This is a genomic window from Lysinibacillus sp. NPDC097279 (assembly GCF_044761745.1).
Lineage (GTDB): Bacteria > Bacillota > Bacilli > Bacillales_A > Planococcaceae > Lysinibacillus.
The window spans coordinates 211066-326408 of record NZ_JBIWDA010000002.1; the positions used below are offsets into that span (position 1 = coordinate 211066).

Consider the following 115343-nt stretch of genomic DNA (forward strand, 5'->3'; position numbering starts at 1 on the left):
AACAAGGTCAATGGAAGCTATTACCCCATCTAAAGTGGAAGCGAAGAAACCTGTTGAAAAAGCGGCGCCTGTTAAACAAAAGAAAAAATGGCCAGTTTATGTGGCAGGGCTATTAGTAGTCGTTATTGCTTTGTTCCTATTCTTTTTATTTGCAACAGATTTATTTAGCCCGAAAAAAATTGAGGTGCCAAGCGTTGCGAATTTAACAGTTGAAGAAGCGACAAAAAAATTACAAGAACAAGGCTTTGTTGTTGCTGAACAAAAACAAGAGCGTAACTCTGAAGAAGTTGAAAAAGACAAAGTTATTGAGACAGACCCAGCAAAAGGTTCGAAGCGAGTAAAAGGAACTGAAGTAGGGCTAATTGTCAGTCTTGGTGTAGAAACGATTAAAATCGAAGACTATACGGGGCAACAAATTAGTCAAGTAGAGTCTTTGTTAAAAGATAAACTTTTAATCCAAAAAAATTATGTGCATTCCAAACAGCCTGAAGGTCAAATTATCGAACAAGATCCAGCAGAAGGTGCGGAAATCATCGCTAAAGATGCGACGATTACATTTACGATAAGCCAAGGTGTAAAAATGATTACAGTAGATAGCGTGGCAAATTACACGAAAGCGCAAATGGATGATTACGTAAATCGAGTAGGATTAAAATGGCGTACTGTTCGAGAAGATTACAACGATACTGTACCAGCTGGTAGTGTTATTTCACAAACGCCAAAACCTGGTACTAGCTTAATGGAAGGCGATACAATTGCAGTTGTTTTAAGTAAAGGACCTGCCGAAAAACCTGTAAAAACATTTATTAAAAATGTTTTAATTCCATATGAGCCTGCAGAAGAAGGCGACGAGCAAGTTATTCGCATTGAAATTCAAGATAAAACCCATACAATGGTAAAAGCTTTTGATGAATTTACTATTACGAGTGACCGACAATACAAAATACAGCTTGTCATCGTAGAAGGTGAAGAAGCGGCTTATAAAATAATCCGTGACTCGGAAATTATTGAGTCAGAAAGCTTTAATTATGATGACGTTAAATAAGGGGGAATTGGATGGCGCAAGGCCAAATTCGTAAAGCATTAAGTGGCTATTATTATGTTTATAATGGCGAAGAGCTCATACAATGTCGAGGACGTGGGGTATTTCGCAATCGCGGGGAATCCCCACTTGTGGGTGACTTTGTTGAGTATACACTTGAAACAGAAGGCTCCGACGGTACAATACAAAAAATACTTGAACGCCAAAATGAACTTGTTCGTCCACCGATTGCCAATATCGACCAAGGCATTCTAGTATTTTCTGTCAAGGAGCCTAACTTTAATACGATTTTACTGGATCGTTTCCTAGTCGTTTTAGAGTCATTTCATGTCCATCCAATCATTTGTCTGACAAAGATGGATCTATTAGAAGACAATGAGCGTGAGGAATTACAGGGCTATATCGAAGATTATGAAAACATGGGTTATACAGTGCTTCAAACTTATAAAGATGAGGAAGAACTAATGGACCGACTTCAGCCAATTTTAAAAGGAAAAACATCGGTGCTTGCTGGGCAATCGGGTGTTGGTAAGTCGACATTACTTAATACGTTAATCCCTGATTTAAATTTAAAAACGGGCATTATCTCGCAAAGCCTAGGCCGAGGCAAGCATACGACTCGTCATGTTGAGTTAATAGAAGTTTGTGACGGTTTATTGGCAGATACACCAGGATTTAGCTCATTTGATTTTGATGAAATTGAAAAAGAAGAGCTAGGTGCATGTTTCCCAGAAATCTCACGTATCGCTGAAGATTGTAAATTCAGAGCCTGCTTGCACTTGAAGGAACCTAAATGCGCGGTTAAGGCAGCGGTCGAAACGGGAGAAATTCGCGAGTACCGCTACAAGCATTACGAACAATTTATGCAAGAAATTATGGATCGAAAGCCGAGGTATTAATCATGATACAAATAGCACCATCAGTTTTAGCAGCAAACTTTGCAAAACTAGGAGAAGAAGTGAAGGACGTAGAACGAGCAGGTGCAAAGCTTATTCATATCGACGTGATGGACGGTCATTTTGTACCGAATATTTCATTTGGCTCTATTGTGTTGGATGCCATTCGTCCTTTAACTGATTTACCGTTAGATGTTCATTTAATGATTGAAAACCCTGATCAATATATTGAACAGTTTGCAAAAGCGGGAGCAGACTATATTACAGTACATGTAGAAGCTTGTCGCCATCTACACCGTACTATTCAATTGATTCGTTCTTATGGTGTAAAGCCAGGTGTCGTTTTAAACCCGCATACACCAATTGAATCTATTCAACATATTTTAGAGGATATTGATATGGTGTTATTTATGACAGTGAATCCTGGATTTGGTGGTCAAAAGTTCATTCATTCTGTTGTGCCAAAAATTGAAGCGTTATCAACAATTATTAAAGAACGTAACTTAGACGTTGCGATTGAAATCGATGGTGGTATTAATGCGGAAACAATTGTTCCTTGTGCAAAAGCAGGAGCAACAATTTTTGTTGCAGGCTCAGCGATATACAGCAAAGAAGACCGAACAGCTGCATTGCAAGAGATTTTAGCTGCTGGTGAGGCTGCGATTAAAGAATGACCACTGTTGTCGTTTGTGCGGGCGGTCCGAAAGAGGAGCTTTGTTCCTTTGAACCGTATAATAAGCGCAATGATGTTTTATTTATCGGTGCGGACCGAGGAGCGCTGTATTTAATTGAACAAGGAATGACACCACATGCCATTGTTGGCGATTTTGACTCGTTATCACAAGAGGAATACAAATATGTTATGGAGCATGCAGATGATGCTCAGCGTTTTCAAGAAGAGAAGAATGAAACGGATACGGATTTAGCACTATTAAAGGCATTAACCTATGCCCCTAACGAAATTGTGTTAACAGGTGTGACAGGTGGTCGTTTAGATCACTATGAGGCAGCTGTTCGTTCGATATATCGTTTGCAGCTAGAACATCCTCAACTTGTGTTGAAAATTATAAATCATGCTAATATGTTGCAATTTTTAGTGCCAGGCACGCACACAATTCTTGCGGATGATCGCTATCGCTATTTGTCTTTTTTTGCGCATGAGCAGCCTATACAAGGTGTGACATTAAGGCATGTTAAATATGAAACGACGAATGAAGAAATTTCATTAGGTTCAACCCGTTTTACAAGTAATGAAATAATAGGCACTTTAGGGTCTATATCCTTCACGCAAGGCATATGTTTAATGATAAGAAGCATAGATTAGCGTAAGGGGGAGAGAGTCCTGAAAGTATATACGTTCCAACTGCCGAAATTTGTTAGTAGCATTACGCGTACGTGTATTAACCTATTTAAAAAAGATAAGAAAGAAGCTAAAAAATCCGACTGATGCCAGTCGGATTTTTTACTTTTTCATAGCTATATAAAGGCGGTTGGTAGTTTGCCTTGAGAAATGAAAGAAAAAAATCGATTTACGCTTAATGCGAAATCGATTTTTTAGAAGCGGCTATTAAACGCGCTCGATTTTACCTGATTTTAAAGCACGAGTAGATACCCATACACGTTTTGGTTTACCGTTAACTAGGATACGAACTTTTTGAAGGTTAGCGCCCCAAGTACGTTTGTTAGCGTTCATAGCGTGGGAACGGTTGTTACCAGTACGAGCTTTACGTCCAGTGATTACACATTGTTTTGGCATGTTGTATTCCCTCCTTACAGTTGATGCTGAAAGATTATTATTTCAGTTCGGTATTTCACATACCATAATAATTTAACATACGAAATCGTTCAGTGCAACAGTTTTCACATAACCTTTCAAGAAAAAAACCTTTACAGGCAAAAAACTGCTATGAAAAAACACTGGACAATGGTCACTAGATTCATTGTGCAGTGCATTTTTATAAACTACTTCCCTCGGTAGCCAAGCTTCGTTGAAACACGTTTTCCCGTTTCTTTAAGACTTTCTATAAGGAAGTTGATATGATCGTCGCTAACGTTAAAGCTAACAAAGCCTATACTAACAGCGCCTATAGTTTCTCCGAACCCATTAAAAACAGCTACAGCGACTGAGGAAGTACCAGCAGTTCGTTCACCGTGGCTTATAGCGTAGCCTTGTAACCGTATTTGTTCTAACTGACCTTCTAAATCAGCCATCTCTTCAATAGGGACTAGTTGATTTATTATTTCCTTAGCTTGTTCAGTAGGTATGGAGGCTAACAATGCTTTATTGGCAGCTCCAATATGCATTGGAATGCGAATACCGAGTTGATCATAAATTCGAATTGGATTTGCTGCACTATCTATTCTTTCGATAATTATAGTATCTAACCCAGCAGGCTTGCTTAAATAAACACTTTCCTCGACTTCTCTAGCTAGGCGCTCTAATTCAGGTCTGATTTTGCTTATATAGTCCATCGTATCATACACTTGTAAGCCTAATTCCATCCATATCGTTCCTAGGCGGTAATGTTTCGTTTGCTCATCTTGTTCAATCATTCCTTGTGCAATCATCGCTTTTAAAATTCTATGTAATGTACTTAGTGGTAAATCGCATTTGGTGGATAGCTCTGAAATAGACAAACTGCCTTCTGCAGCTTCTGAAGCTAACACTTTAGCAATGGTCATTGCTCGTTCTAATAACTGCATTTTGTCCCACCTCCTCTAATCTTATTGTATTTTTATTCTCAGTTTACGTCTAGTTTCTTCTGGGTGAGTAAGAACTTTTTAAATAGTTTAATATTAAAATTTTCTAAATATATTGACAGTATAACATAAAACGCATATATTTTTTATATAAACTTTCCTCTTAACGGAAACGTTTTCCACTACACGGAAAAGGGGTGAAAGGTATGCATTATTGTTCATCCATGTATGCACCTTTAAAACACGTAATTGTCAAACATCCAAAAGAAGCTTTTATAAGCCAAGAGCATCTTACGGATGAATGGAAAACTTTCAACTATTTATCAGAACCTAACTATAATGTGGCTCTTACAGAATATGCTGAGTTTATAGCAATTCTAGAAAAATACGTTGAACAAATTGATTATTTACCAGCTTCAAATGATGTAGGGTTAGATTCTCTTTATGCACATGATCCTGTTAAATTCACACCACACGGTGCAATCATATTGAAATCTGGAAAGAAATTAAGACAACCTGAAGCAACTGTATATAAGGAGTTTTTACAGAGTAAAGGGATTCCTATCATTGGAGAATTAACTGGAGATGCTGTTTCAGATGGTGGGGATATTGTTTGGCTTGACGACCGTACACTTGTTGTCGGCCGAGGGTACCGTACGAATGATGAAGCCATTCGTCAAATTAAAGAGATGACAGCGGATGTTGTAGACGAATTTATCGTTGTACAGCTACCACATGACTTAGGTGAAGCGGAGTGCTTACATTTAATGTCCTTTATTAGTATGGTGGACAAGGATTTGGCTGTAGTACACTCTCGTTTAATGCCCGTATTTTTCCGTCAGCTTCTTATTGCACGCGGGATTCAGTTAGTTGAAGTACCTAAAGATGAATACGACACGCTAGGCTGTAATGTTTTAGCACTCGCTCCAAGAGTATGCGTTATTCCTGAAGGGAATCCATCTACAAAACAGCAGTTATTAGATGCAGGTGCAACTGTTTATGAATATAAAGGTGAAGAAATCACAGTAAAAGGGACAGGTGGACCAACATGTCTAACTTGTCCAGTAATCAGAGGATAAAAAAGGAGACGAATAAAAATGTTTAAAAATGTCATTGTGAAAAATCCAGGTAACAGCTTTGTAAACGGTTTAACAACGAGTGATCTAGGAAAACCTATTTTAGAAAAATTATTTGAACAGCACGTACAGTATGTAGAAGCTTTAAAAAAATGTGGCGTAGAAGTTACACAACTAGCTGCAGATGAAGCATTCCCTGATGCTACTTTTGTAGAAGATACGGCAGTACTAACTTCTGAATTTGCTATTATTACAAATCCAGGAGCAGATGCACGTAATCGCGAAATTGAAGATATCGAACCTGCAGTTAAAAAATTCTATGACAAACTTTATTATATCGAAGCACCAGGAACTCTTGATGGTGGGGATGTTTTACAAGCAGAAAAGAAATTTTATGTAGGTATTTCTGATCGTACAAACGAGGAAGGTGCACGACAATTCAAAGAAATCGTAGAAAAAGAAGGCTATGAAGCTACGATTATTCCATTAAAAGAATTCTTCCATTTAAAAACGGGAATCGCTTACGTTGGACAAAATCGTATGGTCGTTGCAGGAGAGTTTATCGATCACCCTGCTTTTGCATCATATGAGAAAATTGTTATTCCACAAGAAGATGAATATTCAGCGAACTGTATTCAAGTAAATGATTATGTCATTATTCCAGCAGGTTATCCTGACACAAATCGTAAATTAAATGATTTAGGTTATAAAACAATTGAACTTGAAATGTCTGAGTTTAGAAAACATGACGGCGGCTTGAGCTGCTTATCCCTTCGTTTTTAATTAAATGTATATATGCCCAATCAATTTGTAGGGGAAAAATTGATTGGGTGTTTTAATCCTCTAAATATCTGAATATTTAATATAATGACAACATATGGAAATGGGGAAACACTTTGAGCAAAGGGGAACAACAGCATAATAATGTATTGAAACGCTCTATGAAGAGTCGACATTTATTGATGCTATCACTAGGTGGAGTGATTGGGACAGGGTTATTTTTAAATGTAGGTTATACAATCAATCAAGCAGGCCCTGGTGGCGCATTAATTGGCTATTTGTTTGGCGGTTTTATTTTATATATGGTGATGAACTGTTTAGGAGAATTGGCAGTGTACATGCCTGTAACAGGCTCTTTCCAAACATATGCAACACGTTTTATTAGTCCCTCAGCAGGCTTTTCTTTAGGATGGATGTACTTTGTAGGATCTGCCGCCACCGCAGGGGTGGAGTTTACCGCAGCAGGGATATTAATGCAACATTGGTTCCCGAATGTACCTATTTGGATATGGTGTGCGGTCTTCATGGTGCTTTTGTTTACATTAAACGCCTTAACAACGAAAGGTTTTGCAGAGGCAGAGTTCTGGTTTGCGAGCATTAAAGTAGTTGCCGTAATTGCCTTTATTATTATTGGTGCCGCTGCAATATTTGGCTGGATCCCTCTGGCTGATCGTCCAGCTCCGCATTTAACAAATTTAGCACCGACAGGATTATTCCCTGCTGGTATCGCGATTATTTTTGTAACGATGATGAATGTTATTTTCTCTTATCAAGGCTCCGAGCTGGTAGGTATAGCTGCTGGTGAAACAGAAAATCCAGAGAAAAACATTCCAAGAGCAATACGGACAATCCTTTTTAGAATCATTGTATTTTATATTGCTTCAATTATTGTGCTTTCTGCGATTTTCCCATCATCTGAGCTTGGGCTACTGGAAAGTCCATTTGTAACATTGATGAAAATTGCTGGTGTACCATATGCAGCTGGCATAATGAACTTCGTTATTTTGACAGCAATATTATCTGTAGGAAATTCATGCCTTTATGCATCAACACGTTTACTATGGTCGATGTCAAAAGAAGGAATGGCTCCAAAATACTTTGGACGTTTAACAAAAAACAAGGTGCCATTAAATGCGCTTATTTTCACTATGCTATTCTCACTTTTATCTTTATTAACAAGTGTTATGGAAGCAGATGCAGTATTTGTGTTGCTCATGTCGATTGCGGGAATTTCGGTAACGATTTCTTGGATGGGTATTGCGATGTCCCAATTAATGTTCCGATATCGTTATGTTAAAGGGGGAGGCAATGTGGCAGATTTGAAATTTAAAACGCCACTATACCCGTTAATTCCACTATTTTGTATTGTCTTTTGTATCATTATTCTCGTGTTTTTAGCGTTCGATCCAACACAACGAATCGGTTTACTATACGGTATAGGGTTCTTTGTAGCTTGTCTGCTATTTTATAAGCTGAAATTGAGTAAAGTTAGTACAGTTTCTTCAGAAATTGAGGAGACGGCAAAAATAAATTCATAATGAAATGCTCCTGAATAGGAAAAGCATTTATCGAATAAAGGAGATTTTAAATATGAGTAAATATTTATGGAATACACCGAAAAATCTTCGGGCATTATTATGTGAAATTGTTAGCTGGGAAAGCAGAACATTAACACCAGGCGAAAATGAATTTGCCTATAAATTAAGAGACACATTGCAAACGCTTTCTTATTTTCAAGACAATCCTAACTATATAGAACTACATGATGCAGGGCTAGGTCGCCATGCAGTAACAGCATTGTACAAGCATCCGACGGCAACAGAAACGGTAGTGCTTATTAGTCACTTTGATACTGTTCATACGGAGGAATATGGAGAGCTTGAGCCATTTGCTTGTCGCCCAGAAGAATTAACGAGCAAGCTAATGGAGCCAAAATATAAAAAAGATTTACCAGAAGCGGCAAGAATAGATTTAGAATCGGGCAATTATTTATTTGGTCGTGGAACAATGGATATGAAAATGGGACTTGCATTGCATATGCAATTGATAGAGAAAGCAAGTATTGAACAATGGCCTATCAATCTTATTTTAACAGCTGTACCAGATGAAGAAGTGAACTCAGCTGGTATGCGTGCAGCAGTAGTTGAGCTAGTCAGACTACGTGAACAATATGGGTTAACCTATAAGTTATTTTTAAATAGTGAGCCATCGTTCTCGCAAGGACCTTCGGATATAAATGAATATATTTATTCGGGTACGATAGGAAAAATTATGCCAGCTGCTTTATTTTATGGGAAAGAAACGCATGTAGGTGAACCGTTAAAAGGCATGACAGCCAACTATATTGCATCCTATATGACGCAGCATATGGAATGGAATCCAGTGTTCAGTGAAACGGATTTAGGCGAAAGCACACCACTCCCTGTATCATTACAATTAAAAGATTTAAAAATGGAGTATTCGACACAAACACCATATCGTGCAGCTGCGCTTTACAATGTATTTTTGTTGAAGCGTACAGCAACAGAGGTAATGGAAATTTTTGAACAAGTCGCATTGGAGGCAATGGCCGCTTGTAACACGCAATATAATAAAATTTGTGCGCGTGAAAAAGTGCAAGGTGTTGGTGAAGTAAGAGTACTTCGATACGAAACAGTGTTAGAGCATGCTATAAATAAACTTGGTGCTGTAGAAGTGAACCACATTAAAAAGCAAGTTATAGAAAATACATCGTGGGATGATCGTGAAAAATCGATTCGTATTGTCGATCAATTAATGATTCGATGTCAGGAGCTAACACCAGCAACTGTGCTGTTGTATGCACCACCATATTATCCTGCAATCAATTCATCAGATCATCCGCTAGTGAAGGAATCTATCGAATTAATGAAGAAAACAGCTAAAACGTTTGATATTGAAATTGAGCAAATTCACTATTTCAATGGTATTTGTGATTTAAGTTATGTAAATTACACAGATGACTCAAACGGTTGGACTGCCTTTGAGCGAAACACGCCTGTTTATGGTGATACGTATAGTATTCCATTTGAAGCGATGGCTGACTTGCAAGGACCAGTGCTAAATGTTGGCCCATTCGGCAAAGACGCACATCAAAAGACGGAACGGTTACATGTGGATAGCGCATTTAAAGAAATGCCTGTTATGATTGAAACATTAATTAAAAGCTTATATTGACCATTTGATCCACAAAGCATAGATGGCACTGCCAGGCACTCAAACAATTTACGCCTAAAGCTGATGTATAATTACATCAGCTTTTTTTATGCTTGGAAAAGATATTCGATGAATAGTAGTTTGAATAGGTTTCGACAGAATAACTTCAGGCAAAGCTAGAGGCAAGAGTAGATAAAAATAAGTTCAAAACAAATAGTGTGAACGATGAAGATTGGAATGAATCGCTAAAAACGTTGACACAAAGCGCTTTCAAGGCAACTTAGGTTGCCTAATGTATACCCAAAGTGGTACAATAGAATTTAGTCAAAAAGAGCCAAGGGGGCATTTCTATGTCAATTGAATTAAATAACGAATTCGGCCAAATTGATATTTCAACTGATGTACTAGCACAGATTGCTGGTGGCGCTGCTATAGAATGCTACGGTATTGTTGGCATGGCATCAAAACATCAAATTCGTGATGGTCTAACTGATATTTTACGTAAAGAGAACTTTGCAAAAGGTGTTGTAATTCGACAACAAGAAGAAGATTTACATATTGATATGTACATTATTGTTAGTTACGGGACTAAAATTTCGGAAGTTGCTTATCAAGTACAATCGAAAGTGAAATATACAGTAGATAAAACATTAGGTATGAGCGTAAAATCTGTCAATATCTTTGTGCAGGGCGTTCGTGTAGCGAATGAGTAAGAGGAGGAACAAAATCGAATGCAGTCTTTAGACGGATTAAAATTTGCTGAAATGGTGCAAATGGGTGCCCATCACCTATATCAAAATGCAAATTATGTAGATTCTTTAAATGTATTTCCAGTACCAGATGGGGATACAGGGACAAACATGAACTTATCGATGACATCTGGTGCAAAAGAAACTGAACTACAAGCATCAGAACATATTGGTAAAACGGCACAAGCTTTATCTAAAGGGTTACTAATGGGCGCACGTGGGAATTCGGGTGTAATTTTATCACAACTTTTCCGAGGTTTTGGAAAATTTGTGGAAAAAGATGCAACGGTTGATGCAAAAGCTTTCGCTGGTGCATTTCAAGCGGGTGTAGATACTGCTTATAAAGCGGTGATGAAGCCAGTTGAAGGAACAATTTTAACGGTTGCGCGTGAAGCAGCAAAAAAAGGTGTTGAAGTTGCTGAAAGTGAAAACGATATCATCGCTGTAATGGAAGCATTTACTGAAGAAGCAAAGGCTTCACTACAGCGTACACCTGACCTTTTACCTGTCTTAAAAGAAGTGGGTGTAGTAGATAGTGGCGGTCAAGGATTGCTATTTGTTTATGAAGGTTTTTTAGCTTCTTTAAAGGGAGAGCCTTTACCGAAAAAAAATGATGCAACATTAGACGATTTAATTAATGCAGAACATCATAGAGCACAAGATTTTATGAATACAGCTGATATTGAATTTGGCTATTGTACGGAAATTATGGTTCGTTTGGAAGAAGGAAAAGAGCCATTTAGTGAGGAGCAATTCCGTAATGAATTAAATCCACTAGGCGATTCTTTACTTGTTATTTCAGATGAAGAAATTGCTAAAGTGCATATTCATTCAGAGCAACCAGGCGCAGTTTTAGCGATGGGGCAAAAATACGGAAGCCTTATTAAAATTAAAGTTGATAATATGCGCGAGCAACATTCGGCTATTGTTGGTGAAGATCACAAAGCATCTACTCCAGCGAAAAAAGCTGAGAAGCATCCATATGCCATTGTAACGATTGCGATGGGAGAAGGTGTAGCTGAATTGTTACGCTCAATCGGCGCTTCTTATGTTATTGAAGGCGGCCAAACGATGAATCCTTCAACTGAAGACATTGTGAAAGCTGTTCAGGAAATTGGCGCAGAAAAAGTACTCATTTTACCGAACAATAAAAATATTGTAATGGCAGCAGAACAAGCTGTAGAACTATTGGATATCGAAGCAGCAGTTGTAGCAACAAAAACTATTCCTCAAGGAATGGCAGCCATTCTTTCATTTAATCCAGAAGCGACTGTTGAGAACAACCAAGCAACAATGACAGAAGGATTTGCTCATGTAAAAACAGGCCAAGTAACTTATGCAGTGCGTGATACGTCTATCGATGGCGTAGAAATTCATAAAGACGATTTTATGGCACTTGCTGAAGGGAAAATTGTGCTATCTACACCAGCATTAAAAGATGCTGCTGAGAAAGTAATTACGGATTTAGTAGATGCGAATACTGAAATCGTTACGGTTATTTATGGAGCAGATACTTCTGAAGAAAATGCCTCTGAATTAATCCAATTTATCGAAAACAACTATCCAGATGTAGAAGTGGAGTTATTTAACGGTAAACAAGGATTATACCCATATATTATTTCAGTAGAATAATGTATGGTGATTGAGTAAACAAGTAGGCGAAGCAGTGCACAATGTGTGTACTGCTTTTGTTTATGGTAAAAGGAATACAACATGTAGAAAATTGCTTGAATGGAACAAAATAGATAGTTTTATGTATTTCTACAGAGGACAGTTGTTTTGAAAATACTGGGATATCAGCATGTTGGAAAGAGTGTGTTTATAGAATGGACAAAGAAGAAATAATATAAATACGTTATAAATTATAGTCGTGTTAATTTTCTGAAAGTTGATAAAGTAGTGCTTTACTTTTATAGTAACTATCAAGCATGATATAAGTAAATTATAAATTATTATACGAATAGAATAGAGGGGTGTGCTTGTATGAAGTTTACATCGGTTTTTGATATTATTGGACCCGTTATGATTGGTCCATCTTCTTCTCATACAGCAGGTGCAGCGCGTATTGGACGTGTAGCAAGAGATTTATTTGGTAGACAACCGAAATGGGTGAAAATTCATCTTTATGGATCATTTGCTGAAACGTATAGAGGGCATGGGACAGATGTAGCGATAATTGGTGGTCTATTAGATTTTGATACATTTGATGAACGAATAAAAACGGCATTTGAACATGCTGAAAAAGCTGGATTGGAATATGAGTTTATTCCAGAAACAGCGAATACAGAGCATCCGAACACAGCTAGACTAGTGTTTGGTGATGATGAAGGAGAAATGTCTATTGTCGGCATTTCAATTGGTGGCGGAAAAATTGAAGTAAGCGAGGTCAATGGCTTCAAACTTCGTTTAACAGGTGGTATGCCAGCCATTCTTGTTGTTCACGATGATCGTGCTGGCTGTATTGCTAATGTTGCGAATTGCTTAGCGATGCACAATGTCAATATTGGGCATATGGAGGTTTCCCGTATTGAACGTGGTTTAACGGCACTCATGGTCATTGAGATTGATCAAAATATTGAGGAAAAAGTACTTCAGCAAATTTCATTAATACCACATATTACGAAAGTGTCGAGAATTAATAACTAGGGGGGTGTCTCTATGGAAGTGTTATTCCATAATGTACGTGAGCTTGTGGAACGAGCAGAACAGGAAGAAAAGCTAATTTCTGAGCTTATGATTGAGCAGGAAATGTTAATAAGTGGACGAACTCGAGAAGAAATTATGCAACAGATGGACCAAAACTTAACGGTGATGGAGGAAGCGGTTGAGCGAGGCTTAAAAGGTGTGCAGTCTGTAACTGGCTTAACGGGTGGAGACGCCGTACTAATACAAAATTATATTGCACAAGGTAAATCACTATCAGGCGATTTATTATTAGATGCTGTTAGTAAAGCCGTAGCAACGAATGAAGTAAACGCTGCAATGGGTACAATTTGTGCAACGCCTACAGCGGGTTCAGCGGGAGTTGTGCCAGGTACTTTATTTGCGGTGAAAAATAAGCTAAATCCAACGCGTGAACAAATGATTCGATATTTATTTACTTCAGGTGCATTTGGCTTTGTTGTAGCAAATAATGCTTCCATTTCAGGTGCGGCTGGTGGATGTCAGGCGGAAGTTGGGTCAGCTGCTGGTATGGCTGCGGCTGCAATCGTGGAGATGGCAGGTGGTACGCCACAGCAATGTTCAGAAGCATTCGCTATTACATTGAAAAATATGCTTGGCCTTGTTTGTGATCCAGTAGCTGGATTAGTTGAAGTGCCTTGTGTTAAACGAAATGCGATGGGTGCAGCAAACTCACTTGTTGCAGCAGATATGGCGCTAGCAGGTGTAACGAGTCGTATTCCGTGCGATGAAGTTATTGGTGCGATGTATCGTATTGGTCAGTCGATGAGCCCGAATTTAAAGGAAACAGCACGTGGTGGCTTAGCAGCAACGCCGACAGGTAAAGCAATCAGCAATGCTATTCTTAATAATGGTGATCTACAAAGTATACTAAAAGCGAAATTAGCAGTAGAGTAAGGCTTAAAAATGATTGAAAAGAGGAAGTGTTAGATTGATTGCAATAATCAATCTAACACTTTTTTTGTTATAGATAAAATTTAGCAGAGAGCACTCTGTGGGTGGCGGACATCATGAATCGCCGGTAACCCTGAAGAAATCGCCGATAGAAGTCCATGAATCGCCAGTAACCCCGAAGAAATCGCCGATAGAAGTCCGTGAATCGCCGGTAACCCTGAAGAAATCGCCGATAGAAGCCTAGTCAATCGACTTTTTAGTTCGCTATCGACAATTATTTTCGTTTGCATTCAAAATAATATGTATTTGTGACATTTTTGTAAATTTTTAAAATGACTTCGCCACCGATTTCATAACATCGAGAACTCGCTGTATTTATTTCTTTCGTATGAAAGTAACTTGTTGCATGTACTAAAAAGGAAATGCCGAGCAAAAGTATAGCGACTAGCCACATAATGCTATTAAGATGCGTTTTTATAGTCAAAGTCATATGAACCTCCCTGTAATTAGAATTATTTCCTACACTATTATTAATTATATTTCCAATATTAACTATTTATGATTTAATTTTCAAATAAACGACAGTGTACCGCCATTTCCTAGTCATTGGGACGACACGAATTAAAAGTTTTATGATAAAGTTGACAAGAGAAGTGCTGTATATAGGCAATATAATACTAACAATCTATAAAAGATAACGAGGATTTGAATAGAAGGGAGGTAGGCTCTTTTGAGTAACAAAAGTTTAAGTATATGCTCGATGACAGCAATAGTATGCGAATTGGCGTTATTTGAAGGGGCTGATATGAAAGGTGACTGAATTAACCAGTCCTGTCTCTGAATTAAAAGGAGTTGGGAAAGAAACTGCTGCGCATTTAGAAACATTAGGTATTGAGACGATACACGATTTGTTGTGGACTTTCCCGCATCGACATGAAGATTTTCGCTTAAAGGATTTAGCACAAACACCTCATAATGAGCGTGTTACTGTTGAATGTAAAGTAGAACGTGAGCCGACAGTGTTATTTTTAGGACGAAATAAATCTCGCTTGCAAGTGACAGTACTCGCTGGCCGTCACCTTGTAAAGGTAGTGTTTTTCAATCAGAACTATTTAAAGCAAAAGCTAATACCAGGTACTATTGTGACAGTGACGGGGAAATGGGATAGAGGCAGACAAGTAATTAATGGTACGACGGTCACATTTGGTCCGAAAATAGACCAAGTAGATTTTGAACCTGTTTATAGTCTCAAAGGTTTAATTCCGCAAAAACGTTTTCGCAAATATATACGACAAGTGTTAGATCATTTTGGCGCGGAATTACCTGATGCAATTCCGCAACATTTGCAAGCAGCTTATAAGCTTGTCTCAATTCGCGATGGTCTTGAAGGTATTCATTTTCCGCAAGATGCTGAACACGCTAAACAAGCAAGAAGACGATTTGCTTATGAAGAATTATTAAACTTTCAACTTCGTATTCAAGCGTTACGAAAAATACGTAAGGATAATGAACGTGGGACAATTATACAATTTGACTTGCAAAAGGTACGGGCATTTATCGCTTCACTACCATACGAATTAACAGGAGCACAAAAACGTGTTGTTAATGAAATTTGTAAGGATTTAAAAGAACCGCATCGGATGAATCGTTTGCTACAAGGGGATGTTGGTTCGGGAAAAACGGTAGTTGCGGCAATTTGTTTATATGCCGCTGTGACTGCAGGGTTTCAAGGAGCGTTAATGGCACCAACTGAAATTTTAGCCGAACAACATGCGGAAAACTTACTTGCTTGGTTCGAGCCATTTGGTGTCCGTGTAGCGTTATTGTCGGGCTCAACAAAAACAAAAGAGCGACGTCTATTATTAGCTGCACTTGCAGCTGGTGAAATAGATATTGTAATAGGAACACATGCACTTATACAGCCAGATGTAATTTTTAATAGACTAGGCTTTGTTATAACGGACGAACAGCATCGCTTTGGCGTAGAACAACGGAGAATTTTACGTGATAAAGGGGAAAACCCTGATGTGCTCTTTATGACTGCTACGCCTATCCCTCGAACACTTTCGATTACAGCCTTTGGCGAAATGGATGTTTCGTTGATTGATGAAATGCCAGCGGGGCGTAAGGAAATTGAAACACATTGGATGAAAAAAGAACAACTTGGTTCTGTGTTGTCCAAATTAGAGCTAGAGCTTCAAGCGGGTAGACAGGCCTATGCTATTTGTCCATTAATCGAAGAATCGGATAAATTGGATGTCCAAAACGCAGTGGAAATTTATGAGCAGCTCGCATCGTATTTTAATGGGCGCTATAAAGTTGGTTTAATGCATGGTCGCTTACCAGCGGATGAAAAAGATGCTGTGATGCGTGACTTTAGTGAAGGAGAAATACAAGTTTTAGTATCTACGACAGTTGTTGAAGTCGGAGTAAATGTGCCGAATGCAACGTTTATGGTTGTATACGATGCAGAACGCTTTGGACTAGCACAGCTACATCAGCTGCGAGGTCGTGTAGGGCGTGGTGAGCACCAATCTTACTGTGTGTTAATCGCTGATCCTAAATCTGATGAAGGTAAAGAGCGGATGCAGTCTATGACTGAAACAAATGATGGCTTCCGACTTGCAGAAAAAGATTTAGAGCTACGTGGACCAGGTGATTTCTTTGGACGGAAGCAAAGTGGCTTACCTGACTTTAAAGTTGCGGATTTAGTACATGATTATAGGACGCTTGAGACGGCGCGAAAAGATGCAACTGAAATGATTGAAACAGAGGCGTTTTGGCATGATGAAACGTATCAATTTTTACGTGATATGCTTGAAAAGTCTGGTGTTCTGCAAGGTGAACGTTTTGATTAGTATAATTACGTGTTGTACGGCAAGGAATGCGAGTGCTTGTTTTTGAAAACAAGTCTTGCATTCTTTTTTTATACTCTATATACTGATATTAGTACCAAGTGCTAATAACAACTCAAAAGGTGGCGAATGACGTTGAGACGAACGAAAAAAGAGCGACAGCGATTATTATCTGAAACGATTGCGGAAAACCCATTCGTCACAGATGAACAATTAGCGTCGGAGTTTCAGGTAAGTGTACAAACAATTCGTTTAGATCGCATGGAACTAGCAATTCCAGAATTGCGCGAACGAATTAAAGATGTAGCTTCGAAAACATATGAAAATGAAGTAAAATCATTACCGATTGATGAAGTCATCGGTGAAATTATTGATATAGAACTAGATAATCGTGCAATATCTATATTTGATGTAAAAGAAGAGCATGTATTTCAGCGCAATGGCATCGCGCGTGGACATCATTTATTTGCACAGGCAAACTCATTAGCTGTAGCGGTTATAGATGATGAGCTTGCTTTAACAGTGCACTCTAATATTACATTTGTGAAACCTGTTAAAGCAGGAAATCGTGTTATAACTAAGGCGGTCGTTGTCGGAAGAGATGATGAACGCCATCGTACAAAAGTTGAGATTATATCGACTGTGAATGGTGAAACTGTTTTTGTTGGTGAATTTGATATGTACCGCACGAAAGGTAAGGGTGAATAACTATGAAATTAGCGCTTGATGGAATGGGTGGCGACAATGCACCGAAATCAGTAGTGGAAGGTGCATTATTAGCATTAGAACAAATTCCAAATTTGGAAATACAATTATATGGACAGCAAGAAAAGCTCGACCCATTTTTAAAAATGCACGATCGCTTAACAGTTATCCACTGTGAAGAAGTGGTTGAAGGGACAGATGATCCTGCACGTGCTGTACGACGTAAGAAGGATTCATCAATGGCGAAAATGATGGATGCGGTTGAAGAAGGTACAGCAGACGCTTGCCTTTCAGCTGGCAATACAGGCGCACTAATGGCAGGTGGTTTGTTTAAAGTAGGTCGTATCGAAGGAATTGCGCGACCAGCTTTAGCAACGACATTACCGACGCTTGATGGTAAAGGCTTTTTAATGCTCGACCTAGGGGCCAATGCGGACGCACGACCAGAGCATTTACTGCAGTATGCAATTATGGGTGATATTTACGCTAAAAAAGTAGGCGGTCTACAAAAGCCTCGTATTGGATTGTTAAATATCGGGACTGAAGATAAAAAAGGAAATGATTTAACGAAGGCTGCTTTTGAATTACTAAAAGAAGCCGACTTAAATTTTGTCGGCAATGTCGAAGCGCGTGATTTACTCGATGGGGTTGCTGATGTTGTTGTAACAGATGGATTTACGGGCAATATGGTGCTAAAGTCGATTGAGGGAACAGCTGGCGCATTGTTTAAGATGTTAAAAGAGGCATTTATGTCTTCTACAAAAACAAAAATTTCAGCAGCACTTATGAAGAATAATTTACGTGACTTGAAAAATAAAATGGACTACACAGAGTATGGCGGGGCAGGTTTGTTTGGTTTGCAAGCGCCTGTTATTAAAGCGCATGGATCATCGAATGCTAAAGCAATCTTTAGTGCAATACGTCAAGCGAATACGATGGTAGAGCATACGGTTATTTCAACGATAACAGATACAGTACGTCACTTAGAAATTGACTAACAAAGGGGATTAATAAGAAATGACGAAAATCGCATTTATATTTCCAGGCCAAGGCTCTCAAGCGGTTGGTATGGGCCAAGAATTTGTAAGCAACTCACAAGAAAGTAAAGCCTTTTACGAAAGTGCTAATAAAACACTTGGTTTTGACTTATCTAAATTAATGCTAGAGGGACCTGCTGAAGAATTAACGCTAACATATCATGCACAGCCAGCGTTATTAACGACAGGTGTTATGGTTGCTGAGAAATTACGTGCTGCAGGTATTACACCGAATTTTGCAGCTGGTCACTCACTTGGAGAATATGGTGCATTAGTTATCGCAGGCGTTTTATCGTTTGAGGATGCTGTTGCAATTGTTCATAAACGAGGTTTATTTATGAACGAAGCTGTGCCAGCAGGGCAAGGGGCTATGGCTGCTATTCTTGGAATGGAGCTAGATGCATTGCATGAAGTGACTGAAAAAGTAACAGCTGATGGCGATGTAGTACAAGTTGCAAACGTCAACTGTCCAGGACAAATCGTTATTTCTGGAACAAAAGAAGGCGTTGACAAGGCTTCAGTTGCCGCTAAAGAAGCTGGCGCTAAACGTGCTATTCCATTAGTTGTAAGTGGACCTTTCCATTCAGAATTAATGCGACCTTCATCTAGTAAATTACAGGAAACATTAGCAGATATTACTTTATCGGCACCGCAAATTCCAGTAATCGGCAACGTTAAAGCTAAAGAATTGTCAGATGTGCCAGCTATTCAACAAGAATTAGTGGAACAGGTATATAGTGCAGTACAATGGGAAGCATCAGTACGTGAAATGATTGCGCAAGGTGTCGATGTATTTATCGAGTGTGGACCTGGCAAAGTTCTAAGTGGCTTAGTAAAGAAAGTAGATCGTTCAGTAGCAACGTATTGTGTATATGATGAAGCTTCATTAGAAGCAGTATTAGAAGCGTCGAAGGAGTGGACAATCAATGCGTAAATTAGAAGGGAAAGTTGCAGTTGTAACAGGTGCTTCACGAGGAATTGGACGTGCGATTGCGTTAAAGCTTGCTGATGAAGGTGCAAAGGTAGTTGTAAACTATAGTGGCTCACAAGCTAAAGCGGAAGAAGTTGTGGCGGCAATTCAAGCAAATGGTGGTGAGGCGCTTGCAGTACAGGCAAGTGTTTCAAAAACAGAAGAAGTTACTGCTCTGATGGATGCGGCAGTTAAAACATTTGGCTCACTTGATATTTTAGTGAATAATGCAGGTATTACACGCGATAATTTATTAATGCGAATGAAGGAAGACGAATGGGACGATGTTCTTAATACGAACTTAAAAGGTGTATTCCTTTGTACAAAAGCTGTTACACGTCAAATGATGAAGCAACGTGCAGGACGTATTATTAATATTTCTTCTATCGTTGGTGTAGCTGGCAATGCTGGGCAAGCTAACTATGTAGCAGCAAAAGCGGGCGTAATTGGCTTAACAAAAACAACTGCTAAGGAACTTGCATCACGTAATATTTTAGTGAATGCAATTGCACCAGGCTTTATTGAAACAGAAATGACTGAACAGCTTCCAGAAGAGATAAAACAAGGTATGCTTACGCAAATTCCACTTGCTAAACTTGGGCAACCAGAGGATATTGCAAAAGCCGTTGCGTTTTTAGCTTCAGATGAAGCAAACTATATGACGGGTCAAACGTTACATATTGACGGCGGCATGGTGATGTAATATTATGCTATAGCATAAATATAAAATTTTTGTATAATCATTTGAGGGGAGGTGAAAGTTTTGACTACAGTATTAGAACGCGTAACAAAAGTAATCGTGGACCGTTTAGGTGTTGAAGAAAGTGAAGTAACATTAGAAGCTTCTTTCCGTGATGATTTAGGTGCTGACTCATTAGACGTTGTTGAGCTTGTTATGGAGCTTGAAGACGAATTTGATATGGAAATTTCTGATGAAGATGCTGAAAAAATCTCAACAGTAGGTTCTGCTATTTCATACATCGAAGGTAAAATTAACTAATCGCCTCTGGCAGATGTGACAGATTTCAATTGCAACCTTTTAAGATTGTATAATAAAAATCTGATTTCATTGAATACTTTCATCAAAGCATAATCGTTTATGCTTTGATGTATTTTAAAGGTACGAAATGGTTCGTTTTTCGAACGATTTGCGTGCCTTTTTTTATTTTTGTAAAAAAATTACGTTAAAACTTCCAAAACATTGTATTTTAGCCGAAATACTTTTGCATAAATGCCTTGAAAAAGGTACACTAAGACGGTAGAAACTATTAGGAAGGCAGATTGTTCAATGGCTATGAGAAGAAAAGGAAATATGCAGAAATCAGGCGTACTTCCTGAAAAGGTACGCAATCAATTCGAGCTGTTACAGCATGAATTAAATATCACATTTATTAATAAAAATTTATTGTATCAAGCATTCACGCATTCATCTTATGTGAATGAGCATCGCCGTAAATTGTTTACGGATAATGAGCGTCTCGAATTTTTAGGTGACGCAGTACTTGAACTATCTGTTTCTAAATACCTTTTTGAGAAATACCCACATATGAGCGAGGGTGAATTAACAAAACTGCGCGCATCGATCGTTTGTGAGCCATCACTTGTTATTTTTGCAAATGAGTTGGGCTTTGGTCGCTTTGTATTGCTTGGAAAAGGTGAGGAGTTAACAGGAGGACGGGAACGCCCAGCGCTACTTGCAGATGTTTTTGAATCATTTGTAGGTGCCCTTTATTTAGATCAGGATTTGCAAACGGTCGTGACGTTTTTAGAACGAATCGTGTTCCCAAAAGTAGAAGTCGGTGCTTTTTCGCATGTGATGGATTTTAAAAGCCAGTTACAAGAAATGGTACAGCAAACAAACAACGGTCTTCTTCATTATGAGATTATCGATGAAAAGGGCCCAGCGCATAACCGTACCTTTGTATCGAGCGTACTATTAAATGGACAAGAGCTTGGTATCGGTCGAGGGAAATCGAAAAAAGAAGCTGAACAACAAGCAGCACAATGCGCTATGCGTATGATGCGTGAGCATTCTGCTAAAGAGGAGGCTTAATAGATGTTCCTAAAACGACTCGAAGTGATTGGCTTTAAATCTTTTGCGGAGCGCATTGGTATTGATTTTGTACCAGGTGTTACAGCTGTTGTTGGACCTAATGGCAGTGGGAAAAGTAATGTAACTGATGCTATTCGTTGGGTACTCGGAGAGCAATCGGCAAAGTCGTTGCGTGGGGCAAAAATGGAAGATGTTATTTTTGCTGGGAGTGACTCTCGAAAGCCACTAAACTTTGCAGAGGTAACATTAATTTTAGATAATACAGATGAACAGCTTGCTTTTTCGTACACAGAGGTAAGCGTAACAAGACGCGTATACCGTTCAGGTGATAGTGAATATTTATTAAATAACCAGCAGTGTCGCCTGAAGGATATTACGGACTTGTTTATGGACTCAGGACTTGGGAAAGAGGCTTTCTCGATAATTTCCCAAGGCCGTGTCGATGAAATTTTAAATAGCCGTCCTGACGACCGTCGCTCTATATTTGAAGAGGCGGCTGGTGTATTAAAATACAAGCTACGAAAGAAAAAAGCTGAGCATAAACTTGTAGAAACAGATGAAAACTTATACCGTGTTTTAGATATTTTGCATGAGTTAGATAGCCGTTTGGAGCCTTTGCAAATACAAGCTTCTAGTGCAAGAGATTATGTGCAAATGTCCACGGAGCTAAAAGATTTTGATATTGCGATTCTTGTGCACGATTTAAAAAATTGTGCACAATCTTTGCATGCATTGAAAGAAGAATATACGCAGTTAGCTGAAACAGAGCAAAAACATGCTAGTAATATTCAAGCTTTTGAAACACAATCTGCTGCAATTCGTAAACATTTAAAAGAGCTTGATGTCGTATTGGATGCAGCACAATCAGAGCTTGTCGATGCCACAATGGAAATGGAGCGTTGGGATGGTCGTAAAGCTTTAATGGCTGAGAAGCGACAAAATGCAACGAATCAATTACAGCAGTTAAATGCATCATTGCAAGAAGCGAAAAGTGAAGTAGAAGATCTAACGGCACAGGAGCTTGAGAAAAAACAGTTGTTTACTGAAAAGCAACAGGAAGTCTCAACTTTAAAGCAAATTATTAAGCAATTAGAACAATCATTAAATCGTTCGGTTACAGAAATCGAACAAGAAATTGAAGGGCATAAAAACCGTTATATCGATTCGTTAAATGAAGAAGCAACAGTAAAAAATGAACTAAAAAATATTGATCAACAACTATCGCAACAAAAAGCAATGGCCGCGCGTATGACAGACCAAACGGATGAAATTGGGCAAGAGCTTATTGAAGTTGTCACAGAGAAAGAGTCGCTTGTAGGTACACATACAGCAACGACAACGGAGTTGCAAAAAAAGCTAGAGCAATATGAAGCGTTACAAATTCAATTTAAAAATGTGAATAGTTCATTTAACGAAAAGCAGGAAATGCTATACAAAGCTTATCAGCATCAGCAACAGTTAAAAGCTAGAAAAGATACATTAGCAGAGCTAGAAGCAGACTTTTCAGGCTTCTTCCACGGCGTTAAAGAAGTATTATTAGCTCGTGACAAAGGTGAATTATTTGGCATTGAAGGTGCAGTGGCAGAATTAATTCAGGTCGATGGGAAGTATTCACAAGCGATTGAAACAGCTTTAGGTGCTGCATCACAACATATTGTGACGTCGAATGAACAGAACGCTCAACAGGCCATCAAGTGGTTAAAACAAAAAAGAGCTGGCCGAGCGACATTTTTACCGAAAACGGTCATGAAATCACGCAAAATAAATTTATCTTCGATTCAGCTTGCAACGGAGCATCCTGCATTCGTGCAAATGGCAGATGCACTTGTGACATTTGATGAAAATAATCGCTCTATCGTAGAAAATTTACTTGGCAATGTAATCGTGGCATCAAATTTAGAAGGTGCTAGTCAAATAGCACGTTTATGTGGTTTCCGCTATCGAGTAGTAACGCTCGAAGGAGATATTGTTAATGCTGGTGGTTCTTTAACAGGTGGTGCTGCAAAACAACAATCTTCATTATTTACGAGAAAAGCGGAGTTAGATGGTTTAATTGCCAAACTAGAAGCGCTAGAGACTTCGATTTATAGCGCAGAGCAGGCTGTAGCAACAGAAAAGGAAACATTGTCATCGTTGCGAGACACATTGGAACAATTAAAACTTGAAGGCGATCAGCTACGTAAAGAAGAGATGCAACAGGCAAGTCGTATTCGGGAATTAGAAGTTGTTGAAAAAAGCTTGTCAGCCCGAGTGTCATTTGCCTCCAATGAAACGCTGGATGTTAAGACACGTGAAGAATCACTGCTTGCTCAAAAGGAAGCAGCAACGACACGTTTAGCAGCTCTTGCATTAGAATTAGTGGAAATTAATGAAACGGTAGAGCAACTTGGTAAAGTGAAATTGCAAAGTGAAACGGAAAAGGATGTTCTTCGAGAACAAACTGCAGAAAAACGTTCACAATTGGCGGTTATGCAGGAACAAATGTCCCAAGTACAAATTGCAACTGCAGAACTTGCGCTACAGTTAAACAAAGCTCGACAAAAAGTCGACAATATTTCTCAGGAAATAATATGGCTTCAATCTGATGAATCGACAAAATTGTTGAGTGATGAAGAAGTAGAGGCACAAGTTGCTACGTGGAAGGCTAGAAGAGAAACATTACAAGTTACAATTTCACAGAAAAAAGATGAAAAAGCAGCCCAACAACAAGAGCTAGCAACGTTAGAAGAGCAGCTAAAGGAATTGCAACGTATACATAAAGGCTTCATAGAAGCAATACGTGCGAATGAATTGAAGCGAAGCCGCGTAGAATTTGAGATGAATAATTATAATAATCAGCTCGAAGAAAACTATCAACTAACGTTTGAGGAAGCAATGGAAGTCGCCTTATCAATTGAAGATGAAGAGCATATGAGACGTCGTGTCAAGCTATTGAAAAAATCTATTGAAGAATTAGGTCCTGTGAATTTAAGTGCGATTGATGAATTTGAGCGTGTCCAAGAGCGTCATTCTTTTTTAACAGAGCAGCGTGAGGATTTACTTGCAGCGCAAGATACGTTACACGAAGCGATTAAAGAAATGGATGAAGAAATGACACTGCGCTTTAGTGAGACGTTTTTTGCCATTCGAGAGCAATTCAAACTTGTTTTCCGCGAATTATTTGGTGGTGGTCAGGCAGATTTAGTATTATTAGATCCAAACAATATGCTTGAAACGGGCATTGAAATTGTTGCCCAACCACCTGGGAAGAAGCTGCAAAACTTAAGCTTGCTTTCTGGTGGTGAACGTGCACTTACTGCAATTGCTTTACTATTCTCGATTTTAAATATAAGACCTGTGCCGTTCTGTATTCTCGATGAAGTAGAAGCGGCATTAGACGAGGCAAATGTTGTTCGATACAGCGAATACTTGAAGAAGTTTAGTCGCAATACCCAATTTATTGTCATTACACATCGTAAAGGTACAATGGAGGGGGCTGACGTACTGTATGGTATTACGATGCAGGAATCAGGTGTATCAAAACTTGTATCAGTAAAATTAGAAGATGAACCCGTACTTGCGGAGCAAAGGAGCGAACAAGCATGAGTTTTTTTAAACGTTTAAAAGATAAGTTGGTTGGGAATCCAACAGAAGAAGAAAAAGTAGAATTGATAGGCGAAGAGCAATCAACCGATTTACAGCATGAAGACACAGCCGAACCTGCCCTACTTGAAACATCTAACGTAGAAGTAGAAGAAAAGCAAGAGCAATCAACAAATGAAGACATGGCTGTTGTAGAGGCTTCCAATGTAGTAGAGGAAGAAAAAGTGGAGGAAGTGCAGGAAATTGCTGTTGTAGAGGAAGAAGCAGTATCTGAAAAAAAACCTTCTGCGTGGTCCATTACACAAAAATTTAAAGCAGGTCTTGAAAAAACACGTAATTCATTTACTTCTAAGGTCAATGATTTAGTTGCGCGTTATCGTAAAGTAGACGAAGATTTCTTTGAAGAGCTAGAAGATTTATTACTACAAGCAGACGTTGGCTTTGAAACAGTGATGGAGCTTATGGATAAATTACGCTTCGAGGTTCAACGTAAAAATATTAAAGATACAAACGGTATCCAAACCATTATTTCTGAGAAACTTGTGGAAATTTATGAGCAAGGTGAAGAAGATTTAATTGAACTAAATATGCAACCTAATGGTGAGCTAACTGTTATTTTATTTGTTGGTGTAAACGGTGTTGGGAAAACAACAACAATTGGCAAATTGGCACGTCGTCTTAAATCAGAAGGGAAAACGGTCGTATTAGCAGCGGGAGATACGTTCCGTGCAGGTGCGATTGATCAATTACAAGTGTGGGGAGACCGTGTTGGCTGTGAAGTGATTAAGCAGTCTGAGGGCTCGGATCCAGCAGCAGTCATGTATGATGCAATACGCGCAGCGAAAAATCGTAAAGCGGACGTATTAATTTGTGATACTGCAGGTCGCCTACAAAACAAAGTGAACTTAATGAACGAGTTAGAAAAAGTTCATCGTGTTATTTCGCGGGAAATACCAGATGCGCCACATGAGGTATTGTTAGCATTAGATGCGACTACTGGTCAAAATGCGCTTGTGCAGGCACAAACGTTTAAAGAAGTAACAAACGTAACGGGTATTGTCTTGACGAAACTTGATGGGACTGCAAAAGGTGGTATTGTGCTAGCCATTCGAAATAAATTGCACATTCCTGTGAAATTCGTTGGTCTAGGTGAAAAGATGGACGATCTACAGCCATTTGATGCAGAACGTTATGTATATGGCTTGTTTGCAGAAGGCTTAGATAAAGAGCTAGAAAATAGCGAAGAATAATAATAGCGATTTGTAGTGAATAGAATGAGCGCTCGACTGTATAAAGGTGAAATGCGTGTTTAAAAGAGAAATACTAGCTAATGATGGAAGAATACTTAAATCGGCTAATAGAAGGCTTTTAGACAAGGAGATTACCTTGACACAGACGGGCGCTTTTCGTTATGATACAAATGACAAACAACGGGGGGAGAAACTCGATGCTACTTGAAAAAACAACACGCATGAACTTTCTCTTCGACTTTTATCAAGCATTATTAACAGATAAGCAAAGAAGTTATATGGAACTCTATTATTTAGATGATCACTCACTTGGAGAAATCGCTGAATCATATGGGGTTTCACGTCAAGCTGTTTATGATAATATTCGTCGAACTGAAGCGATGCTTGAAGAATATGAAGAAAAACTATGTTTACTGGAAAAATTTCAACAACGCACGCAAATGCTTGCGCGACTTACAGCTGGGATTACGGAAAAAAGTATGACGGTTGAGGAGCAGTTGGCGCTTATTGAGCAGTTGAAAGAATGGGATTAGGAGGCGAAAGCAGTGGCTTTTGAAGGATTAGCGGAACGACTCCAAGGAACGATCCAAAAGATTAAAGGTAAAGGAAAAGTATCGGAACAAGACGTAAAAGAAATGATGCGTGAAGTCCGATTTGCTTTAATCGAGGCGGATGTTAACTTAAAAGTAGTCAAAGAATTCGTTAAAAAGGTAAGTGAACGTGCTGTTGGTGTAGATGTTATGCAAAGCTTAACACCAGGGCAACAAGTCATTAAAATCGTTCAAGACGAATTAACAGAGCTGATGGGCGGCGAACAAAGCCCGATTAAATTTAATACAAAGCCCCCAACTGTCATTATGATGGTCGGTTTGCAAGGTGCGGGTAAAACAACAACTTCTGGGAAATTAGCAAATATTTTACGTAAAAAATATAATCGTAAACCATTATTAGTTGCTGCTGACGTTTACCGCCCAGCTGCGGTTCAACAATTACAAACATTAGGAAAGCAACTATCTTTACCTGTTTTTGCTTTAGGCACAGACGTATCACCAGTTGAAATCGCTCGCCAGGCAATTGAACTAGCAAAAGAAGAGCATCATGATGTCGTAATTATTGATACTGCAGGTCGCTTGCATATCGATGAGGATTTAATGCAAGAATTAAAGGATATTCGTGCGCTTAAAGAGCCAGATGAAGTATTCCTAGTAGTAGATGCTATGACTGGTCAGGACGCCGTAAACGTGGCGGAAAGCTTTAATGAGGCAGTCGGCATTACAGGTGTTGTATTAACTAAGCTTGATGGGGATACACGTGGTGGTGCGGCATTATCTATCCGTTCTGTAACACAGAAGCCGATTAAATTTGTCGGTATGGGTGAAAAAATGGACGCTCTTGAACCATTCCATCCAGAGCGTATGGCATCTCGTATTTTAGGAATGGGTGATGTTTTATCACTAATTGAAAAGGCGCAGGCAAACGTCGATGAAGCAAAAGCGAAAGAACTAGAAGAAAAGTTCAAAACGCAAAGCTTTACACTCGATGATTTTGTTGAGCAATTACAGCAAGTGAAAAAAATGGGCCCACTCGACGAAATATTAAAAATGCTACCAGGTGCAGGCAAAATTAAAGGCTTAGACAATGTCAAAGTGGATGATAAGCAAATGGGTCGTGTAGAAGCCATTATTTACTCGATGACAAAGGCTGAAAAGACCAATCCTGAAATTATTAACGGCAATCGTAAAAAACGTATTGCAAAAGGTTCAGGTACGTCTATTCAAGAGGTAAATCGTTTATTAAAACAATTTGATGAAATGAAAAAAATGATGAAACAAATGACAGGTATGGCGACTGGTAAAGGTAAGAAAAAGATGAAATTACCAGGCTTTGATTCATTGTTTAAATAATATTTTATAGGTGTTAAGAAAAAACACTTTACAAACAACATAAACATTGATAATATACTATCTTGTGTGAAACTTATTCGGAGGTGCTATTAAAATGGCAGTTAAAATTCGCTTAAAACGTATGGGAGCTAAAAAATCTCCTTTCTATCGTATCGTAGTTGCAGACGCTCGTTCACCACGTGACGGTCGTTCAATCGAAACAGTTGGTACTTACAACCCACTTACTCAACCAGCTACTGTAAACATTGATGAAGAGAAAGCTCTTAAATGGTTAGCTGACGGTGCAAAACCATCAGATACAGTACGTAACTTGTTCTCAGAACAAGGTATCATGGAAAAATTCCATAACCAAAAATTCAGTAAATAATCGGGGGAGACGTCTTTGAAGCAGCTGATTGAAGCAATCGTTTTACCGTTAGTCGATTATCCAGAAGAAGTTCGTATTGAGACGGACGAAAATGCAAATCGAATTGTTTATAAACTTTTTGTTCATCCAGAGGATCGAGGGAAAGTCATAGGCAAACAAGGGCGAGTGGCGAAAGCGATTCGTACAATTGTTTATTCAGCGGCAGGTAGTCACCATCAAAAAAAGACTTACGTCGATATATTGGATTAATAAAAAGATTTTCACGCTCGTTTACACGCGAGAAGGTAACAATGTAGCAATTATGCAACTCGTCGCCGTTTTGCACTGAACAATTCTAACAAGTATGCATACATACGTTGCTAGAATTCGACGGGGTAGTAAATGTGTAGCGTAAAATCTGGATAGAAGAGGGGGGAGCTTGCTGGTTCCTTCCTTTTTTTATATAGTACGGATATATAACGGTATAGAGGTGAAATGGATGGAATGGTTTAATGTAGGTCGTATTGTCAACACGCACGGTATCCGTGGGGAAGTACGTATATTATCGACTACAGATTTTGAAGAAAAGCGCTTTGCGGTTGGAAATAAGCTTGCAGCGTTTAAAAAAGACGATAAAAAGCCAACGTGGGTAACAATTCAATCGGTACGCCGCCATAAAAACTTTATTTTATTAACATTTGAGGGCATGGATAATATTAACTTTGTCGAACCGTTCAAAGAAGGCATGCTGAAAATAACGAAAGATCAAATGACCGATGATTTATTGCAAGAAAATGAATTTTTCTTCCATGAAATTATTGGCTGTACAGTTGTATCTGAAGAAGGCGAAACAATTGGTGAAGTGAAAGATATTCTACAAACAGGCGCAAACGATGTATGGGTAGTGAAAGGTGCTAAAAAAGAACACTACATTCCTTATATCGAAGACATCGTAAAAAATATTGATGTGGAAGAAAAGAAAATTGTCATTCATGTGATGGAAGGCTTGCTATGATGAATATTCATGTGTTAAGTCTATTTCCTGATATGTTTTCGGGTGTGTTTGGTGCATCGATTCTGAAAAAAGCGCAGGAAAAAGGTGCGGTAAAGCTAGAAGTTTCCGATATTCGCGCATTTTCAGGCAACAAGCATAAACAAGTAGATGATTACCCATATGGTGGTGGTGCAGGGATGGTGTTGAAGCCAGAACCGATGTTTAGCGCTGTAGAGGCGATTACAGCAGACAGAAAGCCACGCATCATTTTAATGTGTCCGCAAGGTGAACGATTCACTCAAAAAAAAGCGGAGGAGCTTGCGCAAGAAAGCGAATTAGTATTTTTATGTGGGCATTACGAAGGCTACGATGAACGCATTCGTGAGCACCTAGTAACCGATGAAATTTCTATTGGAGACTTTGTATTAACAGGTGGAGAGTTAGGTGCGATGACGGTTATTGATAGCGTTGTACGACTTTTACCAGGTGTTTTAGGACAAGCAGACTCTCATATACAAGATTCCTTTTCAACTGGTTTGTTAGAACACCCACATTATACGCGACCTGCTGAATTTCGAGGTATGCAAGTACCTGAAGTATTATTATCAGGCAATCATGCAAAGATTGAGCAATGGCGCGAAGAACAATCGTTAAAAAGAACATTCGAGCGTCGCCCTGATCTACTCGAGCATTATCCATTAACAGACAAGCAAAAATTGTATTTAGAAAAACTTAAAAAAGAACTATAAAGATACTTGCTTGCATGCAGTATATGTGATAACATCTATTCTGTACTTCTATGTGAAGTGCTGAATTACGGTGTTCCGCTGTGGCATAGATTGCGTGCAAGAGCATCTGTCTAAGGAGAGAAAACAATGTCAAACATTATTACAGAAATTACTAAAGCTCAGCTTCGTACTGATCTACCTGCTTTCCGTCCTGGTGATACTGTTAAGGTACACGTGAAAGTAGTAGAGGGTACACGTGAACGTGTCCAAGTATACGAAGGTGTAGTTATCAAACGTCGTGGTGGCGGTATTAGCGAAACTTTCACAGTTCGTAAAATTTCTTACGGTGTAGGTGTTGAACGTACATTCCCTGTACACACACCAAAAATCGCTAACTTAGAAGTTGTACGTCGTGGTAAAGTACGTCGTGCTAAACTTTATTACCTACGTAACCTACGTGGTAAAGCTGCTCGTATTAAAGAAATTCGATAATTATGACTTAAAAGTGAGGGGCTTGTATTGCAAGCTCCTTTTCTTTTTGCTTGTCATCTTAAATAATAATCATCTAAAATGAGGATGAGGATAGACAAGGGGGCAATTCATAATGGAAAAACAAGTGAAAGAAAAGAATGAATTATGGGAATGGACAAAGGCGCTATTAATTGCATTTGCGATTGCAGCAGTTATTCGTTATTTTTTATTTACACCGATTGCAGTTGATGGAGAGTCCATGATGCCAACCCTTGAAGATGGCGACAGAATGATTGTTAATAAAATTGGTTATAAAATTGGCGAACCAAAGCGCTTTGATATTGTTGTGTTCCATGCACCAGAACAAAAAAACTACATTAAACGTGTTATTGGGTTACCAGGTGAAACGTTAGAATATAAAGATGATCAGTTATACATTAACGGTGAACCGATAGACGAGCCTTATTTAGATGCCTACAAAGCGAAAATTACAGAGGGTACATTAACAGAAGATTTTACGTTAAATGACATTGATGTATCACTTAATGATGTCATCCCAGAGGGCTATGTTTTTGTCATGGGCGATAATCGTCGTTATAGTAAGGACAGCCGTCATATTGGAATCGTCGATCAGAAAGAAATAATAGGTAATACGAGCCTTATTTTCTGGCCGTATAGCGATATAAAAATTGTCAAGTAATGTTTGAAAGGGAGGCGAACCCTCCCTTTCTTAACGTCTAAGAACATAAGTTATCTTATTCGATTTTAGCATTTGCACTGCGCGTTAATTACGTGTACAGGAGGCGAATGCGCTTTTCTTATTTAGGAGGTATAGAAATGACTATACAATGGTTTCCAGGGCATATGGCGAAGGCCCGCCGTGAAGTAACAGAAAAATTAAAGCTAGTAGATATTATTTTTGAATTGATTGATGCACGTTTGCCTCTATCTTCTAGAAATCCAATGATTGATGAAGTTATCAATCAAAAGCCGCGATTGCTTATTTTAAATAAATCAGATATGGCAGATGAACAGGAAACACGCAAATGGGTAGAGTACTTTGCGCAGCATGGTCATAAGGCGGTGGCCATTAATTCTCTTGAAGGGAAAGGGTTGCAACTCGTTACAAAGGCAGCTCAGGAAATTTTAAAAGAAAAATTTGACCGCATGAAGTCTCGTGGAATGAAGCCAAGAGCAATCCGTGCAATGATAGTAGGGATTCCGAACGTTGGCAAATCAACACTTATTAATCGATTAGCGAAGAAAAATATAGCGAAAACAGGCAATATGCCAGGTGTAACGAAGGCCCAACAGTGGATCAAGGTCGGCAAGGAACTGGAATTGCTTGATACTCCAGGGATTTTATGGCCAAAGTTTGAAGATCAAGAAGTCGGCTATAAGCTAGCATTAACAGGCGCTATTAAAGATACTATTACAAATATGGAAGATTTGGCTGTTTACGGGTTGCGGTTTTTATCGACGCATTATCCAACTCGCATGGAGGAACGTTATGGTTTCCGATTTATGCATGAGGATTTAGTAGAAACTTTTGACCATATCGGCAAGCTTCGTCGTGTTTTTGGCGCAGGTGGAGAAATCGATTATGATCAAGTAGCACAACTTATCGTTCGAGATATTCGTGGGTTACTTTTAGGGAAGCTAACATTTGACTTTGTTGACGAACAGCTTGAAAAAGAAGCAACACAGCAATAATGTGCGAAAAAAAAACTGCCATGCTCACGCAATAAAACGTGAGCATGGCAGTTTTTCTTTTAGGAAATAGTAGTTGTTGCCGATAAAGGATATAGAGTGAGAAAAAGGGAGTAAAATGATGAAAACGATTAAAGAGATTACAGCAGCATTAAAAATAGCTGAGGATTGGCAAGAATGGATGACAGCAGTTGCAGATGATGAACGTGCAGGCGTGCAGAAAGCGTGGCTTAGTTGGAAAAAACGGCAGGACAAAAAACAACAACTAATTGACGAACATCAAGCTAAAATAGATTTCGATCAGCGCTACGGTGGCAAAGATGCATTGATTGCAGGTGTGGATGAAGCTGGACGTGGGCCATTAGCTGGACCAGTTGTAACGGCGGCTGTTATTTTGCCAAAAAACTGTGATGCTCTTGTTGGATTAAATGATTCGAAGCAATTAACAAAGGAAAAACGTAATGCCTTTGCAACATTGGTAAAAGAGCATGCTATTAGTTATTTTATTCATTTTCAATCAGCAAAAACCATTGATGAACTGAACATTTACGAAGCGACGAAGCAATCGATGAAAACAAGCGTGGAATCATTGTCTATTGTGCCTGATTATGTATTAGTTGATGCAATGACATTACCAATAGCAATTCCTCAGGATTCCATTATTAAAGGAGATGCTAAAAGCTTAGCGATTGCAGCGGCTTCTATTTTAGCAAAAACGGCTAGGGATGATTATATGGAACAATTGGATAAAGATTTCCCTATGTATGGCTTTGCACAGCATGCTGGTTACGGTACGAAACAACATTTAGAGGCACTTGAAACATTCGGCCCAACAATACATCATCGAAAGTCATTTGAGCCTATAAAATCCATGTGAGAAAGGAGTATTTAGATGACAGCTACATCGTTTAATCCGATACAAGCGCAATCAACTACTTTAATGCAAGCGAATCAACCACTTGCGTTAAAGCAAGGACAAGTATTTCATGGCACAATTAAACAACTATATCCAGATCAAACAGCAGAAATTCAGGTTGGTAATCAAAAACTCATTGCTAAACTTGAAGTACCACTTAAAGCAGGGGATGCACATTTCTTTCAAGTAACAGGGACAAGTCCGCAAACAGAGTTAAAGGTTGTTACAGGGCCAATGGGACAAGAAGCTTCCGCGAGTCAGCAAATAAATCAGCTCCTTGATTCGATGAATTTGCCAAAAACGACGGAAATGCAGCAAGTATTAGCGCATTTTATAAAGGCGCAAATCCCGATATCTAAGGAGCAGCTCCTACAGGCAGAGATGTGGATGAAGGCATTACCCGAAGGTGTGACAAAGATGGATGCTTTGCAAGCATTACAAAAAATGGTCGAACTGAAAATGCCGATGCTTCAAGATGTATTCCAAGCGCTCGTTAGTGGGCAAAAAACATCAGGCATGACGGCTATTATGGATACCTTTACACAGTTATTAGCGAAGGATACGGTATTGCAAGAAAATATGAAGCAAAATTTGATGCAACAAGTAACAGCGATTGCAAAGCCGTTTGAAGCAGAAACGGGAGCGTTAGTGCTAGCAAAGTCAATACAACTTTTAACGAATAATGCTGCATCTGTGAGCGAGCGATTACAAGCATTAAATTTGTTAAAGGAAGCAGGGATTTTACCGCAACAGGCAAATTTACAAAATTGGGCGACATTAAGTGATGCAAAATCTGTGCAACAAGGCCAACAACAGGCTGGCCAAGTAATTCAAACGATTTTAGCGACAAACCCAGAAAATAAAGCCCAGCTTATTGACCAGCTAAAAGCTTGGACAGCGAGTCAAGGTTTATTGACGAATGAGCAAAAGTTACAACTAAACCAAATGATTGATAGATTGAATCAACTACCAATTAATAAACAAACATTAGACATATTTGCAAAGCAAATGCAGGAGCAATTAATCAAAGCTTTTACTCAAAATACACCCGAGCGATTATTTACACAAGATGCGAATGGTCTTTCTGTAAAGGAACATTTATTATCGTTGGTAAAGCAACAAATAACTTTACCAGCACAAAATGAAGCACTATTGCGCAATCTTGTGAAGACTAGTGTTGAAACGCCACAGCCAGGGATTCAGCAACTGCTGACAGAAGCTGATGCACATGTCCGCAATTCGATGGATAGTAAAGCGATGGAACATGCGCTCAAAACGGTTTTGAAAAGTCTGGGTATTAGCTATGAGGCTGCACTTAGTAGTAAATCTGCAGATTTACAAACAATTGCACACCAATTAAAGCCTCAGCTCCATACGTTGCTTCAGGAGGCGCAAATTACACCACAGCTAAAAGAAGCTGCTGAAATGTTAATGACACGTATGAATGGCATGCAGCTTGTGTCTGGAGAAAATGGTCATCAACATCAACTTGTGATGCAAGTACCACTTGAGTTTTTCGGTAAGAAAATGGATGCGACATTACAGTGGAATGGTCGAATGAAAGAAGATGGAAAGATTGATGCTAACTATGCGCGTATATTATTTTATTTACAAATGGAATCAATGAAGGAAACCGTTATTGATATGCAAGTTCAAAATCGTGTCGTAACAGTCACTGTATTTAATGAGCAAACAAATATTATTCCGCTTGCTGATCCACTAAAAGATGCATTAAAAATAGGTCTAGCTAAAAAAAATTATCAGCTTTCAGGAGTCTTTATAAAAAAATTTGAAAAAGCCCAACTAGAAAAAACACCCCCTGTAGTACAACAGCAGGAGGAAAATAGTGGGGTGGATTTCCGTATATGAGTGAAGAAAAAAAGACTCGTAAAGAAGCAATTGCTCTAACTTATAAGCTAGGACAATTAGATAGCCCCTCTGTCGTGGCAAAAGGTAAAGGCAAGGTGGCGGAAAATATATTGGCACGGGCAAATGAGCATAATGTGCCTATTTATGAGGATCCAAACCTTGTCCAATTACTTGGACAATTAGATTTAAATGAGTCCATACCTGAAGAATTATATCAAGCTGTGGCAGAAGTTTTTGCATTTATATATCATTTAGACCAAGAACATAGCAAAAATATAGAAAAAATAAATTATTCTGATATTTAGAATTCTCTGTTTTAGTACACGAAGTAGAAGAAAACGTCATAAGTTTAGAGAATTTTTGAACGAAAGACAAAGTGTAGACTTTATCAGAATGTTTCGTTAGAATAGATTATGTTAGTAAAACAATTTTATGCAAATGTTTGATGGGAGGATGTATTATGAATATCCATGAATATCAAGGGAAAGAAATTCTGAGAAAATATGGTGTAGCAGTACCAAATGGAAAAGTTGCTTTTTCCCCTGATGAAGCAGTGAAGGTAGCGAAGGAACTTGGCTCAAATGTTACTGTAGTCAAGGCGCAAATTCATGCAGGTGGACGCGGTAAAGCGGGTGGTGTCAAAATCGCAAAAAACCTTGATGAGGTGCGTACGTACGCAAAAGAGTTATTAGGTAAAGTTTTAGTAACTCATCAAACAGGTCCAGAAGGAAAAGAAGTAAAGCGCTTGTATATTGAAGAGGGCTCCGATATTCAAAAAGAGTATTATTTAAGTTTAGTATTAGACCGCGCTACATCTCGTGTAACTGTAATGGGTTCAGAAGAAGGTGGCATGGATATTGAAGAAGTAGCAGAAACAAATCCTGAAAAAATCTTCAAAGAAGTTGTAGATCCAGTAATCGGACTAACAAGCTTCCAAGCACGTCGCATGGCGTTTAATATGAATATTCCAGCGAACCTAGTAGGTAAAGCTGTTAAATTAATGTTAGGTTTATATCAAGCATTTATCGATAAAGATGCTTCTATTGTAGAAATTAACCCACTTGTTGTTACTGGACAAGGGGAAGTGGTAGCACTAGATGCTAAATTCAATTTTGACGCAAATGCATTATACCGTCATAAAGATATTGTCGAATTGCGCGATTTTGATGAAGAAGATCCAAAAGAAATCGAAGCATCTAAATACGATCTTAGCTATATCTCTCTAGATGGCAACATTGGCTGTATGGTAAATGGTGCAGGTCTAGCGATGGCAACGATGGATACAATTAGTTACTACGGCGGCAGTCCCGCTAACTTCCTTGATGTTGGGGGCGGTGCAACAGCTGAAAAAGTAACGGAAGCTTTCAAAATTATTCTTTCAGATCCACATGTAAAAGGTATTTTCGTTAATATTTTCGGTGGAATTATGAAATGTAACATTATAGCTGATGGTGTAGTAACTGCAGCCAAAGAAATTGGTTTATCTGTACCGTTAGTAGTACGCTTAGAAGGTACGAACGTAGAGCTTGGTAAAGAAATTTTAAATGCATCTGGATTAAACATCGTAGCAGCAGATTCAATGGCTGACGGTGCACAAAAAATTGTGGAACTAGTAGGCTAAGGAAGGCAGGGAGAACAATGGCTGTATTTATTAATAAAGATACAAAGGTAATTGTACAAGGGATTACAGGCGAAACGGCGCTATTTCATACGAAGCAAATGCTTGATTATGGTACAAAAATCGTAGCAGGCGTAACACCTGGAAAGGGAGGTCTTGAAATTGAAGGCGTACCTGTATTCAATACTGTAGCTGAGGCTGTAGCGGCAACAGGTGCGACGACTTCAGTTATTTATGTACCTGCACCTTTTGCAGCAGATGCAATTTTAGAAGCTGTAGATGCTGAACTAGAATTAACAATTTGTATTACAGAGCATATTCCTGTCCTAGATATGGTTAAGGTAAAACGCTTTATGGAAGGCAAAAAAACACGCCTAGTTGGACCAAACTGTCCAGGTGTTATTACAGCAGATGAATGTAAGATTGGTATTATGCCTGGTTATATTCATACGAAAGGTCATGTTGGGGTTGTTTCTCGTTCAGGAACATTAACATATGAAGCGGTTCACCAATTGACGCAAGCTGGAATTGGCCAAACAACAGCTGTAGGTATCGGTGGAGACCCTGTAAATGGGACTAACTTTATCGACGCACTTGAAGCATTCAACAATGACCCTGACACATATGCAGTTGTCATGATTGGGGAAATTGGTGGTACTGCTGAAGAAGAAGCAGCGGAATGGATTAAAGCGAATATGACAAAACCAGTCGTTGGCTTTATCGGTGGACAAACTGCACCTCCAGGAAAACGTATGGGACACGCAGGTGCCATTATTTCTGGCGGTAAAGGAACAGCAGCTGAAAAAATTAAGGCGATGAACGAAGCTGGTATTGAAGTAGCTGAAACGCCATCTGTTATCGGTGAAACACTTATTAAAGTAATTAAAGAAAAAGGGCTATACGAAAAATGTAAAACCCATTAAAATGGAAGATGTAGCACATTGTGGCTACATCTTTTCTCTTTTTCTCTGTTTAATTGATAGTGTTTGAATTGTTCCCTCCCTTTTGGAAAATTCAACACTAGAAACTCGGGTGTGAAATTCGAGTAGATGAAGCGGCAAGACAGGGCGCTCTCTCGTGTGCATATGAGTGTATACACACATCGTTTTCTACTTTTTTGTGATGAAATGAATTTGCGGTCATTTAATTTCTTCTATTATAAAGGAGGTTTTTAAATGATTTTCTCAGTAGATACTCAGAGACTGCTAGCTATGCATTATGTATATCCATTACCACTCCAAAAACTTCAACAGTTATTGTCCCCGGTGGATGTATTAAGTTATTTAGAAGAAGCACACCCTAACGAGATTGCAAGCACTTTGCAAATAACGAGGCAAAAAGCTTTGCAAATTTCTCGAAATTTCCAGCGCGTAATGAACTTGCCACTCAAAGAGGTTTACGCACAAGCAAATATTTTCCCCATACCTTTTAATCACCCATATTTCCCGGCGCAATTATTTGAAATACCTAGTCCACCTACTGTATTGTATGTGAAAGGTCAACGCGCCCTGCTGGAAAGAGATAAGCGGATAGCTATTATAGGCTCAAGAAAGGCTACAGCCTATACTAAAGTTGCAATAGACATAATCGTCCCTTCGCTTGTTGAATACGAGTACACGGTCGTGAGTGGGCTTGCACGAGGTGCAGATACAATGGCTCATGAGGCAGCAATTAAGTTTGGAGGCCATACAATCGCAGTGCTTGGGCATGGATTTAATTTTCTATACCCAAAAGAAAACCGAGCGCTTGCTAATAAAATGGCAGAGAGCCATTTACTTATTACAGAGTATCCACCTTACATGAAACCGACAAAATGGCAATTTCCGATGCGTAACCGATTAATAAGTGGGCTGTCTCAAGCTTTAGTTGTTACGGAAGCGGCACTAAAGAGTGGGACGTTAATTACGACAGAATGTGCATTAGAGCAAGGAAAAGATGTATTTGTTGTACCTGGACCAATTCATGCAGAGCAGTCAAAAGGGACAAATAAATTACTTTTAGAAGGAGCTATTCCCGTGTGCGATGGTCACCAAATCGTTGAAACACTTTCGCTCTTTTCTAGCAAAAATTGAAAAAAAGTTGCATTATCTTAAAATCTGTTATACATTTTGCAACAGGTAACTTAAAAAATTAGCAATAGACCTCGCTAAGGGGGAGACATAGATGGCGGATTATTTAGTGATTGTAGAATCACCAGCAAAAGCAAAAACAATTGAACGTTATTTAGGAAAAAAATACAAAGTAAAAGCATCAGTCGGGCATGTACGTGACTTACCACGTAGCCAAATGGGCGTAGATACTGAAAATAATTATGAACCTAAATATATTACAATTCGTGGTAAAGGACCTGTATTACAGGAACTTAAGTCTGCGGCTAAAAAAGTGAAGAAAGTCTATCTAGCGGCCGATCCAGACCGCGAGGGAGAAGCGATTGCTTGGCACCTTGCGACTGCGTTAAATATTGATATTAACTCGGATTGTCGAGTAGTTTTCAATGAAATTACAAAGGATGCAATTTTAGAATCCTTTAAAAATCCTCGTGCTATAAATATGGATTTAGTGGATGCACAGCAAACTCGTCGTATGCTCGATCGACTTGTAGGTTATAATATAAGCCCAATTCTTTGGAAAAAGGTTAAAAAGGGCTTATCTGCGGGGCGTGTGCAATCCGTAGCATTACGTATGATTATTGACCGTGAAAACGAAATTAAAAACTTCCAGCCAGAAGAGTATTGGACAATTGAAGGTTCTTTTGAAAAGGGCAAGAAGACATTTGATGCACTATACTACGGTAACGGCAAAGATAAAATAAAATTAACGAATGAAGAGCAAGTAAAGTCCATTTTAAAAAATGTTAAAGGAACAGCATTTGAAGTCGTAAATGTGACGAAAAAAGAGCGTAAACGAAATGCCGCACCTGCTTTTACTACATCTTCTTTACAACAAGAAGCAGCGCGTAAGCTAAATTTCCGTGCGAAAAAAACGATGATGCTTGCGCAGCAATTGTATGAAGGTATTGATATTGGTAAAAAAGAAGGTACTGTCGGTTTAATTACGTATATGCGTACAGATTCAACGCGTATATCAGAAACTGCTAAGACGGAAGCGGTTTCGTACATTGAGACAAAGTACGGAAAAGAATATATTTCGACAGAAACAAAGCAGGTTAAAAAGGCGTCCAATGCACAAGATGCCCATGAAGCAATTCGTCCAACAAGTACGATGAGATCACCAGAAGAGTTAAAAACAGTACTTAGTCGCGATCAACTACGTTTATACCGTTTGATTTGGGAGCGCTTTATTGCAAGTCAAATGGCACCTGCTGTATTAGATACAGTTGCTGTAGACCTTCAACATGGTGATGTTTTATTCCGAGCAAATGGCTCACAAGTCAAATTTGCTGGATTTATGAAACTATATATAGAAGGTACGGATGATCAAACAGAGGAAACGACGAAACTTCTACCTGAAATGGAAATTGGCGATCAGGTGAAATCACTTGAAATTGAACCAAAGCAACACTTTACGCAGCCACCACCACGTTATTCTGAGGCGCGACTTGTGAAAACGATGGAAGAGTTAGGAATAGGGCGACCATCGACATACGCACCGACTCTTGATACGATTCAACGCCGTGGCTATGTTGTGCTCGATGCCAAAAGATTTATGCCGACAGAGCTTGGTGAAATCGTCCATCAACAAATGCTGGAATTTTTCCCTGATATAATAAATATCGAATTTACAGCAAAAATGGAACAAGATCTGGATGATGTTGAAGAAGGTAGTCGTAAATGGGTTGAAGTAATCGATGATTTTTATAAAGACTTCGAGGTTCATGTTAAGCATGCAGATGCTGAAATGGAGAAAGTAGTCATTAAAGATGAGCCAGCTGGTGAGGATTGTGAGAAATGTGGTTCACCAATGGTATTCAAGCTAGGTCGTTATGGGAAATTTATGGCTTGCTCGAACTTCCCAGATTGCCGTAACACAAAAGCCATTATGAAGCCAATTGGGGTGAAATGTCCTTCTTGTGAAACGGGCGAAATTGTGGAACGCAAAAGTAAAACTAAGCGCTTGTTTTATGGATGTAATCAATATCCAGAGTGCGAATTTGTTTCATGGGACAAGCCGATTAGTAGACCATGTCCGAAATGTAGTGCATTATTAGTAGAGAAAAAATTAAAAAAAGGTGTGCAAATTCAGTGTACGAAATGTGACTATGAAGAGACACCAACTCAATGATAGGAAGATGGTAAGAACATGACTGAACACGTTGTAAATGTAATAGGAGCAGGCCTTGCGGGAAGTGAGGCGGCTTGGCAAATTGCTAAGCGTGGTGTAAAAGTTAAACTTTATGAAATGCGTCCAGTAAAGCAAACACCTGCCCACCATACTGATAAATTTGCAGAGCTTGTTTGCTCAAACTCGCTACGTGCAAATACGCTAACAAATGCTGTTGGCGTAATTAAAGAAGAAATGCGTTTATTAGATTCTGTTATTCTAAAAGCGGCGGATGCTTGCTCCGTACCAGCAGGTGGAGCACTTGCAGTAGACCGCCACGAGTTTGCTGGCTATGTAACGGAAGCAGTGAAAAATCATCCTTTAGTGGAAGTAATTCATGAAGAAGTTACTGAAATTCCAGAAGGTATTACAGTTATTGCAACTGGTCCACTAACTTCAAAAGCATTAGCTGAAAAAATTCAAGGTTTAACAGGTCTAGACTATTTGTATTTCTATGATGCAGCAGCTCCAATTATTGAAAAAGATAGCATCGATATGGATAAAGTTTATTTAAAATCTCGTTATGACAAAGGGGAAGCGGCTTATCTAAACTGTCCTATGACAAAGGAAGAATTTGATCGTTTCCGCCAAGCATTAATCGAGGCAGAAGTTGTACCATTAAAAGAATTTGAAAAAGAAATTTATTTCGAAGGCTGTATGCCAATTGAAGTAATGGCAGCACGCGGTGAAAAAACGATGTTATTTGGACCGATGAAGCCAGTAGGTCTTGAAGATCCGAAAACTGGAAAACGACCTTATGCTGTTGTACAACTGCGCCAAGATGACGCTGCAGGGACACTTTATAATATTGTGGGCTTCCAAACTCATTTAAAATGGGGACCACAAAAAGAAGTGCTGCAACTAATACCAGGCCTAGAAAATGTTGAAATTGTACGATATGGCGTAATGCACCGAAATACTTTCATTAATTCACCAAAAGTGCTAGAAAAAACATATCAGTTACGTGAACAAAAAAATGTATTCTTTGCTGGCCAAATGACTGGTGTAGAAGGATATGTTGAATCTGCAGGTAGTGGGTTAATTGCAGGGATTAATGCGGCACGTTTAGCATTAGGACAAGAGCCAATTATTTTCCCATTTGAAACTGCATTAGGTAGTATGGCGCGTTATATAACAGAAGCACAATCGAAAAATTTCCAACCGATGAACGTTAACTTTGGTATATTCCCTGAATTACCACCTGGACGTCGTTCAAAACCGGAGCGTGCGGAAATGCATGCAAATCGTGCAATGAGCACAATTCGAAATTTTGTGAATTCACAAACAATTTAATTGCCAAAGGCCTCTAAAAGTTGATATACTCTTAGAGGCTTTTTCTTTTGTGTAGACAAAATGCTTGATTACACGTATTTTATTATTTTGTATAGTGATTTTCTCAAAATATAACCATTTTCACTTGCTATATTACGAAGATAGGTATAGTGTCAATATGTATGTTTTTTAAGGATTACTTTAACGACAAATTTAATTAAATGGCAACAGTTGTTTTACCATTTGAATTTGTTGGTAATAGTAATGAGAGAAGGTTACGAATAATTCATTGGTGGTGAATCTTTCATGTTAGTTTCGTCCCAAGAAGCACTTGAACAGTTTATGCTTTACATCCAGGTAGAAAAAAACTTCTCTGTTCATACTGTGCGAGAATATGAATCAGACCTACTAGATTTTTTAGCGTTTTTACAGGCAGAAGGCGTTAATGATTTAGCCAGTGTTGAGTATATACATGCACGACTATATGTAACGAAGTTGTATGATGAAAAGAAAGCAAGAACTTCTGTATCAAGAAAAATTTCATCAATCCGCTCCTTTTTTCGCTTTCTAAATAAACAGCACGGCATGGATGATAGTGCTTTTCGATCGCTTTATCATCCGAAAAAAGAATCTCGTTTACCAAGTTTTTTCTATGAAGAAGAATTGATGCAGCTTTTTGAAGCGAATGTAGGAGATGATTTGAAATCGTTGCGCAATATGGCTATTTTAGAGTTATTATATGCAACGGGCATTCGGGTGAGTGAGCTTACATCCATTATGGTAGCGGATATCGATTTCCGTTATTCTATTGTTCGAGTAATGGGTAAAGGAAGAAAAGAACGCATTATACCATTTGGTCAATTTGCGAGTGTGGCTATACAGCACTACATAGAGCAGGCTCGTCCACGTTTGATGAAACAAACAAATCATCAGCAATTATTTGTCAATATGCGCGGCGGGGAACTTACGCCACGTGGGGTACGTCATATTTTAAATGAAATGATTGATAATACCTCACTCCATACGAAAATATACCCACATATGCTTCGCCATACTTTTGCTACACACTTACTGAATCATGGCGCGGATTTACGGACTGTGCAGGAGTTACTAGGGCACGCGCATTTAACTTCAACACAGGTTTATACGCATGTAACAAATGAGCATCTTCGTCAAACATATATGAATGCCCATCCAAGGGCATAATAGAGGCTAAGGAGGAAGGCAAATGGGACAAATCCATGCGACTACGATATTTGCGGTACATCACAATGGCGGGTGCGCTATGGCTGGCGATGGTCAAGTGACACTTGGGAATGCGGTTGTCATGAAAGGCACTGCAAGGAAGGTCAGACGTCTGTTTAATGGGCAGGTGCTAGCTGGCTTTGCAGGCTCTGTAGCCGATGCTTTTACACTTTTTGAAATGTTTGAAGCGAAATTAAACGAATATAATGGGAATTTACAGCGAGCTGCTGTAGAAGTAGCAAAACAATGGCGTGGTGATAAAATGCTACGTCAATTAGAGGCGATGTTACTTGTGATGGATAAAAGTACACTACTCCTTGTGTCTGGTACAGGAGAAGTTATAGAACCTGATGACGGTATATTAGCGATTGGTTCTGGTGGAAATTATGCATTATCAGCAGGTCGAGCTCTAAAAAAATATGCAGGTGAAACAATGACTGCCCGTGAGATTGCGGAGGCAGCATTAGAAACAGCCGCTGAAATTTGTGTATTTACAAACCATAATATTATCGTGGAGGCACTTAACTAATGACACCACAAAACTTAACCCCAAGACAAATTACCGAGCATTTGGATCGTTTTATCGTAGGGCAAAATGAGGCGAAAAGAGCGGTAGCTATAGCACTACGAAATCGCTATCGTCGTTCTCTACTAGCGGATGAAATGAAGGCTGAAGTTATTCCTAAAAATATTTTAATGATTGGACCAACGGGAGTTGGGAAAACTGAAATTGCAAGGAGAATTGCAAAACTAACGAATGCGCCGTTCGTAAAGGTTGAAGCAACGAAATTTACAGAAGTGGGCTATGTTGGACGTGATGTTGAGTCAATGGTCCGCGATGTTGTGGAGGCTTCTCATCGCCTCGTGAAGGAAGAAATGATGGAGTCTGTGAAGGAACAAGCGGAAGAGTTGGCAAATGAAGCCATTGTAAAATTACTTGTCCCTTCTTTACGTAAAAAACAAGCTATGCAAAATCCGTTTGAAATGTTATTTGGTGGCAAAGAACAACAAACTCAAGATGATACATCTTCTGAGGAAACGGAAGTACGCTCAAAGCGTGCGCAAATCGCCATTGATTTACGCAATGGCAAATTAGAAAATGAATGGGTTACTGTTGAAGTTACTGAGCAAAATCCTTCGATTTTTGATGCCTTACAAGGTACGGGAATGGATATGTCTGCCAATAACGGTATGCAAGATATGTTATCGAGCTTAATGCCTAAAAAGCAGAAAAAGCGTCGTGTCCAAGTAAAAGATGCACGTCGTATTTTAATCATTGAGGAAGCAAATAAGCTTATTGACGCAGATGAAGTGTCACAAGAAGCTATTGCTAGAGCAGAACAGTCTGGAATTATTTTCATTGATGAAATAGATAAAGTCGCGAGCAAAGATACGAATACGTCTGCTAGTGTTTCACGTGAGGGTGTCCAACGCGATATTTTACCAATCGTAGAAGGTTCAACTGTTACGACGAAATATGGTGCAGTTAAAACAGACTATATGCTTTTTATTGCTGCTGGAGCTTTCCATATGTCTAAACCGTCAGATTTAATTCCAGAGTTACAAGGACGATTCCCAATTCGTGTAGAACTTGAAAAATTAACGAAGCAAGATTTTGTTCGTATTTTAAAAGAACCAGATCAGTCGCTTATTTTGCAATATAAAGCGTTATTAGAAACAGAAGGTGTAGCAATCAATTTTGCAGAAGATGCAATTGAACGAATTGCGGAGATTGCAACAGAGGTCAACCAAGAGACAGATAATATCGGGGCACGTCGATTACACACAATTTTAGAACGCTTGCTAGAAGAGTTATCGTTTGAAGCGTCTGAAATTGCGCCAGCGCAAATTGAAATTACGGCTGCTTATGTTGACCAAAAATTGGCGGGTATTGTAAAGAACAAAGATTTGTCACAGTTTATCTTGTAGGCAAGGCTTGATAGTACCATTCAATTGTAAAAAACTTTAGAATATTAATTAAATACGGTATGGATAATTTATAGGAGGAACATATAATGAATTTATTAGAAAAAACAAGAAAAATTAACTCAATGCTCCAGGCATCTGCAGGTAAGCCAGTAAACTTTAAAGAAATGGCTGACACTTTAGGAGATATAATTGATAGCAACGTATATATTGTAAGCCGTAAAGGGAAACTTTTAGGTATTTCAATTCACCAACAAATTGAAAACGAACGTATGAAAAAAATGTTCGAAGAGCGTCAATTCCCAGAAGAATATACACATAGCTTGTTTACAATTTCTGAAACGTCTTCAAATTTAGATATTAACAATGAACATACTGCGTTCCCTGTTGAAAATAAAGACTTATTCCAAAGTGCTTTAACAACTATCGTACCAATCGTTGGTGGTGGTGAACGTTTAGGTACATTAATTTTAGCTCGTTTATCAGCTCAATTTGAGGATGATGATTTAATTTTAGCTGAGTATGGTGCTACAGTAGTAGGTATGGAAATTTTACGTGAAAAATCTGAAGAAATTGAAGAAGAAGCACGTAGCAAAGCTGTTGTACAAATGGCAATTAACTCACTTTCTTATAGTGAATTAGAAGCAATTGAACACATCTTTGAAGAACTAGATGGAAACGAAGGCTTATTAGTTGCTTCAAAAATTGCAGACCGCGTAGGAATTACACGTTCAGTGATCGTAAATGCATTACGTAAACTTGAATCTGCAGGTGTAATTGAATCGCGTTCTCTAGGTATGAAGGGGACTTACATTAAAGTATTAAACGATAAATTCTTAAACGCACTTGCTGAAATTAAAATGAAATAATGAACAAAGGCTCCCTATTTAAGGGAGCTTTTTTCTGTAAGCATATACGATGTAGATTTTTCATATAGCAAGCCCTACCACTCTGCTTTGTGCGAGCGAGCGTAGGTTATTCATTACTGGCACTTGTGTCATTTCTGTGAATATCCAATGTCTTGTTTCTACAAAATACTAAGTGGTAGGGCTTGCTTTGTAGTTAAAATGATACATAATTAATCTTTAAAAAGTACTTCTTATTACTTGAGGGCTATAGACTTTAGAAAATTGACCTATGACGAGCGATAAATGCTGATATACGCTGCGTGTAAAGCACACGCCCTTAGGTGCTAAAGCTAAAAGCTTTTACACAAGATTGAAACTAAACCTTTAAAAATGCGTCCACTTGGAGTGAAAATCACTGCCATCAAGAAATATCCAAATGATTAGCCCTTTTGTCGAAAGGGATAGACGCTTCAACTAAATTAAAAGGAGTTTTATTATATTGTCACGTCTAGAATAGTAAAAAGGAACTTTATTTTACCAAAAAACCCCTATTTGTCATTTAAATCCAACCCTCTGAAGTAATAAAAAGGGATATATTTGATACTAATACAGTAAACACTGTCGAAATAGTGTAAAATAACTAGAAAAAAGACGAAACGTTACGAATTCACGTGGCTGTAGGGATGGGGCATATTTGTCCTGGTTGTATAACACGAAAAATAGGGCGTATATACTATTAAAAAGTGACAAAAGACAATAGACACTACGTATCATCTTAATTACAATTGTATTATTGGATAAATTAAGAAGTACATAGATTGAAATTAAATGAGGTGAATGGTTTTGAACTTATTTGGAGGAACTATTAGTAGCCTGGAAAACGGACTTTCCTATGCAACTTTGAATCATAAAACAATCGCAAATAACATTGCGAATGTCGATACACCAAATTATAAGGCGAAAAATGTAAGTTTTAAGGATATGTTGGAAAATGAAAAACAAATTTCTATATCAGCATATCGAACAGATAATAGACATTATGATTTCGAAATTAAACAATCGACACCAGGTGTCAATAACGTTACAAACTTACGATATCGAAATAACGGTAACGCTGTAGATATGGATGCAGAACAAACGAAATTGGCAGAAAATCAAATCTACTACAATGCGTTAATTGATCGTGTTAACGGCAAGTTAAATACGCTAAATACTGTTATTAAAGGAGGTAAGTAATAAATGTCTATTTTTCATGGAATGAATACTACAGCCTCTGCATTAACGGCACAGCGTTTACGAATGGATGTTATTTCTTCGAATATGGCAAACGTAGATACTACTCGCGGTAAACAAGTAAATGGAGAGTGGGAGCCATACCGACGGAAGTCTGTTACTTTTTCTGCGCAAGAAGGACGCTTTTCAAACTTTTTAAATGTGGCTATAGGTAAAAATGCGAAAAGCGGTGTTGGGAATGGTGTGAAAGTTACGCAAATTAAAGAAGATACTGATACACCTTTCAAACTAGTGTATGATCCGACACATCCAGATGCAAATGCAGATGGCTATGTCAACATGCCAAATGTTGACCCATTAAAAGAAATGGTAGATTTAATGTCTGCCACTCGTTCGTATGAGGCGAACATAACTGTTTTAAATGCAAATAAGTCGATGCTGACAAAAGCGTTAGAAATCGGTAAATAATAAAATAGAAAGGATGATACATAATGGCAATTTCGTCCGTTTCACTAATGACACCTACTCAGGTTGTAAATGAAACAAACAAACTAAATACAACACCTTACGAAGCCCAGCAAAGCTTTGCGAATTCATTAAAAGAGGCAATAGCGAAAGTGAATGATCAGCAAATCACTTCTGATAATCTTACACAAAAGCTAATAACTGGTGAAGATGTGGAGTTGCACGAAGTAATGATTGCATCTCAAAAGGCGAGCATTACATTAAACGCAACAATTGAAGTTCGCAATAAGGTGATTGAAGCTTACCAAGAAATAATGCGAATGAGTGTCTAATTAGAGTGAATTGGTGAAGAAAGACACCAATTCATTTCGTTAGGCTTCCAATGAAGACAAAATTTTTATGACTTTTTGTTTTCATTGGATTCCACTATTATCGCGAATTATTGATTGCTAGGTTATTCACTATAACCGGAGGATTCATAATGAATGAACGATTGACGAAAATAAAAAACGACACCAGCCATTTTTGGACAAGTCGGAGTAAAACACAAAAAATAGTAATGATAGGTTCTTTAGTAGGTGTAATAGTACTTGCAGCGCTCATTACATTTTTTGCAACAAAAACTACATATGTTCCGCTTTATAAAGATTTATCGACACGAGAAATCGGCCAAGTTAAAGAAGCTTTGGATTCTCAAGGCGTAAAATATGAGATTGCTCCAGGAGGAACGTCCATATTAGTACCCGAAGAACAAGTCGATTCATTATTGGTGCAGTTAGCATCCGATGGTTATCCTCAAACTGGAACGATCGATTATTCATTTGCTAATAGCTCTGGTTTCGGTATGACAGACAACGAATTTAATTTATTGAAAAAAGCTGCGACTGAAACAGAAATTGCGAAGCTAATAAAAAATCTTGAAGGCGTTAAAGATGCAAAAGTTATGATTACTCTTCCAGAAGAAGGAGTCTTCATAAAGGATGTAAAAGAAGATGCAACTGCATCCATTGTATTGAACACAGATCCTGGCTATAAATTTACAGAGCAACAAATAGCCACTATGTACAACTTAGTAGCAAAAAGTATCCCGAACTTAAATACAGATAACATTGTTATCTCTAATCAATACTCCGAGTACTTTGATTTAAATGCTGCAACAACAGATGGCACTTCTACAACAACAGCTGAAGGCCAATTGCAGATGAAGAAATTGGTAGAACGTGACTTGCAACGTCAAGTGCAAAATATGCTAGGTACTTTGATGGGACAAGATAAAGTCATCGTTTCTGTTACGACAGATATTGACTTTAAAAAGGAAAATCGTGAAGAGAATTTAGTAACACCAGTTGATGAAGAGAATATGGAAGGGATTGCGATTAGCGCCCAACGTATTACAGAGCAATATTCTGGTACTGGCAACCCAGCAACAGGCACACCTGAAGCTGAAACAACAACAGATAACTTTACTACGTACAATGAAGGCACTTCAGGGGACGGAGATTACGAACGTACGGAAGAAACAATCAACAATGACGTCAACCGCATTCGTAAAGACATTCAAGAGGCACCTTATAAAATACAAGATATCGGTATCCAAGTAATTGTAGAGCCACCAACGGCTACAGACGTAGCATCTCTACCAGATGGCGTTCGTCAAGACATCGAGAAAATTTTAAGTACTATTGTTCGTACAACGATCTCAAAAGATGTAGCTGCTGAACTTACACAAGATCAAATTGATGAAAAAGTGGCTGTTTCAGTCCAACCTTTAAATGGTAAAGTAGCAGATACTGCTCCTGAGACACCTGTCATTCCATGGTGGGTTTGGGTAGTCGGAGGCATTTTACTGGCTGTTATTCTATTACTTGCATTCTTCATCATCCGTTCACGTAAACGTGCGAAAGAAGAAGAAGAGCTTAGTATCCTAGAAGAACAAGAAGAATTGATTATCGATGATATTAATGAAGAAATTGAAACGGAAGCTACAATGCGTCGTAAACAACTTGAAAAAATGGCGAAAGATAAGCCTGATGATTTTGCAAAGTTACTGCGTAGTTGGATTGCGGAAGACTAACTAGGAGGTTCTGCTGTGTCCAAGAAAGATAAGGAATTAACCGGAAAACAAAAGGCCGCTCTCTTGTTAATTTCACTAGGGCCTGAGGTTTCAGCTTCTGTCTATAAACATTTAACTGAGGAAGAAATCGAACGGTTAACGTTAGAAATTTCAAGTGTTAAAAAAGTAGAAGCAAATGTTAAAGAAGAAATTATTGAAGAATTCCACAATATTGCTCTTGCACAAGATTATATTACACAAGGTGGTATTGGTTACGCGAAGACGGTTTTAGAAAAAGCATTAGGTATGGAGCAAGCACAAACAATTATTAATCGTTTGACTTCTTCGTTACAAGTGCGACCGTTCGATTTTGCACGTAGAGCAGATCCTGCTCAAATATTTAACTTTATTCAAAACGAACATCCACAAACAATTGCCCTTATTCTATCTTATTTAGAAGCAGGGCAAGCGGGTGTTATTTTATCTTCATTACCGCAAGAAGTACAAGCAGATATTGCTAAACGTATTGCAATGATGGAATCAACTTCACCAGAAGTAATTAGTGAAATTGAATCTGTATTGGAACGCAAACTATCATCAACTGTTACGCAAGATTACACAGAAACTGGTGGGATTGATGCAGTCGTTGAAGTATTAAATGGTGTTGATCGACAAACAGAAAAAACGATTCTCGATGCGCTCGAAATTCAAGATCCAGAGCTTGCAGAAGAAATCAAAAAACGCATGTTTGTATTCGAAGATATCGTGACGCTCGACAATCGTTCAATTCAGCGTGTTATTCGTGATTGCGAAAACGAAGATTTACTTCTTTCAATGAAAGTTTCCAGCGAAGAAGTAAAAGATATTATCTTCCGAAATATGTCACAACGTATGGCCGATACTTTCAAAGAAGAGATGGAAATTATGGGACCTGTTCGCTTGCGTGACGTAGAAGAAGCTCAATCACGAATTGTCGCTGTTATTCGCCGCTTAGAAGATGCTGGTGAGATTATTATTGCACGTGGTGGAGGAGATGACGTCATTGTCTAGAATCATCCGTTCTGTATATACACAGTCCAATGGCGATAATGTAAAGAAGATACAAATTCGTGATATGTTTGAATTACCCGAAATGGAGACAGATGAAACATCCCATCATCATATGACGATGGAGGATGTTTTTACAGAACGCGATCGATTGCTTGAAGAGGCAAGAGCCAAGATTCAGGCAGAACGTGAAGCTTTTGAACATGAGAAGCAAATGCATTTTCAAGAAATTGAGCATTTGAAACAAAGCTGGGAAGAAGAACGCCCTAATCGCGTACAAGAAGCGTATGATGAAGGGTATGGTCAAGGTTATGAGGATGGTACAAATAGAGCCACTGAAGCAATGGCACAATCCCTTCAAACAGCGAATGAAATTATTGCGCAAGCAGGGGAAAATGCAAAAAAATATATCGATGACCAAGAAGCGATTATTTTGGAATTAGGCTTAACTGCTGCACAACGTATTATTGGGACTTCATTAGAGCAAAATGACGAACTGTTTTTATCAATAGTTCAAAGAGGGCTTAAAGAAGCGAGAGAGATGAAGGAAATAAAAATCTACGTTTCTCCTACGTATTATGGTTTAATTACATCGAATCGCGATGAATTGGCTGAAATGTTCCCAACAGATGTACCATTTATGATTTTTGTAGATGAGGATTTTGAAAAAGAAACAGATTGTTATATAGAAACAAATCACGGTCGAATTGTTGTTAGTATTGACGAGCAATTAAATGAATTGAGAATAAAGCTACATGAAATATTAGAAAGTAAGGAATGATCTAGATGAAAACGGCTCAATTAATCGAACAAATTCCTAATATACCAACTTTTAAAAAGTTTGGTAGAGTAACGAGAGTTGTCGGCTTAATGATTGAGTCGCAAGGTCCTGATAGTTCCATCGGTGATGTATGTAAAATTCATGTTGAAACGTCGAAAAACGGACATCAAATCATTTTAGCAGAGGTTGTAGGGTTTAAAGATGAAATTGTAGTACTCATGCCCTTCACCTCGCTCCGTGAAATATCAATTGGCTGTTTAGTGGAAGGAACAGGGGCACCTCTTGAAATCAAAGTCGGACCAGAGCTAATTGGTAAAGTACTTGATTCAATGGGGAATCCAATCGATGGTACATTGTTACCGAAAGGATTAATGTCAGTACCGACTGAGCAAGATCCGCCTAACCCACTTACTCGTCCACCGATAAATGAAAGACTTGAGGTTGGTGTAAAAGCAATTGATGGGATGCTAACTGTCGGCAATGGACAGCGTGTAGGTATTTTCGCGGGCTCTGGTGTCGGAAAAAGTACACTACTTGGTATGATTGCGCGTAATACACAAGCTGACTTAAATGTTATTGCATTAGTTGGAGAGCGTGGTCGTGAGGTACGTGAATTTATTGAACGTGATCTAGGACCTGAAGGTTTAAGCCGTTCCATTGTCGTCGCAGCGACCTCAGATCAACCTGCACTTATGCGTATTAAAGGAGCATTTACAGCAACAGCGATAGCAGAATACTTTAGAAATCGTGGCTTAAATGTGATGTTGATGATGGACTCCGTAACACGTGTTGCAATGGCTCAACGTGAAATCGGACTTGCAACAGGAGAACCACCTGCTCAGAAGGGTTATACACCTTCTGTATTTGCAATTTTACCAAAGTTATTAGAACGGACTGGGACAAATGAAAAAGGCTCAATTACAGCCTTTTATACAGTATTAGTTGATGGTGATGATATGAACGAGCCTATTGCTGATACTGTTCGTGGTATTTTAGATGGTCATATTGTACTTGATCGAAACCTTGCAAACAAAGGCCAATATCCAGCTATTAATGTGCTGAAAAGCGTCAGTCGTTTGATGAATCATGTGGCAGAGCCAGAGCACAAAAGGGCTGCTGAGCGTTTACGAGAACTCTATTATACTTATGACAAATCAGAGGATTTAATTAATATCGGAGCATATAAACGAGGCACTTCTAAAGAAATTGATGAAGCAATTTATTATGAACCGCTCATTACAGCTTATTTAAAGCAAGGATATTTAGATAAGGTGACGCTTGAGGAAAGTAAGAATGAGTTAATTACATTATCGAACGGTGGTGGCAGGTAGGATGGTCAGTTATATGTATCGTTTTGAAAAGGTATTAACCATTCGAGAGCAAGAAAAAAACGAGACTGAAATTGCCTATAAGGAATCTGTTCGTTCTTTTGAAGAGGTTGCAACAAAGCTCTATGATTTGCTGAAAAAGAAAGAAGATTTAATAGAATTTCAGCAGAAACGTTTAGTTGTAGGGTCATCAATAGAGGAAATTCATCATTATGCTCGTTTTATTGATAGCCTTGAAAAAACAATTGCAGATGTGCAACAAAAGGTTGTGCAAGCACGTTCGAAAATGAATTGGCACGAAGAAAAACTATTAGAAAAAAACTTGGAAGTACGTAAATTTGAAAAAATGCGTGAAAATGATTATAAGTCTTTTCAACAAGAACAAGATCGCATTGAAAGCATATTTTTAGATGAAATTTCTTCACTTACGTATTTCAAGAAAGAAATCAGGTGATTTCATGGCGAAAAGAGAAAGCCGTATTAAAACTGAATTAGAAGTACAACAGCCAACACGTAAATCAGGAGGTTTCCAAAAGTTTTTCATATGGATATTGATACCTATTATGTTCGTGGTAGCGGTATTGCTAGTTGTGGCAACGTTAATGGATACGAACGTCTTTGATTTAGGAAAAAAGGCAGTAAGTAATTTACCTTTTGTTGAATCGGAAGAGCAGCAAGCAAAAGATGCCATTGTTATGGATGATTCCAAGGTAGTAGGCTTACAGGCAGAAATACAAGAAAAAGAAGCCGAAATTGCACAATTGCAAAATAAGTTAGATACAACTACAAATGAAAAAGAAAAGTTACTGACGGAGCAAGAGCGATTACTCTTTGAAATTGAAAAATTAAAAAGAGAGCAAGATGATGTCAAACGTGACTTTAATGATATTTTGTCTACTTTTGATAAGATGTCTCCGAAAGCGGCAGCGCCTGTACTTATAAAAATGAGTGATGCACAGGCACTTCGTATTTTATCAAGCTTAAAACCAGATAAGTTAGCGGCGATTTTAGAAAAAATGGATCCGCAAGATGCTGCAAAGTATACAGAAATGATGGCGAAGCAATAATAACATTTTTTAAAAAGGAGGTGAAAACATGAACATTGCTATGATGAATATAGGTGCTCCAAGTGCTCCAAAGGCTAGTACTAATACTTCAAAAGCTGTATCAACTAGTCAGTCTGATATGAAAACAAATAGTGGGGCTGCAAAAGATAAAATATCTAAATTTGGCTCTGTATTTGGACAAGCTGTTGCTTCAACAAATCAACAAAACAAAACAGCTCAAACTAATAATTCTCAAGGTGACGATAAGCTAGCTGAGTTAGATAAAGTTTTAAATAGTCAATCTATTGAAGAATTACTAGATTTATTAGAAATTCCACATGATGAAGGCTTATTAATGCTTCAAGTGGGGGAAGATGGCAAGGCAGTAGCTATGGATGAAATGTTAAATTTAGAGCATTTAATGGCTGCATTGAATGTAGATCAAGAGCAAATACAAAAATTGGTTCAGCAACTGTTAGATGAAGATCAGCAAGCGAGCGATGTGTGGGAGCTTTTAGCTTTAGTAGACGCTCAAGCACCATTGTTACAGACGCAGTTAGTATCGGCGTTGCAAGGTGAAGGACAAGTACCTTCAGAAGATGCTACGAAGCTACTGCAAGTATTAAAACTAGCACAGTTAGTTGGTCAAAAATCGGATTTAACGATGTCTCAAGAAAACGTACTGTCAAACGTAAATAATTTTTTAACAGCGTTACAAACACAAGTTGAAACTATTCAAACTGCACAGCAAGTTACTACAAAAACGACCGTTACATTACCGTTGCAAGGCTTCCAGCAAGTAATTCAGCAAGTGCAAGTGACAAAACAATCGGATACAAGTGCAAATGAAATGGTGACTGCTAATACAGTACAAACAAAAGCCGACACATTCCAAGTCACTTTACCAGCGGCTAAGCCAGCACAATCAGAAGCTTTACTAAAAGAAATGCAAGCTATCATCAATAAAGCTCAAATTTCAAATGCACAAGGGATTACGCGTTTAACGTTAAAATTGTATCCTGAAAATCTAGGTACCATTCGAATCGAACTTGTACAAAATGACGGCGTTTTAACAGCTCGTTTACTTGCTTCAACTGCCCATGGGCGAGAGCTTCTTGACAGTCAAGCGCATCAATTAAAACAAGCTTTTGTCCAGCAAAACATCCAAGTTGATCGACTAGATATTGCGCAATCATTGCAAGATGCTGATAGACAGCAACGTGATCAAAACTTCTTTAATAACTTCTTTAGACAACAACAGCAAGAAGAGCAAGAACAAACAAATGAGGACAGCGAAGATGGATTGTCCTTTACTGATTACTTAGAAAATGAGGAGGTGTAAACGTGGCAGATAAAATTACAAATGACCTTTACTATTCCAACTATACTGCACCAACAAAACAAACTGGCAATAGTGAACTTGGTAAAGATGCATTCTTAAAATTACTGATTACACAATTACAACATCAGGACCCAACAAATCCTATGGATGACCGTGATTTCATTGCACAAATGGCGCAGTTCTCATCTTTAGAGCAAATGCAAAATATGACGAAGGCTATGGAGTCATTACTGATGTCTCAACAGCAAACTCAGCTTATGAACTATACATCATTTGTTGGAAAAGAAGTAAAATGGCATGAACTGACAGAGGAAGTAGATGCAGATAATAAGCCAGTTATAAATGAAGGTACGGGAGTTATCCAATCATTAAAATTTGTTGATGGAGAAGCCGTATTCATTTTAGCTGATGGTAAGGAAATCTATCCTGGAAACATTTCTGCAATTTTAGGTAATAAAGAAACAAGCACAGGTGAAAGTAATACATCCACTGAATCACCTCTTGTACAAGCAAGTAAGTTAATCGGCAAAAATGTCACTTACAATGACGGAGAGCAAGATGTACAAGGACGAATTGTCTCTGTATCAAACAAAGATGGCAATATTTATTACGAATTAGATAATGGTAAAAAACTTGCAGGGAAAGAATTTACAGTAATAAGCGAATAAAGGTGGTGCAGAAAGATGGATAAATTTACGATTCATCGTGTCCCATTGTATCCAACTATTCGCCAAACGCAGCCTACACCTATCAATACACAGCAATCGTTTAGTGCTCATTTACAGGAAGCAACGAATCAACAGGAGCTAAAAGTAAGTAAGCATGCAAATGAACGCATTAAAGAGCGTAATATTGCGATTTCTGAACAGGAATGGCGGGTTGTATCTGACAAGGTATTTGAGGCACATTCAAAAGGTGTCAAACAACCATTAGTCTTGATGGATCAAGCGGCTCTAATTGTCAGTGCTAAAAATGCTACTGTCATTACGGCAATGGATCGCACGGAAGCAAAACAACAACTGTTTACTAATATTGATGGCACAATCGTGCTTTAAGGCTGGACCTTCTTTATGTAAGGAAGCCTATGTGTTGCTGACTGATAGAGGCACACAATTCAAAAATTGAAGGGAGAACGACAACTTATGTTACGTTCTATGTATTCAGGTATTTCAGGTCTTAAAAACTTCCAAACAAAGCTAGATGTTATTGGGAATAATATTGCCAATGTTAACACGTATGGATTTAAAAAAGGGCGCGTTATTTTCAAAGACATCCTATCTCAAACAAGCGCAGGTGCTTCAGCTGCAACTACTACTCGTGGTGGTACAAACCCATTGCAAGTAGGTCTTGGTTCTACACTAGCTGCAATTGATACGGTTCACGGTTCTGGTTCACGTCAAACGACAGATCGCCCATTGGACCTTGCTGTTCAAGGTGAAGGCTTCTTTATGGTAGCTGACTCTGTATCAAATACTGATGGCGTTGCAGAAGGCTATACAAACGTTGTTTATACACGTGCAGGTAATTTCTACATGGACAGCGAAGGTTATTTAGTCAATGCAGAAGGGAAGTATTTAGTAGGTCATGCAAATGATACATTGTATGAAACAGACTCTACTGAAAGTAATGCTGAGGGAGATAAAGAAGCAAGTCCGCTGAACGGTGAAACTGAGGATTTATTAGGGGAAAATGATACATTTACTTTTGAAGATAACAACCCAATCAAAATCCCAACAACAGCTAAATCTATAAGTATCGGTCAAGACGGAACAGTTGAATATGTAGATGCAAACGGATATAGACAATATGCAGGTCAAATTGTCATGGTTAAGTTCCCGAATGCTGGTGGACTTGAAAAAGTAGGAAGTAACTACTTCCAAGCAACAGCAAACTCAGGTCAACCGTATGGCCAAGTAGCGACAGTTGCTGGTATGGGTTCAATTACGGCAGGGGCGCTTGAAATGTCCAATGTCGATCTTTCAGAAGAATTTACTGAGATGATTGTTGCGCAGCGTGGTTTCCAAGCGAATACGCGTATTATTACGACTTCAGATGAAGTTCTACAAGAACTAGTAAACTTAAAACGATAGTAATAAGTTTCTTCGAGTTATAAACGCAAGAATATATAAGTTTTACACGCTAATATATGAAACTTCTCAATGTATGCTAGTGTGATTATAGCGAATCCTCAATGGATGCGTTCTAAAACATAATTTTCAATATGAGGGAGGGTCGGGCCGGCTCTCACGCTAGACCGGCCCTATTTCAATGATTGAACTAACAAGACTAAATGGCAAAGCATTTACACTGAATGCTTTATACATAGAAACAGTTGAATCTTTTCCAGATACGACAATTACTTTAACAACTGGAACAAAAATTATTGTGTTACAGAGTGAAGATGAGGTGCGACAAAAGGTAACTGCCTTTTATAACAATATACAAGTACTATCAAACCCGCATCTACGAGGTGAAGAAGATGAAGAATAATAAAGTGTTAACGATGATCATCATCGTACTAGTGGCGATTATACTTATTGGAGTTATTGCGTTTGTATTATTTACCCAATTCAATAAGCCTGCAGCATCACTTGAACCATCAATAGACGATATTGTTGAAGCATCTGTTGATGTTCCTGAAATTATGACTAATCTTGCTGATAAAAGGGTAGTGCGCATGACGCTGAAAATCCAAACTTCTAGCAAGGACGCTGCCGAAGAGTTAAAGAAGCGTGATTTCCAAACGAATAATTTAATTATTCAAGAGCTGTCAGAAATGGAACAGAAAGATTTAGATGGCAAGGCAGGAAAAGTAATGTTTGAAAAGGCATTAAAAACACAGTTAAATGAATTGATGCAAGAGGGAGAAATTCAACAAGTATATATTACCTCCTACATCTTTCAATAAAAATTAGAAACTGCTTGAAACGGAGGTGGGCAAATGGCAGGAGATGTGTTATCACAATCGGAGATAGATGCGCTACTTTCCGCAATCTCGACCGGAGAAATGTCAGCGGATGACATGAAGAAAGAGGACGAGGTACGAAAAGTTAAAGTTTATGACTTTAAGCGAGCGTTGCGCTTCTCTAAAGATCAAATCCGAAGTTTGACCCGAATACATGAAAATTTTGCACGATTACTAACGACCTTCTTTTCTGCACAGTTAAGAAGCTACGTGCAAATTACAGTAGCATCAGTAGACCAAATACCCTTTGAAGAGTTTGTTCGTTCAATTCCGAATATGACACTCATTAATGTGTTTGAAGTGCCACCACTTGATGGTAATATATTGATGGAAATAAACCCAAACATTGCCTATTCGATGTTGGATCGTTTAATGGGCGGTAGTGGAGCGAGTCATAGTAATGTTGATAACTTAACTGAGATTGAAACAAAAATTATGACAAACCTTTTCGAACGTTCATTCGACAATTTACGCGAAGCATGGGAAAATGTTGCTGAAATTGACCCAATTCTAGTAGAACTTGAGGTAAATCCTCAATTTTTACAAATGATTTCACCAAATGAAACGGTAGTCGTCATTTCATTGAATACAATTATTGGTGAGACAAGCGGTATGATTAATATTTGTATCCCGCATGTTGTATTGGAGCCAATCGTACCGAATCTATCTGTACGTTATTGGATGCAAACAAATACGAAAGAGATGTCACCTGAGCAAACAAAAATGCTCGAAACACGTGTGAAACAAGCTAGATTACCTCTTTCAGTAGAGTTAGGTATTACAGACATTACTATTGAAGACTTCCTAATGATGCAAATTGGTGATGTTATTCAATTAGAACAAAAAATTGATGATCCATTACTGCTGAAAGTAGGTACATTGCCTAAATTCACAGTACAACCTGGTAAACAGGGTAAAAAATTAGCAATCCAGATTATCGACCCTTTGAAAGGAGGAGACGAAGATGAGTGATGAAATGCTCTCCCAAGAAGAAATTGAAGCGTTATTAAGGGGCGAAACGTTGGAGGATAGAATAAACGACAGCGAAGCTTCTACAAAAGAAGAAACAAATGAAATACGAGTAGAGGATTACCTTGATTCGTTTGCTCAAGATGCACTAGGTGAAGTAGGAAATATATCTTTCGGAAGTTCAGCTACTGCTCTATCTGCATTATTAGGCCAAAAAGTAGATATTACTACTCCTAGTATTTCAATGATTAACCGCAATAAATTAGAAGAGGAATTTCCTCATCCATATGTAGCGGTACAAGTTGAATATACAATCGGTTTAACAGGTATGAATTTACTTGTTATTAAACAATCAGATGCTGCCATTATTGCTGATTTAATGTTAGGTGGGGACGGCTTAAATCCTAAACCTGACTTAGGCGAAATTCAGTTAAGCGCAGTGCAAGAAGCAATGAACCAAATGATGGGTTCAGCTGCTACATCGATGTCGACAGTATTCAACAAAAAGGTGGATATTTCGCCACCGACGATTGACTTAATGAATATTTCTCAAAATGAAGGTCGAGATAATATTCCAGAAGATGATTTACTTGTAAAAGTTTCTTTCCGACTTCGAATTGGTAATTTAATCGATTCAAACTTAATGCAATTATTACCGCTTAAGTTTAGTCAAAACATTGTTAAGTCATTATTAGGAGAAACAGAGGCGATTGAAGAGCCAGTTGCAGCAACAATTGCTCCAGAAGCGCCTATCGCACCACCGCCTGTTCAACCTACACCGCCACCAGCACAGCAACCTGTATATCAACAGCCAGCAGCGCCAGTGCAACAACAGCCGATGTATCAAGAACAGCAACAACCAATGTATCAAGAGCAGCAACAAATTCATACGCAACAAAGACCAGTACAACCTGTAAATGTTCAACAGGCACAGTTTGCTAGCTTTGATCCAAATGTAATCTCTCAATCTGAGGCTAGAAATTTAAATATGCTACTTGATATTCCATTGCAAGTTACTGTAGAGTTAGGACGTACGAAACGTTCTGTTAAAGAGATTTTAGAACTAGCTAGTGGATCGATTATTGAATTAGATAAGTTAGCAGGGGAACCAGTTGATATTCTAGTAAATAGTCGTTTAATTGCAAAGGGCGAAGTTGTTGTTATCGATGAAAACTTCGGCGTACGCATTACAGATGTTTTAAGTCAAGCAGAGCGTTTAAATAATTTAAGATAGTTTCAATTGGAGGAGTTAACCATGTCTAAAAGAATTTTGATTGTAGACGATGCTGCATTTATGCGCATGATGATCAAGGATATTTTGTCGAAAAACGGATTTGAAGTTGTAGGAGAAGCTGCCGATGGTCTACAGGCTGTTGAAAAATACAACGAGTTAAAGCCAGATTTAGTAACAATGGATATTACAATGCCTGAAATGGATGGTATTGCAGCTCTTAAAGCTATTAAAGGTACTGATCCAAGTGCAACTGTAATCATGTGTTCAGCAATGGGACAACAAGCGATGGTAATCGATGCAATTCAAGCTGGTGCGAAGGACTTTATTGTTAAGCCTTTCCAAGCAGATCGTGTAATTGAAGCGATTCAAAAAGCACTAGGATGATTTCATGCAAATGTTAAAATCATTTCGTGTAACGATGATTTTCGCATTTCTATTAACCTTCCTATTTGTGTACCCGCCAACAGTTTCTGTTTATGCTGACTCTGATACAAATAGTATTGAGTATTGTATGAAAAAACCAGAGGAATGTAAGGATAATACAGATCCAGCTGCGAAGGAAGATACGGTTGTTTCAGCAGCTGGAGATGTTTCTGCATGGGAATACATAAAAATGGTTTTGGCGCTTATTTTTGTTGTAGCTTTATTTTATGGGTTGATGAAATTTCTTAATAAAAGAAATTTAACTTTTCAACGAAATCAAATGGTACAAAATTTAGGCGGTTTATCGTTAGGTGCACAAAAGTCTGTTCAGCTTTTGCAAATAGGAAAATCACTTTATTTAGTTGGTGTCGGTGATGATGTCCAACTTTTACGTGAGATTACCGATCCGCAGGAAGTTGAAGCACTCCTTTCACTATATAACGAAAAACAGGAATATGCGGCAACATCACCTTATATAGCAGAAGTATTTTCAAAGTTTAAGAGAAAAAATAACCAAAATGCTTCAAAAGTTCAAAACCAAGATTCATTTGGTGAACTTTTTGAAAAGAAAATTTCCGAAATTAAACAGGAGCGCAGTGAAGAACTAGAGAGATGGAAGCAAAAGGAGAATGATGATAAATGAATGATATAGTCAATTATTTTTCCAACAGCGATCCGACAAATGTCTCAACCTCTGTTAAGCTCCTATTATTATTAACCGTACTGTCACTTGCACCGAGCATATTAATTTTAATGACGTCCTTTGCAAGAATTGTCATTGTGCTCTCGTTTGTACGTACAGCTTTAGCGACACAACAAATGCCACCAAATCAGGTTATTGTTGGTCTTGCTTTGTTTTTAACGTTTTTTATCATGGCTCCTACTTTTCAAGAGGTCAATAAAGAGGCATTACAGCCATTATTCGCTGAAGAAATAGGGCTAGAAGAAGCATACGAGAAAGCTAGTGTGCCCTTTAAAGAATTTATGAGTAAACAAACGAGGCAAAAAGATTTAGATTTGTTTTTACAATACAATCAAGCAGAAAAACCAGCATCGGTGGAGGAAATTCCTCTAACTATGCTTGTACCTGCCTTTGCATTAAGCGAAATTAAAACAGCTTTCCAAATTGGTTTTATGATTTTTATTCCATTCCTAGTAATCGATATGATTGTCGCAAGTACATTAATGTCGATGGGGATGATGATGTTACCACCGGTTATGATCTCATTACCGTTTAAGATTTTATTATTTGTACTCGTCGATGGCTGGTACCTCGTAATGAAATCATTACTACAAAGTTTTTAGGGGATGATACAGTATGACAGGTGAAATGGTTATTTCAATTGCAGAGCGTGCCATTATGATTATCCTTCTAACAAGCGGACCGCTATTATTAATTGCTTTAATCTCAGGTCTAGCGGTAAGTATATTTCAAGCAACAACATCAATTCAAGAGCAAACATTAGCATTCGTTCCAAAAATCGTCGCAGTATTAGTGGGCATCGTTTTCTTTGGTCCATGGATGTTATCTCAAGTAACAAGCTATGCGAGAGATATTTTTGAGAATTTAACGCGTTATATAGGGTGAGTGCATGAATGAACTAGTCCCCCAAATAACGGTATTCTTATTAGTGCTTGTGCGTGTAACGGCTTTTTTCGTTACAGTACCTTTCTTTTCATATAAAACGATTCCGCAGCAAGTACGTATTGCCCTCGCATTCGTTTTAGCTTGGATGATGTATTATACAATCGACGTAGAGCCATTTCTTTTTAATGGTGATTACATACTTTTAGTGATGAAAGAAGCCCTTATTGGATTGTTACTAGGTCTAGTAGGCTATATCATCATGTCGGCAATTCAAATTGCCGGAAGCTTTATCGATTTCCAAATGGGATTTGCCATCGCCAATATAATTGATCCGCAAACGGGGGCACAAAGTCCACTTATTGGTCAATTTTTTAATACATTGGCGTTACTATTTCTATTAGCAATAGATGGCCATCATATGATTCTAGATGGAATTTACTATAGTTATCAGTTTTTACCTATAGATCAAGGATTTCCAGATTTTGCGAAAGATGACTATATCCAGTTTGTTATAACAACCTTTACTGCAGTCTTCGCCATAGCTTTTCAAATGGCAGCACCTGTTGTAGCGACGTTGTTTTTAGTTGATTTAGCACTAGGGATTACGGCGAAAACTGTCCCACAGCTTAACATCTTTGTTGTCGGTTTTCCCATTAAAATTGGAGTTAGTTTTTTAGTGCTATTCACAATGATGGCGGTTATGATACAAGTCATACAAAAGTTGATTACGATTATGATTTACGGTATGCGCGATTTAATGGCAATATTAGGTGGTGGATAACATGTTGCTACTACTGGACTTAGATTTACAGTTTTTTGCAGGTGAAAAAACGGAAAAGGCGACACCTAAAAAACGACAAGATGCTAGAAAAAAAGGGCAGGTCGTAAAGAGTCAGGACATATCTAGTGCGATTGTGATGCTCATGGTGTTTATCTTTCTTTTTTTCTTCGCTGGATCATTGCGAGACGAGCTTTTATCTTTTTTTAGGCAAACATTTATCCATAACATACGTGTAGAAACACTTACGATAGACAGTGTAATGCATCTCTTTACCGAAACATTAGTAGAAATGGCTTATGTTATCGTACCGATAATGGCGATTGCTTTCGTAGGAGCATTGGCGGGGAACTTTCTACAATTTGGTTTTTTATTCACATTAGAGCCGATGAAATTCGATTTAAAAAAGATGGATCCTATTAAAGGATTAAAGAAAATTTTTTCAGTAAAAGCCATAGTAGAGCTTTTAAAATCAGTATTAAAAATCACCTTTATTGGTGGGGTAACAACAATTATTATATGGTCAAATTTACATGAAGTATTAGCACTATCCTTTAAAAGTCCGTGGATGACCCTTATTACAGTTGGCAAACTAGTCGGCATTATGGGAATTGCGGCTTCTCTTGTGTTACTATGTGTATCCTTATTGGACTGGATGTATCAAAAACATGAGTATGAAAAAAATCTTAAAATGTCTAAGCAGGACATTAAAGATGAATATAAAAATAGTGAGGGCGATCCGCTCATTAAATCAAAAATCAAACAACGTCAGCGCGAAATGGCGATGCGTCGAATGATGTCAGAGGTTCCGAACGCGGATGTCGTTATTACCAACCCAACTCACTATGCGATCGCTCTGAAGTATGATGAGGAAAGTATGGATGCCCCACGTATAGTGGCAAAGGGAACAGACTTTGTAGCTCAAAAAATTAAACTGATTGCTAAAGAACATGATGTCGTAATGGTAGAAAATAGACCATTAGCCCGCGCCATGTATGATCAGGTAGAAATAGGCGATCAAGTACCAGAAGAGTTTTTCAAAGCAATAGCAGAAGTACTCGCTTATGTTTATCGTATTAAGCGGAAAATTTAAAGCTTTTTTGTAGGAGGGACACAAATGAAGGTTCGCGATATAGGGGTTTTAGGTGCGGTTATTTTAATCGTTGCGATGCTCATCATCCCTCTTCCTCCGTGGATGCTAAGTTTCTTAATCGTCATTAATATTACATTAGGATTAATAGTACTTTTAACAGCAATGAGTATGAAGGAAGCATTAGATTTCTCTATATTCCCTTCCGTTATATTACTGTTGACCCTGTTTCGACTTGGATTGAGTGTTTCCACAACGCGTGCAATTTTAGCGAATGGAGATGCTGGTTCAGTTGTTGAAACCTTTGGGGATTTCGTAGTTGGCGGGAATGTTCTCGTAGGTTTAGTAGTGTTTTTAATTCTTGTATTAATTCAGTTTATCGTTATTACAAAAGGGGCGGAACGTGTTGCAGAGGTAGCTGCTCGATTCACTCTAGATGCGATGCCAGGTAAACAAATGAGTATTGATGCAGACTTAAATGCAGGTGTTATTTCTGAACGAGAAGCGCGTGAACGACGTGATAAAGTTGCGGGTGAAGCGGATTTCTATGGAGCAATGGATGGTGCTACGAAATTCGTAAAAGGGGATGCAATCGCCTCTATGGTGATGGTTATCATCAACTTATTATTTGGTATTATCATTGGTGTTGTACAAATGGGCTTACCATTTGCAGAAGCGGCAACCCATTTCTCTAAGCTTACTGTTGGTGATGGTATTGTATCGCAAATCCCTGCACTTCTTATTTCAACAGCAACAGGGATTGTTGTAACGCGTGCATCTTCAAAGGGAAGTCTAGGAGAAGATATTACAGGACAATTATTCGCCCAAGCAAAGCTTCTTTATGTTGCTGGGGGTACTATTATTTTACTAGGTTTATTCACGCCAATTCCTAACTGGGTAACGTTACCAATCGGTATTTCACTAATTGCAGGTGCTTACATGATGGATCGTAAAAAACCAGAGGATGAGGAAGAGTTACTTGAAATTGAGGAAGAAGTGGCAACAGACGGCATGAAGAGCCCTGAAAATGTTGTGAATTTATTAAATGTGGACCCAATTGAATTTGAATTTGGCTACGGGTTAATACCGTTAGTGGATGCTGCTCAAGGTGGGGACTTATTGGATCGCGTTATTATGATTCGTCGTCAACTTGCATTGGAGCTAGGTATTGTTATCCCAGTTGTTCGTATTCGCGATAATATTCAATTACAGCCAAATGAATACCGTATTAAAATTAAAGGTAATGAAATGGCTCGGGGAGAGCTTTTACTCGATCATTATTTAGCAATGAGCCCTGGAGATGACGATTCAATAGAAGGTATTGATACTGTTGAGCCATCATTTGGTCTACCTGCAAAATGGATTACGGAGCAAGTAAAAGAAGACGCTGAAATGTCGGGCTATACAGTTGTTGACCCACCAAGTGTTGTATCGACTCATTTAACTGAAATTATTCGAGCAAATGCGCATGAACTTTTAGGACGTCAAGAAACAAAACAATTAATCGACCATTTACGAGAAACACATCCAATTTTAGTCGAGGAATTGACACCTGCTCCATTGTCTACAGGTGAAATCCAAAAAGTATTGGGCAAGCTTCTTCGAGAAAATGTTTCAGTACGTAATTTACCAATTATTTTTGAAACATTAGCAGACTATGCAAAATTAACTAGCGATACCGATATATTAACAGAGTATGTTCGTCAATCATTAGCACGTCAGATTACATCACAATATGTAGGTGGCAGCTCGTCATTGAAAGTCATTACTGTATCGGGTAAAGTAGAGAAAATGATTGCTGATAGTATTCAGCAAACGGACCATGGAAATTATTTAGCGATGGATCCACAAGATTCTCAAATTGTTTTAGAGACCATTGCATCTGAGGTAGAACGCGTGTCCTTTATGGAACAATCTGCTATTATTCTATGTTCTCCAGCCGTTCGTATGTATTTACGCCAGCTGACAGAACGTTATTTCCCGCAGATTCCTGTGCTATCTTATAATGAACTAGATGCTTCTATTGAAATTCAAAGTGTTGGGGTGGTGAATGTTGAGTGAAAATGAAAAAATATTATGCATCTTCCATACCTGAAGCAATGAAGCTAGTACGAGCTGATTTAGGCGAGGACGCTGTCATTTTGAATTCAAAAGTAGTAGTTACAAAGAAACTTTTTGGGCTTGTAAAGAAGAAAAATTTTGAGGTAGTTGCAGGGATTGACTCCATGGAGCCGAGTTATACGGCTCCCGCTCCTGCTAATGTGCCTACAATACCTGCTAAAAAAGAAAATGCTAGTTTACAAGAGATTACAAATGCTGTGCAAGCTAAAATTCAACATGCTCAGCCTAAGTATGAACCATCTTCCAAAGATGAGACAGGTATGTCTGAAGAACTGCGGAAGGAAATTGCAGATTTAAAATCGTTAATGCAATTAATGCATAAGAAGGCTAGCCAAGCTCAATATCCGGATGAACTCTTACCCTTCATTGAATACTTAAGACAGCAAGAGCTAAATGAGGAGCTCATCACAACGATTGGTGATGAGCTTTTTACGCATTTTAGAGAAGCCTCAGATATTAATTTTTCACAATGCAAGTTAATTACAAAAAACTTGTTACGAAAAGAACTAGAGGAATTGCCGATTGGTGGTCTATCGTATGAACGTAAATTTATTAATGTTCTCGGACCAACTGGTGTCGGCAAAACAACGACAATTGCTAAAATGGCAGCAAGAGCGGTTTTAGAAAAAAAGAAAAAAATTGGCTTTATAACAACAGATACTTACAGAATAGTTGCCATTGAGCAGTTAAAAACGTATGCTGGTCTTTTGCAAGCACCTGTCGAAATTGCCTATAACTCGACGGATTTTGAACAAGCTGTGCAACGATTGTCCCATTTAGATTTAGTCTTTATCGATACCGCTGGACGCAATTATAAAGAAGTAAAGTATGTAGATGATTTACAGCGCCTTATTAAGTTTGATGATCAGGCGGAATCCTTCCTAGTGCTTGCTATGACAGCAAAAGAGAAGGATATGACCAACATTATTGAGCAATTTAAAAGCGTACCAATCGAAAAATTTATTTTTACGAAGATCGATGAAACAAATTCTATTGGCACAATGATTAATTTAATGATTAAATATAATAAAGGACTTGCTTACTATACGAATGGTCAAGAAGTACCAGAAGATATTGAAGAAGCTGAGTTAGAAGCAGTGCTTAATTTGTTTTTCCAAGGTGAAGAAAAATGAGGGACCAAGCAGAAACATTACGCTTGAAAATGCTTAAGCGGCAAGGTGAATTAGGCAAAACCATTGCTGTAGTGAGCGGTAAGGGTGGAGTTGGTAAAAGCAATTTTTCTATGAACTTTGCAATTAGTTTAGCGAGTAAGGACAAAAAAGTAGCGATTGTAGATATGGATATTGGTATGGGAAATATTAATATTCTAATTGGAAAAAATGTTTCTTATAGTTTGAAAGATTACTTAGAAGGAAACAAATTACTAGATGAGGTAATTTTTGAAGGTCCACATGGTTTACAATGTATTTCAGGTGGCTCTGGTATGTCGAGTGTACTGGAGTGGACGGATGAGATGTTTGAAAGATTAATTCATGCATTTGAACAACTCCAAAAAAACTTCGACTATATTTTGTTTGATATGGGCGCGGGTGCAACTAGTTGGTCATTAGAATTATTGACATCCATTGATGAAATTATTGTCATTACCACAGCTGAGCCAACTTCTATTACAGATGCCTATTCGATGATGAAATATATTCATGTACGAGATATGGAGAAGCAATTCTATATACTTTGTAATCGTGCTTTTTCTAAAGAAGAAGGAGTCGAAACGATTGAACGTTTAAGGCTTACGATGAAACGTTTTCTTGATAAAGAGGTTACAATATTGGGCTCGTTACCAGAGGATCCTGTTGTGCGTAAAGCTGTACGCGAGCAAGTGCCTTTTTCAATCGCATATCCAGAAGCACTTATTTCTAAGACACTTCAACTGATAGTGGCTCGTTTTATGGAACAACGTATGGAGGAAGTGCATGCACATGAACAGTCAGCAAGTAAATTCTTAACAAAACTTAGAAATATTTTTTCGAAAGGGCGTGATTAATTGGACTTTTTACATAAAAGCAAGCTGTTAGTTGTCGATGATTCTGCTTTTATGAGAAAGCTAATTAGTGACTTTTTTGTTGGTAGCTCGAAGGTTGAAGTAGTTGGAACAGCACGAAACGGAAAAGATGCGATAAAGAAAATCCAAACATTAAAACCAACAGTCGTAACAATGGATATTGAAATGCCTGAAATGAATGGACTCGATGCATTAAATGAAATTATGACAATTTGTCCCGTGCCTGTCGTCATGCTTTCAAGTACAACCCAAAGAGGTGCTGAAAATGCACTAACTGCAATCGAGTATGGAGCAGTTGATTTTGTTGCGAAGCCTAGCGGCACAATTTCACTTGATTTACATAAAATCCAATCTGAGCTTGTCCATAAAGTGGAACAAGCATCGTTGGTACCTATTGCTAAACTTAAAAAACATTCGAGTAGTAAAAGACAACCAGAACCAAATGTATCACCGTCTACTATTAGAAAAGATTTATCGAATGAACGAAAAGTATTGCCATCATTCAATGGGACTTCAACAGCAACACATGTAACGAAGCCTCATAGTGAATGGAGTAAAGCAAGCAAAAAAATAGTGTTAATTGGTACATCTACTGGTGGACCACGTGCGCTACAGGAAGTTATTACAAAAATTCCAAAATCTATTCAAGCGCCGATTTTAATTGTCCAACATATGCCAGCTGGTTTTACTAAATCATTAGCTTCTCGTCTAGATCAATTGAGCGAGATTACAGTTAAGGAAGCAGAGCAAGGCGATATTTTACAAAATGGCGTGGCGTATATCGCTCCTGGAGGATACCATTTAAGGTTAAGAAAAGTAGGTATCTCGTATGGCATCGTTCTAGATAATCAAGAACCACCACGTTCTGGCCATCGCCCATCTGTAGATGTGATGTTTGAAGATGTAAGTCAATTTAAAGATTTTGATAAGGTAGCGGTCATTATGACGGGTATGGGCTATGATGGTTCAAATGGACTGAAAGCTTTAAAAAATACTGGAAATGTGATTGCTATTGCAGAGTCAGCTGAAACTTGCATAGTGTATGGTATGCCGAAAGCTGCGGTGGAAACGCAGCTTGTCGATGAAGTCGCTGATGTAGATGATATTGCACAAACAATTATGAAATATTTGCCTTAAAAGGGGTGTCCTCTTAATGGAAGTCAATCAATATTTAGAGATGTTTATCGAAGAAAGTAAAGAGCATTTACAAGCATGTAGTGAGCATTTATTAGAACTAGAAAAAAACCCTGATGATTTGGCAATCGTAGGAGAAATTTTCCGTTCAGCGCATACATTAAAAGGGATGTCAGCGACTATGGGCTTTGAAGACTTAGCAGACTTGACACATAAAATGGAAAATGTGCTAGATGCAATACGAAATGAAAAGATCCATGTTTCACCAGAAATTTTAGATATCGTATTTGAATCTGTTGATCATTTAGAAGAAATGGTAATGGATATTGCGAATGGTGGAGATGGTAAACGTGATGTATCCTCCACAGTAGCGCAATTAAAGCGTATTGAATCTGGTGAGGAAGCAGCTCCTGAGGTTGTAGCAACTGTTGCAACTGAAGATAAACACCAAGTATCAAGTGTGCTAGAATACGACAGTTTTGAGCAAACGGTTATAACACAATCTGCGGAACAAGGATTTAATGCATTTGAAATTTCAGTAAGCCTACGCGAAGATTGTCTATTAAAAGCAGCGCGTGTATTTATGGTGTTTGAGATACTTGAAAAAGATGGTGATGTAATTAAATCAACACCATCCGTTGAGAAGCTGGAAGATGAACAATTCGATCAGCAGTTTTATGTAGCATTCGTAACGAAAGAATCAGCAGAAGATATGCAGAAGAAGTTAATGAAGGTTTCTGAGGTTGAGGAAGTTAACGTTGCTACAATTAATCAAAAACAATTCAGTGAAAAACAACAATATGAGGCAAGCCAAGAAGCTGCAGCTACTGCCATAGCGACAGTTGAAGCAGTCGAAACAACAGATGCGACAACAGCAAAACCTGCATCAACAAAATCTACAGCACCTGCAAAAGCTGATAAAAGTCATGCACCTGTAGGAAACAAAACAATTCGTGTGAATATCGAACGTCTTGATATTTTAATGAATTTATTTGAAGAGCTTGTAATTGATCGTGGACGCCTACAATCCATTTCGACAGAAGTAAATCATGGTGAGCTAAACGAAACAGTAGAACGAATGAGTCGAGTTATGGGTGACTTACAAACAATCATTTTAACGATGCGCATGGTACCTGTTGAAACGGTATTCAATCGCTTCCCTAAAATGATTCGTCAGCTATCTCGTGACCTTAATAAGAAAATTAACCTTGAAATTATTGGTGCCGAAACAGAGCTTGATCGCACAGTAATCGACGAAATCGGAGATCCACTTGTGCACTTAATCCGTAACTCTGTCGATCATGGTATAGAAAATCCTACTGCACGCCGTGCGAAGGGGAAACCAGAAGAAGGCACAGTAGTATTACGTGCTTATCATAGCGGTAACTATGTCTTTATCGAAATTGAGGATGACGGTGCGGGTATTAATCGTGATAAAGTGCTGTCAAAAGCGATTTCAAAAGGAATTGTTACGCATGAACAATCACTTGCAATGACAGATAATCAAATTAATGAGCTCATTTTAGCCTCAGGTTTCTCTACAGCAGATGTTATTTCTGATGTATCTGGTCGTGGTGTAGGATTGGATGTTGTAAAAACAACGATTGAATCTTTAGGTGGAAACATTTCGATTGAATCTACACAAGATGTAGGCTCTATTTTCTCTATTCAATTGCCGCTAACATTATCAATTATTTCGGTAATGCTTGTGGAAATCGAAAAGGAAATTTATGCAATACCACTTTCTTCAATCATTGAAACTTCAATTATCCGTTCATCGGATATTATGAATGCTCATAACCAAAAGGTAATCGACTTCCGTGGCAAAGTGGTTCCACTTGTATTCTTAGAGGAAATCTTTGAAGTTCCTCGTAAAGAGCTACAAGATGATGAATTCCATTCAGTAGTAATTGTTCGTAAAGGCGAGAAACTTGCTGGTTTAGTTGTAGATTCATTCATTGGCCAACAAGAAATTGTACTGAAATCTTTAGGAAACTACTTAACGAATATCTTTGCAATTTCAGGTGCAACAATTTTAGGTAACGGTAAAGTAGCCTTAATTGTAGATTGCAATGCACTAATTAAATAAGGTGAATGAATAAGAGAGGTGTTAACCATGACAAATGCAGTTGAACAAGAAAATATAAAAGTGATTGTTTTCCAATTAGCAGATAAGGAATATGCAATTCCTGTATCACATGTTCAAGGTATCGAGAAACTTATGCATATTACACGAGTACCGAAAACAGAAAAATATGTAAAAGGCGTTATTAACTTACGAGGAGTCGTAACGCCGATTATTGATTTACGGGAACGTTTTGAGTTACCAATTTCTGACCATGAAGAAACGACTCGTATTATTATTATTTCATTAGAAGACATGGAAGTAGGCTTTGTTGTAGATTCAGCTAATGACGTGTTAGATATTCCAGCGAGCTCCATTGAGCCACAACCAGAAGTAGTAGGATCGCTAGAAGAAGAGTTTATTTCTGGTGTAGCGAAAATCGACAAGCGATTATTAATTTTATTGCATTTAGAGAAAGTATTAAATCCACTAAAGTAGGGATACGATTATGACATTTAATCAAAAGATTACATCACTACATTTAGACGTATTAAAAGAAATTGGAAATATTGGTGCCGCACATGCTGCAACGGCACTTTCCAATTTGCTTGGTAAAAAAATCGATATGCGTGTACCAAAGGTTGAAATGGTGTCGTTTAACGACATGATGGAACTAGCTGGTGGCTCTGAAAACGTCGTTGTTGGGATTTTTTTACGCATCGAAGGTGATGCTGAAGGGAGCATGTTCTTCATTCTTCCTATCGAACAAGCTAATCGTTTTATCCGTCGTCTAATACAGGATGAATCATTCGACTTTAAAAAAACACCTGTTTCTGAATTAGGTTTATCTGCTATGCAGGAAATGGGGAATATTTTATCTGGTTCTTATTTATCAGCTTTATCAGATTTTACAAATTTAAAAATTTATCCTACTGTGCCAGGTCTAAGTGTAGATATGTTTGGGGCTATTATCAGTATTGGCTTAATTGAATTATCACATGTGAGTGATAATGTTATCGTAATAAATACATCCATTTTTGAAGACGGTGTAGAGGATCATGAAACCGTAAGAGGACACTTCTTCTTATTACCTGATCCTGATTCTTTTGATGCTATTTTTAAAGCATTAGGAGTTTCATAGCCTATGCTAAACACAAACACGAATGGTCAAGTTATAAAAGTGGGAATTGCTCAAATGGATGTAGCAAAATTGCCAAACACAATTAGAACCTCAGGGCTTGGTTCTTGTGTAGGCGTTATTTTATACGATGAGTCAAAGAAAATAGCTGGTTTAATACATGTGATGCTACCTGACTCTAGTCTTGGGAGATCAGAGTCGATAAACGTAGCGAAATTTGCGGATACAGGCATTGCAGCCATGATAGATTTATTAAAACTAGAGGGTGTTCAAAAATTTAAACTAAAAGCTAAAATAGCTGGGGGTGCGCAAATGTTTCAATTTACATCAGACAAAGATTCAATGCGCATTGGCCCTCGGAATGTAGAGGCTGTCAAGTTTGAATTAAAGCGTCATGGAATTCCTTTAATTGCCGAAAATACAGGCGGTAATAGCGGTCGAACTATTGAGTTTAATCCTGCTACGTCGATATTACATATTCGAACAGTTAACCAAGGAGTGAGTGAAATATAATGTTTGGTTCTATCTTTTATAACCTGTGGGGGGCGTTAATTGCCTTTTCTATTTATTTCTTTTTGACGTTGCAACAACCATTAACGCCATTACGTATCATCATAGGTTCATCTGTAGTAGCAATTATCGTATTTTTTGTTATGTACATTGTTCGGTTTATAATTGCGTATGTGCTATTTACGCCCAATGCTGATCAATCACTAGCGGATAGCGATCTTGAGGAAAAAAGTTCTACCCACTCGGACGAGGAAAGTGAAGAAACAACTTCTACAAGCTCGACGGTTGAGTTTCAAGATGAAAGCACGGAAGATATTGCACAAGTTGTCCGAACGATGCTGAATCGTGAAGATGAACAACAAGTAAATGCATAAAGCAAAAACACTTTGAACTGCCTCTAACGTTAGCAATAGACTAATGATTAGGGGCAGTTTTCTTATGCCCAAAAATGATAGAGCTGTTAATAATAGAATAGTGTTAGAGAATCATATGAAATTATAGTCGAATCTTGTTATAATAAAAGGAAAGAATGGTATAGGTTTGTATCTACGTTTGTCAGTCATTGTAAGCAGACTACTCAAAATAGGATAAGTATGATTCTTTTGATATACATGCAGTTTTTTCATAATGCAAAGCACTTACTACAGCGACGGCAACAAATACCTTGGAGCATTCAGGGGCCACAAAAGTCCGTTCAAACAGGTGCAACATGCTTTTAAAAGAGAGGTGGATTTTATGACACAACCAAATCTAAACGATGAACAAAAGCTGTGGAATCGATGGATTAATGAACGGGATCCAGATGCGGGCGATTTACTAATAAAAAAATATACATCTCTTGTAACCTATCATGTACAACGCATCGGTGCAGGTGTACCTAAGAGTGTATCTCGAGACGATTTAACAAGCTTAGGTATGTTAGGTCTTTTTGATGCATTAAATAAATTTGATATAAATCGAGACTTAAAATTTGATACATATGCTTCTTTTAGAGTGAGAGGCGCAATAATTGATGGCTTACGGAAAGAAGATTGGTTACCACGCTCTGCGCGAGAAAAGGCAAAAAAGTTGGATGCCAAAATTGAACAATTAGAACAACAATTAATGCGTCATGTGACTCCTGAGGAGCTTGCAGAACATATGGAGCTCCCTGTGGATGATATTTACCAAACTGTACAGGAGCACTTCTTCTCGAATGTACTATCGATAAATGAGCAACAAGACCAGGAGGAAGCTGAGGGAAAGTCCTTTGTAATTCGTGACGATACGACAAAGACCCCTGAGCAGGTCGTAATAAAATCAGAATTACTCGATGATTTAGCGGTAAATATACAAAAGCTAAACGACAAAGAACAGCTCGTACTGAGTTTGTTTTATACGGAGGAATTAACTTTAACTGAAATTGGAGAAATGCTCGAATTGTCGACATCACGTATTTCACAAATTCACTCAAAGGCATTATTTAAGTTACGTAAGCTATTATCTAGTGAAATTATCAATGCGTAAGCATTCTAGAAAGTATTGTTGAGGGAGGAAATAATATGAGTTTAAAAGGTGTCGAATTACAAATTGCTCTACCAAAAACGTTTGAAGCGGGTAAAATGGCAGATCAGGCACAACAACAAACTTTAGCTCAACAAGCACACGCAAATGAAGCGCTAAAAAAGGAAATAGAGCGCAAGCAAAAAGCTGTGAATACTTCAGAGGGGATGGCTGAGATTAGTGAAGAGGAAGAAGCGGGTGGCGAATATATAAAAGGCACTCGCAAAAAGAAAAAACATCCTAAAGAAAAACTAGAAAAACAAGCTCAGCATCCTTTCAAAGGTAATTTCGTAGATTTTAGTGGATAGGAGTTTACTATGACAACCATACTAATAGTCGTTCTCTTTGTATTGCAGCTACTATCATTTTATTTCATTATTATATTAAATACGAAATTAGCGAAATTCAAAGATTTAGAAAAAAAGCAGGAACGTTTAATGCGGGAAATGGATGACTCCATCAGTCTATATTTAACTGAAATGAAGGATGAAAATAACCGTCTTATTCAAGCGTTACAAGTCGTACCAAAGCCTGAAAGAACAAATGGTACAGGACAACACCAAAAGCCGCTTCCTGTGCAAAAAGATCAAGGACAGCCTTTGACACAGGCGGAAAGTGTACAAAAGGATGTTAGCGAGCCACGCATTTTAATGCCGAAAAATATTGTAGCAAACGCCTACTCACGCCAACAACAAGGAGCAGGGACACCGATGCAAGCCACTGCCTCGACGCCAGTTGCGGTACAAAAGGAAGAACAAAAACCGTTAACATTGGAACAACAAATTGTGCAAATGGCAAAGCAAGGGAAAACAGCGGAGGAAATTGCGAAAAAGCTTCAAAAAGGGAAGACAGAAATCGAGCTATTATTGAAATTTCATAGTTAAAACAGTTGCGAATGCTATAAAGCTGTGATATAGTTGCAAATGGTGTTATTACTACACACGCATTTTGATGTAGTAAGTGGTGCTCTAAGATTAGGGTAGCTTGTTGCAAACGATAAATGCGGAGGAAAAAAACCAAACATTCTAGGAGGAAATTCACATGTCAGTAATTTCTATGAAACAATTACTTGAAGCTGGTGTACATTTCGGTCACCAAACTCGTCGTTGGAACCCAAAAATGAAGAAATTTATCTTCGTTGAACGTAACGGGATCTACATCATCGACTTACAAAAAACTGTTAAAAAATTAGAGGAAGCTTATGACTTCATGCGTCAAGTTGGTCAAGACGGTGGTAAAGTTCTTTTCGTTGGTACGAAAAAACAAGCACAAGAAGCGATCAAAGACGAAGCTGAACGTTCAGGCAACTACTACATCAACCAACGTTGGTTAGGTGGTACTCTTACAAACTTCGGTACAATCCAAAAACGTGTTGCACGTATGAAAGCTATCGAAAAAATGGAAGAAGAAGGAACTTTCGAAGTTCTTCCTAAAAAAGAAGTAATCCAACTTAAAAAAGAACACGAACGTCTAGTTAAATTCTTAGGCGGTATCCGTGATATGCACGATCTTCCAGACGTTATGTTCGTGGTTGACCCACGCAAAGAACGTATCGCTGTTGCAGAAGCTCGTAAATTAAACATCCCTCTAGTAGGTATTGTTGATACAAACTGTGATCCAGATGAAATCGACTATGTTATCCCTGCTAATGACGATGCTATTCGCGCTGTTAAACTTTTAACTGCTAAAATGGCTGACGCTTTAATCGAGTCAAAACAAGGTGAAGAAGAAGCTCCAGCTACAGAAGCTGCTGCTGAGTAATTCACGTTTACAAAAAGGTGATAAGTGGCTCAGAACCCTTATCACCTTTTTTAGAACCTATCACTAAAATAGTTTAACCAATTTGAGGAGGCAACACTAAATGGCAAACATTACTGCACAATTAGTAAAAGAATTACGCGAAAAAACTGGCGCTGGTATGATGGATTGTAAAAAAGCGTTAGTACAAACTGATGGTGACTTAGAAGCTGCAATCGATTTCCTACGTGAAAAAGGTCTTTCTTCAGCTGCTAAAAAAGCTGACCGTATCGCTGCAGAAGGTACTACTTATATTCTAGAAAAAGGTAACGAAGCAATTATTCTTGAAGTAAACGCTGAAACTGACTTCGTTGCGAAAAACGATAAATTCCAAGTGTTAGTTTCTTCTTTAGCTGAGCAATTACTTGCTGCTAAACCAGCATCAGTAGAAGCAGCTTTAGAGCTTGAAAATGCAGAAGGTGTAAAAATCTCTGACCAAATTTCAACAGCAGTTGCAACTATCGGTGAAAAAATTACACTTCGTCGTTACGAAATTAAAACAAAAACAGATGCAGATGCATTCGGTTCTTACCTACACATGGGTGGACGTATTGGTGTATTAGTATCTTTAGAAGGTTCTACAGATGCAGCAGCTGCAAAAGATATCGCTATGCATATCGCAGCTATTAACCCAACTTACGTTTCTCGTGAAGAAGTTTCTGCTGAAGAAGTTGAACGTGAGCGTAAAGTGTTAACTGAACAAGCTCTTAACGAAGGTAAACCAGAAAACATCGTTGCAAAAATGGTTGAAGGTCGTCTTGGTAAATACTTCGAAGACGTTTGCTTACTTGACCAATCATTCGTTAAAAACTCAGACCAAAAAGTACGTGACTTCGTTGCTACAACTGGTGGTACTGTAACTGGCTTCGTACGTTATGCTGTTGGTGAAGGTATCGAAAAACGTGAAGATAACTTCGCTGAAGAAGTAATGAACCAAGTTAAAGGTAACTAATTTGTAGACTAGTTCACTTGATGGATTGGCTTACATTTGATCCTAATCAAATAATAACTAGATTTTCTAGACAAAAATGGGGAACACAACATAACGTGTTCCCTATTTTTCCGAAAAGAGCGAGAAAACGCAAGAATTTTCTATTACCATTATTCACAGCTAGCAATTATTGTTAGATATACTATAATGGAAAAGGAAAAGAAATGTTTTAAATAAATGTCTGACGGAGGTTTACAATGAGTGTGCCACAATATAAACGAGTAGTTATTAAACTAAGTGGTGAAGCGTTAGCAGGAGAGGCTGGCTTCGGTTTATCACCAAAAATTATCAAGTCTGTTGCAGAAGAAGTAAAAGAAGTAGTAGATCTTGATGTAGAAGTTGCTGTTGTTGTAGGTGGCGGTAATATATGGCGTGGAAAAATAGGTAGTGAAATGGGCATGGATCGTGCGGCAGCTGACTATATGGGAATGCTAGCAACGGTAATGAACTCATTAGCATTACAAGATGCTCTTGAAAAATTAGGTATCGAAACACGCGTGCAATCTTCTATTGTGATGACACAAGTAGCAGAGCCATATATTCGTCGTAAAGCAGTTCGTCATTTAGAGAAAAAACGTGTTGTTATTTTTGCTGCAGGTACAGGTAACCCGTTCTTCTCTACAGATACAACAGCTGCATTAAGAGCAGCTGAAATTGACGCAGATGCTATTTTAATGGCGAAAAATAATGTAGATGGTGTCTATTCTGCAGATCCTAAAGTCGATACTACTGCCATCAAATATGATACACTCACATACTTAGACGTTATTCAGCAAGGGTTACAAGTAATGGACTCTACCGCTTCTACACTATGTATGGATAACGATATTCCGTTAATTGTCTTCTCAATTACGGAACAAGGTAATATTAAACGTGCCGTACAAGGCGAGAAAATTGGAACAGTTGTTAGGAGGAATGCATAATGACTAAACAAGTATTAGATCAAGCAAAAGAAAAAATGAATAAATCAATTGCTGCTTTTTCCCGTGAATTAGCATCAATCCGAGCTGGTCGTGCAAACGCATCTCTACTAGATCGTATTTCTGTAGATTATTATGGAGCACCAACACCGATTAACCAACTTGCGGGTGTTGCTGTACCAGAAGCTCGTTTGCTAGTGATTACACCTTACGATAAAACAATTTTAGGTGAAATCGAAAAAGCAATTATGAAATCAGATATTGGTATTACACCGACTAACGATGGTTCTGTTATTCGTTTAATGATTCCTGCATTAACAGAAGAACGTCGTAAAGATCTTGTAAAGCAAGTGAAAAAAGAAGCAGAAGATGCAAAAATCGCAGTACGTAATGTTCGTCGCGATGCAAATGATGATCTTAAAAAACTTGAAAAAGCTGGCGAAATCACAGAAGACGATTTACGTGGATATGGTGATGATATTCAAAAATTAACAGATGAGTTCATCGTGAAAGTAGATCAAGTAGCGAAAGAAAAAGAAAAAGAAATTCTAGAAGTGTAAGCAGGCGCTTTACATTTCTAAGATGGAACTTTTTGATGAGATGAAGGCGTCCTATATATTACAGGACGTCTTTTCTCTTTTATTGTAAAAGTATTCATTCTTATCGATGCTACAATTCTCACTTGAAATGTATGAGCTGTAAGGTTTACTGAAGTAACACTAGTAAACTAGTTACCGTTTTTTCAGACTTACTAGCAGCTGTTGAATGTAGAAAGACAAGATTTTCTTTGAGATATATGTTGTTCTAAAATAAGGTAGTTCATACATAGTCAATTAGAGGGAAAAAAAAGACAAAAGGCACTTTTGTTTGTTATGATAGGTTAGTATACGTCCGATTAGTTGTAGTGGGGGAGTTAGCATGTTTAAGAAGCTATTAGGTAAACAAGTAAATATGGATATACTATCATTGGAGGAACGTGTTGCCCTTTCGAAAAGCGAGCCGATTCCTGCCCATGTAGCGATTATTATGGACGGAAATGGACGTTGGGCTAAAAAACGCGCCATGCCACGTGTTGCTGGGCACCATGAAGGTATGAAGACGGTACGGAAGGTAACTAGATTTGCATCTGATCTTGGAATAAAAGTATTAACAGTGTATGCGTTCTCTACTGAAAATTGGAAACGACCAAAACCAGAAGTCGATTTTCTGATGCGTTTACCTGTTGAATTTTTGGGTTCTTTTTTACCGGAAATGATGGAGCGCAATGTGCGTGTTGAAATGATTGGGGATCCGTCGCTCTTACCAGCACATACACAAAAAGCATTGTATGAGGCTATGGAGGAGACGAAGCATAATACAGGGTTAATTTTAAATTTTGCTTTGAATTATGGCAGTCGCTCAGAAATGGTGAGCGCCATGAAAGCGATGCTTCAAAAAATTCAAGACGGTCAATTAACAATACAAGACATAAATGAGGAATGTATGACGTCTCATTTAATGACAGCTCATCTACCAGAGCCTGACTTACTTATTCGTACAAGTGGTGAAGTACGATTAAGTAACTTTATGTTATGGCAACTCGCCTATACAGAGTTTTGGTTTACAGATACATTGTGGCCAGATTTTAGCGAGGAAAACTTTCTGGAAGCGGTGGAAAACTATCAAAAACGTAATCGCCGTTACGGTGGGTTGAAGGGAGAAGAAACATCTTGAAACAGCGAATAATTACAGCAATCATTGCAGCGGCACTGTTTATTCCATTTGTCATTTATGGAAAAGTGCCATTTACACTACTTGTGCTTGCAATGGCTGTTGTAGGCTTTTATGAAATACTAAAGATGAAAAGTATTTCGATTTTTTCTGTACCAGGGTTGGTTGGCTTACTAACCCTTATTATGCTCGTAATACCAAATAACTGGGCAAATGAGGTAGTACATGCAATTGGCTACTCATCTGTATTAATGGTTATTTATGGACTTGTAATGCTTTTACTGATTTATGTTGTCCTAGTAAAAAATAAAATTACATTTGACGAAGTTGGCTTTATTTTACTTGGCGCGTTTTATGTAGGATTAGGCTTCCATTATTTAATTGAAACGAGAAGCTACGGTCTTGAATTTGTTGTATATTGTTTACTTGTTGTATGGACAACAGATTCTGGCGCATATTTTGTAGGTAGAAAATTAGGTAAAAATAAGTTATGGCCAGAAATTTCACCGAAGAAAACAATTGAAGGCTTTATTGGTGGGATTGTCATTGCAGTTATTTTTGCGATTGCGATGCAAGCAATTTATCCATTTGCGAATGGATATGTTTCACTAATATTTATTACGATTTTTGCTTCTATCATTGGACAAATGGGTGATTTAGTGGAGTCAGCTATAAAACGACACTTTGACGTGAAAGATTCGGGCAATATTTTACCAGGGCACGGCGGGATTTTAGATCGCTTTGACAGTTTGCTATTCGTAGTGCCTTTACTCCATTTTTTACATCTCTTCGGTAGCTAAATAAGCAAACTGAGTTGAGTTTATTTCATGAAAAATGATTTCAATGTGATTGATGAATATGCGAATAAGGACATTAATTCGCTTAGATAGAAAAAGGGGACGTTTTGTCGTGAAAAAAATTAGTTTATTGGGTGCAACTGGCTCTATCGGTTGGCAAACCTATGATATTTTAAAAGAACAACGTGATGCATTTCAACTTGTAGCGTTTTCTTCAGGAAAAAACATAGAAAAAACACGTGAAATGATTGAAACCTTACAGCCTGAACTTGTATCTGTTCAGCTGGAGGAAGATGCACGTTTGCTAGCAAAAGACTACCCACATGTACATTTCACATTCGGTGCAAAGGGGCTTGTAGAGGTTGCTACACATCCTGATTCGACGATACTTGTAAATGCAGTGCTCGGTAGCGTTGGTCTTGAATCCACACTAGCTGCAATTCGCATGAGCAAAACTATTGCCATTGCCAATAAGGAAACGCTTGTAACGGCAGGACACTTAGTGATGGCAGAAGCGAAAAAATACAATGCGCCAATATTACCAGTTGATAGTGAGCATTCTGCTATTTTCCAATCAATGAATGGTGAAAATCCAAAAAATATTGAGCGTTTAATTATTACAGCTTCTGGTGGTAGTTTCCGCGACAAAACGCGTGAAGAGTTAAAACATGTGACGGTTGCGGATGCACTCAATCATCCAAACTGGTCGATGGGCGCGAAAATAACGATAGATTCCGCTACGATGATGAATAAAGGGCTTGAAGTCATAGAAGCACATGTCTTGTTTAATATGCCATATGATAAAATTGATGTACTTTTACACAGAGAAAGTATTATTCACTCTCTAGTTGAGTATCATGATACTAGTGTTATTGCTCAGCTTGGTACACCAGATATGCGTGTCCCTATCCAGTACGCTTTAAGTTATCCAGACCGTATACCGCTTCATAATGGTCAACGACTTAATTTAGCGCAAATTGGTCAGCTTCATTTTAAAGAAATGGATTTTGAACGCTACCCAGCTTTGCGATTAGCCTTTGAAGCAGGGCGTACAGGAGGTACGATTTTAACTGCGATGAATGCGGCAAATGAAGCAGCAGTCGAAGCATTTTTACAAGGAAAAATAACTTTCCTTGAAATTGATGAAACAATTGAACGTATTATGCAGGGACACAATAATATTTTAGTGCCAGATTTACAAACAATTTTACATGTGGACAGAGAAACAAGAAAAATAGTGTTAGACATGGTAAAATAATTAAGACAGAAAGCTATCGTTAACTATTCGTTTTAAAAGAGGTGGGGTATTATGCAAACAGCCGTTGCATTTATTTTAATATTTGGCTTGCTCGTGTTTTTCCATGAACTTGGTCACTTCCTTTTTGCGAAGCGTGCAGGAATTATGGTTCGTGAATTCGCAATTGGTATGGGTCCGAAAATCTATGGTAAGACGCATGGTGAAACAATTTATACAGTCCGTTTATTGCCAATCGGTGGATATGTCCGCATGGCAGGAGAGGACATGGATGGTGTTGAATTACAGCCAGGTTACCGTGTAGGGATAATTGTCAATGAAGATAATATCGTGAATAAAATCATTTTTAATCAAAATAATAAACAATTGCCAGATTTATTATTTTTAGAAGTGGAACGTGCTGACTTAGAACGAGAGTTATTTATTGAAGGCTATGATGAAGAGGAAAATTTAGTTCGTTATAGTGTGGCAAGAGATTGTGTAGTTGTAGAAAATGGTAGAGAAACAGTAATTGCGCCATATGATCGTCAGTTTAACGCAAAAACAGTTGGTCAACGTGCAATGACAATTTTTGCTGGACCATTATTTAACTTCATACTAGCCTTTTTCATCTATATACTAATTGGCTTGTTAAATGGTGTCCCAACATATGAGCCTATTATTACAGAAGTAGTTGCAAACGATCCAGCAGCACAGGCAGGGATGCTTGCGGGGGATAAGGTTACATCTATCGATGGACAAGCTGTTGAAAAATGGCAAGACTTAGCTGCCATTGTACAAAAGCGCCCTGACCAAAATATTAATGTAACTGTTGAGCGCGGTGGACAAGTAGAAAGTCTTAACATGACAGTGAAAGGCGTTAAGCAGAACGGCGAGACTGTCGGGCAAATAGGTGTTAAGTATGAAAGTCCTCGTGTATTTAATCCTATAAAGGCTGTAGTTTACGGAGCACAAGAAACGTATAATATGACAGTTCGGATTTTTGAATTATTAGGTATGCTCATTACGGGGCAATTTACAATTGATGCCTTATCAGGACCAGTAGGTATTTATAAAACGACTGAGGAAGTTGCAGCGTGGGGCATTTTCGCATTAATGAATTTCGCAGCTATGTTAAGCATTAACCTTGGTATTATGAACCTTTTACCGCTTCCAGCGTTAGATGGCGGACGGCTCTTGTTCTTTGGCTTTGAAGCTGTAAGGGGTAAACCAATTGATCGTCAAAAAGAAGGAATGGTTCACTTCGTCGGCATCGTATTGCTGATGATATTAATGGTCGTTGTAACGTGGAACGATATTCAACGATTCTTCTTCTAGCTAACTTAAACGACAGTTTGCTTTCGTATTTCCAATGTCTTAAGCTTATACAAAATAAACTTGAGACAAGGTTTTGCTAAAGTGAAATTAAATTGTAAAATAGCTTTGAACGCAATTTTTTTGAAACATTGCGTTCAAAGCTAAATTTGTTTATGCTAATTAGAGTATAAATTTATTTATTAAAAAGGTGGAACACTGAATGAAGCAAAGTAAAACATTTATCCCAACGCTACGTGAAGTACCTGCGGATGCAGATGTAAAATCACATAAGCAATTATTACGTGCAGGGTTTATTCGTCAAAATACAAGTGGGGTATATTCGTATTTACCGCTTGCAAAACGTGTGTTAACAAAAATCGAAAATATTATTCGTGAAGAGATGGAAGCCATTAACTCAATCGAATTATTAATGCCTGCATTGCAATCTGCTGAACTGTGGCAAGAATCAGGCCGTTGGGAAAAATACGGTCCAGAATTGATGCGATTAAAAGATCGTCATAATCGTGACTTTGCCTTAGGACCAACACATGAAGAAGTAATAACTACTTTAGTGCGTGATGAAATAAAATCATATAAAAAGTTGCCATTAACACTCTATCAAATTCAAACAAAATTCCGTGATGAAAAACGTCCTCGTTTCGGCTTATTGCGAGGAAGAGAGTTTATTATGAAGGATGCATATTCTTTCCACGCTTCACGTGAGAGCTTAGATGAAACATATGAAGATATGTATCGTGCATACTCTAATATTTTCTCACGCTTAGGCTTAAACTATCGTGCAGTAATTGCGGATGCTGGCTCAATCGGTGGTAAAGGTACCCATGAATTTATGGTGCTTTCTGAAATTGGAGAAGATACAATTGCTTACTCTGATACTTCAGATTATGCAGCAAATATCGAGATGGCAGAAGTGACTGTAGAGTATCAACCAACTAACGAAGAAGTAAAAGACCTTGAAAAAGTAGCAACGCCAGATCAAAAAACAATCGAAGAAGTATCTGCATTTTTACAAGTAGCACCATCGAATGTTATTAAGTCATTAGTATTTAATATAGATGATGAATTAGTTGTTGTCCTTGCTCGTGGTGATCATGAAATAAATGATATTAAATTAAAAAATGCGCTAAATGCTGGTTCTGTAGAGCTTGCTGATGAAGCGGCGATTCGTCAGTTACTAGGCTGTGGCGTTGGTTCTATCGGACCTGTAAAATTACCAGTAGATGTAAAAGTTGTTGCGGATCATGCCATTAAATCAATTCGTAACGGTGTAGCTGGTGCAAATGAGGACGGCTTCCACCTTGTTAATGTTAACCCAGAGCGAGATTTTGCCATTAATGAATATTTAGATATTCGCTTTATTCAAGAAGGAGACCCATCTCCTGATGGACAAGGTATCATTAAATTTGCAGAAGGTATCGAAGTTGGCCATATTTTCAAATTAGGTACAACATATTCTGAAAAAATGAATGGAACATTTTTAGATGAGCAAGGTAAGGCACAGCCGTTTATTATGGGATGCTATGGTATTGGCGTATCACGTATTTTAGCTGCTGTAGCAGAACATTTCCAAGATGAGAATGGTTTCACTTGGCCTACACAATTAGCTCCATATGATATTCATGTAGTACCTGTTAATACGAAAGATGAAACACAAGTTTCATTAGCAAATGAGTTATATGGCTTACTAAAATCATATCGCTATGATGTACTATTAGATGATCGTGCTGAACGTGCAGGCGTGAAGTTTGCTGATGCAGATTTAATTGGCTTACCAGTTCGTGTAACAGTTGGTAAAAAGGCAACTGAAGGCGTTGTCGAAGTAAAATTCCGTCAAACAGGCGAAACTTTTGAATGGAAAAAAGAAGAGGTCATTGATCGCTTAAATGAATTTTTCCGTAAAAATTAATATCCTTTGGGAAGGTTAAACTCAAAAGATATAGATGCTCATACTAATAGCATCTTTTAATGAAGAATGAGGATTAAGCAAACGAATTCGCGACACTCCTACGGGAAGCCAAGCAAATCTCACTGAACAAAACAATGTGAGATTTGTGGATTTGCCCGTGGAAAGGGAGCGAATTTTTTTGCTTCAAATTTGAATAGTATTCGCTAGATAAAAATAGAACAAGAGGCTATTAGGGCTGCCTCCTTCTCTTTAAATGAAAGTAGGTGTCGACCGATTGGAACAGCAACAAGAAGCAAGACAGAGATTTCGAATGCTCTTGCAACAACTAGAGTTAACAGATGATGTATATATGTCTTTTTTTGAAGAGGGCGAGTTATCACGTCTAACGGTGCATAAAAAGAACAGACTCTGGCATTTTAATATTAAATTACGTGGCATACTTCCATTTCCGTTATATCAACTATTTCGTACACATCTAGCTGAAAAATTCGCTGCTATTGCGCAAATTGAAACAACCTTTGAAACAGTTGAAAAAAATGTTACGGAAGAACTTATCCAAACGTATTGGTTAACAGTTATTGAGCAAATCGACGATATGGCGCCACCGTTAAAAAACTGCCTTGTTTCGCAAATCCCAATGTGGAATGGGCAAAAAATTATGGTGTCCTGCAAGCAGGACATGGAGCTAATGATGCTGAAAACAAAATATGCAGAAAAGCTTGCAATGAGTTACAGTCAATTTGGTTTTCCGCAAATAGCCTTCGATTTTATGCTCCAAGAGGAAACAGATGAGATGCGTGAGGCGCAGCAAGCCTTTATCGAGCAAAAACGTTTAGAGGAAGCAGCAATGGCACAGCAAGCGATGCAAGACTTCCAAAAACGTGAGCAGGAGAAAAAGGACAATCCAGCATTGGCAGCGCTTGGCGATCGTCCATTCCAGCTTGGTATGCAAATTAAAGACGATGAAATTATGGAAATTAAGCGCATAGTGGAAGAAGAACGACGCGTCATTATTGAAGGCTTTGTTTTTGATACAGAAATCAGAGAGTTAAAAAGTGGCCGCTCACTTCTTCAAATTAAAATTACCGATTATACCGATTCAATCGTTGTCAAAATGTTCTCGCGTGATAATGACGATGCAGAACTGATGCAGCATTTGAAAAAAGGTATGTGGGTAAAAGTGCGTGGCTCGGTGCAAACCGATACCTTTATTCGTGATTTAATTGTGATGGCAAATGATATTAATGAAATAAAAAAAGAAACACGACAAGATAAAGCGCCAGAAGGTGAAAAAAGAGTAGAGTTACATTTGCATACACCGATGAGCCAAATGGACGCAGTGACGCCAGTAGATAGATTAGTGGCACAGGCTGCTAAATGGGGCCATCCAGCCATTGCGATAACAGACCATGCTGTAGTGCAATCTTTCCCTGATGCATATGGAGCGGGGAAAAAACATGGCATTAAAGTTATTTACGGTTTGGAAGCAAATTTAGTGGATGACGGTGTACCTATCGCATATGCTTCTGAGCATCGTGCATTAGACGAAGCAACTTATGTAGTCTTTGACGTCGAAACGACAGGTCTTTCTACTGCCTACGATACAATTATTGAGCTCGCAGCAGTAAAAATTAAAGGCGGCCATGTCATTGATAAATACGAAAGTTTTGCCAATCCACATCATGCACTGTCAGCAACGACAATCGAACTGACGGGCATTACAGATGATATGGTACGCAATGCACCTGAAGTGGAACAAGTTATCCATGAGTTCCATGCTTTTATTGAGGACGCTATCGTTGTGGCACACAATGCATCTTTCGATATGGGCTTCTTATATACTGGCTATAAAAAATACGGACTTGAAGACACAATTCACCCAGTAATTGATACACTAGAACTTGCCCGTTTGCTCCATCCAACAATGAAAAATCACCGTTTAAATACACTTTGTAAAAAATTCGGTATTGAATTAACGCAGCATCACCGTGCGATTTATGATACGGAAGCAACGGGCTATTTATTGTTGCATCTGTTAAAAGAAGCCGATGAACTAGGCATAAAATATCACGATGATTTCAATAAGCATGTTGGTGGTGGCGATGCATATAAAAAGGCGCGACCGATGCATTGTACGATTTTAGCAGTCAATAATGACGGTTTGAAAAATTTATTTAAAATCGTATCCCATTCTCACACAAAGACGTTCTACCGTGTCCCTCGGGTAACACGCTCTACACTGGAACAGTATAGAGAGGGGCTATTAATTGGTTCAGGCTGTAGTAACGGTGAAGTGTTTGAGACAATGATGAATAAATCCCCAGAGGAAGCGGAAAAAGTTGCAAGATTTTACGATTATATCGAAGTGCAACCAAAGGCTGTTTATGCACCTTTAATTGAACGTAATGTCGTTCGTGATGAGTGGACAATTGAAGATATAATACGCAAGCTTGTTAAATTGGGGAAAAAGATGAATAAGCCTGTAGTCGCTACTGGCAATGTTCATTATTTAGATCCAAACGATGGCATGTTTAGACAAATATTAATTGGTTCTCAAGGGGGCGCCAATATATTAAATAAATCTAAGCTTCCAGAAGTACATTTTAGAACGACTGATGAGATGCTGAAGGACTTTGACTTTTTAGGTCCTGATCTTGCGAAAGAAATAGTTGTCACAAATACGCAAAAAGTCGCTGATATGATTGGCGATGTCAAGCCAATTAAAGATGATTTATATACGCCAAAAATTGAAGGCTCCGATGATGAAGTAACAAATTTAACGTATGAAATGGCACATCGTATATATGGTGAGGAATTACCTGAAATCGTAAAAGCACGTATTGAAAAAGAATTAAAGTCGATTTTAGGCCATGGATTTGGTGTTATTTACTTAATTTCCGCGAAGCTCGTAAAAAAATCACTTGCTGACGGTTACTTAGTAGGTTCGCGTGGTTCGGTAGGTTCTTCATTAGTTGCAACCTTTATGGAAATTACAGAGGTAAACCCATTACCACCACATTATATTTGTCCAAATTGTAAGCATTCCGAGTTTTTCAATGACGGTTCGGTTAGCTCGGGCTATGACTTGCCAAACAAAGATTGTATTGAATGTGGCACACCATATAAAAAAGATGGGCAAGATATTCCGTTTGAAACGTTCCTTGGTTTTAAAGGAGATAAAGTACCTGATATCGATTTGAACTTCTCAGGTGAATACCAACCGCAAGCCCACAACTATACGAAGGTTTTGTTTGGTGAAGATTATGTATTCCGTGCAGGAACGATAGGTACTGTTGCGGAAAAAACAGCATACGGCTATGTAAAAGGTTATGCGAGCGACAACAATCTGCATTTCCGTGGTGCTGAAGTAGACCGTTTAGTACAGGGCTGTACAGGCGTTAAACGGACAACAGGGCAACATCCAGGTGGGATTATTGTAGTACCAGATTATATGGATATTTATGATTTCTCGCCAGTACAGTTCCCAGCGGACGCACAGGATTCAGAATGGAAAACAACGCACTTTGATTTCCACTCTATTCATGACAATATTTTAAAGCTCGATATTCTTGGGCACGATGACCCGACCGTAATTCGGATGTTACAAGATTTATCTGGAATTGACCCAAAAACAATCCCAACAGATGACCCGTTCGTTATGAAAATTTTTAGCTCACCTGAATCTCTAGGGGTGACAGAAAAACAAATTGGTTGTAAGACGGGTACATTAGGTATTCCAGAATTCGGTACACGATTTGTCCGTCAAATGCTAGAAGATACAAAACCATCTACATTCTCAGAGCTTGTCCAAATTTCAGGACTTTCGCACGGTACGGATGTATGGCTAGGTAATGCGCAGGAGCTTATCCAAAATGGAACATGCGTATTAAAAGAAGTAATCGGCTGTCGTGATGACATTATGGTATATCTAATATACCAAGGACTTGAACCGTCTTTAGCCTTTAAAATTATGGAGTCAGTTCGTAAAGGGAAAGGCTTATCAGAAGAATTTGAAGCAGAAATGCTAGCAAATAAAGTACCTGGATGGTATATCGAATCTTGTAAAAAGATAAAATATATGTTCCCTAAAGCCCATGCCGCTGCCTACGTTTTAATGGCAGTACGTATTGCTTGGTTTAAAGTGCATTTTCCAATCTTATATTATGCTGCCTACTTCACAGTAAGAGCAGATGATTTTGATTTAATTTCGATGACACAAGGTTCACAAATGATTCGTGCAAAAATAGATGAAATTAACATCAAAGGCCTAGATGCTTCTACAAAAGAGAAAAACTTACTGACGGTAATGGAGCTTGCGCTAGAAATGTGTGAGCGAGGCATGAACTTCCAAAAGGTTGATTTATATCGTTCGCAAGCTAGTGAGTTTATTATTGATGGCAATTCCTTAATCCCACCTTTTGATGCGATTCCAGGACTCGGAACGAACGTTGCCAAAACAATTGTAGCTGCACGTGAGAATGGCGAGTTTTTATCGAAAGAAGATTTACAACAACGAGGTCGTGTGTCGAAAACATTAATTGAGTATATGGATCAATTAGGTTGTTTGGAAGGCATGCCTGATGCGAACCAGTTATCGCTTTTCTAGGAAGCGCTCGAAACGTAAATTAAGGTCATTTGCATTGTAGCGTGAATTGTGCTATTCTTATGGTAATAATTTGTTGATAGTTTTCCAGCAAAAGAGTGGGGCATTCCCGCTCTTTTCTGTTGTTATACCGAAGCAAAGCAAATTTTTTAGACTAACAGCAGGTAAGACCGTCAAATTTCACCAACCTTACTGGTGGAATTTCTGTTTTATTACGCCTGAAATTGAAAAACGCAGGAGGAAACAATGAGCAAAGTACCATCTTTAATTGAAGAACTTGCTACGCCAATTGTCGAAGAGTTAAATCTTGAGTTGGTGGATGTTGAGTTTGTGAAAGAAGGACGTAACTGGTTTTTACGTGTTTATGTAGATACACCCGAGGGTGGAATTGACATTGGCCAATGTGCTCAAGTTAGTGAACGACTATGTTTACTGTTGGATGAAAAAGATCCTATTACACAAAATTATTATTTAGAGGTATCTTCACCAGGTGCAGAACGTCCATTAAAAAAAGATACTGATTTTAAAAAAGCCGTTGGCAAGTATATTTATGTGAAGACTTATGAGCCTATTAAGGACATGAAGGAATTCCAAGGCTACTTAACATCTTATGATGAACATACATTAGTGATGGAAGTACCCGTTAAAACCCGAAAAATTACAGTAACCATTGAACAAGAAAAAATCGCCTTGGCACGACTTGCCATCGATTTTTCAGCATAATGCATATTTAGGAGTGAAAATAAAATGAGTAGTGATTTGTTAGATGCGCTAACGGCGCTGGAAGAACAAAAAGGAATTTCAAGAGATGTGTTAATTGAAGCAATTGAGGCTGCATTAGTAACAGCTTACAAGCGTAACTTTAACCAAGCTCAGAATGTTCGTGTAGACTTAAATTTAGACAAAGGCTCAATTCGTGTGTTTTCACGTAAAGATGTTGTTGAAGAAGTTGACGATGACCGTTTACAAATTGCAATAGAAGATGCAAAGGCTATCAACCCTGCTTATCAATTAGAAGATATTGTTGAACAAGAAGTAACACCACGTAATTTTGGACGTATTGCTGCACAAACAGCGAAGCAAGTTGTTACACAACGTGTTCGTGAAGCAGAACGCGGTTTAATTTATGAGCAATACGTAGATCGAGAAGATGATATCGTAACAGGCGTTGTAGAACGTTTAGATGCACGTAACATTTACGTAGGTCTTGGCAAAGTAGAAGCTGCATTACCTCAAAACGAACAAATTCAAGGTGAAACGTACAACCCACATGATCGTATTAAAGTTTATATTACAAAAGTTGAACGTACGACGCGTGGACCACAAGTAATCGTTTCACGTACACACCCAGGCTTATTACGTCGTCTATTTGAAATGGAAGTGCCTGAAATTTATGAGGGCATTGTCGAAATCAAATCTATTGCTCGTGAAGCAGGGGATCGCTCTAAAATTTCCGTCCATGCACATAACGAAGAAGTGGATCCTGTAGGCTCATGTGTTGGTGCCAAAGGTGCGCGTGTACAAACAATTGTCAATGAACTTAACGGCGAGAAAATCGATATCGTTGAATGGTCAGAAGATCCTGTTGTATTCGTAGCAAATGCACTAAGCCCTTCAAAAGTATTAGATGTGCAAGTAAATGAAGAAGAAAAATCAACAACTGTTGTAGTTCCAGATTACCAATTATCGTTAGCAATAGGTAAACGTGGTCAAAATGCTCGTTTAGCTGCAAAATTAACTGGCTGGAAAATTGATATTAAAAGTGAAACAGATGCACGTGAGTTAGGTATTTACCCATCTGCAACAAGCACATTCGTACCTGCTGAAGATAGCGACTACGAAGAAGCTGCAGTTGACTTATATCAAGACGACGAAGAATAAGTAAGAAAGCCCGTGTGACTGGTCACCTGGCTTTATTCAGTGGGCGTTCCCAGGCCGACTGAATAAAGCCAGAAGCTGAGGCAAAGGTTCAGGATTTTGAGAGGCGTGATTGTACTCCACAATGGGCAAATCACAAAATGCCACCTTGCTGTATTGGTTATGGCTAGTCCACCTCTTACGAAGCTTCAGAGAGGAAAGGTGATTCTTATGGCGATTAATAAAAAAGTACCACTTCGAAAATGCGTAGCTACTGGAGAAATGCTACCAAAAAAAGCAATGATTCGTGTTGTTCGCTCGAAAGAGGGCGAGGTAAGCGTTGATGTTTCAGGGAAAAAACCTGGTCGTGGCGCCTATGTTTCCAAGTCTGAGCAGGCTGTTGACATCGCGCGTAAGAAAAATGTATTAGGGCATCAGCTTGAAGCAAAAATTCCTGAAGAGATTTACGAAGAGCTTCTAATGCTCATTCGTCGGGAGGCTATTTTATGACCAATCAAGCAGTGTTTAATTTGCTTGGTATAGCGGCTAGAGCCCGTAAAGTTATTTCAGGTGAAGAGTTAGTAGTAAAGGAAGTTCGCAATGGTAATGCTAAGCTAGTATTACTCGCAAACGATGCTTCTAAAAACTCTAATAAAAAAATTCAAGATAAATGCACTTATTACAACGTTGAGTATCATGTAATTGGCGATCGTTATGATCTAGGACATGCTACAGGTAAGGAGGCCCGAGTGGCTTTAGCTATTACCGATAAAGGTTTTGCAAGTAAATTGTCTAGTCTACTCAACGAAAAATAATCGGGGGTGAGCAGATGACCAAAATCAGAGTTCATGAATATGCCAAACAAGTGAATAAATCGAGTAAAGAGGTTATTGAAGCGCTAAGTAAATTAAATGTGAGTGTAACAAATCATATGTCTATGTTGGAGAATGATACAGTGGTGAAGTTAAACCAATCATTTAAAGCACCAACAGATAAAAGAGACGCAAAACAACCTACTCAAAATGTAACACAACGATCTCAAGCGAATGGACAACAAAAACCACAGCAATCGGTGAAAAAGCAAGATGGACAAAAGCAGCAGTCTGCTACTTCTAAGCCGAAAGCGAATAATTACAATCAACAAACGCAACAAAACTCAAATTCGTCTAACGAAAAATCTAAGAATACAAAAGGTAATCAAAATCGAAATATGACACAAAATAATAATAATAACAATAATAATAATAATCGTAGAGGTGGCGGTGGCTACAACCAACGTCCAAAACCAGGAATTCACGGCGGTAAACGCCGTCATCCAAAAACGCATCAACCATCAATTCCAATGAAACAAAAAGAATTACCAGAAAAAATTACATTTGTAGAATCACTTTCTGTAGCTGAATTAGCAAAAAAATTATACCGTGAGCCATCTGAAATCATTAAAAAATTATTTATGCTTGGTGTAATGGCTACAATTAACCAAGAATTAGATAAGGATGCAATCGAGTTAATTTGCGCAGACTACGGTGTAGAAGTTGAAGAAGAAATTCGTGTAGATATTACGGATTTAGAAACGCACTTCGAACAAACAGAGGAAGCTAATGAAGCTGAATTATCAGAACGTCCTCCTGTTGTAACTATTATGGGTCACGTTGACCATGGTAAAACAACGTTACTTGACTCAATCCGTCATACAAAAGTAACTGCTGGAGAAGCAGGTGGTATTACACAACATATCGGTGCATACCAAGTAACTGAAGGCGACAAAAAGATTACTTTCCTTGATACGCCTGGGCATGCTGCCTTCACAACAATGCGTGCGCGCGGTGCGAAAGTAACAGACTTAACAATTTTAGTAGTAGCGGCTGATGATGGTGTAATGCCTCAAACAGTTGAAGCAATTAACCATGCTAAAGCAGCAGAAGTGCCAATTATTGTTGCTGTTAACAAAATGGATAAACCATCAGCAAACCCTGATCGTGTAATGCAAGAATTAACTGAGCATGCACTTGTACCTGAGGCTTGGGGTGGCGATACAATTTTCGTCCCTATTTCAGCATTAAAAGGTGAAGGTATTGACACATTGTTAGAAATGGTATTACTTGTTGCTGAAGTTGGAGAGTTAAAAGCAAATCCAGATCGTTTGGCACTTGGTACTGTAATCGAAGCACAACTTGATAAAGGTCGCGGTTCTGTTGCAACACTATTAGTGCAAGATGGTACGTTAAAAGTTGGAGACCCTATCGTAGTTGGTCACGCTTATGGTCGCGTACGTGCAATGGTCAACGATAAAGGTCGTCGCGTGAAAGAAGCTGGCCCATCAACGCCAGTTGAAATTACAGGATTAAACGATGTGCCACAAGCTGGTGACCGCTTCGTTGTATTCGAAGACGAAAAAACAGCTCGTCAAGTTGGGGAAACACGTGCAATGACAGCAATTCAAGCACAACGTTCTGAAAAACAACGTGTAACGCTTGATAACTTATTCGAACAAATGAGCCAAGGCGAAATGAAAGAGTTAAACTTAATCGTTAAAGCTGACGTTCAAGGTACTGTAGAAGCGATGGCTGCTTCACTTATGAAGATTGATGTTGAAGGCGTAAATGTGAAAATTATTCATACAGGCGCTGGCGCAATTACAGAATCAGATATTTCTCTTGCAGCAGCATCGAATGCAATCGTTATCGGTTTCAACGTACGACCTGATATTAACGCTAAACGTGCAGCGGAAGAAGAAGGCGTAGATATTCGTCTACACCGTGTTATTTATAAAGTAATCGAAGAAATCGAGCAAGCGATGAAAGGAATGCTAGACCCAGAATTTGAAGAAAAAATTATTGGTCAAGCGGAAGTTCGTCAAACAATTAAAGTATCAAAAGTGGGTACGATTGCTGGTTCTTATGTTACAGAAGGTAAAGTAACACGTGATTCAGGCGTTCGTGTCATCCGTGATAACGTCGTGATTTTCGAAGGCGAATTAGATACATTAAAACGTTTCAAAGACGAAGTAAAAGAAGTTGCAAGAGGATACGAATGTGGTATTACAATTACAAACTTCAATGACATTAAAGAAGGCGACATTATTGAAGCCTACATTATGGAAGAAGTTAAACGTGCATAATGATTGTATACGTTGAGGTAGAATTCATTATTCAAACTGCCCATTCGTTAAAGGAAAAGCGCGCTGTTTTACAGCGTATGATTACTCGCACAAAACAAAAGTTTAATGTTTCCATTGCAGAAATTGACCACCAAAATGTATGGCAACGTACGAAATTAGCGCTTGTGGCTGTTTCTTCCTCGAAAGAAGCAGCGGAGCGTGAAATCAATCATGCATTACATTATTTAGAGTCAAATCCTTCATGGGAACAGCTTAATGTGTGGCGAGACTATTTATAAGCAGTAAAGATATTTGCGAATGCAGGATGTCTGTTGAGCGTATCAACAAACGCTAACAGCACCTTTAGCGCAAATATTTGAACATCGAAATTGAGGTGACTAATTATGTCTCTACGCTCAAACCGTGTTGCTGAGCAAATGAAAAAAGAGCTTGGTGATATTATTGGCCGTAAAATTAAAGATCCGCGTGTTGGCTTCGTTACTGTTACTGGTGTAGATGTAACTGGTGATTTACAACAAGCGACAATTTATATTACATCATTAGGCAATGAACGCGAACGTGAGGAAACGTTAAAAGCTTTAGTAAAAGCTGCTGGCTTTATCCGTTCAGAAATTGGTTCTCGTATCCGTTTACGTCGAACACCAGAGTTAATCTTTGAATTCGATTCATCGATTGAATACGGTAACCGTATTGATTCATTGTTACGTGGTTTACACAAAGAATAAGCAAATCAGTAAAAGTCTGCCACATGCATTTTCATGCAGGCAGACTTTTTTTATGCAATTTTGTTTAAGGAGGATTTTTATGAACGGTATTTTACCACTTTGGAAAGAACGTGGCATGACAAGTCATGATTGCGTATTTAAATTACGAAAAATATTGCGTACAAAAAAAGTTGGCCATACGGGCACATTAGATCCAGGAGTAGAAGGTGTTCTTCCAATTTGTATCGGGCAGGCAACCCGCATCGCAGAATATTTAACAGATGCAGGGAAGACTTATGAGGCAGTAATTTCAATTGGGCGAACAACGACAACTGAAGATGCCGAAGGAGAAACAGTTGCAGAAGATAACACAATTAAGTCGTTTACACGTGCAGAATTACTCGATGTATTAGCGTCTTTAACTGGTATCATTAATCAAACACCACCGATGTTTTCAGCTGTCAAAGTAAATGGTAAACGTTTATATGAATATGCACGTAAAGGTGAGACTGTTGAAAGACCAACAAGACAGGTAACAATTTATGCTTTAGAGTTACTAGACGATCAGGAAATATACGAAGGGCAGGACATTACGTTCCCTGTAAGGATTTCATGTAGCAAAGGGACATATATTCGTACACTTGCTGTGCAAATTGGCGAAGCACTTGGTTATCCTGCACATATGCAAGCACTTGTTCGAACAGCATCAGGTACTTTTACGCAAGACAATTGCTTTACACTAGCACAAGTTGCCGAATTAATGGAAACTGAACAAATTAATACATGTATTCTTCCTGTAGAATATGCCTTATCTGACTATCCATATATTGAAATAACTTCCGCTAATGAAAAAGAAATTTTCAATGGACAAGTGCTTCCAGCAGATGCATTATTAAAGGTGCATGATAAAATTGTGTTTGGAATCAAAGGGAAAGCATTTGCGGTTTATCAAGCCCATCCGACTAAGGAAGGGTACATGAAACCACATAAAATGTTTCCGACGATAGAGTAGGAGGATTTTTTGTATGGAGGTTATTCATTTAAAATACCCACACCAATTACAGCAACGAGAAAGCATACCGCCTTACTCATTGGCTATTGGCTTTTTTGATGGTGTACATATTGGACATCAGGCGGTTATTGATGCTGCCAAGCAAGAGGCGGAAAAGCGACAAATCTCAACTGCCGTTATGACATTTGATCCGCATCCATCTTTAGTGCTAGGCGGTCGAAATGAAAAAGTATTTTATATTACATTATTACAGCAGAAATTGCAGTTGTTTGAAGAACAAGGTGTAGATACTGTATTTGTTGTACATTTCACATCGGACTTTGCAAAGCTGTCACCTGCTGCTTTTATTGATACATTTATTCGAGGGTTAAATATTCAACACGTTACAGCTGGCTTTGATTTTTCATTTGGTGCATTTGGAAAAGGCACAATGGAAGATATGCGCGCATTGAGTAATGGGGAGTATGGTGTAACAGTTGTCGATAAAAAAACCGATGCGACTGAGAAAATTAGCTCCACGCGTATTCGTAAGTTATTGCAAGAAGGGGATATGGAGGCAGCAAGAATGCTTCTAGGGCGACCTTTTGACATTAAAGGGATAGTCGTGCATGGTGATAAACGTGGACGTACAATAGGCTTCCCTACCGCTAATGTGCAAGCATTAGAAGGTACTTATATTCCAGCAAGCGGTGTTTATGCTGTTCGATTACTTGTGCAAAATAATTGGTATGATGGTGTATGTAATGTAGGCTATAAACCAACATTTAAAGATCCTAATGACAAGCAACTGTCTATTGAAGTTCATATTTTAAACTTCGATAAAAATATTTATGGCGAAGAAGTACATGTTGCTTGGTATAAACGTATTCGAAGTGAGCGTAAATTTGATGGCATCGAAGCGTTAAAAACACAAATAGAAAAAGACAAGCAAGAGGCTATTCACTTTTTTAACGTAATAGAATAGACGATGCCATGCTTGGATGTTTGGCAGGACTACGTTATTACTTGCTTGACCCTTTATTTTATGGTAACATTCATAAGTGCATAAAGTGCTTAACCTTAGCTCGGTATACCGAAGACTCCAACGTTTACTGTGCTAATGGGGATTAAACAATTATTTAGGAGGTCAATACAAATGGCTATTACAAAAGAACGTAAAAACGAAATTATCGCTGAGTACCGTACTCACGAAAGTGACACTGGTTCTCCAGAAGTACAAGTTGCAGTTTTAACAGCTGAAATCAACGCTTTAAACACTCACTTACGTACACACAAAAAAGATTTCCACTCTGAGCGTGGTCTTCTTAAAATGGTAGGTCGTCGTCGTCACTTACTTAAATATCTACGTGAAACTGACGTTCAACGTTACCGTGAACTAATCAATCGTTTAGGCTTACGTCGCTAATTGACAATCGAAAAGCGGGATTATTCCCGCTTTTTCTTTATGTTTATAAAACTTTTAAGCTATTTTAAGTATTCATTTAGTTTGGTACTTCCAAATGGAAAGCGCATGACGAAGTGCAAATGAAACGAAACATCGTGTAGATGTTGGCAACTATTATCATGAATAGAAAAAATTAGTCAAATATAATACAAATATAAGCACAAAAGCAAGCTAAAACGCCATTAAAACCAAATTAAGAAATAAATCCTAAATAAATTGGCAATAACTGAATTTAAATGTATGATTATTTCATGAAATATTTAGCATAGAACAAGCATTTTTGGTACACTTACTATTAGTACATACAGACGAGTAAGTGTTTTTATAATAGAGAGGGGTTCATTGAATGAACGAAAAGAAAGTCTATTCCTACGAATGGGCTGGCCGTCCACTTGTAATTGAAGTAGGACAGTTAGCAAAACAAGCAAATGGAGCAGCATTAGTACGCTATGGTGATACTTCTGTACTTGCAACAGCAACAATGTCAAAATCACCAAAACCACTAGATTTCTTCCCATTAACAGTAAACTACGAAGAACGTTTATATGCAGCGGGTAAAATTCCTGGCGGCTTTATTAAACGTGAAGGACGTCCATCGGAAAAAGCGATTTTAGCAAGCCGCTTAATTGACCGTCCAATTCGCCCAATGTTCCCAGATGGTTTCCGTAATGAAGTACAAGTAATTTCAATGGTTATGTCTAATGATCCTGATTGCACGTCTGAAATGGCAGCTATGGTCGGTTCATCATTAGCATTAGCAATTTCTGATATTCCATTCGGTGGCCCAATTGCTGGTGTACAAGTTGGATATATTGACGGTGAATTCATCGTGAACCCAACAGTGGAGCAGTCTAAAATTTCAACAGTTCATTTATCTGTCGCTGGAAATAAAGATGCTATTAACATGGTTGAAGCAGGCGCTTTAGAAGTACCAGAAGAAGTAATGTTAGAAGCTATTATGTTCGGTCATGAAGAAATTAAAAAAATTATTGCTTTCCAAGAGCAAATTATTGCTGAAGTAGGGAAAGAAAAAATACCTGTAACATTGTTTGAAATTGATGAAGCGATTCAAGCTGATATTAAAGCAGCGTGTGAAACGGAAATGCATGATGCGATTCAAACTGCTGAAAAACATGCACGTGATGAAGCTATCAAAGCGGTGAAAGACCGTATTATCGCTTCTTATGAAGAACAAGAAGCTGATGACACAACAATGAAACAAGTGCATACAATTTTAGATAAAATGGTGAAAGACGAAGTTCGTCGCCAAATTACGGAAGATAAAATCCGTCCAGATGGTCGTAAACTCGATGAAATTCGCCCACTTTCTTCTGAAACAGGTCTATTACAACGTACGCATGGTTCGGCATTATTTACACGTGGACAAACTCAAGCACTGTCAATTTGTACTTTAGGTGCACTTGGCGATGTACAAATTATCGACGGTTTAGGTGTAGAAGAATCTAAACGCTTTATGCATCACTACAATTTCCCTCAATTCTCTGTAGGGGAAACTGGTCCAATTCGTGGTCCAGGTCGTCGTGAAATCGGTCACGGTGCTTTAGGTGAGCGTGCACTCGAAGCAGTAATTCCTGATGAATCTGTATTCCCATATACAATTCGTTGTGTATCAGAAGTACTTGAATCAAACGGCTCAACTTCACAAGCTTCAATCTGTGCTTCTACTTTAGCTATGATGGATGCTGGTGTTCCGTTAAAAGCACCTGTTGCTGGTATTGCAATGGGACTTATTAAAAAAGGTGAGCATTACTCAATTTTAACGGATATCCAAGGTATGGAAGATCATCTTGGTGATATGGACTTTAAAGTAGCTGGTACAGCTAAAGGTGTAACAGCACTTCAAATGGATATTAAAATTGACGGTTTATCTCGCAATATTTTAGAAGAAGCATTAACTCAAGCAAAAATTGGACGTATGCATATTTTAGAATCTATGCTTGCAACACTTGCACAACCACGTGAGAAACTATCTGCTTATGCACCGAAAATCGTAATTGTGCGTATTAATCCAGATAAAATCCGCGATGTCATTGGACCAGGTGGTAAGCAAATTAACAAAATTATTGAAGAAACAGGCGTAAAAATTGATACAGAGCAAGATGGTACAATTTATATTTCTTCAGCAGATGAAGAAATGAACGCACGTGCAAAACAAATTATAGAAGATATCGTACGTGAAGCAAAAGTAGGCGAATACTACTTATCAACTGTTAAACGTATCGAGAAATTCGGTGCTTTCTGTGAAATCTTCCCAGGTAAAGATGGCTTATTACACATTTCTGAAATTCAAGAAGAGCGTACTAAGCAAGTAGAAGATGTATTAAAGCTAGGCGATCAATTACTTGTGAAAGTAATTGAAATCGACAAGCAAGGTCGTGTAAACTTATCTCGTAAAGTAGTTATTCAAGAGGAAAAAGAACGCGCAGAACAAGGTAAATAATTTTATAAATTAAAGGCTGCGTGTGATGCGCAGCCTTTTTCAAATAAAACGGTTAAAAAGGAGGAAATTATTTGGTACAAGTACATACATGTCAAAACGGTGTGCGTATTGTGTCCGAGCAAATTGATCATGTAAGATCTGTGGCGCTTGGCATATTTGTCAATGCTGGTTCTCGCTATGAACTTCCAGAAGAGAATGGGATTACACACTTTATCGAACATATGCTTTTTAAAGGGACAAAAACGCGAACTGCTCGCCAAATAGCAGAAGAATTTGATCGTATTGGTGGGGAGCTAAATGCCTTTACTTCAAAGGAAAACACATGCTATTATGCAAAAGTTTTAGATCATCATGCGGAGCTTGCCATAACAATTCTTGCAGATATGTTCTTTCATTCGACATTTACGGAAGAAGAATTGGAGAAAGAGCGTCAAGTAGTACTAGAGGAAATATTCATGAGTGAAGATGCTCCTGATGATGATGTGCATGAAAAGCTTTGGGAAGTAATGTATCCAAATGATGCACTAGGCCGTCCAATTTTAGGGACTGCTACTACATTAAAAACATTTACTGCAGATGTGATTCGACAGTATATGGCTAAACATTATGGACCAGAGTCGATTGTCATTTCCGTGGCTGGCAATATTTCACCGTCACTATTAACGACAATTGAAAACTTATTTGGACAATATGAAGCTTCACCGCATGCTGTGGTACCTGTCTTGACAAATCCACAGTTCCAACCAGGAGAAATTATGAAAACGCGTGATACGGAACAGGCTCATTTAGCGATTTCCTATCCTGCAATTGGAGTCAAAGATCCAGATATGTATAGTTTTATTGCTTTAAATAATATTATCGGTGGCAACATGAGCTCCCGTCTGTTCCAAGAAGTACGTGAAGAGCGTGGCTTAGCTTATACAATTTTCTCTTATCAATCATGCTATGCAGACGTTGGGGCATTTACGATTTATGGCAGTGCAAGTCGCCAACAACTAGCGCAATTGCAGCATACAATTGATGCTACATTGCTAGATATTGTAGCGGGAGGTGTGACTGAGGAAGAGCTAGATAATGCTAAGGAACAGCTAAAAGGAAGTTTTGTGCTTGGTCTTGAAGGAACGGGTGCGCGTATGAATCGGAATGGGACAAGTGAATTAGTTCATCGACGACATCGTACAGTAGATGAAGTATTGGCTTCAATTGATGCTGTTACGATGGATTCAATAGATCGACTCATTGCCAAAATTTTAAAAGCAGAGCCTGCAATTGCTATAATCGGACCTGAAGCTTAAAAGAGTCTAAAGCGCGGTCACAAAAAATTCATATTTTATTACGAGGCATCTAACGTTCAATCGTTGGATGCCTCGTTTTAGTTTGGCGTCCTCCAATTGATTATATAATCTGCACTTTGCGTGTTAAATGTTGAAGTGAAAATAACCTATCTCGCCTTTCATAAATAGTGGCGAAAACGTATAGCATTAAACTATTTCAGTTGATTTCAGCTACGTGCGGTCGCTTTGCACGGGCACAAAATCAACTAATTTTTGTGGTGAAAATAAACCTATTTGGCGACAAAGTGCCTGGCACTCAAACAATTATGGAGGGTGTCCAAAAAGCTAGGTATAATTTCCAATTGGAAATTATATTATCAATTAGGCGTTGCTATTATCAATGAAGTCTGATATTATGAATGACATTGAATATCATTATCAATTAGTAGGGAGATAGAAAAATGAAAAAGTGGATTTGGATTAGTCTTTTAGTAATTGTATGTGCATTAGCAGGATGTACGAAGCAAGAAGAAAAAAGTGTAGAAAAAGAAGCAGATAAACAACAAGATGTAACAGCAGATGTAAAAGAGGATGCATCATCAAAGGCATTTGAAGACGGCGTAGATGAGGAAGCATTTCAAAAAGCGTTAGCAAGTTTCCCGACAGAGGTGCCTGAAAAGATCGTCACAACATCTGTCCCATTAACAGAAATGCTTAACCTATTAGGTATTACACCAGTGGGAGTTCCAACATCGACAAATCCACTTCCTAAAGAATTTGAAGCAATTACGAAGATTGGCTCACCGATGGCACCTGATTTAGAAGTAATTTCAAGTTTACAAACAGAGTTAATTATTGGGGCATCAGCTCTTCAAAGCTCGTTAGATCAAGCACTTACAGGAATGAATATTCCATCAGCATATTTACCGACAGAGTCATATGACGATTTAAAATTAAGTTTCAAAGTACTTGGTACATACTTTGGGAAAGAAGAAAAAATGAATGAAGTGCTACAAAGTATTGTAGCGAAAGAAAATGAACTAGAAGAACAGGGGAAAGGCAAGGAACTTCCATCTGTAATGTTAGTCATTGGTACATCGGATTCATTCATGGTAATGAACGAAAAATCATATTTAGGTAGTTTAGTTGAACGTTTAGGTGCAGATAATATTGCGCAATCCGTGTTAAAAGCAGAATCAACATATTCTCCAATGAATTTAGAAGATATTGTTGTAGCTGATCCAGATATGATTTTTGTATTAGCATCAGGTGATCACGGAGCAAATGAAGATAAATTTAAGCAAGAAATTGAAAAAAATAGTGCATGGACACAATTGTCAGCTTATAAAAATGACAAAATCTATATGCTTGATTATAGTACATTTGGTGTAACATCAATTGCCAATGTCGAAACAGCACTTACAACAATTGCAGATTATTTCTACAAGTAAGAATGAGGTTTAACTATGATTAGTACAACGAGAAGTCGCATAATCGTAATTGCTACCTTTGTGCTGACATTAATAGCAGCAATTGTTGCCATTGGACTTGGAAGTGTCCATATTACAATTCCAGAAATACTATCGACGATATTAAATGGCCGAACAAATGAAGGTGTGTATACAACGATTATCTGGGATATTCGACTGCCGCGTGTGTTACTAGCATTGATTATTGGCGCAAATATTGCAATTTCAGGGGCGCTATTGCAGGCGGTAATGGGAAATCCATTAGCTGACCCAGGATTGACAGGTGTAACAAGTGGTGCTGCTGCCTTTGTGTTACTAATTATGTTAGCAAATCCAGAATTCACAAACTATATTCCGATAGCAGCATTTGTAGGAGGCTTACTTGCAGCAACAATTGTCTATGCATTAGCTTGGCGTCGTTCAGGTATTTCTCCAATTACCATTATTTTGTCAGGTGTGGCTGTTAATGCGCTAGGTGGCGGAATCATTGGTTTCCTATCCATTATGTATAGTGATCGTCTTCCATCTGCTGTGCAATGGTTAAATGGTAGTCTTGCCGCGAAGGGAAATGCTTCGTTACAAATGATTTACCCTTACGCAATTATCGGTTGGATAATTTCAATATTTGCTATCCGAAAAGCAAATATTATCCGATTAGGAGACCAAGTTGCAGTGAACCTCGGTGAAAATGTAACACGTATTCGTATTATGTTATCAATTTTAGCTGTATTTTTAGCTGCTATTTCAGTAGCGGCAATCGGCATGATTGGTTTTGTCGGCTTAATCGTTCCACATATGGCACGCATGCTTGTAGGCTCAGACTATAAGTACATGCTACCGATGAGTATGGCGATGGGAGCGATTGTATTACTTATTGCAGATACAGGTGGTCGGACATTATTTGCCCCACTAGATATTCCAGCGGGGATAATTATGGCTGTTATTGGTGGACCATATTTCTTATATTTAATGCGAAAGAAGGCGTTTTAATTGTTAAAAATTGAAGAGCTATCTGTCCGTTATGAGCAAAAAGAAGTTGTCCATAATTTTTCATTTGATGTCAAAAAAGGAGAGGTCCTATCCATTATCGGGCCGAATGGCTCTGGAAAGTCTACAATACTAAAGGCCATTGCACGTTTGCAGCCTTATAGTGGTGGGACAATTACCTTCGATGGCGAAAACATACGTCGACTTTCGTCTAAGGAAATTGCACAGAAAATGTGCATACTTAGTCAGCGAAATCAAGCACCAGCAGATATTTCAGTTCGTAATTTAGTCGCTTATGGTCGTTACCCACATAAAAAATGGTTTGAACGTTTAAATGCTGAAGATGAAGAAATCATTGATTGGGCATTAGAGAAAACGCAATTAATGCATTATCGAGATCAACCAATAGCAGCGTTATCTGGTGGAGAATCGCAACGCGCATGGATTGCGATGGCATTGACACAGCGACCACAAATTTTATTATTGGATGAGCCTACGACCTATTTAGATATTGCCCATCAACATGAAGTACTGGAATTAGTACGAGAGCTTAATCGTGAAATGGGGATGACGGTTGTCATGGTACTCCATGATCTAAATCAAGCATCTAGTTATAGCGACCAAATTGTCGTTGTAAAGGATGGATACCGAGCACAAATTGGTACACCTGAAGATGTGATGACAGAACAAATGATTCAGCAAATTTATCGGATGGAAGCGGAAATTCAATATGTATCATGGGATTCTGCTCCACGAATTCAATTAAAAAGTACTGTGAAGGCATAGGAGGAAATAGGATGCAAAAAGAAATGAACATGGACCAAATTAAACAAGATTATGAAACGTTTTTACAAGGTAAAAAAAGTTGTGTGCTTAGTCTTGTAGATGCAGAAGGTAAGCCGTTCAGCAGTACTACACCATTTGTTCGACTAAACGGGAAATTCTATGTTTACATTAGTCGAATCGCTGAGCATTTTAAATTAATGGAGCAGTCTCAATTTGTTGATTTAATTTGTGTGGCAGATGAGGCCGTGACAGCGAACCCATTTGCTACAGAGCGTGCACGTTGGCAATGTACACCAACTTTATTAGGTAATGAAGGCTATGAAGAAGTATTTGCATTATTCGATGAAGTGCATAATGCAAAAATGATGCAACTGTTACGCACACTTGATTTTTCATTATTTGAGCTAACGCCATTAGAAGGTCGTTACGTTGTCGGCTTTGGTAAAGCGTTTGATATTGATGTAACTACTGATGCATTAAAACATGTAGTAATTGATAAAAAATAGTATTTAATGGCTTTCCGCAAGGTGTAGCTAAAGTGAAGCCATGCCCGCGAAAAGTGTCTACTCGGCGCGGTAACCCGTAAACAAAATAGCCTGCACCTTATATGTACATCGTAAGCCCCACCACTTTTCTTTTCGTGGTGGGGCTTGTTATATTTAATAGATCTCTTTTGCACTATACAGCACATGGCATTTTCGAAAAACGAAAATACTGATGATGGCGCTAATGACTGTTGGTATTAACATGACGGACAATTTAGCAGCTACCATTGATAAATAGTAATGGATCGGAAAATTGATAGAAAAAATAAGTAATACATAAATGATCATTCTAAAGGACCGCATCCCTTTAGTTTCCTCTATATGATGTGAATAAAATTGCGCACAAACAAGCAAAATAGCGCAGCTAATATTGGCGAAATAAATAGCGAAATGTTCGTAGCTATCGCTATGGACGAAAAACGGTGAAAAATAAATAGGAGCGGATGTAATAAAAAGTAGTGCAATTAAGCCGTAACAATAAAGGTAATCCGCTTGTAACTGCATCTTTTTCGTTAAAGGAAGACTATTAACAAACAGTTCCCATTTCGCTTTATGATCTTGCGTATACATGCTTTCGACGATCGTCGCAGAAAAAATTAACGCAAACATGACGATAGAAGAGTTACTGAAAAAACGTAAGCTTACGAAAGTAATGGTCGCACTAATAGTTAGCACGATTAAAATATACCATTTTTGCATAGACAACCTATGCCATACTAAAGCTTCCATAGTGCATGCAACCTCCCTTCTAAAATTCCTTACGTTTATAGATTGCTGTTGAAATAAGAGATGATAACCATAAAATAAAAAGTCCGATAAAAGGTGCGAGATAGCTCAAATGTTGTAGTTTAGAAACAACTAGCAAAATATTTGCAAAGTACTTATCGAACAAACCGATAAGCAAGCCTGGAATAAAGCATAGGAAAATAAGAACGAATCTTCCTTTTATAGAGCCGAATTTTATATAGATTGGTAATAATAAAGCAAGCATACATAATGCTGCCGCAATAATAAGGTTAAATGTAAGGAAATAATTAGCTGTTTCCCAATTGTTGGTGAAGTGATTAATTATCAAAACAATAGGTAACGCAATAATCAATGCGATAAACATAAGAAAAAGGCCGAGCATGTATTTACTAAGGACAATTTCGCTCTTTGAAATGGGTAAAGTATTGGCATATTTATCAAAATCACATAGTTCATCATAAGTAAGAGCAGTGACTGCTTGAATAATTAGGAGAAATAAAATAAAGGGAAAAATAAAATATCCTTGCCCAAACACATTGGATATAAAAAGAATAGGTAAAAGATAAAGGACTTTTGTCTTTAATTGCCGTTGAATGGTCATTAAATCTTTCACTAGAAGAGCAGTCATAATTGAACACTACCTTTCACGTAAAATAGCATGATATCTTCTATAGTAGGCCTTTCAACGGTAAATGCTTCACTTATTTCATTTTTTAGAACAAGTACCTCAAGCCCGAAAGCGCCATTACGTTTACGGATAATGGCTTGCTCAGGTAAATCGCTTACTTCCTCTTTGTTGCCTTTGAAAATAGCGTAGTCATACAGCAAGATATCCTTGCTTTCACTAAACAAAATTTCTCCATTATGAATGAATGTTATATAATCCGCTATCTTTTCCAAATCACTCGTTATATGTGATGAAAATAAAATGCTATGTGTTTCGTCCTGCATAAAATCTAAAAATAAGTCGAGAATTTCATCACGTATAATGGGATCTAGTCCACTTGTCGGTTCATCTAAAATTAATAATTTAGGATGATGCGATAACGCTAATGCAATCGACAGCTTCATCCTCATTCCACGGGATAACTTCTTTACCTTTTTTCGCTCAGGTACTTTAAATTGAGCCAATCGCTCAAAATAATAGGTAGAATCCCATGTGTTAAATACTTTTTTCATGAATTTGTCGAGCTGCGTCGCATTAAGCGTTTCAGGTATGTGCAAGTCGTCGAAAACGACACCAATGTCGTTTTTTATCGCAAGCTCATGTTCGACAATATCTTTGCCGAAAAGAAAAATTTCGCCATATTCTTTTTTTAATAAATTGAGCATGCATTTAATGGTAGTTGACTTGCCTGCACCGTTCTCGCCAACAAAGCCCATAACAGTTCCTTGAGGTACTGAAAAACTAATATCCTTTAATGAGAAACCTGCAAAGCTTTTGTGTACATCGTGAATTTCGATGGCATTCATTTAGTGGTCCTCCTCTACAATTAACGAAAGTAAGTCTGCTAATTCCTCTTTTGTAAGCCCTGCAGTTTTAGCTGTTTTGACGGCTTTGTGCAAATGCTCCTCTACTTGACGCAATAATTCCTCACGAAGAAAGTCTTGGTTGCGTTCAGTGACAAAACTGCCCTTCCCAGCGACCGTTTCAATGAAGCCATCTCGCTCCAAATCTGCATAAGCCCGTTTTGTTGTCATAACGCTAATTTTAAGATCCTTTGCGAGTGCACGAATAGAGGGGAGTGCATCGCCAGCTTGTAATTTATTAGCTAAAATTGCCTCTTTTAGCTGTATAGTAATTTGCTCGTAAATTGGTTTATCACTCGCATTACTTAAATGGATATGCACCAATCTTCACCTCTCATTTTTCTAAAACTGTATATACACAATATACACAGTTCGGTCAAAAGTTGCAACATTGAAGTACTTTCAATATCGGGCACGATTTGCAAAAACTCGGCATATATTGGGTTAACGGCTCAAGGAGGGAGATGAGGCATGCTATTATCTGAAATGGTGGATAAAGAGTTAATTCAAGTTGAAGGTGGTGTACATTTTGGCATACTGGCCCACACAGAATGCCTATTAGATGTGCAAACAGGAAAGATACATGGATTTGAGATTATTAAAGAAAAATTACCATTCCAAAAGAAGAAAGTGAAAGTTAGCGAAATGATTCCATGGCATGAAATTATATTAATTGGGGAAGATCGTATTTTATTTAACAAAACAACGACGGTACAGTCCGAATTTTTACAGTGAGGTGAGCTTTTGGAAAACGAAAAATGGCTGGTGATCGGCGAGGACTCAAGATTGAAAGAATTAGCAACGATGCTACGTAGTCCTTCACGTACAGTATTCTATAAAAGAACTTCTGTTTGGAATGAGGAGTTAAATAAACTTGTTTTAGAGTTTCAGCCTAATAAAATTATTCTGCCTATACTTCCTTTGAAGATAGAAGTAGAACAATTATATGGCATATCACAAGTTAAGTTTTATACTGGGCGATTGACAATGCATTGGAAACAATTGCTTGAAAAAAATGAGACCAATTGTTATTTACAGCAAGAGTCCTTTATTTGGCAAAATGCAAGGTTGACAGCGGAGGGATTTATCGCAACGTTTTACGGACTCGAGCAGAAATGTATTTACGGACAAAACTTTACTATCGCAGGCTTTGGGCGCATCGCCAAAATGCTCGCTTCTTTACTTGTAAAAATGGGTGCTAATGTCCATATTGTTGCGCGTTCAGTGGTACAAGTGAGTGAAGCGAAAGCTTATGGCTATAAAGCGTCTGATTTAGATGATCGCAAATGGTCGGTACATGATGGTATTTTCATCAATACGATTCCTGCCAAATGGATTACAGAATCGTTTCAAGATTATGTGCCTGCCGTGTTATATGATTTAGCTTCAGAGCCAGGCTGCTTAGATATTGATGCTGACCAGTTACAGACATATGTACTATTGCCATCATTACCTGGGAAATACTTTGCACATAATGCGGCAGAAATTTTGTGCAAGGCAATAGAGGAGGAAGAAAATTGCTGACGGGTAAACGAATTGGTTTAGGTATTACGGCTTCACATTGCACGTATGAGGATGTTGTACCCAAAATTCAAAACTTTATCAATGCAGGGGCTACAGTTATCCCGATTATTACCCACTCGGTATTACATGCCGCGACACGTTTCGGTACAGGAGAAGAATGGATAGAAAAAATTGAGGCACTGACAGGAGAAAAAGTTATTTCTTCTATAAAAGAAGCAGAACCATTTGGACCATCCAACCCATTGGATGCAATGGTGATAGCGCCAATGACAGGTAATAGTATTAGCAAATTTGCCAATGCAGCGACAGATAGCCCTGTGTTGATGGCGGCAAAGGCAACGTTACGAAATGGTTCGCCTGTCGTTTTAGGCATTTCCACAAACGATGCGCTTGGACTTAACGGCATCAATATTATGAAATTGCTCAATTCAAAAAATATCTACTTTATCCCATTCGGTCAGGATTCTCCACATGGAAAACCGAATTCTTTAATAGCTGATTTTACTCAAATGGTCGAGACGGTTGATGCAGCAATTACGCATAAAAAACAATTACAGCCATTGTTGATACAATATTTCAAATAAATCATTAATTGCACACAATTTTCAGTATTTTTATGATACAATAGCACACATTATGGAACTTGTATTCAAGGAGAGATGACAGATGACTAAGCAGTTAACAGTTGCAGTTGTAGGGGCAACAGGAGCAGTAGGTTCAAAAATGATGGAACAGCTAATTAAACGAAAATTTCCAATAGGACACATTAAATTTTTAGCTTCTGCACGTTCTGCAGGAAAACCAATCGAATTTAATGGTAAGACATATACAATTGAAGAAGCGACACCAGAAGCTTTTGAAGGCGTCAATGTCGCTTTATTCTCTGCGGGTGGTTCTGTATCGGCAGTACTAGCGCCTGAAGCGGCAAAACGCGGGGCAGTAGTTATTGACAATACGAGCCATTTCCGTATGGATCCAGAGGTACCGCTAGTTGTACCTGAAGTGAATCGCGGCGATCTTGCTAAACATAATGGGATAATCGCAAATCCAAACTGCTCTACAATTCAAATGGTTGCAGCACTTGAACCAATTCGTGCGACATTTGGCTTAACGAAGGTATTAGTATCAACATACCAAGCAGTTTCTGGTGCAGGGATTTCTGCAATTGAAGAATTAAAAGCACAAAGCGCAAACTGGGATGCAGGTAAAGATGTAGAAGCAAATATTTTACCAAGTGGTGGCGACAAACGTCATTTCCCAATTGCTCGTAATGTCATTCCACAAATCGATAAATTTACAGACAATGGCTTTACATACGAAGAAATGAAAATGATTAATGAAACGAAAAAAATTATGCATGCACCAGAGTTAAAAGTGGCTGCTACTTGCGTACGTGTACCAGTCGTTTCAGGACATTCTGAATCTGTTTATATTGAAGTAGAAAAAGATACAACAGTTGAAGGGATTTTCGAAGTATTACGTCATGCACCTGGAATTGTTTTACAGGATGATATCGCAACACAAACTTACCCAATGCCAATTTACGCTGAAGGGGAAGATGCTACCTTTGTAGGACGTATCCGTCAAGACTTAGACAATAAAAAGGGATTCCATCTATGGATCGTATCAGATAATTTATTAAAAGGCGCTGCATTGAACTCTATCCAAATTGCAGAAGCAATGCTTGAGGATAACTTACTATAAGAGGGGTGTAAGGATGAATTTAGGTCGAATTGGAACGGCAATGATAACGCCGTTTAAGGAAGATGGTACGATTAATTATCCAGAACTAGAACGTATTATTAATTACTTAATAGATAATGGCACTGATTGCATTGTTGCATGTGGCACAACCTCCGAAAACCCAACTATGACCACAGAAGAAAAAATTGAAGTTGTAAGATTTACAGTAGAGAAAGTAGCAGGCCGTGTACCAGTTATTGCAGGTACAGGTGATAATGAAACGGCTTATTCTATTGCAATGACGCATAAAGCCGAAGAAAATGGTGCTGATGGTATTATGTTAGTAGCACCATATTATAATAAGCCAAATCAACGAGGGATTTACGCGCACTTTGAAACTATTGCAAAAGAAACTAGGCTGCCTGTAATGCTTTATAATGTACCGGGACGTACAGGTGTAAACGTAGCATATGAGACGTCAGTTGATTTAAGTAAAATTCCTAATATCTCTTGGATTAAAGAGGCGAGCGGGAATTTAGATCAAATGGGCGATATTATAGAAAACGTTGAAGCTGTTGATAATTTCTTTGTATATAGTGGAGATGACGGATTAACATTACCGTTGCTTGCAATAGGTGGCGCTGGTGTAATTTCAGTAGCGTCGCATGTTGTTGGAAATGATATGCAGCTAATGATTAAATTGTTTGAAGAAGGTAAACATCAACAAGCTGCAAAAATTCATAGAGCATTATTACCATTAGTACGTGCATTGTTTGCACAACCAAATCCTTCACCAGTAAAATACGCAATGACTAAATTAGGCTTTGATACATTAAATGTTCGTCTACCAATGGTAGAAATGACCGATGAAGAAAAAGCAAACTTTGATTTAGTATGGGAAACCTATCAAGAAAAAGCAAAAAGTTTTAGATAGTGATAGATGATACTATAGACAAACTCAGCAATAGGAGTTTGTCTATAGTTTTTTTACATTGCGATGCCATTCACTACGTAAAAATCCACTTTGCTTTCCGTGGGCACGTAGGAGTCTTCGTGGATTTTTACTTGATATTAAATATATAAATTGTCAGAATTCAGAATTGTTTGAGTGACTGGCACTACGTTTCTATGTAAAACCTACATTTTTAATTTGTGCAAAAGCCTTGCAAACCGTATAATGAAAATAAGTGGTTGCTGTTCGGGATATTTTTTAGGAGGAAACAAATTGACAAAAAAGAAAAATGAACTTATTCGCATCATTCCACTAGGTGGCGTGGGCGAAATCGGAAAAGCAATGTGCGTAGTAGAAATTGACGAAGAGCTATTTGTAGTAGATAGCGGTTTAATGTTCCCAGAAGACGAGATGCTGGGCATTGACATCGTAATTCCTGATATTACGTATTTAGAAGAAAACAAAGAGCGTGTGAAAGGGATTTTCTTAACACATGGTCACGAGGATGCTATTGGCTCGATTGCTTATATTTTACAAAAAGTGAAAGCGCCAGTGTATGGATCAAAATTAACGATTGCGCTCGCAAAAGAACATTTAAAGGAATTACCTGCACCACATCAGGTGAAGTTCTTTGAAGTAACAAACCGAAGCCGTATGAATTTTAATTCTACGTATGTAACATTCTTCCATACAACACATAGTATTCCCGATTCATTAGGGGTTGTGTTCCATACTTCTGAAGGGGCGATTGTTCATACAGGAGAGTTTAAATTCGACCAATCTGCGACAGGTAAGTTCAAGCCAGATTTAGCAAAAATGGCGCAGTTAGGTGAAGAAGGCGTATTTATTTTACTTTCTGAGTCTTGTGAAGCAGAGCGACCAGGCTATACGACATCTGAAATTGTGATTGAGGAACAACTATCAAAAACTTTCCATTCAGCACCAGGTCGTATTTTAGTAGCTGTATACGCATCGAACTTCATTCGTATTCAACAAGTATTAACGCAAGCTCAAAAATCATTCCGTAAAGTGGCGATTGTAGGAAAACCTTTAGAAAAAGCTGTTGATTTAGGTGTACAGTTAGGTTATTTAACGGTTGAAGAAGATACTATTATTCCTATCTCTGAGATACAAAAATATCAAGAAGAAGAAATTATTATTATCGCAACAGGTAATAGAGGCGAACCGCTAGATGCGCTTGAAAAAATCGTTCGCAAGCATCACCGAGATATTAAGATTAAACAAAATGATACAGTACTCATTACGTTTACTCCGTCTCCAGGCATGGAAGTACAAATGGCTAACACAATGAACTCCATTGCAAAAGCAGGAGCTGAAATTTTAACATCAAGCAAAAATGTCCATGTTTCTGGGCACGGCAGCCAAGAAGATTTAAAGCTAATGCTGAATTTAATGCAGCCAAAGTACTTTATCCCTGTTCAAGGTGAATATCGTATGCTTATTGCACACTCTAAGTTAGCTCAACAATTAGGGATGCAAAAATCACAAATTTTCATCGCCGATAAAGGTGATATTGTAGAATATAAAAATGGTAAAATGCGCATGAGCGGTCGTGTACAAGCTGGCAATGTATTAATTGACGGTATTGGTGTAGGCGATGTTGGAAACATTGTTTTACGTGATCGTAAATTACTATCACAAGATGGTATATTCATTGTTGTTGTCACATTAAACCGCGCACAAAAGAAAATCGCATCAGGTCCCGAAATCTTATCGCGAGGTTTTGTCTATGTACGTGAATCAGAGCAACTGATGGTGGAAGCATCGGAAATTGCGAAAAACGTCATTGAAAAATACGTTGGAAAAGATACATTTGAATGGACAAACATTAAGCAAGAAATTCGAGATACATTGAATACTTATTTATTCCAAAAAACGAAGCGCCGCCCAATGATTATCCCAATCATTATGGAATATTAAAATTTTAAATGACTATCTTTACGCACGTTGCTAATAACGTGACATTTACGTAGCATTGCCGATTGAATTTTCAAAAGGTTTGCTGAATGTCTAATATGAAAATACGACATTACCTATGCAAGTAACCTTTGAAAAAGGCCTTGCCCACTGGTGAAAGTTGTTTTTAGAGCAAGGTATGGAAAAGTAGCGAAGGAGAAAGGATTTTCTAGCCGATAATAACGGTGGAAAATCCTTTTTTTGAAATAATCGGGTTCTACATGATATTATTCGCTACATATATAGAATGGATTGCAAAAGAAGGTGAAAAAGATGGCAAGTAGTAAAAGAAGAAAAACAACAAAATCAAAACCAACATCTGACAAAAAAGAAATGCATCCACTCATGTACGAAATTTTAGGGCTCATCTTAATCGCAATTGCGGTCATTATGATTTTTGAATATGGCATGATTGGACGTATTTTACAAACAATTGCCATGTTCCTTTTAGGGAATTTACATTTTGCAGTGCCATTTATGCTGATATTTGTTGCATTGCTCCTAATGATTGGGCAGAAAAAAGTAA

Annotated in this window: 118 protein-coding genes (2 of these 118 only partly in view); 111 read left to right on the forward strand and 7 right to left on the reverse strand. The window is 38.2% G+C overall.

Features of this window, described 5'->3' with window-relative positions; all coding sequences use genetic code 11:
* The 5 genes in view from pknB to spoVM are tightly spaced (at most 18 nt apart) and all read left to right on the forward strand, a layout consistent with a single transcriptional unit that may run on beyond the window.
* Positions 1-1045: the 3' portion of a Stk1 family PASTA domain-containing Ser/Thr kinase gene (gene pknB, locus ACIQ1H_RS11085; protein ID WP_402888809.1), read on the forward strand. Its footprint begins 926 nt before the window's first position; only the last 1045 of its 1971 coding nucleotides appear in the window; its start codon lies beyond the left edge, outside the window; it ends in the stop codon at positions 1043-1045.
* A gap of 11 nt (positions 1046-1056) precedes the next feature.
* Positions 1057-1941: a ribosome small subunit-dependent GTPase A gene (gene rsgA, locus ACIQ1H_RS11090; protein ID WP_173477802.1), complete on the forward strand. Its 885-nt coding sequence runs from the start codon at positions 1057-1059 to the stop codon at positions 1939-1941.
* 2 nt (positions 1942-1943) lie between these two features.
* On the forward strand, positions 1944-2612 hold the full coding sequence (gene rpe, locus ACIQ1H_RS11095; protein WP_402888812.1) for a ribulose-phosphate 3-epimerase: 669 nt from the start codon (positions 1944-1946) through the stop codon (positions 2610-2612).
* Positions 2609-3262, forward strand: a complete 654-nt coding sequence (locus ACIQ1H_RS11100) for a thiamine diphosphokinase (RefSeq protein ID WP_173477800.1) — start codon at positions 2609-2611, stop codon at positions 3260-3262. The genes rpe and ACIQ1H_RS11100 overlap by 4 nt, the downstream gene beginning before the upstream one ends.
* Before the next feature lie 18 nt (positions 3263-3280).
* Positions 3281-3385: a stage V sporulation protein SpoVM gene (gene spoVM / locus ACIQ1H_RS11105; protein ID WP_103977638.1), complete on the forward strand. Its 105-nt coding sequence runs from the start codon at positions 3281-3283 to the stop codon at positions 3383-3385.
* A gap of 120 nt (positions 3386-3505) precedes the next feature.
* Here spoVM and rpmB read toward each other — a convergent pair whose 3' ends face one another.
* On the reverse strand, positions 3506-3694 hold the full coding sequence (rpmB, locus tag ACIQ1H_RS11110; protein ID WP_173477799.1) for a 50S ribosomal protein L28: 189 nt from the start codon (positions 3692-3694) through the stop codon (positions 3506-3508).
* A gap of 206 nt (positions 3695-3900) precedes the next feature.
* Positions 3901-4641, reverse strand: coding sequence for an IclR family transcriptional regulator (locus tag ACIQ1H_RS11115; protein ID WP_402888814.1), 741 nt, complete (start codon positions 4639-4641; stop codon positions 3901-3903).
* Positions 4642-4844: 203 nt separating this feature from the next.
* Between ACIQ1H_RS11115 and ACIQ1H_RS11120 the strand changes: the two genes are divergently transcribed.
* From ACIQ1H_RS11120 to sdaAA, 8 genes are all read left to right on the forward strand, one after another.
* A complete protein-coding gene (locus ACIQ1H_RS11120) occupies positions 4845-5717 on the forward strand; it encodes a dimethylarginine dimethylaminohydrolase family protein (RefSeq protein ID WP_402888816.1) in 873 nt (290 codons plus the stop codon).
* Positions 5718-5735: 18 nt separating this feature from the next.
* Positions 5736-6497 carry a dimethylarginine dimethylaminohydrolase family protein gene (locus tag ACIQ1H_RS11125; protein WP_402888818.1) on the forward strand — a complete coding sequence of 254 codons (762 nt, stop codon included), beginning with the start codon at positions 5736-5738 and terminating at the stop codon, positions 6495-6497.
* Between the two features lie 158 nt (positions 6498-6655).
* Positions 6656-8032 carry an amino acid permease gene (locus ACIQ1H_RS11130; protein WP_402889485.1) on the forward strand — a complete coding sequence of 459 codons (1377 nt, stop codon included), beginning with the start codon at positions 6656-6658 and terminating at the stop codon, positions 8030-8032.
* A 52-nt stretch (positions 8033-8084) separates the two neighbouring features.
* Positions 8085-9689, forward strand: a complete 1605-nt coding sequence (locus tag ACIQ1H_RS11135; RefSeq protein ID WP_402888820.1) for a M20/M25/M40 family metallo-hydrolase — start codon at positions 8085-8087, stop codon at positions 9687-9689.
* Between the two features lie 329 nt (positions 9690-10018).
* Entirely contained in the window at positions 10019-10381 is a 363-nt protein-coding gene (locus ACIQ1H_RS11140) for an Asp23/Gls24 family envelope stress response protein (protein WP_024362072.1), read from the forward strand.
* A gap of 18 nt (positions 10382-10399) precedes the next feature.
* The gene (locus ACIQ1H_RS11145) at positions 10400-12049 is read left to right on the forward strand and encodes a DAK2 domain-containing protein (RefSeq protein ID WP_402888822.1); all 1650 of its coding nucleotides are present in this window, start codon (positions 10400-10402) and stop codon (positions 12047-12049) included.
* A gap of 351 nt (positions 12050-12400) precedes the next feature.
* A complete protein-coding gene (gene sdaAB / locus ACIQ1H_RS11150; protein ID WP_173477792.1) occupies positions 12401-13063 on the forward strand; it encodes an L-serine ammonia-lyase, iron-sulfur-dependent subunit beta in 663 nt (220 codons plus the stop codon).
* A 12-nt stretch (positions 13064-13075) separates the two neighbouring features.
* Complete coding sequence (gene sdaAA / locus ACIQ1H_RS11155; RefSeq protein ID WP_173477791.1) at positions 13076-13996, forward strand: L-serine ammonia-lyase, iron-sulfur-dependent, subunit alpha; 921 nt, start codon at positions 13076-13078, stop codon at positions 13994-13996.
* Between the two features lie 271 nt (positions 13997-14267).
* Here the strand turns inward: sdaAA and ACIQ1H_RS11160 are convergent, their stop codons facing one another.
* Positions 14268-14483 carry a hypothetical protein gene (locus ACIQ1H_RS11160; RefSeq protein WP_402888825.1) on the reverse strand — a complete coding sequence of 72 codons (216 nt, stop codon included), beginning with the start codon at positions 14481-14483 and terminating at the stop codon, positions 14268-14270.
* Between the two features lie 322 nt (positions 14484-14805).
* On the opposite strand from ACIQ1H_RS11160, the gene recG reads away from it, so the two are divergent.
* From recG to ACIQ1H_RS11615, 91 genes are all read left to right on the forward strand, one after another.
* Complete coding sequence (recG, locus tag ACIQ1H_RS11165; protein ID WP_402888827.1) at positions 14806-16851, forward strand: ATP-dependent DNA helicase RecG; 2046 nt, start codon at positions 14806-14808, stop codon at positions 16849-16851.
* Positions 16852-16983: 132 nt separating this feature from the next.
* Complete coding sequence (fapR, locus tag ACIQ1H_RS11170; protein ID WP_173477788.1) at positions 16984-17556, forward strand: transcription factor FapR; 573 nt, start codon at positions 16984-16986, stop codon at positions 17554-17556.
* A gap of 2 nt (positions 17557-17558) precedes the next feature.
* Positions 17559-18551, forward strand: coding sequence for a phosphate acyltransferase PlsX (gene plsX / locus ACIQ1H_RS11175; RefSeq protein WP_173477787.1), 993 nt, complete (start codon positions 17559-17561; stop codon positions 18549-18551).
* Between the two features lie 19 nt (positions 18552-18570).
* Positions 18571-19524 (forward strand): ACP S-malonyltransferase, encoded by a 954-nt coding sequence (gene fabD / locus ACIQ1H_RS11180; protein WP_173477786.1) that lies wholly within the window; start codon positions 18571-18573, stop codon positions 19522-19524.
* Entirely contained in the window at positions 19517-20263 is a 747-nt protein-coding gene (gene fabG, locus ACIQ1H_RS11185) for a 3-oxoacyl-[acyl-carrier-protein] reductase (protein WP_402888830.1), read from the forward strand. Before fabD ends, fabG begins: the two co-directional genes overlap by 8 nt.
* A gap of 60 nt (positions 20264-20323) precedes the next feature.
* Positions 20324-20560: an acyl carrier protein gene (acpP, locus tag ACIQ1H_RS11190; RefSeq protein WP_024362063.1), complete on the forward strand. Its 237-nt coding sequence runs from the start codon at positions 20324-20326 to the stop codon at positions 20558-20560.
* 288 nt (positions 20561-20848) lie between these two features.
* Positions 20849-21613, forward strand: a complete 765-nt coding sequence (gene rnc, locus ACIQ1H_RS11195; RefSeq protein ID WP_370635700.1) for a ribonuclease III — start codon at positions 20849-20851, stop codon at positions 21611-21613.
* Between the two features lie 3 nt (positions 21614-21616).
* Complete coding sequence (gene smc, locus ACIQ1H_RS11200; RefSeq protein WP_402888832.1) at positions 21617-25198, forward strand: chromosome segregation protein SMC; 3582 nt, start codon at positions 21617-21619, stop codon at positions 25196-25198.
* Positions 25195-26445: a signal recognition particle-docking protein FtsY gene (ftsY, locus tag ACIQ1H_RS11205; RefSeq protein ID WP_402888834.1), complete on the forward strand. Its 1251-nt coding sequence runs from the start codon at positions 25195-25197 to the stop codon at positions 26443-26445. Before smc ends, ftsY begins: the two co-directional genes overlap by 4 nt.
* 197 nt (positions 26446-26642) lie before the next feature.
* Entirely contained in the window at positions 26643-26978 is a 336-nt protein-coding gene (locus ACIQ1H_RS11210) for a putative DNA-binding protein (RefSeq protein WP_173477782.1), read from the forward strand.
* 12 nt (positions 26979-26990) lie between these two features.
* Positions 26991-28349, forward strand: coding sequence for a signal recognition particle protein (gene ffh, locus ACIQ1H_RS11215; RefSeq protein WP_173477781.1), 1359 nt, complete (start codon positions 26991-26993; stop codon positions 28347-28349).
* Between the two features lie 94 nt (positions 28350-28443).
* On the forward strand, positions 28444-28716 hold the full coding sequence (rpsP, locus tag ACIQ1H_RS11220) for a 30S ribosomal protein S16 (RefSeq protein ID WP_024362057.1): 273 nt from the start codon (positions 28444-28446) through the stop codon (positions 28714-28716).
* 15 nt (positions 28717-28731) lie between these two features.
* The gene (locus tag ACIQ1H_RS11225; protein WP_004269410.1) at positions 28732-28965 is read left to right on the forward strand and encodes a KH domain-containing protein; all 234 of its coding nucleotides are present in this window, start codon (positions 28732-28734) and stop codon (positions 28963-28965) included.
* Positions 28966-29194: 229 nt separating this feature from the next.
* Entirely contained in the window at positions 29195-29710 is a 516-nt protein-coding gene (rimM, locus tag ACIQ1H_RS11230) for a ribosome maturation factor RimM (RefSeq protein ID WP_139860436.1), read from the forward strand.
* Complete coding sequence (trmD, locus tag ACIQ1H_RS11235; protein WP_139860438.1) at positions 29710-30438, forward strand: tRNA (guanosine(37)-N1)-methyltransferase TrmD; 729 nt, start codon at positions 29710-29712, stop codon at positions 30436-30438. Before rimM ends, trmD begins: the two co-directional genes overlap by 1 nt.
* 126 nt (positions 30439-30564) lie before the next feature.
* Complete coding sequence (rplS, locus tag ACIQ1H_RS11240) at positions 30565-30909, forward strand: 50S ribosomal protein L19 (protein ID WP_139860434.1); 345 nt, start codon at positions 30565-30567, stop codon at positions 30907-30909.
* A gap of 112 nt (positions 30910-31021) precedes the next feature.
* Positions 31022-31588 carry a signal peptidase I gene (gene lepB / locus ACIQ1H_RS11245; RefSeq protein ID WP_173477780.1) on the forward strand — a complete coding sequence of 189 codons (567 nt, stop codon included), beginning with the start codon at positions 31022-31024 and terminating at the stop codon, positions 31586-31588.
* A gap of 137 nt (positions 31589-31725) precedes the next feature.
* The gene (gene ylqF / locus ACIQ1H_RS11250; RefSeq protein WP_173477779.1) at positions 31726-32601 is read left to right on the forward strand and encodes a ribosome biogenesis GTPase YlqF; all 876 of its coding nucleotides are present in this window, start codon (positions 31726-31728) and stop codon (positions 32599-32601) included.
* A 118-nt stretch (positions 32602-32719) separates the two neighbouring features.
* The gene (locus tag ACIQ1H_RS11255; RefSeq protein ID WP_402889487.1) at positions 32720-33475 is read left to right on the forward strand and encodes a ribonuclease HII; all 756 of its coding nucleotides are present in this window, start codon (positions 32720-32722) and stop codon (positions 33473-33475) included.
* 15 nt (positions 33476-33490) lie between these two features.
* Positions 33491-35383: a hypothetical protein gene (locus tag ACIQ1H_RS11260; protein ID WP_402888837.1), complete on the forward strand. Its 1893-nt coding sequence runs from the start codon at positions 33491-33493 to the stop codon at positions 35381-35383.
* The gene (locus tag ACIQ1H_RS11265; protein WP_402888839.1) at positions 35380-35688 is read left to right on the forward strand and encodes an EscU/YscU/HrcU family type III secretion system export apparatus switch protein; all 309 of its coding nucleotides are present in this window, start codon (positions 35380-35382) and stop codon (positions 35686-35688) included. The genes ACIQ1H_RS11260 and ACIQ1H_RS11265 overlap by 4 nt, the downstream gene beginning before the upstream one ends.
* Positions 35689-35843: 155 nt before the next feature.
* Positions 35844-37004, forward strand: a complete 1161-nt coding sequence (gene sucC, locus ACIQ1H_RS11270) for an ADP-forming succinate--CoA ligase subunit beta (protein WP_173477775.1) — start codon at positions 35844-35846, stop codon at positions 37002-37004.
* 17 nt (positions 37005-37021) lie between these two features.
* Positions 37022-37924: a succinate--CoA ligase subunit alpha gene (gene sucD / locus ACIQ1H_RS11275; RefSeq protein ID WP_173477774.1), complete on the forward strand. Its 903-nt coding sequence runs from the start codon at positions 37022-37024 to the stop codon at positions 37922-37924.
* Between the two features lie 252 nt (positions 37925-38176).
* Positions 38177-39073, forward strand: a complete 897-nt coding sequence (gene dprA, locus ACIQ1H_RS11280) for a DNA-processing protein DprA (protein ID WP_402888841.1) — start codon at positions 38177-38179, stop codon at positions 39071-39073.
* A 91-nt stretch (positions 39074-39164) separates the two neighbouring features.
* Complete coding sequence (topA, locus tag ACIQ1H_RS11285; RefSeq protein ID WP_402888843.1) at positions 39165-41243, forward strand: type I DNA topoisomerase; 2079 nt, start codon at positions 39165-39167, stop codon at positions 41241-41243.
* 18 nt (positions 41244-41261) lie between these two features.
* Positions 41262-42575 carry an FADH(2)-oxidizing methylenetetrahydrofolate--tRNA-(uracil(54)-C(5))-methyltransferase TrmFO gene (gene trmFO / locus ACIQ1H_RS11290; RefSeq protein WP_173477771.1) on the forward strand — a complete coding sequence of 438 codons (1314 nt, stop codon included), beginning with the start codon at positions 41262-41264 and terminating at the stop codon, positions 42573-42575.
* A gap of 285 nt (positions 42576-42860) precedes the next feature.
* On the forward strand, positions 42861-43760 hold the full coding sequence (gene xerC, locus ACIQ1H_RS11295) for a tyrosine recombinase XerC (protein ID WP_402888845.1): 900 nt from the start codon (positions 42861-42863) through the stop codon (positions 43758-43760).
* 22 nt (positions 43761-43782) lie between these two features.
* Positions 43783-44328, forward strand: a complete 546-nt coding sequence (gene hslV, locus ACIQ1H_RS11300; protein ID WP_024362042.1) for an ATP-dependent protease subunit HslV — start codon at positions 43783-43785, stop codon at positions 44326-44328.
* Positions 44328-45728, forward strand: a complete 1401-nt coding sequence (gene hslU, locus ACIQ1H_RS11305; protein WP_402888847.1) for an ATP-dependent protease ATPase subunit HslU — start codon at positions 44328-44330, stop codon at positions 45726-45728. The genes hslV and hslU overlap by 1 nt, the downstream gene beginning before the upstream one ends.
* Before the next feature lie 86 nt (positions 45729-45814).
* Entirely contained in the window at positions 45815-46594 is a 780-nt protein-coding gene (gene codY / locus ACIQ1H_RS11310) for a GTP-sensing pleiotropic transcriptional regulator CodY (RefSeq protein WP_024362040.1), read from the forward strand.
* 822 nt (positions 46595-47416) lie between these two features.
* Positions 47417-47809 (forward strand): flagellar basal body rod protein FlgB, encoded by a 393-nt coding sequence (flgB, locus tag ACIQ1H_RS11315; RefSeq protein WP_173477768.1) that lies wholly within the window; start codon positions 47417-47419, stop codon positions 47807-47809.
* Between the two features lie 3 nt (positions 47810-47812).
* The gene (flgC, locus tag ACIQ1H_RS11320; RefSeq protein ID WP_337981912.1) at positions 47813-48274 is read left to right on the forward strand and encodes a flagellar basal body rod protein FlgC; all 462 of its coding nucleotides are present in this window, start codon (positions 47813-47815) and stop codon (positions 48272-48274) included.
* A gap of 23 nt (positions 48275-48297) precedes the next feature.
* Entirely contained in the window at positions 48298-48603 is a 306-nt protein-coding gene (fliE, locus tag ACIQ1H_RS11325; RefSeq protein ID WP_173477766.1) for a flagellar hook-basal body complex protein FliE, read from the forward strand.
* A gap of 149 nt (positions 48604-48752) precedes the next feature.
* The gene (fliF, locus tag ACIQ1H_RS11330) at positions 48753-50345 is read left to right on the forward strand and encodes a flagellar basal-body MS-ring/collar protein FliF (protein WP_402888850.1); all 1593 of its coding nucleotides are present in this window, start codon (positions 48753-48755) and stop codon (positions 50343-50345) included.
* A 15-nt stretch (positions 50346-50360) separates the two neighbouring features.
* Positions 50361-51374 (forward strand): flagellar motor switch protein FliG, encoded by a 1014-nt coding sequence (gene fliG / locus ACIQ1H_RS11335; RefSeq protein WP_173477764.1) that lies wholly within the window; start codon positions 50361-50363, stop codon positions 51372-51374.
* On the forward strand, positions 51367-52152 hold the full coding sequence (gene fliH, locus ACIQ1H_RS11340; RefSeq protein ID WP_402888852.1) for a flagellar assembly protein FliH: 786 nt from the start codon (positions 51367-51369) through the stop codon (positions 52150-52152). Before fliG ends, fliH begins: the two co-directional genes overlap by 8 nt.
* Positions 52153-52157: 5 nt before the next feature.
* Positions 52158-53483 carry a flagellar protein export ATPase FliI gene (gene fliI, locus ACIQ1H_RS11345; RefSeq protein WP_173477762.1) on the forward strand — a complete coding sequence of 442 codons (1326 nt, stop codon included), beginning with the start codon at positions 52158-52160 and terminating at the stop codon, positions 53481-53483.
* A gap of 1 nt (position 53484) precedes the next feature.
* Positions 53485-53934, forward strand: a complete 450-nt coding sequence (gene fliJ / locus ACIQ1H_RS11350) for a flagellar export protein FliJ (RefSeq protein WP_173477761.1) — start codon at positions 53485-53487, stop codon at positions 53932-53934.
* Between the two features lie 4 nt (positions 53935-53938).
* Positions 53939-54547, forward strand: a complete 609-nt coding sequence (locus ACIQ1H_RS11355; protein WP_402888854.1) for a MotE family protein — start codon at positions 53939-53941, stop codon at positions 54545-54547.
* 28 nt (positions 54548-54575) lie between these two features.
* Complete coding sequence (locus tag ACIQ1H_RS11360; protein WP_402888856.1) at positions 54576-55868, forward strand: flagellar hook-length control protein FliK; 1293 nt, start codon at positions 54576-54578, stop codon at positions 55866-55868.
* A 2-nt stretch (positions 55869-55870) separates the two neighbouring features.
* Complete coding sequence (gene flgD, locus ACIQ1H_RS11365; protein WP_173477759.1) at positions 55871-56536, forward strand: flagellar hook assembly protein FlgD; 666 nt, start codon at positions 55871-55873, stop codon at positions 56534-56536.
* Positions 56537-56551: 15 nt separating this feature from the next.
* The gene (locus ACIQ1H_RS11370) at positions 56552-56923 is read left to right on the forward strand and encodes a TIGR02530 family flagellar biosynthesis protein (RefSeq protein ID WP_402888858.1); all 372 of its coding nucleotides are present in this window, start codon (positions 56552-56554) and stop codon (positions 56921-56923) included.
* Between the two features lie 87 nt (positions 56924-57010).
* Positions 57011-57958 (forward strand): flagellar hook-basal body complex protein, encoded by a 948-nt coding sequence (locus tag ACIQ1H_RS11375; protein ID WP_173477757.1) that lies wholly within the window; start codon positions 57011-57013, stop codon positions 57956-57958.
* Between the two features lie 178 nt (positions 57959-58136).
* Positions 58137-58358 (forward strand): flagellar FlbD family protein, encoded by a 222-nt coding sequence (locus ACIQ1H_RS11380; RefSeq protein WP_173477756.1) that lies wholly within the window; start codon positions 58137-58139, stop codon positions 58356-58358.
* On the forward strand, positions 58348-58776 hold the full coding sequence (fliL, locus tag ACIQ1H_RS11385; RefSeq protein ID WP_173477755.1) for a flagellar basal body-associated protein FliL: 429 nt from the start codon (positions 58348-58350) through the stop codon (positions 58774-58776). Before ACIQ1H_RS11380 ends, fliL begins: the two co-directional genes overlap by 11 nt.
* Positions 58777-58809: 33 nt before the next feature.
* Positions 58810-59805: a flagellar motor switch protein FliM gene (gene fliM, locus ACIQ1H_RS11390; protein WP_173477754.1), complete on the forward strand. Its 996-nt coding sequence runs from the start codon at positions 58810-58812 to the stop codon at positions 59803-59805.
* The gene (fliY, locus tag ACIQ1H_RS11395; RefSeq protein ID WP_173477753.1) at positions 59798-61036 is read left to right on the forward strand and encodes a flagellar motor switch phosphatase FliY; all 1239 of its coding nucleotides are present in this window, start codon (positions 59798-59800) and stop codon (positions 61034-61036) included. The genes fliM and fliY overlap by 8 nt, the downstream gene beginning before the upstream one ends.
* A gap of 21 nt (positions 61037-61057) precedes the next feature.
* Entirely contained in the window at positions 61058-61420 is a 363-nt protein-coding gene (locus tag ACIQ1H_RS11400; protein ID WP_004269288.1) for a response regulator, read from the forward strand.
* A 10-nt stretch (positions 61421-61430) separates the two neighbouring features.
* Positions 61431-62102, forward strand: a complete 672-nt coding sequence (locus ACIQ1H_RS11405) for a flagellar biosynthetic protein FliO (protein ID WP_228134387.1) — start codon at positions 61431-61433, stop codon at positions 62100-62102.
* Complete coding sequence (gene fliP, locus ACIQ1H_RS11410; RefSeq protein ID WP_173477751.1) at positions 62099-62764, forward strand: flagellar type III secretion system pore protein FliP; 666 nt, start codon at positions 62099-62101, stop codon at positions 62762-62764. Before ACIQ1H_RS11405 ends, fliP begins: the two co-directional genes overlap by 4 nt.
* A 13-nt stretch (positions 62765-62777) precedes the next feature.
* On the forward strand, positions 62778-63047 hold the full coding sequence (gene fliQ / locus ACIQ1H_RS11415) for a flagellar biosynthesis protein FliQ (RefSeq protein ID WP_173477750.1): 270 nt from the start codon (positions 62778-62780) through the stop codon (positions 63045-63047).
* Between the two features lie 4 nt (positions 63048-63051).
* On the forward strand, positions 63052-63828 hold the full coding sequence (gene fliR / locus ACIQ1H_RS11420) for a flagellar biosynthetic protein FliR (protein WP_337981906.1): 777 nt from the start codon (positions 63052-63054) through the stop codon (positions 63826-63828).
* Position 63829: 1 nt separating this feature from the next.
* Positions 63830-64918, forward strand: a complete 1089-nt coding sequence (flhB, locus tag ACIQ1H_RS11425; protein ID WP_173477748.1) for a flagellar biosynthesis protein FlhB — start codon at positions 63830-63832, stop codon at positions 64916-64918.
* Positions 64919-64942: 24 nt separating this feature from the next.
* Positions 64943-66976: a flagellar biosynthesis protein FlhA gene (gene flhA, locus ACIQ1H_RS11430; RefSeq protein WP_173477747.1), complete on the forward strand. Its 2034-nt coding sequence runs from the start codon at positions 64943-64945 to the stop codon at positions 66974-66976.
* The gene (gene flhF, locus ACIQ1H_RS11435; protein ID WP_402888864.1) at positions 66973-68169 is read left to right on the forward strand and encodes a flagellar biosynthesis GTPase FlhF; all 1197 of its coding nucleotides are present in this window, start codon (positions 66973-66975) and stop codon (positions 68167-68169) included. The genes flhA and flhF overlap by 4 nt, the downstream gene beginning before the upstream one ends.
* Complete coding sequence (locus ACIQ1H_RS11440) at positions 68166-69041, forward strand: MinD/ParA family protein (protein ID WP_173477745.1); 876 nt, start codon at positions 68166-68168, stop codon at positions 69039-69041. Before flhF ends, ACIQ1H_RS11440 begins: the two co-directional genes overlap by 4 nt.
* Positions 69042-70196, forward strand: coding sequence for a protein-glutamate methylesterase/protein-glutamine glutaminase (locus ACIQ1H_RS11445; RefSeq protein WP_402888866.1), 1155 nt, complete (start codon positions 69042-69044; stop codon positions 70194-70196).
* 16 nt (positions 70197-70212) lie between these two features.
* Entirely contained in the window at positions 70213-72282 is a 2070-nt protein-coding gene (locus ACIQ1H_RS11450) for a chemotaxis protein CheW (protein ID WP_402888868.1), read from the forward strand.
* Positions 72283-72309: 27 nt separating this feature from the next.
* Positions 72310-72756 (forward strand): chemotaxis protein CheW, encoded by a 447-nt coding sequence (locus ACIQ1H_RS11455; RefSeq protein WP_173477742.1) that lies wholly within the window; start codon positions 72310-72312, stop codon positions 72754-72756.
* Between the two features lie 10 nt (positions 72757-72766).
* A complete protein-coding gene (locus ACIQ1H_RS11460; protein WP_173477741.1) occupies positions 72767-73399 on the forward strand; it encodes a chemotaxis protein CheC in 633 nt (210 codons plus the stop codon).
* A 3-nt stretch (positions 73400-73402) separates the two neighbouring features.
* The gene (locus ACIQ1H_RS11465; RefSeq protein ID WP_173477740.1) at positions 73403-73909 is read left to right on the forward strand and encodes a chemotaxis protein CheD; all 507 of its coding nucleotides are present in this window, start codon (positions 73403-73405) and stop codon (positions 73907-73909) included.
* Positions 73909-74280 carry a hypothetical protein gene (locus tag ACIQ1H_RS11470; RefSeq protein WP_402888871.1) on the forward strand — a complete coding sequence of 124 codons (372 nt, stop codon included), beginning with the start codon at positions 73909-73911 and terminating at the stop codon, positions 74278-74280. The genes ACIQ1H_RS11465 and ACIQ1H_RS11470 overlap by 1 nt, the downstream gene beginning before the upstream one ends.
* Before the next feature lie 361 nt (positions 74281-74641).
* Complete coding sequence (locus ACIQ1H_RS11475) at positions 74642-75412, forward strand: FliA/WhiG family RNA polymerase sigma factor (protein ID WP_402888873.1); 771 nt, start codon at positions 74642-74644, stop codon at positions 75410-75412.
* Positions 75413-75447: 35 nt separating this feature from the next.
* Positions 75448-75756: an RNA polymerase subunit sigma gene (locus ACIQ1H_RS11480; protein WP_402888875.1), complete on the forward strand. Its 309-nt coding sequence runs from the start codon at positions 75448-75450 to the stop codon at positions 75754-75756.
* Between the two features lie 9 nt (positions 75757-75765).
* Positions 75766-76332 (forward strand): DUF6115 domain-containing protein, encoded by a 567-nt coding sequence (locus ACIQ1H_RS11485; RefSeq protein ID WP_402888877.1) that lies wholly within the window; start codon positions 75766-75768, stop codon positions 76330-76332.
* Between the two features lie 157 nt (positions 76333-76489).
* Positions 76490-77209, forward strand: a complete 720-nt coding sequence (rpsB, locus tag ACIQ1H_RS11490) for a 30S ribosomal protein S2 (protein WP_024362006.1) — start codon at positions 76490-76492, stop codon at positions 77207-77209.
* Positions 77210-77309: 100 nt separating this feature from the next.
* Positions 77310-78197 (forward strand): translation elongation factor Ts, encoded by an 888-nt coding sequence (tsf, locus tag ACIQ1H_RS11495; RefSeq protein WP_173477735.1) that lies wholly within the window; start codon positions 77310-77312, stop codon positions 78195-78197.
* 236 nt (positions 78198-78433) lie between these two features.
* Positions 78434-79159 carry a UMP kinase gene (pyrH, locus tag ACIQ1H_RS11500; protein WP_173477734.1) on the forward strand — a complete coding sequence of 242 codons (726 nt, stop codon included), beginning with the start codon at positions 78434-78436 and terminating at the stop codon, positions 79157-79159.
* A complete protein-coding gene (frr, locus tag ACIQ1H_RS11505; protein WP_173477733.1) occupies positions 79159-79716 on the forward strand; it encodes a ribosome recycling factor in 558 nt (185 codons plus the stop codon). The genes pyrH and frr overlap by 1 nt, the downstream gene beginning before the upstream one ends.
* 358 nt (positions 79717-80074) lie before the next feature.
* Positions 80075-80869 carry an undecaprenyl pyrophosphate synthase gene (locus ACIQ1H_RS11510; protein ID WP_173477732.1) on the forward strand — a complete coding sequence of 265 codons (795 nt, stop codon included), beginning with the start codon at positions 80075-80077 and terminating at the stop codon, positions 80867-80869.
* Entirely contained in the window at positions 80866-81666 is an 801-nt protein-coding gene (locus tag ACIQ1H_RS11515; protein ID WP_173477731.1) for a phosphatidate cytidylyltransferase, read from the forward strand. Before ACIQ1H_RS11510 ends, ACIQ1H_RS11515 begins: the two co-directional genes overlap by 4 nt.
* Before the next feature lie 109 nt (positions 81667-81775).
* Positions 81776-82921 carry a 1-deoxy-D-xylulose-5-phosphate reductoisomerase gene (dxr, locus tag ACIQ1H_RS11520; protein WP_173477730.1) on the forward strand — a complete coding sequence of 382 codons (1146 nt, stop codon included), beginning with the start codon at positions 81776-81778 and terminating at the stop codon, positions 82919-82921.
* Between the two features lie 51 nt (positions 82922-82972).
* Positions 82973-84235, forward strand: coding sequence for an RIP metalloprotease RseP (gene rseP / locus ACIQ1H_RS11525; protein ID WP_402888880.1), 1263 nt, complete (start codon positions 82973-82975; stop codon positions 84233-84235).
* A gap of 199 nt (positions 84236-84434) precedes the next feature.
* Positions 84435-86141 carry a proline--tRNA ligase gene (locus ACIQ1H_RS11530; RefSeq protein ID WP_337981902.1) on the forward strand — a complete coding sequence of 569 codons (1707 nt, stop codon included), beginning with the start codon at positions 84435-84437 and terminating at the stop codon, positions 86139-86141.
* Between the two features lie 274 nt (positions 86142-86415).
* Positions 86416-90747 carry a PolC-type DNA polymerase III gene (locus ACIQ1H_RS11535; RefSeq protein ID WP_402888881.1) on the forward strand — a complete coding sequence of 1444 codons (4332 nt, stop codon included), beginning with the start codon at positions 86416-86418 and terminating at the stop codon, positions 90745-90747.
* 243 nt (positions 90748-90990) lie between these two features.
* Entirely contained in the window at positions 90991-91467 is a 477-nt protein-coding gene (gene rimP / locus ACIQ1H_RS11540; protein WP_173477727.1) for a ribosome maturation factor RimP, read from the forward strand.
* Positions 91468-91491: 24 nt separating this feature from the next.
* On the forward strand, positions 91492-92625 hold the full coding sequence (nusA, locus tag ACIQ1H_RS11545; RefSeq protein WP_173477726.1) for a transcription termination factor NusA: 1134 nt from the start codon (positions 91492-91494) through the stop codon (positions 92623-92625).
* Between the two features lie 207 nt (positions 92626-92832).
* Positions 92833-93111, forward strand: a complete 279-nt coding sequence (rnpM, locus tag ACIQ1H_RS11550; RefSeq protein ID WP_402888883.1) for an RNase P modulator RnpM — start codon at positions 92833-92835, stop codon at positions 93109-93111.
* Entirely contained in the window at positions 93108-93416 is a 309-nt protein-coding gene (locus tag ACIQ1H_RS11555; RefSeq protein ID WP_173477724.1) for a YlxQ family RNA-binding protein, read from the forward strand. The genes rnpM and ACIQ1H_RS11555 overlap by 4 nt, the downstream gene beginning before the upstream one ends.
* A 14-nt stretch (positions 93417-93430) precedes the next feature.
* Entirely contained in the window at positions 93431-95722 is a 2292-nt protein-coding gene (gene infB, locus ACIQ1H_RS11560; RefSeq protein ID WP_173477723.1) for a translation initiation factor IF-2, read from the forward strand.
* Positions 95722-96000: a DUF503 domain-containing protein gene (locus ACIQ1H_RS11565; RefSeq protein WP_173477722.1), complete on the forward strand. Its 279-nt coding sequence runs from the start codon at positions 95722-95724 to the stop codon at positions 95998-96000. Before infB ends, ACIQ1H_RS11565 begins: the two co-directional genes overlap by 1 nt.
* A gap of 105 nt (positions 96001-96105) precedes the next feature.
* On the forward strand, positions 96106-96447 hold the full coding sequence (gene rbfA, locus ACIQ1H_RS11570; RefSeq protein ID WP_024361990.1) for a 30S ribosome-binding factor RbfA: 342 nt from the start codon (positions 96106-96108) through the stop codon (positions 96445-96447).
* Positions 96448-96526: 79 nt separating this feature from the next.
* Positions 96527-97438 (forward strand): tRNA pseudouridine(55) synthase TruB, encoded by a 912-nt coding sequence (gene truB / locus ACIQ1H_RS11575; RefSeq protein WP_402888885.1) that lies wholly within the window; start codon positions 96527-96529, stop codon positions 97436-97438.
* Positions 97439-97451: 13 nt separating this feature from the next.
* Complete coding sequence (ribF, locus tag ACIQ1H_RS11580) at positions 97452-98402, forward strand: riboflavin biosynthesis protein RibF (RefSeq protein ID WP_173477720.1); 951 nt, start codon at positions 97452-97454, stop codon at positions 98400-98402.
* Between the two features lie 171 nt (positions 98403-98573).
* Positions 98574-98843, forward strand: a complete 270-nt coding sequence (gene rpsO / locus ACIQ1H_RS11585) for a 30S ribosomal protein S15 (RefSeq protein ID WP_008178982.1) — start codon at positions 98574-98576, stop codon at positions 98841-98843.
* A gap of 385 nt (positions 98844-99228) precedes the next feature.
* On the forward strand, positions 99229-101343 hold the full coding sequence (gene pnp / locus ACIQ1H_RS11590) for a polyribonucleotide nucleotidyltransferase (RefSeq protein WP_173477719.1): 2115 nt from the start codon (positions 99229-99231) through the stop codon (positions 101341-101343).
* A 71-nt stretch (positions 101344-101414) separates the two neighbouring features.
* Positions 101415-102638 (forward strand): M16 family metallopeptidase, encoded by a 1224-nt coding sequence (locus ACIQ1H_RS11595; protein ID WP_402888888.1) that lies wholly within the window; start codon positions 101415-101417, stop codon positions 102636-102638.
* Positions 102639-103078: 440 nt separating this feature from the next.
* On the forward strand, positions 103079-104068 hold the full coding sequence (locus ACIQ1H_RS11600) for an ABC transporter substrate-binding protein (RefSeq protein WP_402888889.1): 990 nt from the start codon (positions 103079-103081) through the stop codon (positions 104066-104068).
* A 15-nt stretch (positions 104069-104083) separates the two neighbouring features.
* Positions 104084-105076, forward strand: coding sequence for a FecCD family ABC transporter permease (locus ACIQ1H_RS11605; protein WP_402888891.1), 993 nt, complete (start codon positions 104084-104086; stop codon positions 105074-105076).
* Positions 105077-105859, forward strand: coding sequence for an ABC transporter ATP-binding protein (locus ACIQ1H_RS11610; protein ID WP_402888893.1), 783 nt, complete (start codon positions 105077-105079; stop codon positions 105857-105859).
* Positions 105860-105870: 11 nt separating this feature from the next.
* Positions 105871-106365: a HugZ family pyridoxamine 5'-phosphate oxidase gene (locus ACIQ1H_RS11615; RefSeq protein ID WP_402888895.1), complete on the forward strand. Its 495-nt coding sequence runs from the start codon at positions 105871-105873 to the stop codon at positions 106363-106365.
* Between the two features lie 153 nt (positions 106366-106518).
* On the opposite strand, the gene ACIQ1H_RS11620 is transcribed toward ACIQ1H_RS11615, so the two are convergent.
* The 4 genes from ACIQ1H_RS11620 to ACIQ1H_RS11635 are packed head-to-tail and all read right to left on the reverse strand — an operon-like array spanning position 106519 to position 109002.
* Positions 106519-107133, reverse strand: coding sequence for an ABC-2 transporter permease (locus ACIQ1H_RS11620; protein WP_402888897.1), 615 nt, complete (start codon positions 107131-107133; stop codon positions 106519-106521).
* A 19-nt stretch (positions 107134-107152) separates the two neighbouring features.
* The gene (locus ACIQ1H_RS11625) at positions 107153-107779 is read right to left on the reverse strand and encodes an ABC-2 transporter permease (RefSeq protein WP_402888899.1); all 627 of its coding nucleotides are present in this window, start codon (positions 107777-107779) and stop codon (positions 107153-107155) included.
* Positions 107776-108624, reverse strand: coding sequence for an ABC transporter ATP-binding protein (locus ACIQ1H_RS11630; RefSeq protein WP_402888901.1), 849 nt, complete (start codon positions 108622-108624; stop codon positions 107776-107778). Before ACIQ1H_RS11630 ends, ACIQ1H_RS11625 begins: the two co-directional genes overlap by 4 nt.
* Positions 108625-109002, reverse strand: coding sequence for a GntR family transcriptional regulator (locus ACIQ1H_RS11635; RefSeq protein ID WP_402888902.1), 378 nt, complete (start codon positions 109000-109002; stop codon positions 108625-108627). It lies immediately after the preceding gene.
* Positions 109003-109152: 150 nt separating this feature from the next.
* Here ACIQ1H_RS11635 and ACIQ1H_RS11640 point away from each other — a divergent pair, with 150 nt between their 5' ends.
* From ACIQ1H_RS11640 to ACIQ1H_RS11670, 7 genes are all read left to right on the forward strand, one after another.
* Positions 109153-109416 carry a YlmC/YmxH family sporulation protein gene (locus ACIQ1H_RS11640; protein ID WP_173477709.1) on the forward strand — a complete coding sequence of 88 codons (264 nt, stop codon included), beginning with the start codon at positions 109153-109155 and terminating at the stop codon, positions 109414-109416.
* A gap of 9 nt (positions 109417-109425) precedes the next feature.
* Positions 109426-110205, forward strand: coding sequence for a dipicolinate synthase (locus tag ACIQ1H_RS11645; protein WP_173477708.1), 780 nt, complete (start codon positions 109426-109428; stop codon positions 110203-110205).
* Positions 110199-110789 carry a dipicolinate synthase subunit B gene (locus tag ACIQ1H_RS11650; protein WP_173477707.1) on the forward strand — a complete coding sequence of 197 codons (591 nt, stop codon included), beginning with the start codon at positions 110199-110201 and terminating at the stop codon, positions 110787-110789. The genes ACIQ1H_RS11645 and ACIQ1H_RS11650 overlap by 7 nt, the downstream gene beginning before the upstream one ends.
* Before the next feature lie 82 nt (positions 110790-110871).
* Entirely contained in the window at positions 110872-111909 is a 1038-nt protein-coding gene (locus tag ACIQ1H_RS11655; protein WP_173477706.1) for an aspartate-semialdehyde dehydrogenase, read from the forward strand.
* 13 nt (positions 111910-111922) lie between these two features.
* Positions 111923-112822, forward strand: a complete 900-nt coding sequence (gene dapA, locus ACIQ1H_RS11660) for a 4-hydroxy-tetrahydrodipicolinate synthase (protein WP_402888905.1) — start codon at positions 111923-111925, stop codon at positions 112820-112822.
* 291 nt (positions 112823-113113) lie between these two features.
* The gene (locus ACIQ1H_RS11665; RefSeq protein WP_173477704.1) at positions 113114-114781 is read left to right on the forward strand and encodes a ribonuclease J; all 1668 of its coding nucleotides are present in this window, start codon (positions 113114-113116) and stop codon (positions 114779-114781) included.
* Positions 114782-115090: 309 nt separating this feature from the next.
* Positions 115091-115343 carry the 5' end (the start) of an FtsK/SpoIIIE family DNA translocase gene (locus tag ACIQ1H_RS11670; protein ID WP_402888907.1) on the forward strand. Its footprint extends 2042 nt past the window's final position, so only the first 253 of its 2295 coding nucleotides appear in the window; it begins with the start codon at positions 115091-115093; its stop codon lies off the right edge, out of view.

Bases quoted from the DNA above. Each gene is read 5' to 3' on its own strand.
- rsgA (WP_173477802.1), top strand. From the start codon at position 1,057: ATGGCGCAAGGCCAAATTCGTAAAGCATTAAGTGGCTATTATTATGTT.
- rpe (WP_402888812.1), top strand. From the start codon at position 1,944: ATGATACAAATAGCACCATCAGTTTTAGCAGCAAACTTTGCAAAACTA.
- ACIQ1H_RS11100 (WP_173477800.1), top strand. From the start codon at position 2,609: ATGACCACTGTTGTCGTTTGTGCGGGCGGTCCGAAAGAGGAGCTTTGT.
- rpmB (WP_173477799.1), bottom strand. From the start codon at position 3,694: ATGCCAAAACAATGTGTAATCACTGGACGTAAAGCTCGTACTGGTAAC.
- ACIQ1H_RS11115 (WP_402888814.1), bottom strand. From the start codon at position 4,641: ATGCAGTTATTAGAACGAGCAATGACCATTGCTAAAGTGTTAGCTTCA.
- ACIQ1H_RS11120 (WP_402888816.1), top strand. From the start codon at position 4,845: ATGCATTATTGTTCATCCATGTATGCACCTTTAAAACACGTAATTGTC.
- ACIQ1H_RS11125 (WP_402888818.1), top strand. From the start codon at position 5,736: ATGTTTAAAAATGTCATTGTGAAAAATCCAGGTAACAGCTTTGTAAAC.
- ACIQ1H_RS11130 (WP_402889485.1), top strand. From the start codon at position 6,656: ATGAAGAGTCGACATTTATTGATGCTATCACTAGGTGGAGTGATTGGG.
- ACIQ1H_RS11135 (WP_402888820.1), top strand. From the start codon at position 8,085: ATGAGTAAATATTTATGGAATACACCGAAAAATCTTCGGGCATTATTA.
- ACIQ1H_RS11140 (WP_024362072.1), top strand. From the start codon at position 10,019: ATGTCAATTGAATTAAATAACGAATTCGGCCAAATTGATATTTCAACT.
- ACIQ1H_RS11145 (WP_402888822.1), top strand. From the start codon at position 10,400: ATGCAGTCTTTAGACGGATTAAAATTTGCTGAAATGGTGCAAATGGGT.
- sdaAB (WP_173477792.1), top strand. From the start codon at position 12,401: ATGAAGTTTACATCGGTTTTTGATATTATTGGACCCGTTATGATTGGT.
- sdaAA (WP_173477791.1), top strand. From the start codon at position 13,076: ATGGAAGTGTTATTCCATAATGTACGTGAGCTTGTGGAACGAGCAGAA.
- ACIQ1H_RS11160 (WP_402888825.1), bottom strand. From the start codon at position 14,483: ATGACTTTGACTATAAAAACGCATCTTAATAGCATTATGTGGCTAGTC.
- plsX (WP_173477787.1), top strand. From the start codon at position 17,559: ATGAAATTAGCGCTTGATGGAATGGGTGGCGACAATGCACCGAAATCA.
- fabD (WP_173477786.1), top strand. From the start codon at position 18,571: ATGACGAAAATCGCATTTATATTTCCAGGCCAAGGCTCTCAAGCGGTT.
- fabG (WP_402888830.1), top strand. From the start codon at position 19,517: ATGCGTAAATTAGAAGGGAAAGTTGCAGTTGTAACAGGTGCTTCACGA.
- rnc (WP_370635700.1), top strand. From the start codon at position 20,849: ATGGCTATGAGAAGAAAAGGAAATATGCAGAAATCAGGCGTACTTCCT.
- smc (WP_402888832.1), top strand. From the start codon at position 21,617: ATGTTCCTAAAACGACTCGAAGTGATTGGCTTTAAATCTTTTGCGGAG.
- ftsY (WP_402888834.1), top strand. From the start codon at position 25,195: ATGAGTTTTTTTAAACGTTTAAAAGATAAGTTGGTTGGGAATCCAACA.
- ACIQ1H_RS11210 (WP_173477782.1), top strand. From the start codon at position 26,643: ATGCTACTTGAAAAAACAACACGCATGAACTTTCTCTTCGACTTTTAT.
- rpsP (WP_024362057.1), top strand. From the start codon at position 28,444: ATGGCAGTTAAAATTCGCTTAAAACGTATGGGAGCTAAAAAATCTCCT.
- rimM (WP_139860436.1), top strand. From the start codon at position 29,195: ATGGAATGGTTTAATGTAGGTCGTATTGTCAACACGCACGGTATCCGT.
- trmD (WP_139860438.1), top strand. From the start codon at position 29,710: ATGAATATTCATGTGTTAAGTCTATTTCCTGATATGTTTTCGGGTGTG.
- rplS (WP_139860434.1), top strand. From the start codon at position 30,565: ATGTCAAACATTATTACAGAAATTACTAAAGCTCAGCTTCGTACTGAT.
- lepB (WP_173477780.1), top strand. From the start codon at position 31,022: ATGGAAAAACAAGTGAAAGAAAAGAATGAATTATGGGAATGGACAAAG.
- ylqF (WP_173477779.1), top strand. From the start codon at position 31,726: ATGACTATACAATGGTTTCCAGGGCATATGGCGAAGGCCCGCCGTGAA.
- ACIQ1H_RS11255 (WP_402889487.1), top strand. From the start codon at position 32,720: ATGAAAACGATTAAAGAGATTACAGCAGCATTAAAAATAGCTGAGGAT.
- ACIQ1H_RS11260 (WP_402888837.1), top strand. From the start codon at position 33,491: ATGACAGCTACATCGTTTAATCCGATACAAGCGCAATCAACTACTTTA.
- ACIQ1H_RS11265 (WP_402888839.1), top strand. From the start codon at position 35,380: ATGAGTGAAGAAAAAAAGACTCGTAAAGAAGCAATTGCTCTAACTTAT.
- sucC (WP_173477775.1), top strand. From the start codon at position 35,844: ATGAATATCCATGAATATCAAGGGAAAGAAATTCTGAGAAAATATGGT.
- sucD (WP_173477774.1), top strand. From the start codon at position 37,022: ATGGCTGTATTTATTAATAAAGATACAAAGGTAATTGTACAAGGGATT.
- dprA (WP_402888841.1), top strand. From the start codon at position 38,177: ATGATTTTCTCAGTAGATACTCAGAGACTGCTAGCTATGCATTATGTA.
- topA (WP_402888843.1), top strand. From the start codon at position 39,165: ATGGCGGATTATTTAGTGATTGTAGAATCACCAGCAAAAGCAAAAACA.
- trmFO (WP_173477771.1), top strand. From the start codon at position 41,262: ATGACTGAACACGTTGTAAATGTAATAGGAGCAGGCCTTGCGGGAAGT.
- xerC (WP_402888845.1), top strand. From the start codon at position 42,861: ATGTTAGTTTCGTCCCAAGAAGCACTTGAACAGTTTATGCTTTACATC.
- hslV (WP_024362042.1), top strand. From the start codon at position 43,783: ATGGGACAAATCCATGCGACTACGATATTTGCGGTACATCACAATGGC.
- hslU (WP_402888847.1), top strand. From the start codon at position 44,328: ATGACACCACAAAACTTAACCCCAAGACAAATTACCGAGCATTTGGAT.
- codY (WP_024362040.1), top strand. From the start codon at position 45,815: ATGAATTTATTAGAAAAAACAAGAAAAATTAACTCAATGCTCCAGGCA.
- flgC (WP_337981912.1), top strand. From the start codon at position 47,813: ATGTCTATTTTTCATGGAATGAATACTACAGCCTCTGCATTAACGGCA.
- fliE (WP_173477766.1), top strand. From the start codon at position 48,298: ATGGCAATTTCGTCCGTTTCACTAATGACACCTACTCAGGTTGTAAAT.
- fliF (WP_402888850.1), top strand. From the start codon at position 48,753: ATGAATGAACGATTGACGAAAATAAAAAACGACACCAGCCATTTTTGG.
- fliI (WP_173477762.1), top strand. From the start codon at position 52,158: ATGAAAACGGCTCAATTAATCGAACAAATTCCTAATATACCAACTTTT.
- fliJ (WP_173477761.1), top strand. From the start codon at position 53,485: ATGGTCAGTTATATGTATCGTTTTGAAAAGGTATTAACCATTCGAGAG.
- ACIQ1H_RS11355 (WP_402888854.1), top strand. From the start codon at position 53,939: ATGGCGAAAAGAGAAAGCCGTATTAAAACTGAATTAGAAGTACAACAG.
- ACIQ1H_RS11360 (WP_402888856.1), top strand. From the start codon at position 54,576: ATGAACATTGCTATGATGAATATAGGTGCTCCAAGTGCTCCAAAGGCT.
- ACIQ1H_RS11370 (WP_402888858.1), top strand. From the start codon at position 56,552: ATGGATAAATTTACGATTCATCGTGTCCCATTGTATCCAACTATTCGC.
- ACIQ1H_RS11375 (WP_173477757.1), top strand. From the start codon at position 57,011: ATGTTACGTTCTATGTATTCAGGTATTTCAGGTCTTAAAAACTTCCAA.
- ACIQ1H_RS11380 (WP_173477756.1), top strand. From the start codon at position 58,137: ATGATTGAACTAACAAGACTAAATGGCAAAGCATTTACACTGAATGCT.
- fliL (WP_173477755.1), top strand. From the start codon at position 58,348: ATGAAGAATAATAAAGTGTTAACGATGATCATCATCGTACTAGTGGCG.
- fliM (WP_173477754.1), top strand. From the start codon at position 58,810: ATGGCAGGAGATGTGTTATCACAATCGGAGATAGATGCGCTACTTTCC.
- fliY (WP_173477753.1), top strand. From the start codon at position 59,798: ATGAGTGATGAAATGCTCTCCCAAGAAGAAATTGAAGCGTTATTAAGG.
- ACIQ1H_RS11400 (WP_004269288.1), top strand. From the start codon at position 61,058: ATGTCTAAAAGAATTTTGATTGTAGACGATGCTGCATTTATGCGCATG.
- ACIQ1H_RS11405 (WP_228134387.1), top strand. From the start codon at position 61,431: ATGTTAAAATCATTTCGTGTAACGATGATTTTCGCATTTCTATTAACC.
- fliP (WP_173477751.1), top strand. From the start codon at position 62,099: ATGAATGATATAGTCAATTATTTTTCCAACAGCGATCCGACAAATGTC.
- fliQ (WP_173477750.1), top strand. From the start codon at position 62,778: ATGACAGGTGAAATGGTTATTTCAATTGCAGAGCGTGCCATTATGATT.
- fliR (WP_337981906.1), top strand. From the start codon at position 63,052: ATGAATGAACTAGTCCCCCAAATAACGGTATTCTTATTAGTGCTTGTG.
- flhB (WP_173477748.1), top strand. From the start codon at position 63,830: ATGTTGCTACTACTGGACTTAGATTTACAGTTTTTTGCAGGTGAAAAA.
- flhA (WP_173477747.1), top strand. From the start codon at position 64,943: ATGAAGGTTCGCGATATAGGGGTTTTAGGTGCGGTTATTTTAATCGTT.
- ACIQ1H_RS11440 (WP_173477745.1), top strand. From the start codon at position 68,166: ATGAGGGACCAAGCAGAAACATTACGCTTGAAAATGCTTAAGCGGCAA.
- ACIQ1H_RS11450 (WP_402888868.1), top strand. From the start codon at position 70,213: ATGGAAGTCAATCAATATTTAGAGATGTTTATCGAAGAAAGTAAAGAG.
- ACIQ1H_RS11455 (WP_173477742.1), top strand. From the start codon at position 72,310: ATGACAAATGCAGTTGAACAAGAAAATATAAAAGTGATTGTTTTCCAA.
- ACIQ1H_RS11460 (WP_173477741.1), top strand. From the start codon at position 72,767: ATGACATTTAATCAAAAGATTACATCACTACATTTAGACGTATTAAAA.
- ACIQ1H_RS11465 (WP_173477740.1), top strand. From the start codon at position 73,403: ATGCTAAACACAAACACGAATGGTCAAGTTATAAAAGTGGGAATTGCT.
- ACIQ1H_RS11470 (WP_402888871.1), top strand. From the start codon at position 73,909: ATGTTTGGTTCTATCTTTTATAACCTGTGGGGGGCGTTAATTGCCTTT.
- ACIQ1H_RS11475 (WP_402888873.1), top strand. From the start codon at position 74,642: ATGACACAACCAAATCTAAACGATGAACAAAAGCTGTGGAATCGATGG.
- ACIQ1H_RS11480 (WP_402888875.1), top strand. From the start codon at position 75,448: ATGAGTTTAAAAGGTGTCGAATTACAAATTGCTCTACCAAAAACGTTT.
- ACIQ1H_RS11485 (WP_402888877.1), top strand. From the start codon at position 75,766: ATGACAACCATACTAATAGTCGTTCTCTTTGTATTGCAGCTACTATCA.
- rpsB (WP_024362006.1), top strand. From the start codon at position 76,490: ATGTCAGTAATTTCTATGAAACAATTACTTGAAGCTGGTGTACATTTC.
- tsf (WP_173477735.1), top strand. From the start codon at position 77,310: ATGGCAAACATTACTGCACAATTAGTAAAAGAATTACGCGAAAAAACT.
- pyrH (WP_173477734.1), top strand. From the start codon at position 78,434: ATGAGTGTGCCACAATATAAACGAGTAGTTATTAAACTAAGTGGTGAA.
- frr (WP_173477733.1), top strand. From the start codon at position 79,159: ATGACTAAACAAGTATTAGATCAAGCAAAAGAAAAAATGAATAAATCA.
- ACIQ1H_RS11510 (WP_173477732.1), top strand. From the start codon at position 80,075: ATGTTTAAGAAGCTATTAGGTAAACAAGTAAATATGGATATACTATCA.
- rseP (WP_402888880.1), top strand. From the start codon at position 82,973: ATGCAAACAGCCGTTGCATTTATTTTAATATTTGGCTTGCTCGTGTTT.
- ACIQ1H_RS11530 (WP_337981902.1), top strand. From the start codon at position 84,435: ATGAAGCAAAGTAAAACATTTATCCCAACGCTACGTGAAGTACCTGCG.
- rimP (WP_173477727.1), top strand. From the start codon at position 90,991: ATGAGCAAAGTACCATCTTTAATTGAAGAACTTGCTACGCCAATTGTC.
- nusA (WP_173477726.1), top strand. From the start codon at position 91,492: ATGAGTAGTGATTTGTTAGATGCGCTAACGGCGCTGGAAGAACAAAAA.
- rnpM (WP_402888883.1), top strand. From the start codon at position 92,833: ATGGCGATTAATAAAAAAGTACCACTTCGAAAATGCGTAGCTACTGGA.
- ACIQ1H_RS11555 (WP_173477724.1), top strand. From the start codon at position 93,108: ATGACCAATCAAGCAGTGTTTAATTTGCTTGGTATAGCGGCTAGAGCC.
- infB (WP_173477723.1), top strand. From the start codon at position 93,431: ATGACCAAAATCAGAGTTCATGAATATGCCAAACAAGTGAATAAATCG.
- ACIQ1H_RS11565 (WP_173477722.1), top strand. From the start codon at position 95,722: ATGATTGTATACGTTGAGGTAGAATTCATTATTCAAACTGCCCATTCG.
- rbfA (WP_024361990.1), top strand. From the start codon at position 96,106: ATGTCTCTACGCTCAAACCGTGTTGCTGAGCAAATGAAAAAAGAGCTT.
- truB (WP_402888885.1), top strand. From the start codon at position 96,527: ATGAACGGTATTTTACCACTTTGGAAAGAACGTGGCATGACAAGTCAT.
- ribF (WP_173477720.1), top strand. From the start codon at position 97,452: ATGGAGGTTATTCATTTAAAATACCCACACCAATTACAGCAACGAGAA.
- rpsO (WP_008178982.1), top strand. From the start codon at position 98,574: ATGGCTATTACAAAAGAACGTAAAAACGAAATTATCGCTGAGTACCGT.
- pnp (WP_173477719.1), top strand. From the start codon at position 99,229: ATGAACGAAAAGAAAGTCTATTCCTACGAATGGGCTGGCCGTCCACTT.
- ACIQ1H_RS11600 (WP_402888889.1), top strand. From the start codon at position 103,079: ATGAAAAAGTGGATTTGGATTAGTCTTTTAGTAATTGTATGTGCATTA.
- ACIQ1H_RS11605 (WP_402888891.1), top strand. From the start codon at position 104,084: ATGATTAGTACAACGAGAAGTCGCATAATCGTAATTGCTACCTTTGTG.
- ACIQ1H_RS11615 (WP_402888895.1), top strand. From the start codon at position 105,871: ATGCAAAAAGAAATGAACATGGACCAAATTAAACAAGATTATGAAACG.
- ACIQ1H_RS11620 (WP_402888897.1), bottom strand. From the start codon at position 107,133: ATGGAAGCTTTAGTATGGCATAGGTTGTCTATGCAAAAATGGTATATT.
- ACIQ1H_RS11625 (WP_402888899.1), bottom strand. From the start codon at position 107,779: ATGACTGCTCTTCTAGTGAAAGATTTAATGACCATTCAACGGCAATTA.
- ACIQ1H_RS11630 (WP_402888901.1), bottom strand. From the start codon at position 108,624: ATGAATGCCATCGAAATTCACGATGTACACAAAAGCTTTGCAGGTTTC.
- ACIQ1H_RS11640 (WP_173477709.1), top strand. From the start codon at position 109,153: ATGCTATTATCTGAAATGGTGGATAAAGAGTTAATTCAAGTTGAAGGT.
- ACIQ1H_RS11655 (WP_173477706.1), top strand. From the start codon at position 110,872: ATGACTAAGCAGTTAACAGTTGCAGTTGTAGGGGCAACAGGAGCAGTA.
- dapA (WP_402888905.1), top strand. From the start codon at position 111,923: ATGAATTTAGGTCGAATTGGAACGGCAATGATAACGCCGTTTAAGGAA.